General features: G+C 59.8%; 114 protein-coding genes, 9 tRNA genes, 2 pseudogenes and 1 riboswitch (2 of these 126 running past the window's edge). Of the genes and pseudogenes, 36 read left to right on the forward strand and 89 right to left on the reverse strand.

Annotated features, from left to right (window positions below):
* The 4 genes from HU722_RS19140 to HU722_RS19155 all read right to left on the reverse strand — a co-directional run.
* Positions 1–112, reverse strand: the beginning of a protein-coding gene (locus HU722_RS19140) for an amino acid ABC transporter ATP-binding protein (RefSeq protein WP_065890677.1). The gene continues 668 nt to the left of window position 1, outside the view; only the first 112 of its 780 coding nucleotides appear in the window; it begins with the start codon at positions 110–112; its stop codon lies beyond the left edge, outside the window.
* Between the two features lie 2 nt (positions 113–114).
* Complete coding sequence (locus HU722_RS19145; protein WP_065890676.1) at positions 115–891, reverse strand: amino acid ABC transporter permease; 777 nt, start codon at positions 889–891, stop codon at positions 115–117.
* A gap of 11 nt (positions 892–902) precedes the next feature.
* Complete coding sequence (locus HU722_RS19150; RefSeq protein WP_065880894.1) at positions 903–1,709, reverse strand: ABC transporter substrate-binding protein; 807 nt, start codon at positions 1,707–1,709, stop codon at positions 903–905.
* Between the two features lie 68 nt (positions 1,710–1,777).
* On the reverse strand, positions 1,778–2,446 hold the full coding sequence (locus HU722_RS19155) for a GntR family transcriptional regulator (RefSeq protein WP_065874059.1): 669 nt from the start codon (positions 2,444–2,446) through the stop codon (positions 1,778–1,780).
* Positions 2,447–2,830: 384 nt separating this feature from the next.
* Here HU722_RS19155 and HU722_RS19160 point away from each other — a divergent pair, with 384 nt between their 5' ends.
* A complete protein-coding gene (locus tag HU722_RS19160; protein WP_065890675.1) occupies positions 2,831–3,682 on the forward strand; it encodes a WaaZ-like lipopolysaccharide core biosynthesis protein in 852 nt (283 codons plus the stop codon).
* 32 nt (positions 3,683–3,714) lie between these two features.
* Here HU722_RS19160 and HU722_RS19165 read toward each other — a convergent pair whose 3' ends face one another.
* From HU722_RS19165 to thrS, 10 genes are all read right to left on the reverse strand, one after another.
* Positions 3,715–5,223, reverse strand: a complete 1,509-nt coding sequence (locus HU722_RS19165; RefSeq protein ID WP_065890674.1) for a hypothetical protein — start codon at positions 5,221–5,223, stop codon at positions 3,715–3,717.
* Positions 5,224–5,460: 237 nt separating this feature from the next.
* A tRNA-Pro gene (locus HU722_RS19170) sits at positions 5,461–5,537 on the reverse strand.
* Between the two features lie 90 nt (positions 5,538–5,627).
* Complete coding sequence (locus HU722_RS19175) at positions 5,628–5,984, reverse strand: MerR family transcriptional regulator (protein ID WP_003219935.1); 357 nt, start codon at positions 5,982–5,984, stop codon at positions 5,628–5,630.
* Positions 5,965–6,267: an integration host factor subunit alpha gene (gene ihfA / locus HU722_RS19180; RefSeq protein ID WP_002553164.1), complete on the reverse strand. Its 303-nt coding sequence runs from the start codon at positions 6,265–6,267 to the stop codon at positions 5,965–5,967. Before ihfA ends, HU722_RS19175 begins: the two co-directional genes overlap by 20 nt.
* Before the next feature lie 3 nt (positions 6,268–6,270).
* Positions 6,271–8,649: a phenylalanine--tRNA ligase subunit beta gene (gene pheT / locus HU722_RS19185; RefSeq protein WP_065874063.1), complete on the reverse strand. Its 2,379-nt coding sequence runs from the start codon at positions 8,647–8,649 to the stop codon at positions 6,271–6,273.
* Positions 8,650–8,675: 26 nt separating this feature from the next.
* Complete coding sequence (pheS, locus tag HU722_RS19190; protein WP_065874065.1) at positions 8,676–9,692, reverse strand: phenylalanine--tRNA ligase subunit alpha; 1,017 nt, start codon at positions 9,690–9,692, stop codon at positions 8,676–8,678.
* Between the two features lie 109 nt (positions 9,693–9,801).
* Positions 9,802–10,158: a 50S ribosomal protein L20 gene (gene rplT / locus HU722_RS19195; RefSeq protein WP_003174975.1), complete on the reverse strand. Its 357-nt coding sequence runs from the start codon at positions 10,156–10,158 to the stop codon at positions 9,802–9,804.
* 29 nt (positions 10,159–10,187) lie between these two features.
* Positions 10,188–10,382, reverse strand: coding sequence for a 50S ribosomal protein L35 (gene rpmI, locus HU722_RS19200; RefSeq protein WP_002553160.1), 195 nt, complete (start codon positions 10,380–10,382; stop codon positions 10,188–10,190).
* A gap of 60 nt (positions 10,383–10,442) precedes the next feature.
* Positions 10,443–10,994, reverse strand: coding sequence for a translation initiation factor IF-3 (gene infC / locus HU722_RS19205; RefSeq protein WP_015884933.1), 552 nt, complete (start codon positions 10,992–10,994; stop codon positions 10,443–10,445).
* Positions 10,994–12,916 (reverse strand): threonine--tRNA ligase, encoded by a 1,923-nt coding sequence (gene thrS / locus HU722_RS19210; protein WP_024076468.1) that lies wholly within the window; start codon positions 12,914–12,916, stop codon positions 10,994–10,996. Before thrS ends, infC begins: the two co-directional genes overlap by 1 nt.
* A gap of 367 nt (positions 12,917–13,283) precedes the next feature.
* Between thrS and HU722_RS19215 the strand changes: the two genes are divergently transcribed.
* Complete coding sequence (locus tag HU722_RS19215) at positions 13,284–13,598, forward strand: hypothetical protein (protein ID WP_015884935.1); 315 nt, start codon at positions 13,284–13,286, stop codon at positions 13,596–13,598.
* Between the two features lie 289 nt (positions 13,599–13,887).
* The gene (locus HU722_RS19220; RefSeq protein WP_003234260.1) at positions 13,888–14,100 is read left to right on the forward strand and encodes a cold-shock protein; all 213 of its coding nucleotides are present in this window, start codon (positions 13,888–13,890) and stop codon (positions 14,098–14,100) included.
* Between the two features lie 74 nt (positions 14,101–14,174).
* Here HU722_RS19220 and HU722_RS19225 read toward each other — a convergent pair whose 3' ends face one another.
* Both HU722_RS19225 and HU722_RS19230 read right to left on the reverse strand, forming a co-directional pair.
* Positions 14,175–14,495 (reverse strand): I78 family peptidase inhibitor, encoded by a 321-nt coding sequence (locus tag HU722_RS19225; protein WP_065874067.1) that lies wholly within the window; start codon positions 14,493–14,495, stop codon positions 14,175–14,177.
* Between the two features lie 144 nt (positions 14,496–14,639).
* Entirely contained in the window at positions 14,640–14,948 is a 309-nt protein-coding gene (locus HU722_RS19230; RefSeq protein ID WP_065890617.1) for a hypothetical protein, read from the reverse strand.
* A gap of 171 nt (positions 14,949–15,119) precedes the next feature.
* Between HU722_RS19230 and HU722_RS19235 the strand changes: the two genes are divergently transcribed.
* Positions 15,120–15,332 carry a hypothetical protein gene (locus tag HU722_RS19235; RefSeq protein WP_032886978.1) on the forward strand — a complete coding sequence of 71 codons (213 nt, stop codon included), beginning with the start codon at positions 15,120–15,122 and terminating at the stop codon, positions 15,330–15,332.
* Between the two features lie 33 nt (positions 15,333–15,365).
* Here the strand turns inward: HU722_RS19235 and HU722_RS19240 are convergent, their stop codons facing one another.
* Genes HU722_RS19240 through HU722_RS19270 form a run of 7 tightly spaced genes read right to left on the reverse strand, consistent with a single transcriptional unit; the run spans position 15,366 to position 22,332 of the window.
* Positions 15,366–16,394: a nucleoside hydrolase gene (locus HU722_RS19240; RefSeq protein ID WP_049712414.1), complete on the reverse strand. Its 1,029-nt coding sequence runs from the start codon at positions 16,392–16,394 to the stop codon at positions 15,366–15,368.
* A gap of 25 nt (positions 16,395–16,419) precedes the next feature.
* Positions 16,420–16,824 carry a D-ribose pyranase gene (rbsD, locus tag HU722_RS19245; protein WP_065874070.1) on the reverse strand — a complete coding sequence of 135 codons (405 nt, stop codon included), beginning with the start codon at positions 16,822–16,824 and terminating at the stop codon, positions 16,420–16,422.
* Positions 16,821–17,738, reverse strand: coding sequence for a ribokinase (gene rbsK / locus HU722_RS19250; protein WP_065890616.1), 918 nt, complete (start codon positions 17,736–17,738; stop codon positions 16,821–16,823). The genes rbsD and rbsK overlap by 4 nt, the downstream gene beginning before the upstream one ends.
* A gap of 23 nt (positions 17,739–17,761) precedes the next feature.
* The gene (locus tag HU722_RS19255; protein WP_065890615.1) at positions 17,762–18,784 is read right to left on the reverse strand and encodes a LacI family DNA-binding transcriptional regulator; all 1,023 of its coding nucleotides are present in this window, start codon (positions 18,782–18,784) and stop codon (positions 17,762–17,764) included.
* 3 nt (positions 18,785–18,787) lie between these two features.
* On the reverse strand, positions 18,788–19,765 hold the full coding sequence (locus tag HU722_RS19260) for an ABC transporter permease (RefSeq protein WP_015884943.1): 978 nt from the start codon (positions 19,763–19,765) through the stop codon (positions 18,788–18,790).
* On the reverse strand, positions 19,762–21,315 hold the full coding sequence (locus tag HU722_RS19265) for a sugar ABC transporter ATP-binding protein (protein ID WP_065880892.1): 1,554 nt from the start codon (positions 21,313–21,315) through the stop codon (positions 19,762–19,764). Before HU722_RS19265 ends, HU722_RS19260 begins: the two co-directional genes overlap by 4 nt.
* A gap of 57 nt (positions 21,316–21,372) precedes the next feature.
* Complete coding sequence (locus HU722_RS19270; protein WP_065874076.1) at positions 21,373–22,332, reverse strand: sugar ABC transporter substrate-binding protein; 960 nt, start codon at positions 22,330–22,332, stop codon at positions 21,373–21,375.
* A gap of 564 nt (positions 22,333–22,896) precedes the next feature.
* Between HU722_RS19270 and HU722_RS19275 the strand changes: the two genes are divergently transcribed.
* The 3 genes from HU722_RS19275 to HU722_RS19285 all read left to right on the forward strand — a co-directional run bounded on the left by HU722_RS19275 (position 22,897) and on the right by HU722_RS19285 (position 25,121).
* Positions 22,897–23,985 carry an asparaginase gene (locus HU722_RS19275; RefSeq protein ID WP_065874077.1) on the forward strand — a complete coding sequence of 363 codons (1,089 nt, stop codon included), beginning with the start codon at positions 22,897–22,899 and terminating at the stop codon, positions 23,983–23,985.
* A gap of 190 nt (positions 23,986–24,175) precedes the next feature.
* Positions 24,176–24,427, forward strand: a complete 252-nt coding sequence (locus tag HU722_RS19280) for a DUF1654 domain-containing protein (RefSeq protein ID WP_082224448.1) — start codon at positions 24,176–24,178, stop codon at positions 24,425–24,427.
* Positions 24,428–24,431: 4 nt separating this feature from the next.
* A complete protein-coding gene (locus HU722_RS19285) occupies positions 24,432–25,121 on the forward strand; it encodes an endonuclease (protein ID WP_065890614.1) in 690 nt (229 codons plus the stop codon).
* Between the two features lie 31 nt (positions 25,122–25,152).
* On the opposite strand, the gene HU722_RS19290 is transcribed toward HU722_RS19285, so the two are convergent.
* Entirely contained in the window at positions 25,153–25,518 is a 366-nt protein-coding gene (locus tag HU722_RS19290) for an SPOR domain-containing protein (protein ID WP_065874083.1), read from the reverse strand.
* A gap of 263 nt (positions 25,519–25,781) precedes the next feature.
* Between HU722_RS19290 and csrA the strand changes: the two genes are divergently transcribed.
* The 3 genes from csrA to HU722_RS19305 all read left to right on the forward strand — a co-directional run bounded on the left by csrA (position 25,782) and on the right by HU722_RS19305 (position 26,816).
* Positions 25,782–25,976 (forward strand): carbon storage regulator CsrA, encoded by a 195-nt coding sequence (gene csrA / locus HU722_RS19295; RefSeq protein WP_003192511.1) that lies wholly within the window; start codon positions 25,782–25,784, stop codon positions 25,974–25,976.
* Positions 25,977–26,187: 211 nt separating this feature from the next.
* Positions 26,188–26,427, forward strand: a complete 240-nt coding sequence (locus tag HU722_RS19300; protein ID WP_065874085.1) for a hypothetical protein — start codon at positions 26,188–26,190, stop codon at positions 26,425–26,427.
* 95 nt (positions 26,428–26,522) lie between these two features.
* Complete coding sequence (locus HU722_RS19305; RefSeq protein WP_065874086.1) at positions 26,523–26,816, forward strand: DUF1652 domain-containing protein; 294 nt, start codon at positions 26,523–26,525, stop codon at positions 26,814–26,816.
* A 20-nt stretch (positions 26,817–26,836) separates the two neighbouring features.
* Here the strand turns inward: HU722_RS19305 and HU722_RS19310 are convergent, their stop codons facing one another.
* Positions 26,837–27,514, reverse strand: coding sequence for an HAD family hydrolase (locus tag HU722_RS19310; RefSeq protein WP_065874088.1), 678 nt, complete (start codon positions 27,512–27,514; stop codon positions 26,837–26,839).
* A gap of 206 nt (positions 27,515–27,720) precedes the next feature.
* On the opposite strand from HU722_RS19310, the gene HU722_RS19315 reads away from it, so the two are divergent.
* The 4 genes from HU722_RS19315 to HU722_RS19330 all read left to right on the forward strand — a co-directional run bounded on the left by HU722_RS19315 (position 27,721) and on the right by HU722_RS19330 (position 30,959).
* A complete protein-coding gene (locus HU722_RS19315) occupies positions 27,721–28,491 on the forward strand; it encodes an alpha/beta fold hydrolase (protein WP_065890613.1) in 771 nt (256 codons plus the stop codon).
* A gap of 111 nt (positions 28,492–28,602) precedes the next feature.
* Positions 28,603–28,848, forward strand: coding sequence for a DUF2790 domain-containing protein (locus tag HU722_RS19320; RefSeq protein ID WP_049712400.1), 246 nt, complete (start codon positions 28,603–28,605; stop codon positions 28,846–28,848).
* A gap of 42 nt (positions 28,849–28,890) precedes the next feature.
* Positions 28,891–29,562, forward strand: coding sequence for a heavy metal response regulator transcription factor (locus HU722_RS19325; RefSeq protein ID WP_049712399.1), 672 nt, complete (start codon positions 28,891–28,893; stop codon positions 29,560–29,562).
* The gene (locus HU722_RS19330; protein ID WP_065874091.1) at positions 29,559–30,959 is read left to right on the forward strand and encodes a heavy metal sensor histidine kinase; all 1,401 of its coding nucleotides are present in this window, start codon (positions 29,559–29,561) and stop codon (positions 30,957–30,959) included. Before HU722_RS19325 ends, HU722_RS19330 begins: the two co-directional genes overlap by 4 nt.
* Positions 30,960–30,970: 11 nt before the next feature.
* Here the strand turns inward: HU722_RS19330 and HU722_RS19335 are convergent, their stop codons facing one another.
* From HU722_RS19335 to HU722_RS19355, 5 genes are all read right to left on the reverse strand, one after another.
* Positions 30,971–31,441, reverse strand: a complete 471-nt coding sequence (locus tag HU722_RS19335; protein ID WP_186755049.1) for an anti-virulence regulator CigR family protein — start codon at positions 31,439–31,441, stop codon at positions 30,971–30,973.
* Between the two features lie 63 nt (positions 31,442–31,504).
* Positions 31,505–32,134, reverse strand: coding sequence for a pyroglutamyl-peptidase I (gene pcp, locus HU722_RS19340; protein WP_065874094.1), 630 nt, complete (start codon positions 32,132–32,134; stop codon positions 31,505–31,507).
* 7 nt (positions 32,135–32,141) lie between these two features.
* Positions 32,142–33,092, reverse strand: coding sequence for a DUF979 domain-containing protein (locus tag HU722_RS19345; RefSeq protein WP_065874095.1), 951 nt, complete (start codon positions 33,090–33,092; stop codon positions 32,142–32,144).
* On the reverse strand, positions 33,089–33,805 hold the full coding sequence (locus HU722_RS19350) for a DUF969 domain-containing protein (RefSeq protein ID WP_065874096.1): 717 nt from the start codon (positions 33,803–33,805) through the stop codon (positions 33,089–33,091). The genes HU722_RS19345 and HU722_RS19350 overlap by 4 nt, the downstream gene beginning before the upstream one ends.
* Positions 33,806–34,199: 394 nt before the next feature.
* Positions 34,200–34,276: transfer RNA gene (locus tag HU722_RS19355), tRNA-Val, on the reverse strand.
* 184 nt (positions 34,277–34,460) lie between these two features.
* Here HU722_RS19355 and HU722_RS19360 point away from each other — a divergent pair.
* Positions 34,461–35,744, forward strand: a complete 1,284-nt coding sequence (locus HU722_RS19360) for an NAD(P)/FAD-dependent oxidoreductase (protein WP_065880889.1) — start codon at positions 34,461–34,463, stop codon at positions 35,742–35,744.
* A gap of 160 nt (positions 35,745–35,904) precedes the next feature.
* Here the strand turns inward: HU722_RS19360 and HU722_RS19365 are convergent.
* The 19 genes from HU722_RS19365 to leuC all read right to left on the reverse strand — a co-directional run bounded on the left by HU722_RS19365 (position 35,905) and on the right by leuC (position 54,861).
* Positions 35,905–35,981: transfer RNA gene (locus tag HU722_RS19365), tRNA-Asp, on the reverse strand.
* A gap of 104 nt (positions 35,982–36,085) precedes the next feature.
* A tRNA-Asp gene (locus HU722_RS19370) sits at positions 36,086–36,162 on the reverse strand.
* 55 nt (positions 36,163–36,217) lie between these two features.
* Positions 36,218–36,293: transfer RNA gene (locus tag HU722_RS19375), tRNA-Val, on the reverse strand.
* 107 nt (positions 36,294–36,400) lie between these two features.
* Positions 36,401–37,165 (reverse strand): SDR family oxidoreductase, encoded by a 765-nt coding sequence (locus tag HU722_RS19380; RefSeq protein WP_065874099.1) that lies wholly within the window; start codon positions 37,163–37,165, stop codon positions 36,401–36,403.
* A gap of 11 nt (positions 37,166–37,176) precedes the next feature.
* Positions 37,177–38,388 carry an O-succinylhomoserine sulfhydrylase gene (locus HU722_RS19385; protein ID WP_065880888.1) on the reverse strand — a complete coding sequence of 404 codons (1,212 nt, stop codon included), beginning with the start codon at positions 38,386–38,388 and terminating at the stop codon, positions 37,177–37,179.
* Positions 38,389–38,453: 65 nt separating this feature from the next.
* Complete coding sequence (purF, locus tag HU722_RS19390) at positions 38,454–39,959, reverse strand: amidophosphoribosyltransferase (protein ID WP_049712337.1); 1,506 nt, start codon at positions 39,957–39,959, stop codon at positions 38,454–38,456.
* Between the two features lie 41 nt (positions 39,960–40,000).
* Positions 40,001–40,558, reverse strand: a complete 558-nt coding sequence (locus HU722_RS19395) for a CvpA family protein (protein ID WP_003234314.1) — start codon at positions 40,556–40,558, stop codon at positions 40,001–40,003.
* 256 nt (positions 40,559–40,814) lie between these two features.
* Positions 40,815–41,477 (reverse strand): SPOR domain-containing protein, encoded by a 663-nt coding sequence (locus HU722_RS19400; RefSeq protein WP_065874102.1) that lies wholly within the window; start codon positions 41,475–41,477, stop codon positions 40,815–40,817.
* Entirely contained in the window at positions 41,461–42,768 is a 1,308-nt protein-coding gene (folC, locus tag HU722_RS19405) for a bifunctional tetrahydrofolate synthase/dihydrofolate synthase (RefSeq protein WP_065890612.1), read from the reverse strand. Before folC ends, HU722_RS19400 begins: the two co-directional genes overlap by 17 nt.
* Complete coding sequence (gene accD / locus HU722_RS19410; RefSeq protein WP_065880886.1) at positions 42,765–43,685, reverse strand: acetyl-CoA carboxylase, carboxyltransferase subunit beta; 921 nt, start codon at positions 43,683–43,685, stop codon at positions 42,765–42,767. Before accD ends, folC begins: the two co-directional genes overlap by 4 nt.
* 244 nt (positions 43,686–43,929) lie before the next feature.
* The gene (locus HU722_RS19415) at positions 43,930–44,562 is read right to left on the reverse strand and encodes a phosphoribosylanthranilate isomerase (protein ID WP_065880885.1); all 633 of its coding nucleotides are present in this window, start codon (positions 44,560–44,562) and stop codon (positions 43,930–43,932) included.
* Positions 44,563–44,625: 63 nt separating this feature from the next.
* The gene (gene truA, locus HU722_RS19420; RefSeq protein WP_065874106.1) at positions 44,626–45,450 is read right to left on the reverse strand and encodes a tRNA pseudouridine(38-40) synthase TruA; all 825 of its coding nucleotides are present in this window, start codon (positions 45,448–45,450) and stop codon (positions 44,626–44,628) included.
* 140 nt (positions 45,451–45,590) lie between these two features.
* Complete coding sequence (locus tag HU722_RS19425) at positions 45,591–48,137, reverse strand: FimV/HubP family polar landmark protein (RefSeq protein ID WP_065890611.1); 2,547 nt, start codon at positions 48,135–48,137, stop codon at positions 45,591–45,593.
* Positions 48,138–48,298: 161 nt separating this feature from the next.
* The gene (locus HU722_RS19430; RefSeq protein ID WP_065890610.1) at positions 48,299–49,309 is read right to left on the reverse strand and encodes an aspartate-semialdehyde dehydrogenase; all 1,011 of its coding nucleotides are present in this window, start codon (positions 49,307–49,309) and stop codon (positions 48,299–48,301) included.
* A gap of 249 nt (positions 49,310–49,558) precedes the next feature.
* A complete protein-coding gene (gene asd, locus HU722_RS19435; RefSeq protein ID WP_032859466.1) occupies positions 49,559–50,671 on the reverse strand; it encodes an aspartate-semialdehyde dehydrogenase in 1,113 nt (370 codons plus the stop codon).
* 64 nt (positions 50,672–50,735) lie between these two features.
* Entirely contained in the window at positions 50,736–51,818 is a 1,083-nt protein-coding gene (gene leuB, locus HU722_RS19440) for a 3-isopropylmalate dehydrogenase (RefSeq protein WP_003192555.1), read from the reverse strand.
* 53 nt (positions 51,819–51,871) lie between these two features.
* Positions 51,872–52,636 (reverse strand): class I SAM-dependent methyltransferase, encoded by a 765-nt coding sequence (locus HU722_RS19445; protein WP_065890609.1) that lies wholly within the window; start codon positions 52,634–52,636, stop codon positions 51,872–51,874.
* Between the two features lie 151 nt (positions 52,637–52,787).
* Complete coding sequence (gene leuD, locus HU722_RS19450; protein WP_065890608.1) at positions 52,788–53,432, reverse strand: 3-isopropylmalate dehydratase small subunit; 645 nt, start codon at positions 53,430–53,432, stop codon at positions 52,788–52,790.
* Positions 53,433–53,442: 10 nt separating this feature from the next.
* Entirely contained in the window at positions 53,443–54,861 is a 1,419-nt protein-coding gene (gene leuC, locus HU722_RS19455) for a 3-isopropylmalate dehydratase large subunit (RefSeq protein ID WP_049712328.1), read from the reverse strand.
* 140 nt (positions 54,862–55,001) lie between these two features.
* Between leuC and HU722_RS19460 the strand changes: the two genes are divergently transcribed.
* Positions 55,002–55,892, forward strand: a complete 891-nt coding sequence (locus HU722_RS19460; RefSeq protein WP_065874116.1) for a LysR family transcriptional regulator — start codon at positions 55,002–55,004, stop codon at positions 55,890–55,892.
* 67 nt (positions 55,893–55,959) lie between these two features.
* Positions 55,960–59,256, forward strand: a complete 3,297-nt coding sequence (locus HU722_RS19465) for an EAL domain-containing protein (RefSeq protein WP_065890607.1) — start codon at positions 55,960–55,962, stop codon at positions 59,254–59,256.
* A 391-nt stretch (positions 59,257–59,647) separates the two neighbouring features.
* Here HU722_RS19465 and HU722_RS19470 read toward each other — a convergent pair whose 3' ends face one another.
* The 12 genes from HU722_RS19470 to uvrB form a co-directional block, all read right to left on the reverse strand.
* Positions 59,648–60,409: a hypothetical protein gene (locus HU722_RS19470; protein ID WP_371913943.1), complete on the reverse strand. Its 762-nt coding sequence runs from the start codon at positions 60,407–60,409 to the stop codon at positions 59,648–59,650.
* Between the two features lie 269 nt (positions 60,410–60,678).
* A complete protein-coding gene (locus tag HU722_RS19475) occupies positions 60,679–61,902 on the reverse strand; it encodes a hypothetical protein (RefSeq protein WP_065890605.1) in 1,224 nt (407 codons plus the stop codon).
* 560 nt (positions 61,903–62,462) lie between these two features.
* On the reverse strand, positions 62,463–63,440 hold the full coding sequence (locus tag HU722_RS19480) for a tRNA dihydrouridine synthase (protein WP_065874123.1): 978 nt from the start codon (positions 63,438–63,440) through the stop codon (positions 62,463–62,465).
* A gap of 55 nt (positions 63,441–63,495) precedes the next feature.
* Positions 63,496–63,930 (reverse strand): acyl-CoA thioesterase, encoded by a 435-nt coding sequence (locus tag HU722_RS19485; protein ID WP_015884984.1) that lies wholly within the window; start codon positions 63,928–63,930, stop codon positions 63,496–63,498.
* Between the two features lie 39 nt (positions 63,931–63,969).
* Positions 63,970–64,803, reverse strand: coding sequence for an alpha/beta hydrolase (locus tag HU722_RS19490; protein ID WP_065890825.1), 834 nt, complete (start codon positions 64,801–64,803; stop codon positions 63,970–63,972).
* A gap of 15 nt (positions 64,804–64,818) precedes the next feature.
* Positions 64,819–65,358: a TetR/AcrR family transcriptional regulator gene (locus HU722_RS19495; protein WP_065874125.1), complete on the reverse strand. Its 540-nt coding sequence runs from the start codon at positions 65,356–65,358 to the stop codon at positions 64,819–64,821.
* A gap of 182 nt (positions 65,359–65,540) precedes the next feature.
* A tRNA-Glu gene (locus HU722_RS19500) sits at positions 65,541–65,616 on the reverse strand.
* A gap of 80 nt (positions 65,617–65,696) precedes the next feature.
* Positions 65,697–65,772, reverse strand: a tRNA-Ala gene (locus tag HU722_RS19505).
* Between the two features lie 50 nt (positions 65,773–65,822).
* Positions 65,823–65,898, reverse strand: a tRNA-Glu gene (locus HU722_RS19510).
* Between the two features lie 56 nt (positions 65,899–65,954).
* Positions 65,955–66,030: transfer RNA gene (locus HU722_RS19515), tRNA-Ala, on the reverse strand.
* Positions 66,031–66,177: 147 nt separating this feature from the next.
* Positions 66,178–67,659 (reverse strand): glutamate--tRNA ligase, encoded by a 1,482-nt coding sequence (gltX, locus tag HU722_RS19520; RefSeq protein ID WP_065874127.1) that lies wholly within the window; start codon positions 67,657–67,659, stop codon positions 66,178–66,180.
* A 206-nt stretch (positions 67,660–67,865) separates the two neighbouring features.
* Positions 67,866–69,881, reverse strand: coding sequence for an excinuclease ABC subunit UvrB (gene uvrB, locus HU722_RS19525; protein WP_065874129.1), 2,016 nt, complete (start codon positions 69,879–69,881; stop codon positions 67,866–67,868).
* A gap of 342 nt (positions 69,882–70,223) precedes the next feature.
* Between uvrB and HU722_RS19530 the strand changes: the two genes are divergently transcribed.
* Together HU722_RS19530 and HU722_RS19535 are read left to right on the forward strand one after the other, a co-directional pair.
* Complete coding sequence (locus HU722_RS19530) at positions 70,224–71,420, forward strand: amino acid aminotransferase (RefSeq protein ID WP_065890604.1); 1,197 nt, start codon at positions 70,224–70,226, stop codon at positions 71,418–71,420.
* A 110-nt stretch (positions 71,421–71,530) separates the two neighbouring features.
* The gene (locus HU722_RS19535) at positions 71,531–71,740 is read left to right on the forward strand and encodes a hypothetical protein (RefSeq protein ID WP_038442076.1); all 210 of its coding nucleotides are present in this window, start codon (positions 71,531–71,533) and stop codon (positions 71,738–71,740) included.
* A 272-nt stretch (positions 71,741–72,012) separates the two neighbouring features.
* Here the strand turns inward: HU722_RS19535 and ptrR are convergent, their stop codons facing one another.
* Complete coding sequence (ptrR, locus tag HU722_RS19540; protein WP_065874131.1) at positions 72,013–72,885, reverse strand: putrescine utilization regulator PtrR; 873 nt, start codon at positions 72,883–72,885, stop codon at positions 72,013–72,015.
* A 103-nt stretch (positions 72,886–72,988) separates the two neighbouring features.
* Between ptrR and HU722_RS19545 the strand changes: the two genes are divergently transcribed.
* Positions 72,989–74,371: an aldehyde dehydrogenase family protein gene (locus HU722_RS19545; RefSeq protein ID WP_065880877.1), complete on the forward strand. Its 1,383-nt coding sequence runs from the start codon at positions 72,989–72,991 to the stop codon at positions 74,369–74,371.
* Between the two features lie 65 nt (positions 74,372–74,436).
* Here the strand turns inward: HU722_RS19545 and HU722_RS19550 are convergent, their stop codons facing one another.
* Both HU722_RS19550 and HU722_RS19555 read right to left on the reverse strand, forming a co-directional pair.
* Positions 74,437–74,742, reverse strand: a complete 306-nt coding sequence (locus tag HU722_RS19550) for a protealysin inhibitor emfourin (protein WP_065880876.1) — start codon at positions 74,740–74,742, stop codon at positions 74,437–74,439.
* 14 nt (positions 74,743–74,756) lie between these two features.
* Positions 74,757–75,821: a M4 family metallopeptidase gene (locus tag HU722_RS19555; RefSeq protein WP_065880875.1), complete on the reverse strand. Its 1,065-nt coding sequence runs from the start codon at positions 75,819–75,821 to the stop codon at positions 74,757–74,759.
* A gap of 127 nt (positions 75,822–75,948) precedes the next feature.
* Between HU722_RS19555 and HU722_RS19560 the strand changes: the two genes are divergently transcribed.
* Complete coding sequence (locus HU722_RS19560) at positions 75,949–76,893, forward strand: DNA/RNA non-specific endonuclease (RefSeq protein ID WP_065890603.1); 945 nt, start codon at positions 75,949–75,951, stop codon at positions 76,891–76,893.
* 341 nt (positions 76,894–77,234) lie between these two features.
* On the opposite strand, the gene HU722_RS19565 is transcribed toward HU722_RS19560, so the two are convergent.
* Positions 77,235–77,678 carry a hypothetical protein gene (locus tag HU722_RS19565; RefSeq protein WP_065890602.1) on the reverse strand — a complete coding sequence of 148 codons (444 nt, stop codon included), beginning with the start codon at positions 77,676–77,678 and terminating at the stop codon, positions 77,235–77,237.
* 118 nt (positions 77,679–77,796) lie between these two features.
* Positions 77,797–77,991, forward strand: a riboswitch (cobalamin riboswitch).
* A gap of 116 nt (positions 77,992–78,107) precedes the next feature.
* On the opposite strand from HU722_RS19565, the gene HU722_RS19570 reads away from it, so the two are divergent.
* From HU722_RS19570 to HU722_RS19580, 3 genes are read left to right on the forward strand one after another with little or no spacing between them, the layout of a single operon-like run.
* On the forward strand, positions 78,108–79,118 hold the full coding sequence (locus tag HU722_RS19570) for an ABC transporter substrate-binding protein (RefSeq protein WP_065890601.1): 1,011 nt from the start codon (positions 78,108–78,110) through the stop codon (positions 79,116–79,118).
* Entirely contained in the window at positions 79,115–80,131 is a 1,017-nt protein-coding gene (locus tag HU722_RS19575; protein WP_065874139.1) for a FecCD family ABC transporter permease, read from the forward strand. The genes HU722_RS19570 and HU722_RS19575 overlap by 4 nt, the downstream gene beginning before the upstream one ends.
* Entirely contained in the window at positions 80,128–80,892 is a 765-nt protein-coding gene (locus tag HU722_RS19580; RefSeq protein WP_065874141.1) for an ABC transporter ATP-binding protein, read from the forward strand. The genes HU722_RS19575 and HU722_RS19580 overlap by 4 nt, the downstream gene beginning before the upstream one ends.
* A gap of 68 nt (positions 80,893–80,960) precedes the next feature.
* Here HU722_RS19580 and HU722_RS19585 read toward each other — a convergent pair whose 3' ends face one another.
* From HU722_RS19585 to tspO, 5 genes are all read right to left on the reverse strand, one after another.
* Positions 80,961–81,458 (reverse strand): GNAT family N-acetyltransferase, encoded by a 498-nt coding sequence (locus HU722_RS19585; protein WP_065890600.1) that lies wholly within the window; start codon positions 81,456–81,458, stop codon positions 80,961–80,963.
* Entirely contained in the window at positions 81,455–81,679 is a 225-nt protein-coding gene (locus HU722_RS19590; RefSeq protein ID WP_065874145.1) for a hypothetical protein, read from the reverse strand. The genes HU722_RS19585 and HU722_RS19590 overlap by 4 nt, the downstream gene beginning before the upstream one ends.
* Positions 81,680–81,786: 107 nt before the next feature.
* On the reverse strand, positions 81,787–82,326 hold the full coding sequence (locus HU722_RS19595; RefSeq protein WP_225930640.1) for a dsRNA-binding motif domain-containing protein: 540 nt from the start codon (positions 82,324–82,326) through the stop codon (positions 81,787–81,789).
* Positions 82,327–82,361: 35 nt separating this feature from the next.
* Positions 82,362–83,306: an alpha/beta hydrolase fold domain-containing protein gene (locus tag HU722_RS19600; protein ID WP_065880869.1), complete on the reverse strand. Its 945-nt coding sequence runs from the start codon at positions 83,304–83,306 to the stop codon at positions 82,362–82,364.
* Positions 83,306–83,746 carry a tryptophan-rich sensory protein TspO gene (gene tspO / locus HU722_RS19605; RefSeq protein ID WP_065874148.1) on the reverse strand — a complete coding sequence of 147 codons (441 nt, stop codon included), beginning with the start codon at positions 83,744–83,746 and terminating at the stop codon, positions 83,306–83,308. The genes HU722_RS19600 and tspO overlap by 1 nt, the downstream gene beginning before the upstream one ends.
* A 163-nt stretch (positions 83,747–83,909) precedes the next feature.
* On the opposite strand from tspO, the gene chrA reads away from it, so the two are divergent.
* The gene (gene chrA, locus HU722_RS19610) at positions 83,910–85,124 is read left to right on the forward strand and encodes a chromate efflux transporter (RefSeq protein ID WP_065890599.1); all 1,215 of its coding nucleotides are present in this window, start codon (positions 83,910–83,912) and stop codon (positions 85,122–85,124) included.
* Here the strand turns inward: chrA and HU722_RS19615 are convergent.
* The gene (locus HU722_RS19615; RefSeq protein WP_065890598.1) at positions 85,113–85,685 is read right to left on the reverse strand and encodes a nucleotidyltransferase family protein; all 573 of its coding nucleotides are present in this window, start codon (positions 85,683–85,685) and stop codon (positions 85,113–85,115) included. The two genes, chrA and HU722_RS19615, sit on opposite strands and share 12 nt — an antisense overlap.
* Positions 85,686–85,918: 233 nt before the next feature.
* Here HU722_RS19615 and HU722_RS19620 point away from each other — a divergent pair, with 233 nt between their 5' ends.
* Positions 85,919–86,524 (forward strand): SEN1982 family lipoprotein, encoded by a 606-nt coding sequence (locus HU722_RS19620; RefSeq protein WP_065874154.1) that lies wholly within the window; start codon positions 85,919–85,921, stop codon positions 86,522–86,524.
* Between the two features lie 57 nt (positions 86,525–86,581).
* Positions 86,582–86,707, forward strand: a pseudogene (locus tag HU722_RS19625) (DUF6124 family protein); the annotation flags it as partial.
* Between the two features lie 3 nt (positions 86,708–86,710).
* On the opposite strand, the gene HU722_RS19630 reads toward HU722_RS19625, so the two are convergent.
* From HU722_RS19630 to HU722_RS19655, 6 genes are all read right to left on the reverse strand, one after another.
* Positions 86,711–86,944 carry a hypothetical protein gene (locus tag HU722_RS19630; protein WP_065874155.1) on the reverse strand — a complete coding sequence of 78 codons (234 nt, stop codon included), beginning with the start codon at positions 86,942–86,944 and terminating at the stop codon, positions 86,711–86,713.
* A gap of 143 nt (positions 86,945–87,087) precedes the next feature.
* Positions 87,088–88,404: an MFS transporter gene (locus HU722_RS19635; RefSeq protein WP_065874158.1), complete on the reverse strand. Its 1,317-nt coding sequence runs from the start codon at positions 88,402–88,404 to the stop codon at positions 87,088–87,090.
* Between the two features lie 66 nt (positions 88,405–88,470).
* Entirely contained in the window at positions 88,471–88,995 is a 525-nt protein-coding gene (locus HU722_RS19640; RefSeq protein WP_065890597.1) for a gamma carbonic anhydrase family protein, read from the reverse strand.
* Positions 88,996–89,007: 12 nt separating this feature from the next.
* Positions 89,008–90,198: a CaiB/BaiF CoA transferase family protein gene (locus HU722_RS19645; protein WP_065874160.1), complete on the reverse strand. Its 1,191-nt coding sequence runs from the start codon at positions 90,196–90,198 to the stop codon at positions 89,008–89,010.
* Positions 90,199–90,223: 25 nt separating this feature from the next.
* Positions 90,224–91,153: a hydroxymethylglutaryl-CoA lyase gene (locus HU722_RS19650; RefSeq protein WP_065890596.1), complete on the reverse strand. Its 930-nt coding sequence runs from the start codon at positions 91,151–91,153 to the stop codon at positions 90,224–90,226.
* 119 nt (positions 91,154–91,272) lie between these two features.
* The gene (locus HU722_RS19655) at positions 91,273–92,172 is read right to left on the reverse strand and encodes a LysR family transcriptional regulator (RefSeq protein ID WP_065874163.1); all 900 of its coding nucleotides are present in this window, start codon (positions 92,170–92,172) and stop codon (positions 91,273–91,275) included.
* Between the two features lie 219 nt (positions 92,173–92,391).
* On the opposite strand from HU722_RS19655, the gene HU722_RS19660 reads away from it, so the two are divergent.
* Complete coding sequence (locus HU722_RS19660) at positions 92,392–92,661, forward strand: hypothetical protein (protein ID WP_065946353.1); 270 nt, start codon at positions 92,392–92,394, stop codon at positions 92,659–92,661.
* 218 nt (positions 92,662–92,879) lie between these two features.
* Positions 92,880–93,203, forward strand: a complete 324-nt coding sequence (locus HU722_RS19665; RefSeq protein WP_065890595.1) for a low molecular weight protein tyrosine phosphatase family protein — start codon at positions 92,880–92,882, stop codon at positions 93,201–93,203.
* 206 nt (positions 93,204–93,409) lie between these two features.
* Here the strand turns inward: HU722_RS19665 and HU722_RS19670 are convergent, their stop codons facing one another.
* The gene (locus HU722_RS19670; RefSeq protein WP_065890594.1) at positions 93,410–93,865 is read right to left on the reverse strand and encodes a hypothetical protein; all 456 of its coding nucleotides are present in this window, start codon (positions 93,863–93,865) and stop codon (positions 93,410–93,412) included.
* A 406-nt stretch (positions 93,866–94,271) separates the two neighbouring features.
* On the opposite strand from HU722_RS19670, the gene HU722_RS19675 reads away from it, so the two are divergent.
* Positions 94,272–94,901, forward strand: coding sequence for a DUF3885 domain-containing protein (locus HU722_RS19675; protein WP_065874167.1), 630 nt, complete (start codon positions 94,272–94,274; stop codon positions 94,899–94,901).
* Positions 94,902–94,989: 88 nt separating this feature from the next.
* Here the strand turns inward: HU722_RS19675 and HU722_RS19680 are convergent, their stop codons facing one another.
* From HU722_RS19680 to serC, 6 genes are all read right to left on the reverse strand, one after another.
* Positions 94,990–95,451 (reverse strand): hypothetical protein, encoded by a 462-nt coding sequence (locus HU722_RS19680; RefSeq protein WP_225930641.1) that lies wholly within the window; start codon positions 95,449–95,451, stop codon positions 94,990–94,992.
* Between the two features lie 63 nt (positions 95,452–95,514).
* Entirely contained in the window at positions 95,515–96,780 is a 1,266-nt protein-coding gene (glyA, locus tag HU722_RS19685; protein WP_065874173.1) for a serine hydroxymethyltransferase, read from the reverse strand.
* A 26-nt stretch (positions 96,781–96,806) separates the two neighbouring features.
* Positions 96,807–97,988: an aspartate aminotransferase family protein gene (locus tag HU722_RS19690; RefSeq protein ID WP_065890593.1), complete on the reverse strand. Its 1,182-nt coding sequence runs from the start codon at positions 97,986–97,988 to the stop codon at positions 96,807–96,809.
* A gap of 29 nt (positions 97,989–98,017) precedes the next feature.
* Positions 98,018–98,857, reverse strand: coding sequence for a YggS family pyridoxal phosphate-dependent enzyme (locus HU722_RS19695; protein ID WP_065890592.1), 840 nt, complete (start codon positions 98,855–98,857; stop codon positions 98,018–98,020).
* Complete coding sequence (locus HU722_RS19700) at positions 98,857–100,089, reverse strand: benzoate/H(+) symporter BenE family transporter (protein WP_065890591.1); 1,233 nt, start codon at positions 100,087–100,089, stop codon at positions 98,857–98,859. Before HU722_RS19700 ends, HU722_RS19695 begins: the two co-directional genes overlap by 1 nt.
* A 126-nt stretch (positions 100,090–100,215) precedes the next feature.
* Positions 100,216–101,298 (reverse strand): 3-phosphoserine/phosphohydroxythreonine transaminase, encoded by a 1,083-nt coding sequence (serC, locus tag HU722_RS19705; protein ID WP_065880864.1) that lies wholly within the window; start codon positions 101,296–101,298, stop codon positions 100,216–100,218.
* A 136-nt stretch (positions 101,299–101,434) separates the two neighbouring features.
* Here serC and pdxR point away from each other — a divergent pair, with 136 nt between their 5' ends.
* On the forward strand, positions 101,435–102,931 hold the full coding sequence (gene pdxR, locus HU722_RS19710) for a MocR-like pyridoxine biosynthesis transcription factor PdxR (RefSeq protein WP_065874182.1): 1,497 nt from the start codon (positions 101,435–101,437) through the stop codon (positions 102,929–102,931).
* A gap of 10 nt (positions 102,932–102,941) precedes the next feature.
* Here pdxR and HU722_RS19715 read toward each other — a convergent pair whose 3' ends face one another.
* Positions 102,942–104,240 carry a serine hydroxymethyltransferase gene (locus HU722_RS19715; RefSeq protein ID WP_065874184.1) on the reverse strand — a complete coding sequence of 433 codons (1,299 nt, stop codon included), beginning with the start codon at positions 104,238–104,240 and terminating at the stop codon, positions 102,942–102,944.
* Positions 104,241–104,480: 240 nt separating this feature from the next.
* Here HU722_RS19715 and HU722_RS19720 point away from each other — a divergent pair, with 240 nt between their 5' ends.
* From HU722_RS19720 to HU722_RS19740, 5 genes are all read left to right on the forward strand, one after another.
* Positions 104,481–105,698, forward strand: coding sequence for an MFS transporter (locus HU722_RS19720; protein ID WP_065874185.1), 1,218 nt, complete (start codon positions 104,481–104,483; stop codon positions 105,696–105,698).
* A 154-nt stretch (positions 105,699–105,852) separates the two neighbouring features.
* Positions 105,853–106,815 (forward strand): AurF N-oxygenase family protein, encoded by a 963-nt coding sequence (locus HU722_RS19725; protein ID WP_065890590.1) that lies wholly within the window; start codon positions 105,853–105,855, stop codon positions 106,813–106,815.
* On the forward strand, positions 106,812–107,864 hold the full coding sequence (locus tag HU722_RS19730) for a 2Fe-2S iron-sulfur cluster-binding protein (RefSeq protein WP_065880861.1): 1,053 nt from the start codon (positions 106,812–106,814) through the stop codon (positions 107,862–107,864). The genes HU722_RS19725 and HU722_RS19730 overlap by 4 nt, the downstream gene beginning before the upstream one ends.
* A gap of 36 nt (positions 107,865–107,900) precedes the next feature.
* A complete protein-coding gene (locus HU722_RS19735; protein ID WP_065874192.1) occupies positions 107,901–108,602 on the forward strand; it encodes a glutamine amidotransferase in 702 nt (233 codons plus the stop codon).
* Positions 108,603–108,673: 71 nt separating this feature from the next.
* Entirely contained in the window at positions 108,674–109,030 is a 357-nt protein-coding gene (locus tag HU722_RS19740; RefSeq protein ID WP_065880860.1) for an antibiotic biosynthesis monooxygenase family protein, read from the forward strand.
* Between the two features lie 166 nt (positions 109,031–109,196).
* Here HU722_RS19740 and HU722_RS19745 read toward each other — a convergent pair whose 3' ends face one another.
* The 4 genes and pseudogenes from HU722_RS19745 to HU722_RS19755 form a co-directional block, all read right to left on the reverse strand.
* Positions 109,197–109,439, reverse strand: a complete 243-nt coding sequence (locus tag HU722_RS19745) for a hypothetical protein (RefSeq protein ID WP_065874196.1) — start codon at positions 109,437–109,439, stop codon at positions 109,197–109,199.
* 12 nt (positions 109,440–109,451) lie between these two features.
* Positions 109,452–109,931, reverse strand: a complete 480-nt coding sequence (locus HU722_RS19750; protein WP_065874198.1) for a hypothetical protein — start codon at positions 109,929–109,931, stop codon at positions 109,452–109,454.
* A 55-nt stretch (positions 109,932–109,986) separates the two neighbouring features.
* Positions 109,987–110,222: pseudogene (locus tag HU722_RS28910) on the reverse strand (GNAT family N-acetyltransferase); the annotation flags it as partial.
* 307 nt (positions 110,223–110,529) lie between these two features.
* Positions 110,530–111,249 carry the 3' portion of an AraC family transcriptional regulator gene (locus HU722_RS19755; protein WP_225930642.1) on the reverse strand. Its footprint extends 60 nt past the window's final position, so 720 of the gene's 780 nt are visible here — the last part of the coding sequence; its start codon lies beyond the right edge, outside the window; it ends in the stop codon at positions 110,530–110,532.

Here is a 111,249-nt window from a genome sequence, read left to right on the forward strand (position 1 = left end):
CCACTTCGCCGCGCCGTACTTGCAGCGAGATGCCCTTGAGGATCTGCAGCGTGCCAAACGACTTGTGGATATCCAGCGCTTCAATGATCAGTTCTTCACTTTGGTGCGCCATGGTTATCGTCCCCTCAGCAGTTTCAGGGTGCTGCGCCCGAACATGCGACTGGCCGCCGGCGGTGGCGCGGAAGGCCGATCGGACTGGCCAAAACGCGCCTCCAGCCAGCGCTGGAAAAAGCCCCACAGCGTGGTGAGCATCAGGAAGTAGATCGCCACCACCAGGTACAGCTCGAACACGCGGAACGTTGCCGAGGTGACCATTTGGGTACTGAGCAGCAACTCCTGCACGCCGATCACGCTGACCAGGGTGGTGTTCTTGAGCATCACGTTGAACTCGTTGCCCAGCGGCGGCACGATCACCCGGAACGCCTGGGGCAGCACAATGCGCCGCATCAGCTTGGCGAAACCCATGCCGAGTGAACGTCCGGCCTCGTACTGGCCCTTGTCCACCGCGCCGATGCCGGCCCGGATGATCTCGGCCATGTACGCACCTTCATTCAGGCCCAACGCAATGATCGCCGCCTGGATGTTGCCGGGGACAACCAGGCCAAACAGATCGATATCCTCAAAGCGGAAAATCCCGCCCGCCGCCAGCGCCGTGTACAGGAACACAATCTGCACCAGCAACGGCGTGCCGCGCATCAGCCACACATAAAAACGCACCGGCAGGTGCAGCAGCGGGTTCTTTGACAAGCGCAACAACGCCGCCGCCAGCCCCAGCGCGCAGCCCAGCAGCATCGCCGACACGGCGATCAGGCAGGTCAGCCAAAGCCCGGTGAGGTACACCCCGCTGGGCTGCAACAGGTACTGCCAGAACACATCCCAATTGAAGTTCATTGCGGGAAACCTCAGTCGAGAGTGTCGCTGCTGACATGCCATTTATTCAGCAACGCGACGTAGCTGCCATCGCTGCGCATGTCGCTGATCACTTGCTGCACGGCGGCGGTCAGTTGCGGGTCGTCCTTGCGCATGCCCAGGCCAGTGAGGATCCGGCTGAACGCCGGCACGCCTTCCTGGAACAGGTCCGGGGCCATCGCGGCGTAGTAGCCGGCCGTTTCCACGGTGGTGCCGTAGGCGTCCACTTGGCTGATGCGCAGGGCCTGGAACGCATCGGTGTCGGTGTTGTAGACCACCAGTTTCATCGGCGGCTTGCCGGCCTTGGCCAGGTTGTCGTTTTGCGTGTCCAGCAGGGTCTTGATGGTAGAACCGTTGAGTACGGCAACCTTGTGCCCGGACAGGTCATCGAGGGTCTTGATGCCTTTGGGATTACCCTTGGGCACCACTACCGACTGGCTGGAATACATGTAGTTGACGATGTCGATCACTTGGCGGCGTTCGGGCTTGTCGAACAGCTGGTCGACGATCATGTCGCACTGCTGGGCGAGCAGCGCCGGCACCAGCCCGGAGAAAGGGATGACCCGCCACTGCACCTTTTTATCGCCCAGGCGCTTGGCGATCTCCAGGCCGAGGTCGACCGTGAGCCCACGCGGTTTCTGCGCTTCGTCGAAGGACACCAGGGGCGGAGAATCCATCCCCGAGCAGTAGGTGAGTTTGTCGACCGTTAACAGGCGATCCGGCACCTGCGGTGCAGCGCAGGCCCATTGGGTACAGAGACCGAGGGAGACAGCCACCAGCAAGGCGCGGCGTTTATGCATGACCAGACACTCCAGTTCGTGGGTACAACGGGGGGCAGGACTCAACGTCAAAACACAGCAGGTCTTTGTTATTTTTCGGCTTGCAGGAACTGGATCAGCGCCGGCACGGTGCCTTCGATGTGCTCGCGCACCACGGCTTCGGCGCGGGCGGCGTCACCGGCGCGAATCGCATCGAGGATCACCGCGTGTTCTTGGCGTGCGCTGAGGGGTTTTTCGCCGTGTTGCAGCCACAGGCGCATGGGCGCTTCCACCAGGGAATAGAGCGCCGATATCTGCTTTAACAGGCGCGGCCGGCCGCTGAGGCTGCACAGGTATTCGTGGAAGGCGCGGTGGCGGCTGACCCACGCGGCGCTTTCGTCGCGGTAGTCGTCCATCTCATCGAGCATGCGCTCCAGCGCCGCCAACTGACGCTCGCCGATACGACCCACCGCGACGCGCACTGCCAGGCCTTCGAGGGCACTGCGCATTTCGAAGACCTCGTGCAATTCGTCGATATCCAGCCCGCTGACGATGGCGCCACGGTTCGGTCGCAACGTCACCAGGCCCTGTGCATCCAGGCGGCGGAAGGCTTCGCGTACCGGCATGCGGCTCATGCCGATCTCGCTGGCGATGTCTTCGGCGATCAGCCGGTCGCCTTTGCGATAGCGACCACCACAAATAGCATCGAGCAGGAAGTTGTAGGCCTCCTCCTCCGCGGTGAGAGGCTGACGGTCAACATAAGCAGGGGCAAATTGCATCGGCAGCACCTTTTGAATTTTTGTATCCAATTATCCACGGATACAAAAAAGCAGAATGTGTGCCAACTTTACCGAGATGAGCCAAGTGATTGATTCAGAGTGAATAGATTGGAAATGCCGAAGGATAAAAGGAAGGATTACGTAGGAAATTGCTACGAAATGGCTCATGAACGCCCCATCCGTGGGCACAAGTAACACGTACGGTTGGATGGCAACATCCTGATCACCGGTGGCACGGAAATGTATTTCCGGTGCCGTATCAAGGACAACAAATCGGTGCGCACCTCAGTGTTCTGAGAGGTGGGCACGGTGTAAAGGGAACTCAGTAGCCGTCATCGGGTCGGCTGATATACGTACTTACATTTAGCCGCAAGGTAGGGCCCGATGAAACAGACGTCCCTCGTCAATGCGAAGCCTGTGGGCAACATCAAGCAGGCTTTGCACACGCCAGATTCAGCGCGACAGCGTTCAAACAAACGTTGCCTGACTACGCAGGATTTCGGTTCTTGTCGGCACATTGAGACAGGTGCCGTTTTCATCATTGCTTCAGGCGCATCGGCAAAGTCGTTTCCTCTCGAGAAATTTGCGCACGTGCCGATGATCACGATGAATGGCGCTATCTCCATGTTTCAGGACACCGACGTCAAACCGTATTTTTATGCCTGCACGGATAGAAGTTTTTCCGAACAGCAGCCGGAATTATTCAAACACGCCATGGCGATCAGCCAGAGGGTCGCGCTTTGGGAAGACCACGCGCGATCGTCGCGTGCTCTCCCAGCAGGGCGGTTATACCCGCTGACCAAAGCTAAAAGACCTTCCTGGCTGGATTCGATACTGGGTAGACGCCGCACGCTGGTCGTCAATCATCCCTTGCTGCCCCATCGCAAAAGACCGCTGGGATTCAGTAAAGACATGAGCCAGGGCTTTTTTGATGCACGAACCGTGGCCTATCTGGCGATACAGTTGGCATTCCACGTGGGATTCAACAAGGTTTTTCTTGTCGGGGTGGATCTGGACCAAAACGCTGGAAGGTTTTACGAGACCCAGGAATCGAAAAACTCTCCCTGCGGACTGGACCAACACTACTTCACACGCATACTGCCGTCGCTTGAGTTGATGTCCAAAAAGGTCATGGGCGAGGACTTCATGGTTTATAACCTGTCTGACATTTCAAGAATTCCGGACAGTGTGGTCCCGCAGGTCACGCTTGCAGAGGTTGAGGCGATGCTCGGGTAGCAGGCGCCAGGTTTATGGTCAGGTGCCCGCCCTCACTCAAAAACCAAAACCTCACACCCCTTAGCCTCAATGATCTGCGCAAACTCCGGCATCCGCGCTACAAACGCTGTTTCAAACGCCAGATACCGATCCTGCGCCCTGAGGTAACGAATCTGCGGTTTCACCCGCACAATATCCTTGGAAGACAGTTTCACCACTTCATTGCTGACCTGATTCCAAAACCACGCCAACGTCTGCGTGCCAAAACTATGAGTCCGGTAATTCCACACCCACCAATCCCCATGTCCACGGGCAACCTGAAGCTGCCCATGAAACGTACGCAACGTGATGACCTGCTTGGGCTGTGTGACGAACAGGCGGGTGTCCTGGCACAGCTCGCTGCCAAAGCCGTCCAACACCGCCTTTGTCGTGGCACCCGTAATGAAGTTGAAGCGCCACGCCAACAGCACAGTCTCCTGGTAGCCCGTGTGCTCAGGGTTCTGCCGCTCGCCTTCGCTGAACAACAGGACCTCGTCACCTCCCAGGTACGCAGTAGACGCCCGTAATTTATAAGCATGAGCCGGCATCGGTTGGGCAGCAACAGCCTGGTGTGCTGCGTCTTGATTCCAAATCCAGCACAGCGCACCGTTGTGCTGCATGAACAGCAAACGGCGCGGGCCGATGGGCAGGATTGTCAGTTCATCCGAGTGCTCGAAAATGACCTCGCTGGCATGCATCGTGATCCGCCAGATCCGCGTCAACTGCTCGGGCTGGTAGAGGCGTTGACGTTCGAAAACCTGCGCATCGACCACCACGCAGGGGTCTTCGAATTCCGGCCATTCCATCTCGGCGGCGCCGAAGCCCTGAATGTCATCGCCTTGATGAATTTCGTACCGGTAACGATCATCCGAAGGGTAAGCACCGCTTGTAGCCCGACGCTTCCACAGGCTGCGCTGAGCGTTGGCATCGATGAGTTGCAAGTCAGCGCCGTCTACACCGTCGCTCCGGCGCTCAAGCATGTCCTGCTCGGTGGGCGGCCATCGATTGTAATCAATCAGAAAGCACAGCCACTGGTCTTCGTCCTGCTCGGTAATGGCGGCCCAACCGTTGCGATAGTTGTATTCATCCACATAGGTGGGCCCGGGATAGTCATGGACGTCCTGCAGCCATTTCAATTTGCTGCGCTTGGGCTTGGTGGGTTTGCGTTCAGTGGCAGGAGGCTTTTTCAGCCCAATCAACGTTGGGGTGAATTGTGGTTCTGCGTTTTGTTGTTGCCAATGCTGTGCAAAAGCCTGGCGCTGATCAGTCGGAAAAATGACCGGTCGATAATCATCGCCACCGGCGTCCAGATTCCACAGGTCGAAGCCGTGGCGCGCCAACACGGCTGCCAACGCCTCAAAGCAGACCTCCGGCATTTCGTTGGAGAGCTCATCCAACAGCGCCTCGAATGGCGCGCCGGAAAACACACTGATATCGGGATAGTAATGCTGGAGCAGCACAAGCAACTCGCCGCCGGGGGTTTTCCAATCGATATGGACCCATGGATCAAAACGAGCTGCCATCGCGAGTGCCTTCCCCTGTGATGTTTTACCTGCGTCATCTTAACCGTAAGCCGAGAAAACAAGCGCCATAGCCGTGTCATCGGGCACGCTGACGACGTACAAGTCCTGAAGGATCAACCTCAGGGTCATAATCATCCGACTCGAAAGATTCAAGAGGCCCGGAATGGCTTGTAAAGGTAAACACGTTAAAAACAAAAAGGGGCCGCGAGATTAATCTCGCGACCCCTTTGAATTATATGGTCGGGACGGAGTGATTCGAACACTCGACCCCTAGCACCCCATGCTAGTGCGCTACCGGACTGCGCTACGCCCCGACTAGGCGTGTTACTGTGTTCGCTTCTTAACGAAGCGAACCGGAATATACCGCAAGCTTTTGAAATGTGGAAGTATTTTAAAAGCCGGAATCACTTCTTCAAAACCACCAGTACATCTTCGAGTTCGGAGATCATCTGGCGGATCATTTGCTTGTATTGGGTCGTGTCGTCTTTGGCTTCATCACCGGACATACGCTGGCGCGCACCACTGATGGTGAACCCCTGATCGTACAGCAACGCGCGGATCTGTCGGATCATCAGCACATCCTGGCGCTGATAATACCGACGGTTCCCGGTGCGTTTGACGGGGTTGAGTTGAGGAAACTCCTGCTCCCAATAGCGCAACACGTGCGGTTTTACCGCACAGAGCTCGCTGACTTCACCAATGGTGAAGTAGCGTTTGCCTGGGATGACGGGTAGCTCGTCGTTATGACTTGGTTCCAGCATAAGCCTCAACTCGGGCCTTCAACTTCTGCCCTGGACGAAAGGTGACCACACGGCGAGCCGTGATCGGGATTTCTTCTCCCGTTTTTGGATTGCGGCCAGGCCGCTGGCGTTTGTCCCGCAGGTCAAAATTGCCGAAACCGGACAATTTGACCTGTTCGTTGTCTTCCAGAGCGTGTCTGATTTCTTCAAAAAACAGCTCGACCAATTCCTTGGCCTCGCGCTTGTTCAGACCCAACTCTTCGTACAGACGTTCCGCCATCTCAGCTTTCGTCAAAGCCCCCATACGTCACTTCCTTAACGTGGCGTTCAACCTTTGTTCGAGCGAGGTGAGGATATTTTGTGTCGTGGTATTCACCTCATCGTCATTAAGAGTGCGCGATGGATGCTGCCAGGTCAAGCCAACTGCTAGGCTTTTTCTATGCGGATCAATACCTTTACCCTGATAGACGTCAAATAGCCTGAGGTCTGTCAGCCATTCCCCTGCATTTTCACGGATTACATCCAGAACCGCAGTGGCGGCCACTTCACGGTCGGCAATCAGCGCCAGGTCGCGGCGCACTTCAGGGAAGCGTGACAGCTCGCTGAATTTAGGCATTTTGCCCGAGGCGACTTCAGCCAGGACCAGTTCGAACACGAAGACCGGACGGTCGAGACCGAGGGTTTTCGACAGTTCAGGGTGAATGGCACCGACGAAGCCCACCAAACGCCCGTCGCGCTCGATACGTGCCGTCTGGCCCGGGTGCAATGCCGGATGGCTACCAGGAACGAAGGTGAAGGCATCCAGAGCACCGGCAAAGCCCAGCACCGCTTCTACGTCAGCCTTGACGTCGAAGAAGTCCACGGCATCGCGGCCCTGCGCCCAGCCTTCCGGCAGACGGCTACCGCACACCACGCCAGCGAGCATTGGCTCTTGTTTCAGGCCGTCGAGTTGGCCGACAAAACGCAGGCCGCTTTCGAACATGCGCACGCGGTCTTGCTGACGGTTCAGGTTATGGGAAAGGGCTTTCACCAGGCCTGGCCACAATGACGAGCGCATGGCGGCCATGTCATTGGAGATCGGATTGGCCAGCAGCAGCGGCTCGACACCGGGATTGAACAGTTCGAACTGCTTTGGATCGATGAAGCTGTAGGTCACCGCTTCCTGGTAGCCACGGGCAACCAGCAGGCGGCGCAGCTCAGGCAGGTGCGCACGCGCCTCAGCCTTGGGTTGCGGTGCCAGGCGCGCTTGCGGGTAACGAACCGGCAGACGGTTGTAGCCGTAAAGGCGGGCCAGTTCTTCGATAAGGTCGACTTCCAGGCTGATGTCGAAGCGGTGACTTGGCACCTCAACGTTCCACTGCCCTTCCCCGCTCGAGGAAATACCCAGGCCGAGGGCCGACAGCAGTTGTTCGATTTCAGCCGGCGCGATCACCAGGCCGAGCATTTGCTCAACGCTCTTCGCGCGCAGGGTGATCGGGGCAACGGACGGCAGGTACTGTTCGTTGACGGTTTCGGTGATCGGACCCGCTTCGCCGCCGGTGATTTCCAGCAGCAGGCCCGTGGCGCGCTCCATGGCTTCACGGGCGAGTTTCCAGTCCACACCACGCTCGTAGCGGTGCGAGGCATCGGTGTGCAGGCCGTAGGAACGGGCCTTGCCGGCGATGGCGATCTGGTCGAAGAAGGCACTCTCAAGGAATACGTCGCGGGTGGTCTCGGACACACCGCTGTGCTCGCCACCCATCACGCCGGCAATCGCCAGGGCGCGGGAGTGGTCGGCGATGACCAGGGTGTCGGCACGCAGGCTGACTTCCTGGCCGTCGAGCAGCACCAGCTTCTCACCTTCTTCCGCCATGCGTACGCGGATGCCGCCGTTGATTTCGGCGAGGTCGAACGCATGCAGCGGTTGGCCCAGCTCCAGCATCACGTAGTTGGTAATGTCGACAGCCGCGTCGATGCTGCGCACGTCAGCACGGCGCAGGCGTTCAACCATCCACAACGGGGTTGGCTTGGACAGGTCGACGTTACGGATCACACGACCCAGGTAACGCGGGCAGGCGTTTGGCGCCAGCACGTCGATCGGGCGTACTTCATCGTGTACCGCAGGCACAGCGGCAACCACAGGGCGGGTGACCGGAGCGTTGTACAACGCGCCCACTTCACGGGCCAGGCCGGCCAGGGACAGGCAGTCGCCACGGTTCGGGGTCAGGTCGACCTCGATGCTGGCGTCTTCCAGTTCCAGATAAACGCGGATGTCCTCGCCCACTGGTGCGTCGGCCGGCAATTCCATCAGGCCATCATTGCCCTCGCCGACCTGCAGCTCCGCCTGGGAGCACAGCATGCCGTTGGACTCGACACCACGCAGCTTGGCTTTCTTGATCTTGAAGTCGCCTGGCAGCTCGGCACCGATCATGGCGAATGGGATCTTCAGGCCCGGGCGCACGTTAGGCGCTCCGCACACGACCTGGAAGGTTTCCGCGCCATTGCTGACCTGGCACACACGCAACTTGTCAGCATCAGGGTGCTGCTCGGTGCTCAGCACCTCGCCCACTACGACGCCGCTGAAAACACCGGCGGCCGGAGTGACGCTATCGACCTCAAGACCGGCCATCGACAGACGAGCAACCAGCTCGTCGCGATCTACCTGCGGGCTTACCCAGCCGCGCAGCCATTGTTCACTGAATTTCATCCTGCTCTCCTAAAGATTCGTTACGACTAGCGAAATTGCGCGAGGAACCGCAAGTCGTTGTCGAAGAACAGACGCAAGTCGTTCACGCCGTAACGCAGCATGGCCAGACGCTCAACGCCCATGCCGAAGGCAAAGCCCGAGAACTCTTCCGGATCGATGCCGGACATGCGCAGCACGTTGGGGTGAACCATGCCGCAGCCCATCACTTCCAGCCAGCCAGTCTGCTTGCAGACGCGGCAGCCTTTACCGCTGCACATTACGCATTCCATGTCGACTTCAGCGGACGGCTCGGTGAACGGGAAAAACGATGGACGGAAACGCACCGCCAACTCCTTCTCGAAGAACACGCGGAGGAATTCTTCGATGGTGCCTTTGAGGTCGGCGAAGTTGATGTCGCGATCAACCAGCAGGCCTTCGACCTGGTGGAACATCGGCGAGTGAGTGATATCCGAGTCGCTGCGGTACACACGGCCTGGGCAGACAATGCGGATCGGCGGCTTGTTCGCTTCCATGGTGCGGACCTGTACCGGCGAGGTATGGGTGCGCAACAGCATGTTCGCGTTGAAATAGAAGGTGTCGTGCATCGACCGGGCCGGGTGATGACCTGGGATGTTGAGCGCCTCGAAGTTGTGATAGTCGTCTTCGACCTCAGGGCCTTCGGCGATGCCGTAGCCGATGTGGGTGAAGAACTGCTCGATACGTTCCAGAGTCCGGGTGATCGGGTGCAGACCGCCCGAGGTCTGGCCACGGCCAGGCAGGGTGACGTCAATGGACTCGGCCGCGAGCTTGGCCGCAAGATCGGCCTCCTCGAGCGACGCCTTGCGCGCATTGAGAACCTCTGTGACACGCTCCTTGGCGACGTTGATCAGCGCACCGACTTGCGGACGCTCTTCTGCCGGCAAATTCCCCAGGGTCTTCATCACCTGAGTCAATTCACCCTTTTTGCCAAGGTAGTGAACCCGGATTTGCTCCAGGGCATTGATATCTTCAGCGCTTTGCACAGCCTCAAGAGCTTGAGCGACGAGCGCGTCCAGGTTTTCCATGTACAGACTCCAGATACAAAATAGGGGAAGAGCTTGAAGGCTCTTCCCCTATTTATGACGTTTACCACCTAGGGCTGCAGGAGCAACCCAGGGTGACTGTCGGGGGTACTTAAGCCAAGGTGGCTTTAGCTTTCTCGACAATCGCAGCAAACACCGCTTTTTCGTTCACGGCCAGTTCAGCCAGAACCTTACGGTCGATTTCGATGGACGCTTTTTTCAGGCCAGCGATGAAACGGCTGTAGGACAGACCGTTAACACGTGCACCAGCGTTGATACGAGCGATCCACAGAGCGCGGAACTGACGTTTTTTCTGACGACGGTCACGGTAGGCGTATTGGCCTGCCTTGATTACCGCTTGCTTGGCAACACGGAATACGCGTGAACGCGCGCCGTAGTAGCCTTTAGCGAGTTTCAGAATTTTTTTGTGACGTTTACGGGCAATGACGCCACGCTTTACACGAGCCATGAGTTACTTCCTCTATCTTGATCCAAAAATTAACGAAGGCGCAGCATGCGCTCGACTTTTGCCACGTCAGACGGATGCAGCAAGCTGCTACCGCGCAGTTGACGCTTACGCTTGGTCGACATTTTGGTCAGGATGTGGCTCTTGAAAGCGTGCTTGTGCTTGATACCGTTAGCAGTTTTCAGAAACCGCTTAGCAGCACCACTTTTAGTCTTCATCTTTGGCATGTTCGGATACTCCGCATTCAGTTGATAAACATAATCAGAAGGCCTGCCGTGCCCTGTTGATTACTTCTTCTTTTTCGGGGCGATGACCATGATCAGTTGGCGTCCTTCCATCTTAGGATGCTGTTCGACCGAACCGTACTCGAGCAGGTCAGCTTCAACCCGCTTGAGGAGTTCCATCCCCAGCTCCTGGTGGGCCATCTCACGGCCGCGGAATCGCAAGGATACCTTGGCCCTGTCCCCATCACTCAGGAAACGTACCAGGTTGCGCAGTTTTACCTGGTAATCCCCTTCCTCCGTCCCTGGACGAAACTTGATTTCTTTTACTTGAATCTGCTTCTGGTTCTTCTTCGCTGCGGCAACCTGCTTCTTCTTTTCGAAGATAGATTTGCCGTAGTCCATCACCCGACAAACAGGTGGGATTGCATCGGCGGAAATTTCCACCAGGTCCAGCTTGGACTCTTCTGCAATACGAAGCGCTTCATCAATCGAGACGATGCCAATCTGCTCGCCATCAGCGCCAATTAACCGAACCTCGCGTGCCGAGATATTCTCGTTGATCGGGGCTTTCGGTGCAGCTCGTTTATCTTGTCTCATTTCACGCTTAATAATAATTACTCCGAATCTGGGCGACCACGCCGGGAAACCGCTTGCGCGAGGAACTCAGCGAACTGGGCGACGGGCATCGAGCCCAGGTCAGCACCTTCACGAGTACGCACAGCGACAGTCTGCATCTCGACTTCCCGATCTCCAATAACCAAAAGATAGGGAACCTTGAGCAAAGTATGCTCGCGGATTTTAAAGCCGATCTTTTCATTTCTCAAGTCGGACTTGGCACGAAATCCGCTTTCGTTGAGAGTTTTTTCAACTTCAGCGGCAAAATCTGCCTGTTTATCAGTGATATTCATGATCACTGCCTGGGTCGGAGCCAACCACGCGGGGAATGCACCCTCGTAGTGCTCGATCAGGATCCCGACGAACCGCTCGAACGAGCCGAGGATCGCCCGGTGCAGCATAACCGGGTGTTTACGGCTGTTGTCTTCGGAGACATATTCGGCTCCCAGACGGATCGGCAGGTTAAAATCGAGCTGCAGGGTACCACACTGCCAGACGCGGCCAAGGCAATCTTTCAGTGAGAACTCGATCTTCGGACCGTAGAACGCCCCCTCACCCGGCTGCAGATCGTACGCAAGGCCCGCGCTGTCGAGCGCTGCGGCCAGTGCAGCTTCGGCGCGATCCCACAGTTCGTCGGAGCCAACGCGTTTTTCCGGACGAGTGGACAGCTTCATTTCGACTTCGGTGAAGCCGAAATCGCGGTAAACGTCCATGGTCAGCTTGATGAAAGCAGCGGATTCAGCCTGCATCTGCTCTTCGGTGCAGAAGATGTGGGCATCGTCCTGAGTGAAGCCGCGCACGCGCATGATGCCGTGCAGCGCACCCGATGGCTCGTTACGGTGGCAGGCACCGAACTCGGCCAGGCGCATTGGCAACTCGCGGTAGCTCTTCAGGCCCTGGTTGAACACCTGCACGTGGCATGGGCAGTTCATTGGCTTGATGGCGTAGTCGCGGTTTTCCGACTGGGTGGTGAACATATTGTCGGCATAGTTGGCCCAGTGCCCGGATTTCTCCCACAGGCTACGGTCAACAACCTGAGGCGTCTTGATCTCCAGGTAGCCGTTCTCGCGCTGCACCTTGCGCATGTACTGCTCAAGCACTTGGTACAGGGTCCAGCCGTTCGGGTGCCAGAACACCATCCCCGGCGCTTCTTCCTGGAGGTGGAACAGGTTCAGGCGCTTGCCAATCTTACGGTGGTCACGTTTTTCGGCTTCCTCGATGCGCTGGATGTAGGCAGCCAGCTGCTTCTTGTCAGCCCAAGCGGTGCCGTAGATCCGCTGCAGTTGCTCGTTCTTCGCGTCGCCGCGCCAGTAGGCGCCGGACAGCTTGGTCAGCTTGAACGACTTGAGGAAGCGCGTGTTCGGCACGTGCGGGCCGCGGCACATGTCGACATATTCTTCGTGGTAGTACAGGCCCATGGCCTGCTCGTCCGGCATGTCTTCCACCAGACGCAGCTTGTAGTCCTCGCCACGGGCGGTGAACACGTCGATCACTTCGGCGCGCGGCGTGACCTTCTTGATCACGTCGTAATCTTTTTCGATCAGCGCGTGCATACGCTGCTCGATGGCCGCCAGGTCGTCCGGCGTAAAAGGACGCTCGTAGGCGATGTCGTAATAGAAACCTTCGTCAATGACCGGGCCGATCACCATTTTCGCGGTGGGGTACAGCTGCTTGACCGCATGGCCAATCAGGTGAGCGCAAGAGTGGCGAATGATCTCGAGCCCCTCTTGGTCCTTGGGCGTGATGATTTGCAGGCTGGCATCGGAGGTGATCAGGTCGCTGGCGTCAACCAGCTTGCCGTCGACTTTACCGGCCACAGTGGCCTTGGCCAGGCCAGCACCAATGGATGCGGCGACCTCGGCTACGGATACCGAATGATCGAAAGAACGTTGACTGCCATCGGGAAGAGTAATAGTTGGCATGGCGCCTCCTCTCCTAGTGGTGACCCCTACCAAAGGTCACGTGGGTTGGGATGAGCCAGTACAAGATCCAACACCAGGCCGTTCAGTAATGAACGCCTGCCTTACAGCGGCAGGAGCCTTTCGGCCAACCGATAATCAGACCAGAGTGACTGGAGTGAGCTAAAAAGAACATGGCAAGACGGCAAATGGCGCGCCTGGAAATAGCCAGGACGAGGATGCTAGCACAGATGAACGGTCATAGCGCCGCCGCCATCTTGCCTAAACACAAATTCCGGCCTTTATAGCTGCAAAAGTGAACTTGAGCTATACGCAATGCCTCAAACCCACTGAGAATCGCCGTTCGTCCTCGACCCAAAGGAGCATCCTCATGATGCGTTTCACCTCTACCCTCGCTCTCGCCGCTTCCCTGACCCTCCTTTCCCTCGGCGCACAGGCAGCTGCCCCGTCGAACTGGCCAGCCGGTGCTCGCGACAGCTTCGTCAGCGATTGCAGCGCAGCTGCCAGCCAGAACGTGGATGCCAAAACTGCCAAAGCCCATTGCGAATGTGGCGCTGACAAGATCAACGCCGAATTGAGCACTGCAGAGATCAAGGAACTCATGACCAACCAGAACGCCAGCCCGGAGCTCAAAAACAAAGCAGTCGCGGCTATTTCGTCCTGCAAAGTCGTGAAGAAAAAGTAAGATTTTCGTCCGATCACATGCCTGTTTTGCCGGAAAAACGGCCCGAAAACTGCCGTTTCTCACAAATTACGCAGCTTTTACGGCTTTTTTTACGAGCTGATATTTCGAGCTAAAGCCCCGTAAACCGGGGCTTTCAGCCGATCAGAGCATCAAACGTAACGCTATTGATTAGCAAACAATGCCTTGGGGGGGCTCCCAAGCCGAACATTTCGACTATGATAGCCCTGTGTGCCCAGTTGGCCTGAGCAGCACAGCACTACTGAAAATATATGTTTCTTGGAGATACACCATGTCTAATCGCCAAACCGGCACCGTTAAATGGTTCAACGATGAAAAAGGCTTCGGCTTCATCACTCCTCAAGGTGGCGGTGACGACCTGTTCGTACACTTCAAAGCTATCGAAAGCGACGGTTTCAAAAGCCTGAAAGAAGGCCAAACCGTTTCCTTCGTGGCTGAGAAAGGCCAAAAGGGTATGCAAGCAGCACAAGTTCGCGGCGAGTAATTCTCCGCTGAGCTAAAAAAAACCCCGTCCATGTGACGGGGTTTTTTGTGGGCGCTGCAAAAACCAGGAGAGGCTTAGCCGCAATTGACCCGTGTGATCACCAGGTTGTCGTCGGTGTTCAGGTTCAAGCGGTCGGAGCGGTATTCCAGGGTAATCATGTCGTTCGGCTTGAGGATTCGTGCGTTCTGCGCACCGGCACGGGTACGCGCCTGCTCCAGCAACTGGGGCGAGGCTTTCTGGCCTACGGTGAATTCGGCGGCCTTCGACTCACAGCGGCTGTGACCGGCATCGGCCACGGCGGCGTCTTTGGCTGGCTCAGAGGCACCTGGGGTGCTGCAACCCGCCAACGCGAGTGCGGCCAACAAAGTACCGAATGATGCGAGCTTCCAAGGCATGAAGCCTCCTATGATAAAAAATGGACAGAGATCGTGCGACAGCGATTGGCCGGATTGGTTTCAAGACGTAAACCGCCGCAGGGCAAGTCTGCCTGAGTCTCGACAGGCATTCGCCCGGTCAATCGTGACCAGATATGAATGAAATCAGTAGATGTCGATGTAGGCGAATTCTGGCTCTGGCCAGTTCTGTTTTAACGCGTTGAAAATCTGCGTCACCCAGACCTCATCGCTGGCGGCCACATTGCCTACGTATCCGGAGCCTTTGGCCCAGGTCTCCAGGCGAAACAGCAACCCGCCGACATCCACACCGCCTACAGCGCTGCCTGAAGAGATAAAAGCGATTCCGGCTTTGGTCACCCGCAACTGGGTATGCTCGTCGTCACTGGCACTGGCGAGCAGTTGGCGCACATTCGCCAGGGTCAGGTTCTCGGGGTTGTTCAGGTCGATCTGCACGTGGTGTTCCCCGGCAATTAAACAGGCCGACAGTGTCGCACAGCGCCGACCTCATTCCGAGGCGCCTCATGCCTAAGTATCAGTGCCAAACGCAACGTAAAATGGTTAACTGCCCCGCTAAGAACCGCGTTCCAGCGCACTACACAGCACTTTCAGCCCCGCGAGATAGTCATGACCACCGTAACGCTCCAAGCCGACATCAAAGCCAAGTGGCCCCAGGGACAGAGCTCCTACAGCCCCGGCAGCCCGGAGGAATTGGCGATCATCGGTATCGACCTGCTGGTCAAGGAACTGGGCACACAAGCGGCGCAAGCGTTCATCGGCCAGGTATTCGAGAAATACCCGGCCGACCACATGGGGGCACACAACCCCGAACGTGAATAAGAACCGGCCGCCGAACGCCGACCAGTCAACACATTACTTCAGACGCGCGAGACGCTCGGTCAACAGATCGAAAAAGCCCTGCGCATCACCGTTCTCAACCCAGAACACGTTCTTCTCCTGCTTCAGGCCGTCGTACCAGTCGACGATGGTCTGGCCGAAGGTCGGGCCTTCTCGGCTGTCCACCACCACATTGGCCTGACGACCGCTGAACAGCGAAGGCTTGAGCAGGTACGCAATGACGGTAGCGTCATGCACCGGGCCGCCTGGGATGCCGTAGTGCTCCATGTCGCCCTTGACGTACTCGTTAAGAATGTCGCCGACAACCTTGCTCGCGTTGTTATTGATGTCGGCAATCTTTTTCAGGCGCGCCTCGCTGGTCAGTACCTTGTGAGTCACGTCCAGCGGCAGGTAGGTCAGCTTGACGCCACTTTTGAGCACAATCTCGGCCGCGACCGGGTCAGCGAACAGGTTGAACTCTGCCACCGGCGTGATATTGCCGCCATTGAAGTGCGCCCCGCCCATCACCACTACTTCCTTGATGCCTTGGGTGATTTCCGGCGCCTGGGTCAGTGCCAGCGCCAGGTTGGTCTGCGGGCCGAGCATGGCGATAGTGATGCTGTGAGGCTTGGCAGTGCTCAGGGTCTTGATCAGGTAATCAACGGCATTGCCGTCAGCCAGGCCTTTTTTGGGCTCGTGCACGGTGACGCCGGAAATACCTTCCTTGCCATGGATATTCTCAGCGTAGATCGGCGTACGCAGCAGCGGCGCTGGCGCACCGGCGTAGACCGGGATTTCCTCGCGCCCTGCCCACTCGCGGGCCAGGCGTGCGTTGCGGGAGGTCTTGTCCAGGCGCACGTTACCAGCGACGGTGGTCAGCGCACGAATGTTCAGCTCCTCCGGCGAAGCCATGGCGAAGAGCAATGCCACCACATCATCGGCGCCTGGGTCGGTGTCGATGATCAGGTCGATTTTTTCCGCCGCGTGGGCGCTGGCGGCTGTGAGTGCGGACAAAAGCAGGACACTCCGGAACAGATTTTTCAGGGTTGGGAGACCACGTTGCATAAAACACTCCTTGTCGTTGGGAACTCTAGAAGGTTACGCCGGACACCAGCGCGATATTGCAGTAAGGCTGGCATTCGCCGGTGCGCACCACGGCGCGCGCCTTGCGGCTGAGCAGCTTGAATTCTTCATGGCTGGCCAGGCGCCGCTCACCGAGGGCTGCCTGCTCTGTGAGCGCATTGAGGTCGGCCAGCGCCGGCGGCTGCTTGAGCAGGATTTCTTCGGCCAGCACATGGCTTTCCACCTGCATTTCGCTGAGCACGATACGCAAGGTGCTGATGAAGTCCGGGATGCCCTGGGTCAACGCCAGGTCAATCAGTTCGACGCCCGGCGGCACCGGCAGGCCGGCATCGCCAATCACCAGAATGTCGCCATGCCCCAGGGAGGCGATCACACGCGACAGTGCGATATTCAGCAGAGGTGTCTTTTTCATGAGGGTACAAAACCTTGTACGTCGTGCAGCGTTGGAATAGAGGGTTGCGCACCGGCGCGGGTGACCGACAACGCCGCCGCGACCTGACCAAAACGAATCGCCTCGGCCTCGCTTTTGCCACTGGCCAACGCCGCGGCAAAACCACCGACAAAGGTATCGCCAGCCGCCGTGGTATCCACCGCCTTGACCTTCGGCGCCAGCAGATGCTCAAAGCCCTGGCCGTCGGCAAACAGCGCGCCCTGAGAGCCCAGCGTAATGATGACCTTGCCGGCGCCCGCCTGAATCAGCCGGGTCGCCGCCACCTTGGCACTCTCAATGGAGTCGACCGTCACACCGCTCAGAGCGGTGGCTTCGCTTTCATTGGGGATCAGGTAGTCGATCGAGGCATACCACTCAGCCGGCAATGGGCCGCTGGCCGGGGCTGGGTTGAGGATCACCGTCTTGCCCAATTCATGCCCGCGCTTGAGGGTATAGCCCACAGTGTCCATCGGCACTTCCAGCTGGCAGATGATCACTTCGGCCGCTTGCAGGACCGCGTCGAACGCCTGTAACGAGGCCGGCGTGAGTTCGCCGTTACTGCCCGCGACAATCACAATCGCGTTCTGGCTGCTGTCATCCACCACGATCAACGCCACGCCACTGGAGCCGTCCACGCTGCTGACGGCCTGGCAGTCGATGCCTTCCACCAACAGCGCGTCACGCAATTGGGCGCCATAGGCATCGGTACCGACACAACCTATCATCGAAACATCGGCGCCCAGTCGCGCCGACGCTACAGCCTGGTTCGCACCCTTACCGCCAGGCACTGTGGAAAACGTTTGGCCGATGAGTGTTTCACCGGCACGCGGCAACCGGCTGGCGCGGGTGACCAGGTCCATGTTCAAACTGCCCACTACCACTACTTTTGCTGGCATACATCAGTACTCATCAATTCGGTTCAGCGGTATTGCGCGAACGTACCGGCGACGGGCGCCGTCGACTCACGCAATACGATGCTCGGCGTCACGATCCGTTGATCGATCGGCAGTTGGGGTGTTGCAATTCTTCGCAGTAAAAGCTCGGCCGCTGTTTCGCCCAGTTGCACGATGGATTGCCCCACCGTGGTCAGCGCCGGATAGACGTAGCGGCCCATTTGAATGTCATCGAAACCGATTACCGACAGCTCGCCCGGCACGCGGATATTACGCTCCGCCGCTGCGCGCAACACGCCGAAACCAATCATGTCGTTGCTGGCAAAAATGGCGCTGGGCGGATTTTGCGCCAGTAATTGCACGGCGGCGGCATAACCGCCAGTGCTGGTGAAATCACTTTCTTGGGTGCGATTGGCCGCCACCGCCACGCCCGCCTCGCTCAACGCGCGGTGATAACCCGCCAGACGCATCTGCGCGACGCGGGTATGGGCCGGGCCGCCGATGCAGGCGATATCGCGATGGCCCAGCTCGAGCAAGTGCCGGGTCGCCAGGTAGGCGCCCTCCTCGTGATCGATACGCACCAAGTCCACGTCAATGCCATCCAGCGCCCGGTCAACAATCACCATGGGCGTACGCACCGCGCTCAAGCCTGCGGCGAGGCCACTGTCGTCGCCACCCACCGACGTCACGATCAAGCCGTCGATACGCTTCTCCAGCAACACGCGCAGATAGCTGCGCTGCTTTTCAGCGTTGTCGTCGGAGTTACAGAGGATCACGCAATAGCCATTGCGCTCGCAGTAATCCTCGATGCCCCGGGCCAGCTCCGCAAAATAGGGGTTAAGGCTATTGGGCACCAGCAAACCGATGGTGGCCGTGGTCTTGGCTTTGAGCGAACGCGCGACAGCGCTGGGCACATAGTCGAGCTGCTTGATGGCCGCCTCGACCTTGATGCGTACCGGCTCGCTGACCGGGCGAGTCTTGTTCACCACATGGGACACCGTGGTGTAGGAAATACCGGCAAGCGCGGCCACATCCTTGATCGTTGCCATGGTTCAGCCTCGTCGACTGGCGCGCTGGCTGCGGTAGGTATCCAGAACCACGGCAATCACGATCACGGCACCGGTGATAATGCGCTTAGTGGGTTCCGTGGCACCGATCTGCGCCAGGCCAGCGGCCAATACCGAAATAATCAACACACCAAAAAAAGTACTGATCACCGAACCACGTCCACCCATCAGGCTGGTACCACCGATGACTACCGCAGCGATCACTTGCAGCTCCAGGCCGGAACCCGCGTTCGGGTCCGCCGCTTCAAGGCGCGAGATCTGGAACAACGCCGCCACACCGGCCAGCAGGCCCATAAGGCTGAACACCAGGATCTTGTAGGGCTTGGGATTGATCCCGGCCAGGCGTACGGCTTCTTCGTTGGTGCCGATACCGATCAGGTAGCGACCAAACACAGTACGCGTCAGTACAAGCTGCGCGGCGATGATCACCAGCAAGGCAATGATGAACGACGGCGAGATACCAAAGGCAATCGGGTTGGACAGCCAGGCAAACGAATCACCGATGTAAGCCGTGCGCGATCCGGTCATCTGGTACGCCACACCACGGGCCATTTCCAACACGCCGAGGGATACGATAAATGAAGGAATACGCCAGGCCACGGTGATCGAGCCGGTGATGGTGCCGGCCAATGCCGCGCAGCCCATGCCCAGCACAGCGGCCGGCAATACACTCCAGCCCCAACTGAGAATTGCCACGCTGACGGCCGATGCCGCCAGTGCCAGCACCGAGCCCACTGACAGGTCGATACCGCCGATGATCAGGATGAAGGTCATGCCCACCGCCAGAACCATCAGGTCCGGAATCTGGTTGGCCAGGGTGCTGAAGGTGTCGTAGGACAGGAAGTGGTCGCTGAGCACCGAAAACAGCGCAATCATCGCCAGCAAAGCACCCGCCAGGCCCAGGTAAGTGCCCAGACCATAGAAGTTGCCGCCGGTTTTACCGGGTGAAGTGGTGGTTTTCATGGGGTATCCCTAAGCACTGCGTCGTTGAGCAGCGCATCACGTTTTTGATAGCCGGCAAAGGCGGCGGCGAGCAATTCGTCCTGAGTCCAGCTGTCACGCTCGAAGGTGTCGATCAGACGCCCGGCGGACAACACACCGATACGATCACAGATCAGCATGAGTTCACGCAGATCGCTGGACACCACCACCAGCGCTTTGCCCTGGCGGGTCAATTCGCCGAGCAAGGCATAGATGTCGAATTTGGCACCGACATCGATACCGCGAGTCGGCTCATCGAACAGCATTACCGAGCAATCGCGCTCCAGCCAGCGGCCAATCACCACTTTCTGCTGGTTACCGCCAGACAACTCGGACACCAACTGCGCCGGGCTGGAACTGCGAATGCGCATGGCATCGATCTGGCGCTTGGCCAGTGCGGTTTCGTTGCGGCTGTTGACCACGCCGCCACCGGAAATTTCCGGCATGTTGCCCAGGGCAATGTTGGCGCTGATGGACTGGGTCAGCAGCAGGCCTTCGCCCTTGCGGTCCTCGGTGATCAAAGCAATGCCATGGCCCACCGCGTCCGCCGGCGAGCGGATGCTCACCACTTGAGCCGGCGAACCGAGTGCCACAGTGCCGCTGTCGGCCAGGTCGGCGCCGAAGATCAGACGCAGCAATTCGGTACGACCGGCGCCGATCAGGCCGGAGATGCCGTAAATCTCACCTGCGCGCACTTCAAAGGACACGTCGCGGACTTTGTCCGAGCGGGTCAAGCCTTTTACCGTCAGGGCCGGGCCACCTATGGTGCGTGGGCCCAGGTCAATGTGTTCGCCCAACTCACGGCCGACCATCAAGGTGACCAGTTGCTCGCTGTTGTAGTTGGCCATCGGCTCGACACACACCAGCTTGCCGTCGCGCAATACCGCGATGCGCTGGGCGACACGGGCCAGCTCTTCCAGCCGGTGTGAAATGTAAATGATCGCCACGCCCCGGGCCTGCAGACGGGTGATTTGTTCAAACAGCATCTCGACTTCACGGGCGGTAAGCATCGCCGTGGGTTCGTCGAGGATCAATACGTGGCAATCGCCGATCAGGTTGCGGGCGATCTCGACCATTTGCTGATGGCCAATGCCCAGGGTGCCGACCAAGGTATCCGGGTCGATGGCGTCCAGGCCGACCTGGGCCATGGCCTCAATCGCAGCCTTGCGCAGTTGCTTGCGGCTGATCCAGCCACACTGGCTGGGCAGGTTATCCAGAAAAAGATTTTCGGCCACGGTCAACGTGGGCAGCAGGTTGAGTTCCTGCATAACCATGCGCACGCCCAGCTCTTCGGCCTGGGTGCGGCTGCCTGGACGGTAGTCCTGGCCATTGAACTGCATGTGCCCGGTGGTGGGTGTGACCAGCCCGCCGATGATCTTCGACAAGGTACTTTTGCCTGCGCCGTTTTCACCGGTCAGCGCCAGCACTTCGCCGCGATTGAGCGTCAGGGTGATGTCGGACAGAACCGGTTGGGCATAGGTCTTGCCGATACCGCTGACCGAGAGGACAGCGTTCGGGGCGGAAGATGACATAGGAAAATCTCCAGGCGCCCGCTCAGGACGAGCGGACGCTGTTGGGTGCTGCCAGGATTACTTCTTGAGGACGAGTTCGACCGGGGTTTCGATCACGCCGTCTTTGGAATCGACTTTCTCACCCTTGACCAGCTTGAGCGCGTTCTGGATACCGAACACGGCTTGCTGAGCAGCGGCCTGGTCAGCGGTCGCCAGCACACGACCGTCCTGCAGCATCGGCTTGATGGCTTCGATATTGTCGTAACCCACGACCAACACCTTGCCGGCCTTGCCTGCCGCACGTACGGCGGAGACAGCGCCCAGGGCCATGTTGTCGTTACCGGCCAACAGGGCCTTGAGGTCCGGGTACTCGCTCAGCATGGCGGACGCCACTTTCTGGCCCTGGTCGATTTCCCAGTTGCCGGATTGGGTGGAGACGATCTTCATGCCGGCAGCATCCATCGCGTCCTTGTAGCCCGCGGTACGTTGCTGGGCGTTGGTGGTGGTCGGTACACCTTCAATGATGCCGACCTTGTCACCCGAGGCCAGTTGCTTGGCCAGGTAGTCGCCCACCAGCTTGGAACCTTTGCGGTTGTCCGGGCCTACGAATGGAATATTGAGGTTTTTGCTTTTGAGCACGTCCGGGTCCAGGCGGTTGTCGATGTTGACGACCTTGATACCGGCATCCGAAGCCTTCTTCAGCACGGTCACCAACGCCTTGGAGTCGGCGGGTGCGATGACGATAGCGTTGACCTTGGCGAGGATCATCTGGTTGACGATGTCGATCTGCGCGCTGGTGTCGGTTTCGTTCTTGATCCCGTTGGTGATCATGTCGAACTCGGCGGCGTGATCTTTCTGATAGGCCTTGGCGCCATCTTGCATGGTCACGAAAAATTCGTTGGCGAGGGACTTCATCACCAGGCCGACCTTGGGTTTGGCGGCGGCGTCATCAGCAAATGCAGAGGAAAGAGGCAAAGCGGCGGATGCGGCAGCAAGCACAGCGACAGCAAGAAGACGTCCAGCGAATGGCAGCTTCATGGGTTCACTCCGATCTTATGATTATTGTGAGCAACGCTTGCACCGAAGAGTGCTTCGGCAGCCTTCCCACCCGGGTGGCTGATACGAGCTGTCACGACACTTCAGGCGTGTTACGTGAAACATCTCGCAAACGTTTGCGTTATCCAAACTATGAGAACCTTGTCGAGATTTGTCAACGGTTGAAAGCAGCCTTTCATTCAAGCCATACAGCACCTCGCTCGCGCCTGACAAAGGATGTGATTAAACATCGCTCTCCCCCGGCCGTTCTCTAAAACGACAGGCCGTGCCGCGCCACGCCTACCAACTCAAAGGCCCGACCGCCAACTTTTTTCGGACAACCGAACGCAATACAGACCGATGTTCGGAAAGCCGGACGCGCACTTGGGCATAACAGGCTACGAAAATAATATAAATCGTTATAAATCAATAAGTTATTTTATGTTCGCGCGCACAATCGGCCTGGTACAGATCCTGCTCTACTCAACCACCTCGTGGCATTCAGAACTGCCCGGGTGTTCTAGATGAACCTGCTACAGCACTCATCAAAAACCAGAGAGAAAAATAATGAAATCTGCACTGAAGACTTTTGTTCCGGGCGCGTTGGCCCTCCTGCTGCTGTTCCCCGTTGCCGTCCAGGCAAAGGAAGTTGAAACCAAGACCAAACTGTCCAACGTGGTGATCCTCGCCACCGGCGGCACGATTGCCGGTGCTGGCGCCTCCGCCGCCAACAGCGCCACCTACCAGGCCGCCAAGGTCGGCATCGAGCAATTGATCGCCGGTGTTCCTGAGCTTAGCCAGATCGCCAATGTACGCGGCGAGCAAGTAATGCAAATTGCGTCCGAAAGCATCAACAACGAAAACCTGCTGCAACTGGGTCGTCGCGTCGCCGAACTGGCGGACAGCAAGGACGTGGATGGCATCGTGATCACTCACGGTACCGACACCCTGGAAGAAACCGCTTACTTCCTGAACCTGGTAGAAAAAACCGACAAGCCCATCGTGGTGGTCGGCTCCATGCGTCCAGGCACCGCGATGTCGGCAGACGGCATGCTCAACCTGTACAACGCCGTGGCCGTGGCCAGCAGCAAAGAGGCACGCGGTAAAGGCGTGCTGGTAACCATGAACGACGAGATCCAGTCGGGTCGCGACGTCAGCAAGATGATCAATATCAAGACAGAAGCGTTCAAGAGCCCATGGGGTCCACTGGGCATGGTGGTTGAAGGCAAATCCTACTGGTTCCGCTTGCCAGCCAAGCGTCACACCATGGATTCGGAATTCGATATCAAAAACATCAAGAGCCTGCCCGATGTTGAGATCGCCTATGGCTATGGCAATGTGAGCGACACCGCCTACAAGGCCCTGGCTCAAGCGGGCGCCAAAGCCATCATCCACGCCGGTACCGGCAACGGCTCGGTATCGTCCAAAGTCGTACCTGCACTGGTGGAGCTGCGCAAGCAAGGCGTGCAGATCATTCGTTCTTCCCACGTCAATGCCGGCGGCATGGTTTTGCGTAACGCCGAACAGCCTGACGACAAGTACGACTGGGTCGCAGCACTCGACCTGAACCCGCAGAAAGCGCGCATCCTGGCGATGGTCGCCCTGACCAAGACTCAGGACAGCAAAGAGCTGCAACGGATGTTCTGGGAGTATTGATTCCCGGTGATACCTCGGCAGGGTCGGTTTGCCCGCCCCTGCCTCCTCGCAAAACCCTTCGATAAAAATACCTGCGCCCTACACCAAATTGCCTGAATTGCGGTCAGACGGACTTCTTGAAGTTTAAGTAGTTGCGAAATCGCCTACAGTTAAATACTGTATGTGCGTACAGCAAACTAAGGAATATTCCGTGGCAAAGTCCTCTCCCGCAGTGCCAACCCCACCTGGTGCCTACGAACGCCTGGCCATTCGTGTGCAAAAAATCATCAATTCGACCAACGCCCAGAAAGCCAAGGCGGCTTTGATTTTTCGTTTGCCGGAAGAGCCGGAGGATGAGTGGGCGCGCTTGCTGGAAGAAATCGCGGAGAACGACAACGTCACCCTCGCCTATCGCGACGATGGCGGTGTGCAGATTTTCTGGGTTGTGCCGAAGGAAGATTGATTCAATGAGTGTCCGGTTTATCGCTGTGTGTTGCCTGTTTTTCGTCGTTACCGCCCACGCCCAAGCGCCTCGAACCTTCAGCGAAGCCAAGAAAGTCGCGTGGAAACTGTACGCCCCACAATCCACCGAGTTTTATTGCGGCTGCAAATACACCGGCAACCGCGTGGACCTGAAAGCCTGTGGCTACATCCCACGCAAGAACGCCAACCGTGCCGCGCGGATCGAGTGGGAGCACATCGTTCCGGCCTGGCAAATCGGGCATCAGCGCCAGTGCTGGCAGGACGGCGGGCGCAAGAACTGCACGCGCCATGATGACGTGTTCAAACGCGCCGAAGCCGACCTGCACAACCTGGTACCGAGCATCGGCGAGGTCAATGGTGACCGTAATAACTTCAGTTTTGGCTGGCTGCCCGTGCAAAGCGGGCAGTACGGCTCATGCTTGACCCAGGTGGACTTCAAAGCAAAGAAGGTGATGCCACGCCCTTCTATTCGGGGAATGATCGCTCGCACGTACTTCTACATGAGCAAGCGATACGGCTTGCGCCTGTCGAAACAGGATCGCCAGTTATACGAAGCCTGGAACAAGACCTACCCGGTACAGGCCTGGGAACGTCAGCGTAACCAGACCGTGGCATGCGTAATGGGACGCGGCAATGAGTTTGTCGGCCCGGTGAACCTTAAAGCCTGCGGTTGAAAAAGGGCGGAAACCCCGCCCATCCAAGTTGTTACTGCGCAGCCTTGTGTTCAATGATTTCTGAAACAGTATCGGTTTTCTTGGCTCGGGCCATTTTCTCGTTGAGCAACGTTTGCTTGGCCTCAGCCTCAGCCTTGGTTGCGAACGGCCCCAACAGGACTTCGTCCTTGCCGTCGACCTTCACGATATAAAAATTGAAACCATGTTCCAGCAACCAGGCGGTGAGGTCGGTGATCGCCTGCAACTTGTGGTCCGGCGGGCCAACCCGCACGTCCCATTCCTGGGCGGCAATCGCGCCGGTCTGGGGCTGGCTTTCGGTCACGACAGGCTTGGCCTTGGGCGCATCGACGCTTTTGCCTTCACCGCAACCGGCCAATGCCAACACCGCAATTGCCATCGCTACTTTACGCACTGCCCTGCTCCTTTAAAGATAAAGAGGCGACTTTATCATTCACTGTCTATTCTGGCCGTCATAAACATTGGCTTAAACAATGCGAATGATGTATCGCAGACCTGTATGATGCCGCCATGGGAATTAATGTCGCCTCTATGCGTCCTAAAAAGAGGCAGTCACAGGGAAGCGCTAAGCAGTACGCTACACACATCCGACACCTGCCCTGTCTGAAACATGTGTCCTTAAAAGTAATCAAGGAGAAGTCCATGCTTATACTCACCCGCAAAGTTGGTGAAAGCATAAACATCGGTGATGACATCACGATCACCATCCTGGGCGTCAGCGGCCAGCAAGTACGAATCGGCATCAACGCCCCTAAGGATGTTGCCGTGCATCGCGAGGAGATCTACCAGCGCATCCAGGCCGGCCTGACGGCTCCGGACAAAAACCAGACGCCTTGAAGTGCCTCCAGTAGCCAGCCCTTTCGTTCACTGTAACGGCTGGCGAAAACTCCTTGGAACTGCTTTTGTCTTTATTGCGTGAGTGACGTCGCCAATGTGTTCATCTTCGTGGAAAGATGAAACTGTCTTCACGCTTGGAACTTGTTGTTTCATTCACGGCCGAATCTCCTGACTGACTCTCAGCCATTCGTGTGCATTCAGGAGCACGTCGATGAGGCCTACGACCACACACCCATTTGCCTACAGGTCTTGGTTGATCGCCCTATTGATAGGGTTGGTCTTCGTCGGGCTGGCCTATGGCTTGAGGTACGCAATCGAAGGCACTGGCTCCACCGATCCCCATTCGTGGCTGGACCTGACGCTGCTGCTCGGCGGCTACCTGTTCCTGTTCTGCCTCAAACCTATCCAGCGGGCCGTGCAACGTCGGTTGTGCCGACAAATGACACGCTGATACCGCATTCCTTGCTATCAGATCGCCGGTATTTACAGCGCCACAACTCGACCTATGCTTGGGCGTGCATGATCAGTAAAAGGGCCTGAAGCAAGATGGACACCCTGAGTAAATCGCAAATCGAGTCCGCACTGGCAGCCCGTCTGCCCAGCTACCAGGTGACCTGCACGCTGCACGCGGACGGAACGCTTTCGGCAGTGCTCAGCGGCCCGGAAACCGACCACTTTGCAATTACCGGGATCGTGCGCGCCCATTATCGGGGCGCCGAGGCAATCGCGCGGCTGGCCAATGAAATTCTTCGGGAGATGGTGCTGTCACGCCAAGGCATGAGGAATAATCGGATGCAGCCCCCCGATCAAGCCAATGCCGAACAAGGCCGAGGCCGTTAACGGGCTCGGCTTTTTTTATATCAGGCCGCCCCGCTCTGCACATACAACAAGCCGTCCGTGTCGCACTGCACCTTCAACGGTTCATACCCGTCAATCGAAGGATGCTCGGTGACCATAGGCGTGTGATGTGTCGACGTCACGACCATCACATCCGCCCCTGCTGCCTCTGCCGCCCGGATGCCTACCGTCGCGTCTTCAAATACCAGGCAATCCTTCACCGGTACACCCAGGCGTTGCGCGCCCAGCACGTAACACGCGGGGTTCGGCTTGCCGAGGGCAACATCTTCAGCCGTCACCAGCACCGCCGGCGGCGCAATACCTGCCGCTTGCAGCCGACGCAACGCCAGTTCCCTGGGTGCGGAGGTGACCAGCGCCCACTGATCACCCGGCAGGCTGTTCAAAAACGTGACCGCGCCGGGAATCGCAACAACACCGTCCACATCATTGATTTCAGCCTCGGTAATCCATTGCGCCTCCACCTCAGGATCGACGCCGGGCAATGCCTGGCGTGTGATGGTATCGATCGCTCGAGCACCGTGAATGGTCTTCAAAAACGCTGCCACATCCAGGCCGTGGCGTTCAGCCCAGATGCTCCACACCCGTTCGGCAGCGGCAATGGAATTGAGCAACGTCCCATCCATATCAAACAGAAAGGCACGGTAACGGCGGTTGAATACAGCTGAACCTCGGATGGACACTGCTTGGTTTCCTCATCGGTTTTAACAAATATCGGCCCAATGCAATCTACGGATCACCTCGGCGCTTGTAAACGCAACCGACGTCGAATGCATTACAGGTTTGTAATGCAGCCGTAAGTGTTGGCAGCACCCTCACTTCATACAGTGAAGTCGTCAGTCACCCACGCCGGATGACACCACTTCCTACTGATGAAAAGGGTCCCACCATGAAACCTGCAAGCAAACTCTGCCTGATCGCCGCCAGCCTGCTGATGCTGGGCACTGGCACCGCCATGGCCGGCACGGTCGCACCGATCAAAGCCAATAACGTGGTGCTGGTACACGGCTCATGGGCTGACGGTTCGAGCTGGTCCGAGGTAATCACCCGGCTTCAGGCCGCCGGTTTGCACGTCACCGCCGTGCAAAACCCGCTGACCTCGGTGGCCGACGACGTCGCCGCCACCAACCGCGTGCTGGACCAACAAGACGGCCCTACCGTGCTGGTCGGTCATTCCTACGCTGGCACGGTGGTCAGCGACGCCGGGGTCAACCCGAAGGTCAGCTCGCTGGTGTACGTCGCCGCGCGCGCGCCGGACGCCAATGAAGACTTCGTCGCACTTTCGGCCAAGTTCCCGACCATGCCGGTACGGTACGGTGTCGAAGACCACGACGGTTACCTCACCCTGAGCCAGGACGCCTTCCTCAAGTACTTCGCCGCCGATGTGCCACACGCCAAGGCCCTTGAGCTGTATGCCGTGCAGCAACCCATCACTAAAACCCTGTTCAACGGTCGCACCGTCAATGCCGCCTGGCACACCAAGCCGTCCTGGTACGCGGTGTCGACGAATGACCAGACCATCAACCCGGATCTTGAGCGCTTTCTTGCCAAACGTATGAACGCCACCACCATCGAGTTGCCTTCGAGCCACTTGTCACTGGTGTCCCACGCCAAGGAAATCACCGACCTGATCCTCGAGGCCTCCGGCCGCCAACCCTGAGCCCCGCATTACAAACTTGTCATCATCCTGTTGGTGGGCTGTTCGGGACGGCTGGTTACCGTGTACCCACTGCCACGACGTGACAGCCAACCCTTTTAGAGAGATACCGTCATGAAACTGTTTATCCTCGGCTTTGCCGCTCTGCTCGCAACCGGTTCCGTGTTTGCCGCCGAACCCGTGATCCACGACAAAACCGGCTTCTTCGTGCACCTGGATGTGGCCAAAGTACTGTCAAGCACCGACACCTACGGCCAATGCGGCATCGTCCCGGCGCAACTCAACTACCTGGACAGCCAAGGCCGTGAACACGTGTTGGACTACCAAGTCCAGGCCATCGGTTGCCCCAGTGATAATTGATCGGGCTACACTTGCGCCACGCATAGAGACAAGGCACTTCCCATGAACATTCTTGTAGTCGAAGACGAACCCAAAGCCGGCAATTACTTGCTCAATGGCCTTCAGGAATTGGGTTACTCCGTCAGCCTTGCCCGTGATGGCGTGGACGGCCTGCACCAGGCCCTGGAGACGCCGTTCGACGTCATCGTGCTGGATGTGATGATGCCGAAAATGGACGGCTGGGAAGTGCTGCGCCGCCTGCGCAAGGAAGCCGACACACCGGTGCTTTTTCTTACAGCACGCGACGACATTGCTGACCGTATCAAGGGCCTGGAACTGGGCGCCGATGATTACCTGATCAAGCCGTTTTCCTTCGCTGAACTGGTGGCACGCTTGCGTACCCTGACGCGCCGCGGCCCGAGCCGGGAAGAGGAGCAGCTACAGATCGCCGACCTGCACATCGACGTACTGAAGCGCCGCGTCACCCGCGCCGGCACACGCATCACCCTGACCAACAAAGAGTTCGCCCTGCTGCACCTGTTCGCGACCCATCAGGACCAGGTGCTGTCCCGTTCGCTGATCGCCTCGCGCGTGTGGGACATGAACTTCGACAGCGACACCAACGTAGTCGACGTGGCCGTGCGGCGCCTGCGCTTGAAAATCGACGACCCGTTCCAGCTCAAGCTGATCCACAGTGTGCGGGGCATCGGCTACCGCTTCGATACCCAGCCATGAGCGGGCGCAGTCATTATTCCTTGACCCTGCGCCTGGCGCTGATCTTCGCGCTGCTCGCCTTCGCCCTGCTGGCTACCCTGGGCGTGGCGCTGTACCGCGAGCTCGAACGGGAACTGATCATGCGCGACGATGCCGCATTGATTTCCCGTGTCGATCAACTGCGCAACTTGCTCAACGACAGCAACACGCTCGACCTGATCAAGACCAAGCCGGAACTGTTCCAGAACATGCTGGGTAACCACGAGTCGGTATTGAGCATCGCCGCGCCGGGACAGAAACCGCTGCTGCTGGTGAACCCGGGTAATATCGATTTGCCGTCCGTGCCCCCCGTCGCGAAGGATCACGCGCTGGGACTCGCCGACGTGCACCATCTGCCTGGCGTCAATGGCGTGCCCTTCTCCACCGTCGCCGCCTCCATCGACTCCGGCGACCTGGGCAGCCTGCAAGTCACCAGCGGGCGCCTGATGACCGAGCGCACCGCGGTGCTCGCCAGCTATCGCTTGAGCGTTTATATCTTGGCGAGTATTGCCGCAATCCTCCTGGCAGTGGTCGGTTACCTGCTTGTTCATCGCGGGCTTTTACCGTTGCGCCGCCTGGCCCGGCACGCCCAGGGCATTGGTGTCGGCAACCTCGCCGAACGCCTCGACAGCCATGGCGCACCGAAAGAACTGCTGCCGATGATTGATTCGTTCAACACCATGCTTGAGCGGCTGGCCAAGGGCTTTGTGCAACTGGGCCAGGTGTCCACCGACATGGCCCACGAACTGCGCACGCCGATCAATAACCTACTGGGCGAAACCCAAGTCGCCCTGCAACAGAACCGCAGCATCGAAAGCTATCAGCAACTGCTGGCGTCCAATGTCGAAGAACTTGAACGCCTGGCGCGGATGCTCGACAACATGCTATTCCTGGCCCGCACCGACCCGGCCAGCGCCCTGCGCCAACGCCAGGAGCTCAGTGCCACGGATGAGGTTGAACGCATTGCCGAGTACTTTGAAGGCTTGGCGGGCGATGTGGACATCAGCATTCAGGCTAGAGGTGAAGGGGTGATCTGGGCTGAGCCAATGTTGTTGCGCAGGGCCCTGGCGAACCTATGCGCCAATGCCATCAAATATGGTGCGCCGGGGACTGAGTTGGTGATTCAGGCGGTTCCTGATGCCGAGGGCATTTACCTGAGGGTCAGCAACCAGGGCGAAACCATAGCGGCCGAACATCTGCCGCGACTGTTCGAACGGTTTTACCGGGTGGATGAGTCACGGGAACGCTCGGCGCAGTCCAATGGGTTGGGCTTGTCGATTGTGGCGACCATCATGCAGTTGCACACCGGGCGGTACAGCGTGAGCAGCCACGACGGCGTGACCTGCTTTGAGCTGTTTTTCCCAGGACGCGTGGCGTAACGTTTGCCCCGTCAGTCAAAGGCCCCACTGAGTACTTCGTAAATGATGCCCGACGCGATGGTCACCAATATCAGATCGGTACCTGCTTGCTGCCATTCATACCCATCATAACGGGGCAACTGGCCCAATAAACGGCCATCCAGCTTTTTGGCGATGCCCGGCGGCAATGGCTTACCGCGTGCGAGGTTCTTCTGGATACCAGGGGGCAACGCTGGCCCCGGGCTCCAGTAGTTGCGGTAGCCACCCAATACATTCAGTACCCTGCCGCGATCGACGCTGGGGCCGTGATTACCCGATGCGCCTTTGCCTTTGGGTTTGTCATGCCCCTGCCCACCCGAGCCGTTGCCGTTGCCGTTGCCGTTGCCGTTGCCTTTATCGTTGCCCTGCCCCTTGCCATTACCAGGATCGGCCAGGGCCATACCACTGCCAGCAAACAAGACAAGCGAAAGCACGACAGACACGCACTTCAGAGAGTTGATCATCGCAATTACCGTGGAATGGGTGTCCCTGAACTGTAGTTGAAGGTTGGCGCTCACGCCCTGCCCTCAACTGACCTGACCGCCCACTTCGACGATATCCATCGGGGTTTGCCATGCCGCAGACACCGCGATGCGCAACCCCTCGACCAGGGTCGACAGCACCATCGGCGGCTGGCATGCCCCGTAAACATCGGGGACGTGGATAAAGCCACTGCGCACGCCCGATCCCGCCAACTGGTGTTGCAACCGATAGAACACCTGGTTGCACACAAAGGTGCCCGCCGTTTGCGATACCGATGCCGCAATTCCCGCTTTGCCCACAGCCTTGACCATCGCCTTGATCGGCAGCGTCGTGAAGTAGGCTGCCGGGCCGCCAGCCACGACTGCCGTATCAATTGGCTGCTCACCCAGATTATCGGGGATGCGTGCATCGTTGATGTTGATCGCCACCCGCTCCATCGAGATAGTGCTACGCCCCGGCGCCAGGCCGGTGGCGATCACCATCACTGGGTGCAGCTCATCGATCAACTGGGTCAGGCACTCGCCAGCGGTCGCAAACGCGCAAGGCAGGCGGCGCGCAACAATCTGCACATCGCCTTCCAGCAGCACGCCATCCAGTTGGCGCACAGCTTCCCAGGACGGATTCACCGGGTCTTGATCAAAGGGCTCGAAGCCCGTCAGCAGTACAGTTTGCATCTCGACCTCACATCAACAGGTAAAGCAGTACGATATTGACCACCAGCATCATCAACGCGGTCGGCAACTGGGCCTTGATTACAGCGTTCTTGTCCGGCAACTCCAGTAACGCAGCCGGCACAATATTGAAGTTGGCGGCCATGGGCGTCATCAAGGTCCCGCAGTAGCCGGAGAACATGCCGATCGCTGCCATCACCGCCGGGTTACCGCCGTAGATTCCCACCAGTACCGGCACGCCGACGCCGCCGGTCATCACCGGGAACGCCGCAAAGCCGTTCCCCATGATCACCGTAAACAAGGCCATGCCCAACACGTAGACCATCACCGCCACCAACTTGAAATCCAGGTTGATATAGGTGGTAGTGACATGCGCTACAGCCGTGCCGACCCCAGCTTCGTTAAACAGCAAGCCGAGCATCGCCAGCATTTGCGGCAGCACCATGGCCCAGCCCAGGGCTTCTGTGAGGCGGCGGGATTCGCGCAAGGCTTGTACTGGCGTATCGCGGGTCAGCCAGCAGGCAAGGCCAAGGGCGATCAGGCAGCCGATACCGAGGGAGACGAAGGTGGTGTTTTTCGGGTCCAGCAGCGGTACGCCGCCGATTTCGGTGTGTTTGAGCAACACCGAGCCGATCACCGTGGTCAAGGGGATGGCCAGCGCCGGGATAAACAGTTTGTGACCCAGCCGACCGGCACTGGCACGCGAAGCCTTGTCATGCAGCTCGGCATGCTTGCCACGGCCGACGCCGCCCATGCCGGCGATCAATGCCATGACCACGACGCCGACACCGATAACCACCGACGGCAAACGCTCACCGATCAGGAACGGAATGGCGAACAACAACCAGAACAATGCACTGGACCAGCGCTTGGGATGGGTTTTGTCCATCACGATCATGCCCGCCGTGATCAGCAGCAGAACGCCGGCCAGCCAGTAGAGGTATTGAATGGAAATGATCATTGCGCGACCTCCACGGGTGTGGCGGCAGGCGTCATCTCACGGGTGAGCCTTCGGTCAAACCGGTGCAGGCGGATCGCATGGATGATAAACGCGCAGATCGCCGTAGGAATGCCCCACACCGCGATGTGCAGAGGTTCCACATCAATCCCTGAGCCGAGCAGGAAGGTGTGCATCAATGCGATGGCGCCAAAGGCGACAAAGATGTCTTCACCAAAAAACAGCCCGACGTTGTCTGTCGCGGCGCACATAGCTAACACTTTGTGGCGCAATTTGTCTGGTAGCTTGCCGTAGCGTTTTTCGGCGGCACCCTCGGCCATTGGAGCCAGTAACGGGCGCACCATCTGCGGGTGCCCGCCCAGACTGGTCAAGCCCATGGCGGCGGTGGATTCGCGCACAAACAGGTAGATGATCAACAAGCGCCCGACCGTGGCGCGCTCGAACCGTGCAATCCAGTTCTGCGCATGCAGGCGCAGCCCATGGCGCTCCAATAGGCCGATGACCGCCAGGGGCAATAACAGAATCAACTGCAGGGCTCGGGTCTGAAGAAAGCCATCGCCCATGGTGGCAAGGATTTTTTCCAGTGGGAAATGGGCGGCGAAACCGGTGGCGATAGCGGCGGCGGTGACCACCAGCAGAGGGTTGATGCGCAAGACAAAGCCAACCACGATCACAAGTACGCCGATCAACGGCCATAAGTTCACAACAGTTTGCATGGCGAAGAGGTCCTTTAGTGCGCGCTGCGGCGCCATTACAGCAGGATGTGAACAAAGGGCTCACAGCAAGAAGCGGCGTGCAGTCGGCTCGGTTTTTTATTGTTGACCCGGAAGGTCGAGCTTCAGTGGCGGCAACTTTGCTGCCTGGGGCGGGAGGTGTCCAACAAGAAAAATTGTTGCTGCAAACCAATAAATTTTGTGGGTGACTGACCTGTTGCTGCTTCAGATTTCCTTGGCGGTAGCGCCTGACGCTAGCGCTCCGTTTTCCAGCTTCCCTTCGTCCTTCACGCAGCGGGACGCGTCCTGCACGGCCATGGGCAAAAATCACAGGCAACAAAAAAGGGCCCACCTTTCGGTGAGCCCTTCTAGACCGCCCAGCAGAGCGGATTTTGTTTGGTAGGCGCGATTGGACTCGAACCAACGACCCCCACCATGTCAAGGTGGTGCTCTAACCAACTGAGCTACGTGCCTGCTGTGAGGCGGCATTCTACGGAATTCCGGAGGGGTGTCAACATCTTTTTTGCAGCTAACCCTATGAATATGCGAATTTTTTATTGGCGTGGAGCCCACCCGTGAATTTCGGGTGGCTGGCAGGCAATTTTCAACTCAGGTAGGATCGGCGCACTCGTAAAAAATATAAAACAGAGGTTCCAGGATGGCGAACACCCCCTATCCCCAGTCGTATTACGCCGCTTCCGCGAATACCGTTCCACCTCGCCCGGCACTGCAAGGCGAGGTCGAAACCGATGTGTGCGTGATTGGCGCCGGCTATACCGGCCTTTCCAGCGCGCTGTTTCTGCTGGAGAACGGTTTTCGCGTGACGGTACTGGAAGCCGCCAAGGTGGGGTTTGGCGCCTCGGGCCGCAACGGCGGGCAGATCGTTAACAGCTACAGCCGTGATATCGACGTGATCGAGCGTAGCGTCGGGCCGCAGCAGGCGCAATTGCTGGGGCAGATGGCGTTTGAGGGCGGCAGGATCATTCGTGAACGCGTCGCCAAGTATCAGATCCAGTGCGACCTGAAGGACGGCGGGGTATTCGCCGCGCTTAACAGCAAGCACATGGGCCACCTGGAGTCGCAAAAGCGCCTGTGGGAACGCTACGGCCACACGCAGCTGGAGTTGCTGGACGAACGCCGCATCCGCGAAGTGGTGGCCTGTGACAACTACGTCGGCGGTTTGCTGGACATGAGTGGCGGGCACATCCACCCGCTCAACCTGGCCTTGGGCGAAGCAGCAGCGGTTGAATCGCTGGGCGGAACGATCTACGAGCAATCGGCAGCAGTGCGCATCGAGCGCGGCGCAAACCCAGTGGTGCATACCGCCGAGGGCAAGGTCAGGGCCAAGTTCATCATCGTCGCGGGCAATGCCTACCTGGGCAACCTGGTACCGGAACTGGCCGCCAAATCAATGCCATGTGGCACGCAAGTCATCACCACGGCGCCGCTGGGCGATGACTTGGCGAAGACGTTGCTGCCACAGGATTACTGCGTCGAAGACTGTAACTATCTGCTCGACTACTACCGCCTCACCCGCGACAAGCGCCTGATCTTCGGGGGTGGCGTGGTGTATGGCGCACGCGACCCGGCAAACATCGAGGCAATCATCCGTCCGAAGATGCTCAAGGCCTTTCCGCAGCTCAAAGACGTGAAAATCGATTACGCCTGGACCGGCAATTTCCTGCTGACCTTATCGCGCTTGCCGCAAGTCGGTCGGCTGGGTGACAACATTTACTACTCGCAAGGCTGCAGCGGCCATGGCGTGACGTACACGCACCTGGCGGGCAAGGTACTGGCGGAGGCGCTGAGAGGCCAGGCAGAGCGTTTTGATGCGTTTGCGGACCTGCCGCACTACCCGTTCCCGGGTGGGCAACTGTTACGCACGCCGTTTGCGGCGCTGGGTGCCTGGTATTACGGGCTGCGAGATAAGCTGGGGTTCTGACCACATTTTAACCGTGGGAGCGGGCTTGCTCGCTCCCGCACCAAGCCAAATCCCAGACACAAAAAACCCCGGTCTTTCGACCAGGGTCTTTGCTATCGGATCAAAGTAGCCAGAGGCTTTCTTTGTGCTTCAAGGCGTTCAGTGGGCCTTGAGGCAGATATGGCGCAGCGGACGGGACTCGAACCCGCGACCCCCGGCGTGACAGGCCGGTATTCTAACCGACTGAACTACCGCTGCGTATCGCTTGACCAGTTGAATGTAAACCCTCAACTGTCTTTAAACATCTGATCGATCAGCCTTGGCTGTTCAATCTCAAGCCTGATAAATCAAGCCTGGAAATATGGCGCAGCGGACGGGACTCGAACCCGCGACCCCCGGCGTGACAGGCCGGTATTCTAACCGACTGAACTACCGCTGCGCGTCGGTGCAACCTTTAACGTTGCGTCTTGCCCTGGGGCAAAACTCTCAAGAAGTGGTGGGTGATGACGGGATCGAACCGCCGACCCTCTGCTTGTAAGGCAGATGCTCTCCCAGCTGAGCTAATCACCCTTTGCTTCGTTGAGGCCGCGAAATTTACGCAGATAGCGGACCTAAGTCAATAGCCCGCTTGAAGTTTTTCTGAAAAAGACAAAATTGCTTCAAGACAGCTACCGGCCCTACTCGCTGTAAATCATCTTCTTGCTCATGCCACCGTCCACCACAAACTCTTGCCCGGTGACAAACCCCGCTTGGCGCGACAGCAACCATGCCACCATCGCCGCCACGTCCTCGACCGTACCCACCCTGCCCGCCGGATGCTGGGCGTGATCGGTATCACTCAGCGGCTCGGCGCGACGGGCTGCGGGATCACGCGCATCGATCCAGCCTGGGCTGACCGCATTGACCCGCACTTCCGGCCCAAGGCTCATGGCCAGGGCGTGAGTCAGCGCCAGCAGGCCACCCTTGCTCGCCGCATAGGCTTCGGTGTCCGGCTCCGACTGACGCGCCCGGGTCGACGCCAGGTTGACGATGGCGCCACCATGCGCACGAAGATACGGAGCGCAGTGCTTGGCCAACAGCATCGGCCCACTGAGATTCACGGCCAACACTCGATTCCAGTAGGCCAGATCCAGGCTTTCCAGGGTAATGTTGCGCGGGTCGGCGACCGCCGCATTGCACACCAGCGCGTCCAGGCGCCCGAACTGCCCCAGCACTTCGGCGACGCCTTGGGCCACTTGCTTCTCGTCGGCGACATCCATGGTGATAAACCAGGCGTTTTCGCCCAGCACCTTGGACACCCTGGAACCGCGCTCGCGGTCCAGGTCGGTCAACACGACTTGCCAGCCTTCGCTGATCAGCCACGCGGCAATCCCGAGGCCAATGCCCCGCGCCGCGCCTGTCACCAGCGCGACACGCCCGTTACTGGCTGCCGCCGTGTCCATGGACCACTCGATCACAAGGCCGCCAGCCCGCGAGCCAGGTCAGCCTGCAAGTCGGCAACGTCTTCCAGGCCCACCGCAACGCGGATCAGGCTGTCACGGATACCCGCCGCCTCGCGCTCCTGTGGCGCCAGGCGCCCATGGGAGGTGGTGCTCGGGTGAGTAATGGTGGTCTTGCTGTCACCCAGGTTGGCAGTGATGGAGATCAGGCGAGTGGCATCGATAAAGCGCCAGGCGCCGTCTTTGCCGCCCTTCACTTCGAAGCTCACCACGGCACCGAAACCACGCTGCTGGCGCTGGGCCAACTCGTGTTGCGGGTGGCTCTTGAGACCGGCGTAGTGCACTTTCTCGATACCGTCCTGTTGCTCCAACCACTCGGCCAGCGCTTGGGCGTTGGCGCAATGGGCCTTCATACGCAGGCTGAGGGTTTCCAGGCCTTTGAGGAAGATCCAGGCATTGAACGGGCTCAAGGTCGGGCCAGCGGTGCGCAGGAAGCCGACGACTTCTTTCATCTGCTCACTGCGACCGGCGACCACACCGCCCATGCAACGACCCTGGCCGTCGATGAACTTGGTGGCCGAGTGCACGACAATGTCCGCGCCCAGCTTCAACGGCTGTTGCAACGCCGGGGTGCAGAAGCAATTGTCGACCACCAGCATCGCGCCCTTGGCGTGAGCGACTTCGGCCAACGCGGCGATATCCACCAGCTCAGCCAAAGGGTTGGATGGCGACTCGACGAACAGCAACTTGGTGTTGGCCTTGATCGCCGCGTCCCAGCCGGACAGGTCCGCCAGAGGCACGTAGTCCACTTCGATGCCAAAACGTTTGAAGTACTTTTCGAACAGGCTGATGGTCGAGCCAAACACGCTGCGCGACACCAGCACGTGGTCGCCAGCACTGCACAGGCTCATCACCACCGCCAGGATTGCCGCCATGCCGGTCGCCGTGGCCACCGCCTGCTCAGCACCTTCAAGCGCCGCGATACGTTCTTCGAACGCGCGCACGGTCGGGTTGGTGTAACGCGAATAGACGTTACCCGGCACTTCGCCAGCAAAGCGCGCAGCGGCGTCGGCCGCCGTGCGGAACACGTAGCTGGACGTGAAAAACATCGGATCACCGTGCTCACCTTCCGGCGTGCGGTGTTGGCCGGCGCGCACAGCCAGGGTATCGAAAGCTACGCCATCGAGGTCGCTGTCCAACCGACCGGCATCCCATTCCTGACTCATGCTGCCACTCCTTACTCAATTCTTTATTTAAGATACAAAACCGGCCCCTCAGGGCCGGTTGTCACTCAGTTGTTGTACAGATCGATGATCGCGCTGACCGCCTGCGTCTTGATCTTCGACGAGTCATTACGCGCCTGCTCGATCTTGTTCAGGTAGGCCTCGTCGACATCCCCGGTCACGTACTTGCCGTCGAACACGGCGCAGTCGAACTGGTCGATCTTGATCTTGCCACCGCCGACCGCTTCGATCAGGTCCGGCAGGTCCTGATAGATCAGCCAATCCGCGCCGATCAGGTCGGCAACGTCCTGGGTCGAACGGTTGTGGGCGATCAATTCATGGGCGCTCGGCATGTCGATACCGTACACGTTCGGGTAACGCACGGCAGGCGCGGCGGAACAGAAGTACACGTTCTTCGCGCCGGCTTCGCGGGCCATCTGGATGATCTGCTTGCAGGTGGTGCCACGCACGATGGAGTCATCCACCAGCATCACGTTCTTGCCGCGGAACTCCAGCTCGATCGCATTGAGCTTCTGGCGAACCGACTTCTTGCGCGCCGCCTGGCCCGGCATGATGAAGGTACGGCCGATGTAGCGGTTTTTCACGAAGCCTTCGCGGAACTTGACGCCCAGGTGGTTGGCCAATTCCAGCGCAGCGGTACGGCTGGTGTCCGGAATCGGGATTACCACGTCGATGTCATGCTCAGGACGCTCGCGCAGGATCTTCTCGGCGAGCTTCTCGCCCATGCGCAGGCGTGCCTTGTACACCGAAACACCGTCGATGATCGAGTCCGGACGCGCCAGGTAGACGTGTTCGAAAATGCACGGGGTGAGTTTCGGCGCCACGGCGCACTGGCGGGTGTGCAGCTTGCCGTCTTCGGTGATGTACACCGCTTCACCTGGCGCGAGGTCGCGAATCAAGGTGAAGCCCAGCACATCCAGGGACACGCTTTCGGAGGCGATCATGTACTCGACGCCTTCGTCGGTGTGACGCTGGCCGAACACAATCGGGCGAATGCCGTGCGGGTCGCGGAAGCCGACGATGCCATAACCGGTGATCATGGCGACCACGGCGTAACCACCGACGCAACGGTTGTGCACGTCAGTCACGGCAGCGAACACATCTTCTTCGGTCGGCTGCAGCTTGCCACGCTGGGCCAGCTCGTGGGCAAACACGTTGAGCAGCACTTCCGAGTCGGAGTTGGTGTTGACGTGGCGCAGGTCAGATTCGTAAATCTCCTTGGCCAACTGTTCAACGTTGGTCAGGTTACCGTTGTGCGCCAGCGTGATGCCGTAAGGCGAGTTGACGTAAAACGGCTGAGCTTCGGCCGACGTCGAGCTGCCGGCAGTCGGGTAACGCACATGGCCAATGCCCATGTGCCCGACCAGGCGCTGCATGTGACGCTGGTGGAACACGTCACGTACCAGGCCATTGTCCTTGCGCAGGAATAACCGGCCGTCGTGGCTGGTCACAATACCGGCAGCGTCCTGGCCGCGGTGCTGGAGGACGGTTAGCGCGTCATACAGCGCCTGATTGACGTTCGACTTACCGACGATACCGACGATGCCACACATGCGACGCAACCCCTACTTAATGAATCTTGACTGAACACAACTTACTGAGGCGTTTTGGCCGGTAAGAGGTGTTCCTTGAACGGAAGATCAGCGGGTACGCTGATTCCGCTGGCCAGCCACTGACTGCTCCACCCCAGAATGAGGTTCTTGGACCAATCTGCAACCAATAGAAATTTTGGCACGAGTACCGACTCCTGCCACCATGCATCCTGCTGTACCGGCCCCAGGCTCAACAGCCCGACCGCCACGACCACCAGCAACGCGCCACGGGCAGCGCCGAAGGCCATGCCGAGAAATCGATCGGTCCCGGAGAGGCCGGTGACACGTATCAACTCGCCAATAAGATAATTGACCATTGCCCCCACCAGCAGCGTGGCGATGAACATGATGGCGCAGCCCGCGATGACGCGAGCCGAAGGTGTCTCGATGTATCCGGCCAGGTAGACCGACAATGAGCCGCCGAACATCCAGGCTACGACTCCTGCGATGATCCAGGTCAGCAACGACAGCGCTTCTTTTACGAAGCCGCGGCTTAGACTGATCAAAGCGGAGATGGCGACAATTGCAACAATCGCCCAATCAACCCAGGTAAATGGCACAGTGCAGCCTACGGACAGATGAGGCGGCGCATTTTAGCAGAGCGCTGGGCTGTCGGTAAGCTGTGATTGCGGCTGCTTTGCAAATCAATAGTTTGTGGCAAGCCAACGCGATTTCAAGCCACCACAAAACAAATGTGGGAGCTGGCTTGCCTGCGATGGGGCCGGCACATTCAACATCTCTGTTGATTAGCCCACCGTCATCGCAGGCAAGCCAGCCCCCACACTTGGCTTGCATTCCAACCAGAGGCTGGCGGTATCAGCCGCGCTCAGGCTGGAAACGGGTGACAAAACCCTTCAGGTTCTGCTGGCGATCCAGCAAGTCCCGCAGGCGATCCGCCTCTGCACGCTCGATCAGCGGCCCGATAAACACGCGGTTCTTGCCGTCGGCGCTGCGGATATAGGCGTTATAGCCCTGGCTACGCAGCTTTTTTTGCAACGCGTCGGCGCCTTCACGGTTGCCCAGGCTGGCCACTTGAATCGACCAACTGATCGGCAAGCCATTCGGATCGATACGACTCTGGCCCACATCAGGCTTGCCTGGTGCGGCGGGTTGCGGTGCTACCGGCTTGGGCGCGGGTGCAGGCGCGACGGGCTTGGCAGCCGCGACCGGCGCAGCGGGTGCTGGCTTGACCACTGGCACGCTGGGTTGCACCGGCATTGACGGTGCTTGCTGCGCGGCCACTTCATCATCGGTCGGCACAGGTTCTTCTTCCGGCAACGCCTGAGGCTCAGGCACCACCACCGGCTCCACCTGAACCTGCGGCACCGCCGGGGCTTGTGGCGCGGCCGGAGCCTCAACCACCACCTGACGCTCTTCGTCCTGGCGAGAAAACAGCATCGGCAGGAAAATCACCGCCAGCGCTACCAGAACCAAGGCTCCGACCATTCGCTGCTTGTATGCGCTATCCAGTAATGCCATGTGCAGCTTCCTCCGTGGAGCGCCGGGCTAACCACTCAAGCGCCTCGGCAACGCAATAAAATGACCCGAACAATAGAATTTCATCGTCGGGTGTGGCAACGGCGCACTGCGCTTCAAGGGCCTCGGTGACGCTTGCATATGACGCCACAGGTGCACCAAGGTTCTGCAAGGCCAGTTCCAGCTCAGCAGCCGGGCGACTGCGCGAAGTATCCAGCGGCGCCACAGCCCAGGCCTGGACACTGCCCAACAAGGGCGCGACCACGCCATCCAGGTCCTTATCCGCCAGCAGACCGAATACGGCAAGGCGACGACCGACCGGCGGCGTGCGTGACAGGCGCCGCGCCAGGTACTCGGCCGCATGGGGGTTATGTCCCACATCCAACAGCAAGTTCAGGCGCTTGCCCTGCCATTCGAACGCACGACGATCCAGGCGCCCTACCACGCGGGTAGCCAGCAATGTGGCAGCAATCTGCTCGGCATTCCACGGCAGATCCAGCAGCAGATAGGCTTGCAGCGCGAGCGCGGCGTTTTCCATTGGCAGGTTCAATAGCGGCAGGTCACGCAGTTCCACCGCCTGGCCACGGGCATCGCGCCCACGCCATTGCCAGTGCTGTTCACCGATCTCAAGATTGAATTCGCGGCCGCACAGGAAGAACGGGCAATCCAGCTCGCGCACCTTGTCCAGCAAGGTGTGCGGCGGATCCAGGTCACCACACAGCGCAGGCTTGCCCTGGCGGAAGATCCCGGCTTTTTCATAAGCCACAGACTCACGAGTGTTTCCCAGGTAGTCAGCGTGGTCCACGCCAATGCTGGTAACCAGCGCTAGGTCGGCATCCACCACGTTAACCGTGTCCAGACGCCCGCCCAGACCGACTTCCAGCACCACCACATCCAGTTGCGCACGCTCAAACAGCCAGAACGCCGCCAGGGTGCCAATCTCGAAGTAAGTCAGGGAAGTTTCGCCTCGGCCCGCATCGAGTGCAGCGAAGGCTTCGCAGAGTTGCGCATCAGTGGCTTCGACGCCATTGAGTTGCACCCGCTCGTTGTAACGCAGCAGGTGCGGGGAACTGTAGACGCCGACTTTCAGCCCTTGGGCCTGCAGCAGCGCCGCGACAAAGGCACAGGTAGAGCCTTTGCCGTTGGTGCCGGTTACCGTAATCACGCGCGGTGCCGGACGGCCCAACCCGAGGCGGGCCGCTACCTGTTGCGAGCGCCCCAGACCCATGTCGATGGCGGACGGATGCAACTGCTCAAGGTAGGCAAGCCATTCGCCCAGGGTGCGCTGGGTCATAGGTTTGCTGGCACCGGCGGCACCACGATCGGCTCGACTTTAGGCGCGACGTAGACAGGCGTCGGCAGGCCCATCATTTGCGCCAACAGGTTGCCCAGGCGCGGGCGCAGCTCACTGCGTGGGATGATCAGGTCGATAGCACCGTGCTCCAGCAGGAACTCGCTGCGCTGGAAACCTTCCGGCAGCTTTTCGCGTACGGTTTGCTCGATCACGCGCGGGCCGGCAAAGCCGATCAGGGCCTTTGGCTCGCCAACGATCACATCACCCAGCATTGCCAGGCTGGCGGAAACACCGCCATAGACCGGGTCAGTGAGCACGGAGATGAACGGAATGCCTTCTTCGCGAAGACGCGCCAGTACCGCGGAGGTCTTGGCCATTTGCATCAGGGAAATCAAGGCTTCCTGCATACGAGCCCCACCGGAGGCGGCGAAGCAGATCATCGGGCAACGGTTTTCCAGGGCATAGTTGGCCGCGCGGACAAAGCGCTCACCGACGATGGCACCCATGGACCCGCCCATGAAGGAGAACTCAAACGCCGATACCACGACTGGCATGCCGAGCAATTTGCCGCTGACGGAAATCAGCGCGTCTTTCTCGCCGGTCTGCTTCTGCGCACCGACCAAGCGGTCCTTGTACTTCTTGCTGTCACGGAACTTGAGACGGTCAACCGGCTCCAGGTCAGCGCCCAGCTCGTTGCGGCCATCAGCATCCAGGAAAATGTCGATGCGGGCGCGCGCGCCGATACGCATGTGGTGGTTGCACTTGGGGCAAACGTCCAGGGTCTTTTCAAGCTCGGGGCGATACAGCACCGCGTCGCAGGATGGGCACTTGTGCCACAGACCTTCAGGAACCGAGCTTTTCTTCACCTCGGAACGCATGATCGAAGGGATCAGTTTGTCTACTAACCAGTTGCTCATGCTTTCTTTCTCCAGTACCGGTGGCTTGAACACAGCCCCGCGTATGCCCTTGAGCTAAATTCATAAGTGGCGATGACACATGCTGGACGGGGTCAGACGTTCGACCGGCCATTTCCCGCATGTACCCTCAGCCTTCCAGACAACCTGCCAGCGCAGGGTTGCCACTTTATTTCCGAGCCACCCACAGGCGGCGCCGGGCTGTTTTACACAGTGGTAGTTATGGACGGCGGCAGACTGCCAGCCGTCACATCCCACCACCGCTGTTGCGCACGGCCCGCATGAATGCGCGAATCTTGTTGTGATCCTTGATGCCCTTGGCCTGCTCTACCCCACCACTGACATCCACGGCATAAGGCCGAACCTGTTCGATCGCGGCCGCGATATTCGCAGGGTTGAGCCCGCCAGCCAGGATGATCGGCTTGCTCAAACCTTCGGGAATCAGCGACCAATCAAACGCTTCGCCGGTACCGCCGGGCACGCCTTCGACGTAGGTGTCGAGCAGAATCCCGCGAGCGCCATCATAGTCGGCACACGCCGCCGCGATGTCATCCCCGGCCTTGACTCGCAACGCCTTGATATACGGGCGCTGGTAGCTTTCACATTCTTCCGCCGTTTCGTCGCCATGGAACTGCAACATGTCCAACGGTACGGCATCCAAGGTTTCGTTGAGCTCACACCGGCTGGCGTTGACGAACAGACCCACGGTGGTCACGAACGGCGGCAATGCGGCAATGATCGCCCGCGCCTGCAACACATTCACCGCCCGCGGGCTCTTGGCGTAAAACACGAAACCGATGGCATCCGCGCCTGCCTCGACTGCCGCCAGCGCGTCTTCTATGCGGGTAATCCCGCAAATCTTGCTGCGAACGGCTGACATGTCGTGAAAACCTCGGGGTTGGAACCAGAAAGTCCCGGATGGTAACAAAAGCTTTTCCGGGCGTCAGCCGCCAAGTTCGCTGAAACCTGTGAGGAAGTGTGGCCCGATGAAACGTTCCGGCAATTCGAACTCGTCGCGGTACTCCACATCCACCAGGTACAGGCCGAACGGATGTGCCGTGACCCCGCCCGTGCGGCGGATGCGGCTTTCCAGTACTTCCTTGGCCCACTCCACCGGGCGCTCGCCCGTGCCGATGGTCATCAGCACCCCGGCAATGTTTCGAACCATATGGTGCAGGAAGGCCCCGGCGCGGATATCCAGCACAATCATCTTGCCGTGTCGGGTCACCCGCAGGTGGTGGACTTCCTTGATCGGCGACTTGGCCTGGCACTGGCCGGCACGAAAGGCACTGAAGTCATGCACGCCCACCAGGTGCTGCGCAGCTTCGGCCATGCGCTCAGCGTCCAACGGGCGGTGGTTCCAGGTAATTTCTTCGTTGAGGTGCGCCGGGCGGATCTGATCGTTGTAGATCACGTAGCGATAACGCCGGGCGATCGCCTTGAAGCGCGCATGAAAGTGCGCCGGCATCACCTTGGCCCAGCTGACACTGACGTCATGGGGCAGATTGATGTTGGCGCCCATCACCCACGCTTTCATTGACCGTTCAGCCTGGGTGTCGAAGTGCACCACCTGGCCGCAGGCGTGCACGCCTGCGTCGGTGCGCCCGGCACACATCAGCGATACCGGTGAATCGGCGACTTTGGACAGGGCCTTTTCCAGGGTTTCCTGCACCGTCAGCACACCGGAGGCCTGGCGCTGCCAGCCGCGATAGCGCGAGCCTTTGTATTCCACGCCAAGGGCGATGCGGTAAAAGCCTGCGGCCGCCATTTCGGCGGCCGCGTTATCTATATTTGCCAAGAACTGAGAGCCTGATGAGTTGCGCAGAGGGGTCATTATGCCGGTTTGTGCGGGAGCCCACAAAAGCAAAACGGCGCCCCGAAGGGCGCCGCTGCTTTAACAATTGACGATCACGCCAGCCGGCCGAGCATTTCCTTGGCCTCGCCACGCTGGGTCTCATCACCTTCGGTCAGCACTTCAGAGAGGATGTCCCGCGCGCCGTCCGCATCGCCCATGTCGATATAGGCTTGGGCCAGGTCGAGCTTGGTCGCCACCTCATCCGTGCCGGAGAGGAAGTCGAATTCCGGCTCATCGTCGCCCAGCGCAGCGTCTTCCGCAGTAAAGGACGGCTCGATGGACGGATGTTCCAGGCTCTGGGACAGGCGATCCAGCTCGGCATTGACATCATCGAGCTCCGACGCAAAAGCATCAGGCTTGGCGCTTGCTTGCGGCTCATCGGCCAGGGACAGGTCGAAATCTTCCGGCAGATCGAAATCGTCCAGCGCCGCAGGGGTCAGGGTCGGCGGCTCGACAGCAGGCACGTCCTTCATCTGCTCTTCCAGGCCCGAGAGGAAGTCATCATCGGATTGCGCCGAAGCCGGTGCATCAGGTTGCAGGTCCAGGTCAAAGTCCGAAAGGTCATCCGGAGCGGCGTTGGCTTCGGTCTGTTGCTGCAGAAGCGACTCGAATGTCTGCTGATCGCCCTTGACCTCAGCCGGGGATGCCTCTTCCAGATCGTCCAGGCTCAAATCGAAATCGGTGTCGAAGGCCTCTGGCGCAGGCTCAGTCGGCTTGTCTTCGAGCAAATCCTTGACGTATTGAGCGTCCAGAGCGGCGGCGGCAACCGCAGCGCTGACGCCCGCCGCCAACACGGCCATGGCCGGGAAGCGGCTTTTGAGCTGCTCGACCTGGGCGTGGTTTTCACCATTGGCTACCAGCTGACGCTCTTGGGTGACGAAGCCGTCCTTGTCGTTTTGCAGGCCGTAGACTTCCATCAGCTTCAAACGCAGGTCGCTGCGCTTGGGCTCATGCTTGATTGCCTGCTGCAGCACATCGGCGGCCTGGTTCAGGTGGCCACGGTCGATATGGGATTGGGCCTGGGCCAGCGAATCGCTGGAGTTTGCCGGGGCGACAGCAACAGCCAGCGGCGCAAGTACAGAGGCAACGGTCGGCACAACAACTGCCGGCTCAACGACTGGGGCCGCCGCTGGAGCAGCGGCCAACTTGACGCTTGGCGGCGGCACTTCCAGGCCTTCGAAACTGTCCGGCGGCAGGTCGTGGTCGATGTTGGAGGTGAACTCCGGCTCTTCAGCCAGGGCCCGCGCCATGCGCAGGTGCTTTTCCTCTTCGCGGCGAGCATTGCGATGGCGCGCCCACAGCAGCAGGAGCAACAGCACCAACAAAATAGCCGCACCGCCGAGCACGCCGAGCACGACGGGGTTCGTCAGCAAGTCGTTGAATTTGCCCTCGGTGGTGGCAGGCGCTGCATCCGTCTTGACCGGTTCAGCCGCTGGCACAGGCGCTGCTGTCGCTGCATCGGGCACTGCCGGGGCTGCAGCCGGCTCACCTGCCAACTGAGCGGGCATTGCTGCAGTGGCCGGAGCGACCGGAGCGCCCTTTTCAGCCTGTAAACGGGCAAGCTGATCGTTTTTCAGTTGAATCAGTTTTTGCAGCTTGTCCAACTGGCTTTGCAGGTCGGCCGCGCGGCTTTTCAGCTCTTCGTTGTCGCGACGGGTAGTGTCCAGTTGCTCCTGGGTCATCGCCAGTTTGTCGCTCAGTACCGCGCTGTCGCCAGCCTTGCCTTTGGCGCCCTTCTTGGCCGCTTCGGCCGAAACCAAGCTCAAGTTGTCCTTAGCGTTGGTACTCGCTGGCGCGTTGCCAGCTTGGGTGCGCTTGGTGGCGTCCAGTTGCTGCTTGCCCGCCGCAGGGTTGGTGGCGACGCGCCGGCCCTGGCGCCAGGCGGCATTCTGCGCGCGGACTTCGGCTATCGCCTGAGGTTGTGGCAGCGCGGTGCTTTCTACGGTATCCGGCAGGCGCAGGACCTGGCCGGTTTTCAGGCGGTTGATATTGCCGTCGATAAACGCGTCCGGGTTGAGCGCCTGGATCGCCAGCATGGTCTGCTGGACCGAGCCGCCATTGCGATTCTTCGCGGCAATTTCCCACAAGGTGTCGCGGGGAGTGGTGGTGTGCTGCGCCGCTTTGCTCACGGCTGGCGCGGTGCTGGCCAGCGCAGCCACACGCGGGGCAGGTGCGGCGGCCGTCGGTGCCGGCTGGTCGAACTTGGCCGGGTCGAGCAATACGCTGTAATCGCGCATCAAACGGCCATTGGGCCATTGCACCTGCAGCAGGAAGCGTACGTAGGAGTCCGGCAGCGGCTTGCTTGAGGTGACACGCACCACGCTGCGGCCGTTGGGATTGACCACCGGGGTAAACGTCAGGTCATTGAGGAACGCCTGGCGATCGACGCCCGCATCCACAAACGCCTGGGATGAGGCCAGGCTCGGCGTGATCTCTGAAGCCGTGAGGCCACCGACATCGAGCAATTCGATCTCCACCGCCAACGGCTGGTTCAACTTCGACTTGAGGGTCATCTCCCCCAGCTGCAGCGCCTGCGCCATACCGGAGGACAGCGCCGAGGCGGCCGCTATTGCTAACACCAGTTTGCGAACTTGAACCATAGCCTCATCCTTTGTTTGAACACTCCCCGGCCTGCGAGAAGGTTGGTAACCGCTGCCATAAGGCATGGCGAGCCGATAGGTTACCGACGCGCTTCTGTTCTGCTTTGGGCCAAGCATAGCGCCTGGCTAGAATCAATCTACAAATTGCCGCCAAGTATCTTTTACACAAGGTCTTTTATCAACAACTGCGCCAGCTGTACGGCGTTCAGTGCGGCGCCTTTGCGTACGTTATCTGACGTCAGCCACAGATTTAGTTCCGCCGAGTCATCCACGCCCCTGCGGACCCGCCCTACATAAATAACATCCTGGCCTACTGCGTCGCCCACTGCGGTGGGATAGTCGCCCTCGTCCACAAGCTCTATACCTGGCGCTGCGTCGAGTGCGCGGGTCACGGCGGCGAGATCGACCGCTGCGCCCAGTTGCAGAGACACAGTCAGGCTATCGCCAAAAAACACCGGGGCTTGAACGCACGTTGCGGAAATCTTTAGCAAAGGTAATTCCAGCACTGCACGCAGTTCATGGACCAGGCGCTTTTCCAAGGCTGTATGACCCTGGGCGTCTGGCGTGCCGACTTGCGCCAACACATTGAAGGCCACCTGACGATCAAAGAACGTCGGTTCCAGCGGGCGCATGTTCAGCAGCTCGGCGGTTTGCCGTGCCAGCTCGCTGACCGCCTCACGCCCCTGGGCCGACATCGCCAGGTTGGCGGTGACGCTCACGCGCTGGATATCCAGCAGGCCACGCAAGGGCGTCAGGACCACCGCCAGGTTGGTCGCCGACGGGCTTGGGCTGCCGAGTTGGAACGGTTTTACCAGGCCATCAAGCACATGGGCGTTGGCTTCCGGCACCACTTGCGGCGCTTGCGCGGCCGGCAAGGCGCCAGACAAGTCGATCACCGAGCAACCCGCCGCCGTGGCACGCGGGGCGAAACTCAAGGTCACCGCCGGCCCCGCCGCAAAAAACGCCAGCTGCACTTTGCTGAAGTCGAACTCATCGACTTCCCTCACCCGCACGTTCTTGCCGCGAAACGGCACGGACGCGCCAGCCGAGTTGTTGCCCGCCAGCAAATGCAGGGTGCCCACCGGGAAGCTCAACTCTTCAAGGATCTGCACCAGGGTTTCGCCAACGGTGCCGGTGGCGCCGATTACGGCGATATCAAAGGTCTGGGTCATGGGGGCTGCCTCGGGCATTGCGGGGGAGCGGCACTTTACCGGGTGGTGGGGGGTGAGGCAATTAACCCAGCTTTTGTGGTGTGGCTGATGGCCCCTTCGCGAGCAAGCCCGCTCCAACATTCGACCGAGTTTCGTCAGTTGAAATGCAATCAAATGTGGGAGCTGGCTTGCCTGCGATAGCGCCCGAAAGAACAATAAAAAACCCGCGCCTGTCACCAGAACGCGGGTTTCTCATCTTGCCTCAAGCGATCAACGCTCCAGCAAAATCCGCAACATACGACGCAACGGCTCAGCCGCGCCCCACAGCAGTTGGTCACCAACGGTGAACGCGCCCAGGTACTGGGTACCCATGTTCAGCTTACGCAGACGCCCCACCGGTACATTCAGGGTGCCGGTGACCTTGGTCGGGCTCAGCTCCTGCATGCTGATATCACGGTTGTTCGGCACCAGCTTGACCCATGGGTTGTGCTGGCTGATCAGCCCTTCGATATCGGCAATCGGCACGTCTTTGTTCAGTTTGATGGTCAGCGCCTGGCTGTGGCAGCGCATCGCGCCGATACGCACGCAGATGCCATCCACCGGGATCGGGCTCTTGAAGCGACCGAGGATCTTGTTGGTCTCGGCTTGGGCCTTCCACTCTTCGCGGCTCTGGCCGTTCGGCAGTTCTTTGTCGATCCATGGGATCAGGCTGCCAGCCAATGGCACGCCGAAGTTCTCGGTCGGGTACGCATCGCTGCGCATGGCTTCGGCCACACGACGGTCGATATCGAGGATCGCACTGGCCGGGTCCGCCAGTTGATCGGCGACGGCTGCGTGGGTGGCGCCCATTTGCTTGATCAGTTCACGCATGTTCTGCGCGCCGGCACCGGAGGCCGCCTGATAGGTCATGGCACTCATCCACTCGACCAGGCCGGCTTCAAACAAACCGCCCAGGCCCATCAGCATCAGGCTGACGGTGCAATTGCCGCCGATGTAGTTCTTGGTGCCGGCGTCCAGTTGCTGGTCGATGACCTTGCGGTTCACTGGGTCCAGAACGATTACCGCATCATCCTGCATGCGCAGGCTCGAGGCGGCGTCGATCCAGTAACCCTGCCAGCCGGCTTCGCGCAGCTTGGGGAAGACTTCGCTGGTGTAGTCGCCACCCTGACAGGTCAGAATCACGTCGAGGGTCTTCAGCTCTTCAATGTTGTAGGCGTCTTTGAGCGGGGCAATATCCTTGCCCACGGACGGCCCTTGGCCACCCACGTTCGAAGTGGTGAAAAACACCGGCTCAATAAGATCGAAATCCTGCTCTTCCAGCATCCGCTGCATGAGCACGGAACCGACCATACCGCGCCAACCGATCAGACCTACACGTTTCATCGCAACTACACCTTGTTAAAAAGTGGGCCGCCTTGCAGCAACAACTGCAAGCGGGCCCGAGAGATTACAGATTCCGCAGCGCGGCGACTACTGCGTCGCCCATTTCTTGCGTACCGACCTTGGTGCAACCCTGCGACCAGATGTCGCCAGTGCGTAAACCCTGGTCCAGCACCAGGCTCACGGCTTTCTCGATGGCGTCTGCGGCGTCGCCCAGGTTGAAGCTGTAACGCAGCATCATCGACACTGACAGAATCGTCGCCAGCGGGTTGGCAATGCCCTGGCCCGCGATGTCCGGCGCCGAGCCGTGGCAAGGCTCGTACATGCCCTTGTTGTTGGTGTCCAGGGACGCCGACGGCAGCATGCCGATGGAACCGGTGAGCATCGACGCCTGGTCGGACAGGATGTCGCCGAACAGGTTGTCGGTGACGATCACGTCGAACTGCTTCGGCGCGCGCACCAGTTGCATGGCGGCGTTGTCGACGTACATGTGGCTCAGTTCGACGTCCGGGTAGTCCTTGGCCACTTCTTCGACGATTTCGCGCCACAGCTGGCTGGAAGCCAATACGTTGGCTTTATCCACCGAGCAAACCTTTTTGCCACGCACGCGGGCCATGTCGAAGCCGACACGGGCGATACGGCGGATTTCGCTCTCGCTGTACGGCAGTGTGTCGTAGGCCTGGCGCTCACCATTCTCCAACTCACGCACGCCGCGTGGCGAGCCGAAATAGATACCGCCGGTCAGCTCACGCACGATCAGGATATCCAGGCCCGCCACCACTTCCGGTTTGAGGCTCGAGGCATCGGCCAGTTGCGGATAGAGGATCGCCGGGCGCAGGTTGCCGAACAGGCCCAGTTGCGCGCGGATTTTCAGCAGGCCGCGCTCAGGGCGGATGTCACGTTCGATCTTGTCCCATTTCGGGCCACCCACGGCGCCGAGCAGTACGGCGTCAGCCGCGCGGGCGCGGTCCAGGGTTTCGTCGGCCAGCGGCACGCCGTGCTTGTCGATGGCCGCGCCGCCGATCACGTCGTGGCTCAGCTCAAAGCCCAGGCTGTACTTGCTGTTGGCGAGTTCCAGGACCTTGACCGCTTCGGCCATGATTTCCGGACCAATACCGTCGCCAGGGAGAATCAGAATCTGCTTGCTCATGCGTTCCTCATTTCATCAAGCGACCCGCCCGTGGGCAGGTCGGGAAAAATCAATCAGCGTTCAGCCCAGACCACCAGCACATCGGTGCTGAAGGTGCCGTCGGCTTGAATTTCGTAATAGTCGCGCACTTCCTGGCCCATCGCCGTTTGCAGCTCAAGGATTGCGGCGCGCGATACCTCTGGCGTGCGCATGCGCTCGACCCACGAGGTGTATTCCAGGCGCAGGCGCTGACGGCTGCTGTTGCGTACGTGCAAACCGGCTTCGCTGAGCTGGCGCATCCATTCGGCGGCGGAGTAATCGCGCACGTGGCTGGTGTCGCGCAGTACTTCGACGGTTTGCAGGTAAGTGTCCAACAGCGGGCTGCCCGGTGACAAGACGTCCACGAAGGCCACCACGCCGCCTGGCTTGAGCACCCTGCGCACTTCACGCAGGGCCAGGCCAAGGTCGCTCCAGTGGTGGGCCGAATAGCGGCTGAACACGAAGTCGAACTCGCCGTCGGCGAACGGCAGGCGTTCAGCGGCGCCCTGTACGGTGCGGATGTTGTCCAGGCCGCGTTCTACAGCTGCGCCGGCAACTACGTCGAGCATCTGCTGGGAAAGGTCGTAGGCCACGACTTCTTTGACCAGCGGCGCCACATTGAAACTCACATGACCGGCGCCGCAGCCCAAATCCAGCAGTCGCGCACTGCCCTGCCCGGCCAGTTCGGCCTGGAGCAGCGCGAATTCGGTGCCTTGGGCGTGCACGGCACTGCTCAGGTAGGCCGAGGCTTGCTCGCCGAATTGTTTTTGCACGACTTGGGTGTGGGCGGTGGTGGTCATGGTGGTTTTCCTTGGGTTTTGGGGTGTTGGTACGGGCGCTATCGCAGCGATGCGGCGACCCGACAAGCCAGCTCCCACACTTGACCGTGTTCACAGGTCAAAATGTGGGAGCGGGCTTGCCCGCGATGGGGCACGCACGGCCTACCTCATATCAGGCATCACCAAACAACCAAGGCTGGCCAGCCCGGTGCTTGGCCTCAAACGCCGCAATCGCATCCCCGTCCTGCAAGGTCAGGCCAATGTCATCCAGGCCGTTGATCAGGCAGTGCTTACGGAACGCGTCGACTTCAAAGTGATACACCTTGCCGTCCGGACGGGTCACGGTTTGCGCGGCCAGGTCGACGGTCAGCTGGTAGCCCTCCTCGGCTTCCACTTGTTTGAACAGTTCGTCGACTTCGTCATCGGTGAGGATGATCGGCAACAAGCCGTTCTTGAAGCTGTTATTGAAGAAGATGTCGGCATAGCTCGGCGCGATGATGCTGCGAAAGCCATATTCTTCCAGCGCCCACGGCGCGTGTTCACGGCTGGAGCCGCAGCCGAAGTTTTCCCGGGCGAGCAACACGCTGGCGCCTTGGTAGCGTTCGGCGTTGAGCACGAAGTCCTTGTTCAACGGACGCTTGGAGTTGTCCTGGTAGGCATAGCCCACGTCCAGGTAGCGCCACTCGTCGAACAGGTTCGGGCCGAAACCGGTGCGCTTGATCGACTTCAAGAACTGCTTGGGGATGATCTGGTCGGTGTCCACGTTGGCACGGTCCAACGGCGCGACTAAACCTGTGTGTTGTGTAAAAGCACGCATCGGGTATTCCTCAGATCAATTCGCGAACGTCGATGAAACGACCGTTGACGGCAGCCGCAGCGGCCATGGCCGGGCTGACCAGGTGGGTGCGCCCACCGGCACCCTGGCGCCCTTCGAAGTTACGGTTGGAGGTGGACGCGCAATGCTCGCCCGACTCCAAACGGTCCGGGTTCATCGCCAGGCACATCGAACAGCCCGGCTCACGCCATTCAAAGCCGGCCTCGAGGAAGATCTTGTCCAGGCCTTCCGCCTCGGCTTGCGCCTTCACCAGGCCCGAACCTGGCACCACGATGGCTTGCTTGATGGTCGAAGCGACTTTGCGGCCTTTGGCGATCACCGCTGCGGCGCGCAAGTCTTCGATCCGAGAGTTGGTGCAGGAACCGATAAACACGCGATCCAGCTGAATATCGGTAATCGCCTGGTTGGCTTTCAGACCCATGTACTTCAAGGCGCGCTCGATGGAACCGCGCTTGACCAGGTCGGCTTCTTTGGCCGGGTCTGGCACGTTCTGATCGACGGCCAGAACCATTTCCGGCGAAGTGCCCCAGCTGACTTGCGGCTTGATCTGGGCAGCGTCGAGCTCAACCACAGTGTCGAACACTGCATCGGCGTCGGACACCAGGTCTTTCCAGGCTTCGACCGCAGCGTCCCAGTCAGCACCTGCTGGTGCGAACGGACGGCCTTTGACGTATTCGACGGTCTTCTCGTCCGCCGCCACCATGCCCACGCGGGCACCGGCTTCGATGGACATGTTGCAGATGGTCATGCGGCCTTCGATGGACAGGTCGCGAATCGCACTGCCAGCGAACTCGATGGCATGGCCGTTACCGCCGGCGGTGCCGATCTTGCCGATTACCGCCAGCACGATGTCTTTAGCGGTCACGCCGAACGGCAATTTGCCCTCAACGCGCACCAGCATGTTCTTCATCTTTTTGGCGACCAGGCACTGGGTGGCGAACACATGCTCCACCTCGGACGTGCCAATGCCGTGGGCCAGGGCGCCAAACGCGCCGTGAGTGGAGGTATGGGAGTCGCCGCAAACCACGGTCATGCCCGGCAAGGTCGCGCCCTGCTCCGGGCCGATCACGTGGACGATGCCTTGACGCACGTCATTCATCTTGAATTCGGTGATGCCATATTCGTCGCAGTAATCGTCGAGGGTCTGCACCTGCAAACGCGACACGGTGTCGACGATGGCGTCGATGCCGCCCTTGCGCTCAGGGGTGGTCGGTACGTTGTGGTCCGGGGTAGCGATGATCGAGTCGACGCGCCAGGGCTTGCGCCCGGCCAGTCGCAGGCCTTCGAACGCTTGGGGCGAGGTCACTTCATGGATGATGTGACGGTCGATATAGATCAGCGACGAACCATCGTCGCGCCGTTTCACTTCATGGGAATCCCAAAGCTTGTCGTAAAGCGTTTTGCCGGCCATCAGTCGGTCCTCATCATCGGTGCTTCTATACGCCGGGCTTTTCAATAACCCTTTGGCTTGTGAGGCTGATGGTATGGCGCTACATTAAATAACTCAAATTCATATTTTTTATGCTTTGGATTACCAACTGGAATACCACCATGGACCTGGCCAACCTCAATGCTTTTATCGCCATCGCCGAGACTGGCAGCTTCTCCGGCGCCGGTGAACGCCTGCACCTGACCCAACCCGCCATCAGCAAACGCATTGCCGGCCTGGAGCAACAACTAAAGGTACGATTGTTCGACCGCCTGGGCCGAGAAGTCGGCCTGACGGAAGCTGGACGGGCCCTGCTGCCGCGCGCCTATCAGATCCTCAATGTGCTGGACGACACGCGCCGCGCACTCACTAACCTGACCGGTGAAGTCAGCGGCCGCCTGACCCTGGCCACCAGTCACCATATCGGCCTGCACCGCCTGCCGCCTGTGCTGCGCACCTTTACCCGGGAATACCCGAATGTGGCGCTGGATATTCAGTTCCTCGATTCGGAAGTGGCCTACGAAGAAATCCTCCACGGCCGCGCCGAAGTGGCGGTCATTACCCTGGCGCCGGATCCGCATAATCTCGTACGTGCTACCCCGGTGTGGGACGACCCGCTGGATTTCGTGGTGGCGCCGGAGCACAGCCTGATCAGCAATGGCCGCGTCAACCTGGCCGATATCGCCGGCCACCCCGCGGTTTTCCCGGGCGGCAACACCTTTACTCACCATATTGTCAGCCGGCTATTCGAGGCCCAGGGCCTCACGCCGAATATCGCAATGAGCACTAACTATTTGGAAACTATCAAGATGATGGTGTCGATCGGCCTGGCCTGGAGCGTTTTACCGCGCACCATGCTCGATGAGCAGGTGGCAAGTATCGCTTTGCCGGGCATACAGCTCAGTCGCCAGCTAGGCTATATCGTGCACACCGAAAGGACGCTGTCGAACGCTGCGCGGGCTTTCATGAGCCTATTGGATGCACAGGTCGATCTGCCAGGGATACCGGCATGACACTGTGCGGCCTCAAGGTCTGAAAGAAACCGCGCTTATACGCCCATCGAGCCAAGGCCCTTTGATAATGCGCAACCCCGTCGATTCCCTGCCACCCCTGCCCCGCATCTACGCCCTTGATCCTCAAGAGGCGGAGCAAAGCTGGGACAGCGCCCCACAACTGCTGGCAGCGCTCAATGCCGCCAGGCTGGGTGCATGGTGCTGGGAGATAGACAGCGGCAGAATAAGCTGGTCGCGGGGCACCCAGGCGCTGTTCGGCTTTGACCCGCGCCAACCGTTGGCCAAGGACCTGGACTATCTCGACCTGCTGGCGCCGCAGGATCGCGCCCGTGTAGTGCGGGCCTTTCACGCCGTACTGGCCGGCGAGCCATTCGAGCAGGCCATGCACCACCACATCCAGTGGCCGGACGGCACCCATCACTGGCTGGAGATCAACGGCAGCCTGGCGCCAGACAAAGCCGGTCGGCGCCGCATGATCGGGGTGATCCGCGAGACCACCCGCCAGCGCGAACGCGAGCACGCGCTCAGCCACTCCGAAAAACGCTTTGCCACCTTGTTCCACCTGTGCCCCAACATGGTATTGCTGACCCGCCAGTCCGACGGCTTGATCAGCGAGGCCAACCAGTATTTCGAAATGCTCTTTGGCTGGCCGCTGGCCGATGCCATCGGCCGCAGCACCCTGGAGCTCGGCCTGTGGCGCCACCCGGAGCAACGTGCGTTGCTGGTCAAGGCCACGCAGCGCAAGGGCCGGCCCATCACCATGGAGGTGCAATTTTGTGCCAGCAACGGCCAGGTCCACGATGGCACCCTCAGCGCGCAAAAGGTCGAGCTGGAGGGTGAGGCGTATTTACTCAGCACCTTTCTCGATACCACCGAGCGCAAAAACGCCGAGCAAGCCCTCAAGGACAGCCAGGAACGCCTCGACCTCGCGCTGGACTCGGCGCAACTGGGCACCTGGGACTGGCACATCCCCACCGGCATGCTCTATGGCTCGGCGCGCGCCGCCCAACTGCACGGCCTGCCGCCCGAACCGTTCCATGAGTCTTTCGACGCGTTTTTCGAAGGCATGCCCAATGAAGAACGCGAAAGCATGCGCAACGCCTACCGCACCCTGCGCGAGGGGCCGGCCGGCAACTATCAACTGACCTACCGCGTGCCCATGGAAGACGGCAGCTCGCGCTACCTTGAAAGCCGTGCCCGCCTGTACCGCGATGATAAAGGCGCGCCGCTGCGGATGGCCGGCACCTTGCTGGACATCACCGACCAAGTGGAACGCGAACAACGCCTGACCGCCTCCGAAGAAAAATTCGCCAGCCTGTTCCAGGCCAGCCCGGACCCCATCTGCGTGACCTGCCTGGACAGCGGCGTGTTTATGGAGATCAACCCTGCCTTTACCCAAACCTTTGGCTGGACCGCCGCCGAGGTGATCGACAAAAGTGCCGAGCAGATCGGCCTGTGGGACGAGTCGAGCAAACGCCTGCAGCGAATCGAGCGGGTAATCCGCGAGCAAACGCTGAGCAATGTGGCGATTGTGGCGCATCACAAAAACGGACAGAGCCTGACGTGCGTGATTTCCAGCCGTTTGATCAAGGTCGGCGACCAGCCATGCATCGTCACCACGCTGCGGGACATCACTCAGCAACAACGCTCGGAAGCTGCACTCAAAGCCAGCGAGGAGAAGTTCGCCAAGGCCTTCCACTCCAGCCCCGACGCGATTTCCATCACCGAGCGCGACACCGGCCGTTATGTGGAGGTCAACGACGGTTTCTGCCGCCTGACCGGCTATCGCGCCGAGGACGCCATAGGCCTGACCCTTTACCAGATCGGTATCTGGGCCGATGAAAACCAACGCGCGGCGCTATTGGCCGAATTGCAGATCAAAGGGCGCATCCACCACCTGGAAATGCTCTGGCACAACAAGCGCGGCGAGTTACTGGCGGTGGAAGTCTCGGTGGAGCCCATCACCCTGAATGAAACCCCGTGCCTGCTGCTGACGGCGCGGGACGTGAGCCTGCTGAAAAACGCCCAGGCACAGATCCGCCACCTGGCCTACCACGACCCGTTGACCAACCTGCCCAATCGCGCCCTACTGATGGACCGCCTGAGCCAGCAGATTGCCCTGCTCAAGCGCCACAATTTGCGCGGTGCGCTGCTGTTCCTGGACCTTGACCACTTCAAGCACATCAACGACTCCCTCGGCCATCCGGTCGGCGACTCGGTGCTGAAGATCGTCACCGCACGCCTGGAGGCCAGCGTGCGCATGGAAGACACCGTGGCGCGCCTGGGCGGCGATGAGTTCGTGGTGCTGCTCAGTGGGCTGGACGGTTCGCGCATGGAAGTCAGCAATCAGGTGCAAGAACTGGCCGACACCCTGCGCGAATTACTCTCGGAGCCGATGTTCCTCGATGGCCATCGTTTGCAGGTCACGCCGAGTATTGGCGTGGCGCTGATTCCCGACCATGGCACCACGCCGGCGGACTTGCTCAAGCGCGCCGACATCGCCCTGTATCGCGCCAAGGACTCAGGGCGCAACACCACGCAGATGTTCCATAACAGCATGCAAAAAACCGCCAGCGAACGCCTGCGCATGGAGACCGACTTACGCCTGGCGCTGTCGCGCGGTGAGTTCAGCGTGCATTACCAGCCGCAAGTGGATGCACGCGGCAACAAGATCGTCGGCGCCGAGGCGTTGGTGCGCTGGCAGCACCCGCAGCTGGGCGCGCAGTCGCCGTCCGAATTCATCAAGGTACTGGAGGACAGCGGCCTGATCCTTGAAGTCGGCACCTGGATCCTTGATGAAGCCTGCGCGGCCTTTCAACAACTGATCGCGGAAGGCCTGGTAGACCCGTTGAACTTCAGCCTATGCGTGAACATCAGCCCTCGGCAGTTTCGCCAGAACGATTTTGTGGAGCGGGTGGAGCGCAGCCTCAAGCAGCACCAATTGCCGTTCAGCCTGCTGAAACTGGAAATCACCGAAGGCATCGTGATTCAGAACCTGGACGACACCATCAGCAAAATGCGCCGCTTAAAAAAACTCGGCGTGAGCTTTGCGATGGATGACTTCGGCACCGGTTACTCATCGCTCACTTACCTCAAGCGCCTGCCGGTGGATGCGCTGAAGATCGACCAATCCTTTGTGCGTGACGCCACTCACGACCCCAACGACGCCGAGATCATCCGCGCCATTGTGGCGATGGCTCGCAGCCTGAACCTGGTGGTGATCGCCGAGGGTGTGGAAACCCAGGATCAACTGACATTTCTGCAGGGCTTGGGTTGCCATCTGTACCAAGGCTATTGGCACAGCCGACCACTGCCGATGATCGGATTCAGGGAGCTGTTGACCGCCGACAAGGGTCGGGTTTAAACCAGTTTCAGTGAAACCCTGCAACACCGCGGCGGCCTGGGGGCGGACACTCGTCGTGACCATGGGCATTAAGCGAGGAGAAGGTTCAATGGCAGACGTACTCATATCATTAACGCTTAATGAAATAGGTGGATGCGTCCACAGCGAAAAACGCTAAAACTTTATAAAGCAGTGTCTGAAATAAAAAAGCACGTTGATCCTGCGGCAGATTAATCGGCCAGTTGAATCACACAACTAAGCCTTCACAAGTGCGTAGTCGTTCAACCTTTCAAAGCGTGCATACAGGTCAACGTGCTAAACCACGAACTACAGTTAAAGTGGCATCCATGCGAACATTCCGTGGTGAGCCCTTTGCGGCTACATGGGTCAAATCGGACAGTTATCGGCGTTATCAGACCAGCGCAATCGCCTGCCCACCGGTGGGCCGGCCACCTCTGCGCCCGTAATACTCTTCACTTCCATCCACCACCGCAACCGAGTGCCCGCGTCTGTTGACCATACCGATCAACGACCTGTCGGCCAAGTCACGCGCCGACACGCGTTGCATATGATCCTTTAACCCCAAACGCTTAAGGCCCTCCCCCGGCCCACTTTCATCCTCTCGATCGTTAAGACTTCTTATGGCTGCATCAAAGCTTCTGTTCGCGAATCCATCGTTATTCTCTATTTGCGCACGCTTGGCAGAGCACGCAAAAAGGAAGTGTGCATCCTTGAGCATTTCCCGATCATTCATGCGAACAAAGTCGGCACCGCGAATAGCGCTGTCCAACTCAGATTCTTTCAACGTCAACGCGAACCCATCGCGCATAACAACTTTATAAGCGTCTGCAACCTTCTCAACAGACTTATAGATGTCCGTTGGGCTTTGGCCAAACTTCGCCATCGCCGCCTTGATCGCCGAGACCGTTACGCAGTTACCTTTGCTTCCCTGCCTAAAGCCATTCCAGATGTTGTTGGGTTTTGCACCGTTACGCTTATTAGACAGTTCGGGAATGGGCTCTTTTGGCTTGTTGACGGGTGTCGTATCGGGAGCGGGCTGCACACGCGGCTGAGGTAGAGGTAAGTCGTTGCTTTTTGGCTCCGGCGGGCGCACGTCTCCCTGCAGAAGACTCTGCAATTGGCTGAAGAGCTGCTTGAACAGTTCGGTCAGCATGCCCATCAAGGCAATTGGGGTGGGGTTATTTGCGAAGCTACCGGGCTTGATCTCTGTGCGGGGGGCTGGTGGTGCGGTACGAACGTTATTCTGGAGCCCTGAATCACACGAGGCACGAACAGAATAGTCAGGTGCCCGGTAAGGATTGATAGTGGGTTGCGTAGCGTGGCTATGGCTTATTGATGACATGCTTCAAATCTCTTTGAGTGTTCCCTGACCTAACGGGTCAGGGAACGGACATTTATGTTCAACGCTTCAAGACAGCAGGCTCAGAAACGTGAACGCAGGCTTGGCCTGGCAGCGCGATGGTCGTCGAATCGGCTCCGGGAGTGCCTGCTGGAATCGTTCACCAAGTCATCCGGTGCGGGGGCTGTAAGGTCCGGAGCAGGCCGGGTCTCAGGCTTCGGATCAGCCGTGGTAGTGTTAGGTTCGACCGGCGTTGCAGGCGCTTTGGGTTCGGGTTTGTTAACGGTCGCCGGAGTGACTTGAGGCTGTAGCAACGGCGAGGTATCGAGCTTCGGAATGACCGTTGATGTCAGCGACGGTTGTTTATCGACCTTCGGGTTCACCACTGTTGGCGACTGGGGTTGGGCATCGACCTTTGGCGTGACCAATGCCGGTAGCGCGGGCTGCACATCGACCTTAGGGATGAGCACGGGCTGTGGCGCAATTTTTTCGCCTGTATGGGGGCAGTGACAGCCCTGGACCTGCACCGTCACATTGATTTCGGAAGACAACTTATTATTTTGCGCAGTATCAGTGACTGAAGTCATAGTCGGTTTTGCGGCGAGCTTGCCGTCAGGTGTCATGGTCATCTGGGTCTGCCCATCCGGCTTTACCTTCACGTCCGGGCCCGGCTTGACCGGTGTCTTGGCATCCGCAAGCGGCTCGATCCCAGGTTTAACGTTCGTATCCGCAACGACTTTAAGATCAGGACCAGGCTTCACCGGCGTCCTGGCATCCACTTGCGGTTCCATCTTGGGTTTAACGCTTTTATCTGCAATGACTTTAGGATCAGAGCTAGGCTTCACCGGCGTCCTGGCATCCGTTTGCGGTTCCATCTTGGGTTTAACGCTTGTATCTGCAATGACTTTAGGATCAGAGCCAGGCTTCACCGGCGTCCTGGCATCCGTTTGCGGCTCGATCTTGGGTTTACCATTTGTATCTGCAACGACCTTTGGATCAGGGCCAGGCTTCAGTTGGGATTGAGCATCCAGTTCACCGGGCATCTTGGGCAGTACGCCCATACCCGCAAGCATGCTTCGCATCGCCTTGACCGCAAACTCAAACATGGCGAACAACTTTTCCAGCGATTCTTTATTAACGGTCAGATTATTTTCTTTTGGCGCCGGGCTGCTGTCTTTCAGAAACTTACTTACATTGTCCGCCGCCGGAGATAGTTCGAGCGGTTTATTCACCTGTACGGACGGCTGACTAAGGTGTGCATATTCTGCGTTCATTGGCACAAACGGTTTGGTCGATACATTAGACATATTTCTATTCCTTAGACCACGCTCAACCCTGCGCTGACAGGAGAGCGAGTTATTGATGTGGAGTGTGAATCAACGGTGAGTTCGACAAACTCGAAAGATTCGTGGGGCGAAACGGCAACGAGTTCCGAAAAATCGAGGCTTATATAAGGAAACCAAATAACCAGTCGAGCATTTAGCCTATGGACATCCAGTATAAAACCGCGAAGGTGTACGGCCTGCGCGCCTCAAGATATGACACTAAAGGCAACACCCTGACAGAAAGTAACTTCAGGAAAACAACAAACCTTTTTGATGCGCGCAACTTATGCTAACTAACGCGCACGCAAGTACTTCAACACCCTTCCATCAAGGCCAACCTGTTAAAACCTCGTAGCAGTCGAACCCTACACTCACGCTTATTTGCATATATCTCGCGACAACATGGCAACCCTCCAAGCGCCATCCAGGCTGAACACTGCCCTGAACAGGGCGCATTGTCGCTACACCGTTATTTTTCAGACAAAAAAAGGCGCCTTTCGGCGCCCCTTACAGCAAAAGATGAAACACTTATATATGTAAACCTAATCTTGCAACGCCATCGACCGCTCACGCTGGCTGGGCATACCCAGCAAACGTCCGACCTGCTCCAGATCAGTTTCCCTACGCATCAACGTAAACAACTCCACCGCTTCAGGGTAATTGCGGGTGAGCATCGCTAGCCATTGCTTCAAACGCCCCGGCGCTTGGCGCTCGGTCAGTTGCGCCACTGACTGGGTCCAGAAGTCTTGGAGCATGGGCTGCATGTCTGCCCAAGTCATCTCAACCACGTCCTCGCCCGCCCGCGCCGCAGCGATCTGCCGTGCCAGGTCAGGACGCGCGACCAGGCCGCGGCCCAGCATGATGTCTTCGGCGCCGCTGATTTCGCGGCAACGCTTCCAGTCGTCGACACTCCAGATATCGCCATTGGCGAACACCGGCACCTTGACCACGTCCTGCACCCGCGGGATCCACTCCCAGTGGGCGGGCGGTTTGTAGCCATCGGTCTTGGTGCGTGCATGCACCACGATATGCGCAGCGCCGCCTTCCGCCAGGGCCGTGGCGCAAACCAGGGCGCCGTCCGGGCTGTCGAAGCCCAGGCGCATCTTGGCGGTTACCGGGATATGGGCAGGCACAGCGCGACGGACGTGTTCGACAATCTGGTTGAGCAGCTCCGGTTCCTTGAGCAGCACCGCACCACCGCGCGACTTGTTGACGGTCTTGGCTGGGCAGCCGAAATTCAGGTCTATGACCTGCGAACCCAATTCGCAGGCCAAGGCCGCATTTTCGGCCAGGCACACCGGGTCGGAGCCGAGCAATTGCACGCGCAGCGGTACGCCCGCGGCGGTGTGGGCACCGTGCAGCAGTTCCGGGGCGAGCTTGTGGAAATACGCAGGGGTGAGCAGGCGGTCATTGACGCGGATGAACTCGGTCACGCACCAGTCAATACCGCCGACTCGGGTCAGCACGTCCCGCAGGATGTTGTCGACCAACCCCTCCATGGGCGCCAAAGCAATTTGCATGGAAAACACTCAACAAAAATCGTGGCGCAGTTTACTGGGTTTCCCACAGCAACCGTTAACCCCCTGTCAGGGCGGGGCCATAACCGTCGAGAAACTCCGCGGGCATGCGCTTGGGCTTGCCGCTGGACAGCTCGATGCAGACAAAGGTGGTGTGTGCGCGCAACAAAGTGACGCCGTCACGCGGGCGTACCAGTTGGAAGCGCCGGGTCATCTTCAGGCGTTGGTCCCAGTCGACGATCCAGGTGGCCAGTTGCAGCTCATCGCCTTCGTAGCCTGCGGCCAGGTAATCGATCTCGTGCCGCACCACGGCCATGGCGCGGTCAAGTCGACGATATTCGGTCAGGTCCAGCCCCAGGCGCTGGGAATGGCGCCAGGCGCAGCGCTCCAGCCAAGACACATACACCGCGTTATTGGCGTGCCCCAGGCCGTCGATGTCTTCAGGGGCGACCTGCAGATCGATGATAAACGGCGTTGCCAAATCCCAGCCCATGCCTTGCTCCAGTCGATTAATGTCGGCGGGAGGAGTGTATCAGGCGCTTTGCCGCTCCTGTAGACAGCAGCCGGCCAGCAATGCCAGCACACCGTCGATCACCCGTGGATCGGCCAGCACTTTCTGGTGACCGCCCTGCTCCAGGCGCAGCAGGCGGCTGTCGAACCAGGCTTCGTGAATGGCTTGCGACGCCTTGACCGGGACGAACGTATCGTCTTCGGCATGCACGATCAGGCCGGGGATATTCATCTGGTAGTGGGCCACATCCAAGTGTTTGAGCGGCATGCCGAACGTCAACTCGACCTCCTGGATAAACGCCGACCGCGCCCGCGCTGGCAAACCGACCATCTTGGTAAAGCCGCGTAGCGCATCCAGAAAGCGTGACGGCGCGGCAATACTCACCAACGCCTCGGTACGCAAGCCCAACTGCACTGCCAGCATCGCACTGGCACCGCCCATTGAATGGCCGATCACGGCATGCAGCGGCGGCAACTCTGCCGCCGCCTCAAGCATGGCGCGAGCAAAGAGCAGCACATGGGCTTCGCGCCCCGGCGAACGGCCATGGGCGGGACCGTCCAGGGCAATCACCGAATAACCATTGTCGACCAACGCAGTGATCAGGCTCGCGAACTGAGTGGGCCGCCCTTCCCAACCGTGCATCAACAACACCGCAGGCCCCTGGCCCCAACGCAAGGCAGACAAACCGAAACGCAAGGTAATGCGCTCCGATTGCGCCAGCAGCGGCAGCTCCCAATCGCGCGGCGGTAGATGGCGCGGCGTCATGAAGGCGCGACGCATCTTATTGGCCACCATTTGCGGAGCGAGGTGTCCCAGCGTACCGTTGAAGCGACGAGTCCAGGTTAGCGTGCCCATCATGAGAGCCCTCTTCTAGCGCACCGCCGACTTGGCGGCGCGCAGCACACGGTCAGACAATTCACCAGGACCCAGCGCGCGGGCCAGGGCCAGGCCACCGATCATCAGCGCCATGTCAGCTAGGGCTTTGTCAGTGTCTTCAGGGCTGGCGGCGAGCTGCGCAGCCATCAACTCGCAGTGCTCATTAAGTGCCTGGCGGAACTCATCCGGCAGACGGCTCATTTCGCCCACCGTGGCCGGGATCGGGCATGCCTGGGCGGTTGAGTCACGGTGCTTGCGCGACAAGTAGAACGCCGCCACCAGGCTTCTGCGCTCTTCCCCGGTCAGCTGTGGATCGATGTCGTCGATCGAGGCGCGACGCTTGGCCAGCAACTGTGTAAAGGCCTCCAGCATCAGCGCGTCCTTGCTTTCGAAGTGCGCGTAGAAACCACCGACGGTCAGCCCCGCGGCCCCCATGACCTCACCCACACTTGGTTCTGCCGGGCCACGCTGGATCAACGCGGCGCTGGCAGCCTGCAGAATGCGTTCGCGGGTTTGCGCTTTTTTATCGCTCATCATTGCCTCCGATGTTCATGGGTTGAATATTATTATCATAATAATATTTGGCAAGCGACAGGCGTGACCATTGGTCAGAAGATATAAAGGGAATTGAGAGAGGAATTGGCCAAACGCCAGACAAACAAAAGGGCCATTCAATAATTGAATGACCCTTAAAAATCCCGCAGAGCGGGTAATCGTGGCGTCCCCTAGGGGACTCGAACCCCTGTTACCGCCGTGAAAGGGCGGTGTCCTAGGCCACTAGACGAAGGGGACACAAACCTTCTATACACTGATCAGCGCTGAGAACTGATCGATTCAAGGGCCGAGTGACCGCAACCTTGAACCTGTAAAATTGGTGGAGCTAAACGGGATCGAACCGTTGACCTCTTGCATGCCATGCAAGCGCTCTCCCAGCTGAGCTATAGCCCCGGATTTTTCGTCTCTCGACGCAGCAGACCTTTCGAACTGCTTGTTGAAACTGGCGTCCCCTAGGGGACTCGAACCCCTGTTACCGCCGTGAAAGGGCGGTGTCCTAGGCCACTAGACGAAGGGGACAAAACCTTCTGTACATCAACTCAAGGACGGTGTGGCCAGACCTTGAACCTGTAAATTGGTGGAGCTAAACGGGATCGAACCGTTGACCTCTTGCATGCCATGCAAGCGCTCTCCCAGCTGAGCTATAGCCCCTCATCGGTGAGGACGGGGCGAATCTTAATGGCGGTTTAGAAGTGTGTCAAATTTATTTTCAACAATTTCCAAAGTTTTTTGCCGGGATAACAATCACTTACCGGTGAAACCCCGGAAAACCGGGGTTTCACCGTTACAGCAGCCTGCTTAGGCGATAGCAGCCAGCAGTTTTTCCCACTCTTTGTTTTCTTTCTTCGACACACCACCAAGCAAATCAAGGGCTTGGCGTAGACGGAAACGCGTCAGGTCCGGGCCGAGAATTTCCATCGCATCGAGTACCGACACCGAACTGGCCTGCCCGGTGATCGCGGCAAACATCAAAGGCATGGCGTCGCGCAGCTTCAATTCCAGGGACTCCACCACCGCCTGGATGGTCGCGGTGATCGCATCCTTCTCCCATTGGCGCAGGCTTTCGAGCTTCCACAGGATTAATTGCATCAACTGGCGAACCTGATCACCGGAGAGTTTCTTGGACTCAAACAGCTTGGCATCCGGGTTCACGCCACCCGCGAAAAAGAAGCTGGCCAACGGTGCGACCTGGCTGAATGTTTCCACCCTGCCCTGCACCAGCGGCGCGATCTTCATCATGTACTCAGGGTTCAACGCCCACTGCTGCACGCGGCTGGCGAACTCTTCCACCGGCAAGTCACGCAGCCATTGGCCATTAAGCCACGACAGCTTCTCGATATCGAAGATCGGCCCGCCCAGAGACACGCGGGAAAGGTCGAAGTTGTCGACCATTTCCTGCAGCGAGAACTTCTCGCGCTCGTCCGGCATCGACCAGCCCATGCGACCCAAGTAGTTGAGCATGGCTTCCGGCATGAAGCCCATGCGCTCGTAGAAGGTCACCGAGGTCGGGTTCTTGCGCTTGGACAGCTTGCTCTTGTCCGGGTTACGCAGCAGCGGCATGTAGCACAGCTGCGGCTGTTCCCAGCCGAAGTACTCGTAGAGCAGGATCAGTTTCGGCGCCGACGGCAGCCATTCTTCACCGCGCAGCACGTGAGTGATGCCCATCAGGTGGTCGTCGACCACGTTTGCGAGGAAGTACGTCGGCAAGCCGTCGGTCTTCATCAGCACTTGCATGTCCATGCGGTCCCACGGGATTTCGACGTCACCGCGCAGCATGTCCGGCACCACGCACACGCCTTCGCTCGGCACTTTCATGCGGATAACGTGCGGTTCGCCAGCGGCCAGGCGGCGGGCGACTTCTTCTTTCGACAGCAGCAGCGCACGGCCGTCGTAGCGCGGGGTTTCGCCGCGGGCCTGTTGCTCGGCGCGCATCTGGTCCAGTTCTTCGGCGGTGCAGAAGCACGGGAACGCATGACCCATGTCGACCAATTGCTGGGTGTACTGCTTGTAGATGTCGCTGCGCTCGCTCTGGCGATACGGGCCATGGGGGCCACCAACGTCCGGGCCTTCCGCCCAGGTAATGCCCAACCAGCGCAGGGCATCGAAAATCTGCTGTTCCGACTCACGGGTAGAGCGCAGTTGATCGGTGTCTTCGATCCGCAGGATGAATTCACCGCCGTGCTGCTTGGCAAAGCAGTAGTTGAACAAGGCGATGTAAGCAGTGCCGACGTGGGGATCCCCAGTAGGCGATGGCGCAATGCGCGTGCGGACGGTGGTCATGGCAGGTCTCGAATGGGCGATAAAGCTGAAAATTGAAACAAGGGGGGAATGGTAACAGCCTGGGGTGGTTGGGCTCCAGCCTGGGTGAATCAGGGAGACCGAGGCGCGGCCATCGCAGGCAAGCCAGCTCCCACATTTGACTGTATGCACAAATCAAAATATGGGAGCTGGCTTGCCTGCGATGAGGCCAGTCCTGTCAGCGCAGATCAAACAGCCAAAAGACGCTCACGCAACTTACCAATCTCATCCCGCATCTGCGCCGCCGCCTCAAACTCCAGGTCCCGCGCCAACTGGTACATCTTCTCTTCCAATTGCCGAATGCGCTTGGTGATCTCACTCGGCGAGCGCAGTTCGTTCTCGTACTTGGCGCTTTCCTCGGCAACCTTGGCCATGCCCTTGCGCTTCTTGCTGCGCGAGCCCGGTACCACGGCGCCTTCCATGATGTCGGCAACGTCCTTGAACACGCCCTTGGGCGTGATGCCATGTTCCAGGTTAAAAGCAATCTGTTTGTCGCGGCGGCGCTCGGTCTCGCCAATCGCCCGCTCCATGGAACCGGTAATGCGGTCCGCGTAGAGAATCGCCCGCCCATTGAGGTTACGTGCCGCGCGGCCGATGGTCTGGATCAGCGAGCGTTCGGAACGCAGGAAGCCCTCCTTGTCCGCATCGAGGATCGCCACCAGCGACACTTCCGGCATGTCCAGACCTTCACGCAGCAGATTGATCCCCACCAGCACATCAAAGGTGCCCAGGCGCAGGTCGCGGATGATCTCCACGCGCTCCACCGTATCGATGTCCGAGTGCAGGTAACGCACGCGCACGCCGTGGTCAGCCAGGTAGTCGGTCAAGTCTTCAGACATGCGCTTGGTCAACGTAGTGACCAGCACCCGCTCTTCCAGGGCCACGCGTTTGCCGATCTCCGAGAGCAAGTCATCGACCTGGGTCAGCGCCGGGCGGATTTCGATTTGCGGGTCGACGAGCCCCGTCGGGCGCACCAACTGCTCAACCACACGGCCCGCATGCTCGGCCTCGTAGTTACCCGGCGTGGCCGAGACAAAAATCGTCTGCGGGCTGATGCTCTCAAACTCGTCAAAACGCATTGGCCGGTTATCCAGCGCCGACGGCAGACGGAAACCGTATTCCACCAAGGTTTCTTTACGCGAGCGGTCACCTTTGTACATCGCGCCGACCTGCGGCACGCTGACGTGCGACTCGTCGATCACCAACAGCGCGTCGTCCGGCAAGTAATCAAATAGTGTGGGCGGCGCCTGCCCGGAATCACGACCCGAGAGATAGCGCGAGTAGTTTTCGATACCATTGCAGTAGCCCAGCTCCAGGATCATCTCCAGGTCGAAGCGGGTGCGCTGCTCAAGACGCTGGGCTTCCACCAGCTTGTTATTGGAACGCAGGTACTCCAGGCGCTCGGCCAACTCGGTCTTGATGCCCTCGATGGCGCCCATCAGGGTTTCGCGCGGGGTCACGTAGTGGCTTTTCGGATAGAACGTGAAGCGCGGCAGCTTGCGGATTACCTCGCCGGTCAACGGATCGAAGGCCGACAGGCTCTCGACTTCATCGTCAAACAGTTCGATGCGGATCGCTTCCAGGTCGGATTCCGCCGGGTAAATATCGATCACATCGCCGCGCACGCGGAAGGTGGCACGGGCAAAGTCCATGTCGTTGCGCGTGTATTGCAGGCTCGTCAGGCGACGCAGCAACTCGCGCTGGTCGAGTTTGTCACCGCGATCAACGTGCAACACCATCTTCAAATAGGTTTCCGGGCTGCCCAGGCCGTAGATGCACGACACCGTGGTGACGATGATCGCGTCTTTGCGCTCCAGCAGCGCCTTGGTCGCCGACAGCCGCATCTGCTCGATATGGTCGTTGATCGACGCATCCTTCTCGATAAAGGTATCGGAGGACGGCACATAGGCTTCGGGCTGGTAGTAGTCGTAGTAGGAAACGAAGTATTCCACCGCGTTATTCGGGAAGAACGCCTTGAACTCGCCATACAACTGCGCGGCCAGGGTCTTGTTGGGCGCCAGCACCAGGGTGGGCCGGTTGATCTGCGCGATCACGTTGGCGATGCTGAAGGTCTTGCCCGAACCTGTCACCCCGAGCAGCGTCTGGTGGGCCAGGCCGGCTTCGATGCCCTCGACCATCTGGCGGATGGCTTCCGGCTGATCGCCAGCGGGTTCAAAGCGGGTGACGAGTTGGAAATCCGACATAACATACCTCGTGTAGTCACCCCAGACTGTAAACCCGTCGAGGACGAAATAGACCACCACCCGCGAAGATTCAGAGCGGATAGTAGGAAAAAACCATGATAGCCATAGAAGTGGTGGCGAGTGCGTCGGGTTTCAAGGCAATCGTCCTACGCGACCCTTCCGATCCCTGTTGCAATAAGACTAACGGTCAGCAAATAAACCGAAAAACTTGGCCGAAAAGCCGTTTCGGCTGTCGCCCTCAGCCGTGATGGCCTCTATACTAGCTCCCCGTTTGTGCACCGCTCTAGTGCATTCGGCTGGAGCGCGACACGTCCCTCCCTTCCCCCATAGAGCTGCCGCAAAATGAGCCTGTTCTCCGCTGTCGAAATGGCACCACGCGATCCTATCCTGGGCCTCAACGAAGCATTCAACGCCGATACACGAACCACCAAGGTCAACCTTGGCGTGGGCGTTTACTGCAACGAAGAGGGGAAGATTCCACTCTTGCGTGCCGTTGCCGAAGCGGAAGCCATTCGCGTGGCGCAACACGCCGCCCGTGGCTACTTGCCGATCGACGGCATCGCGGCGTATGACAAGGCCGTGCAAACCCTGCTGTTTGGTGCTGAGTCGCCACTGCTGGCTGCGGGTCGCGTTGTGACCGTCCAGGCCGTTGGCGGCACCGGCGCCCTGAAAATTGGCGCCGACTTCCTCAAGCAACTGCTGCCAGACGCCGTTGTCGCCATCAGCGACCCAAGCTGGGAAAACCACCGCGCCCTGTTCGAAACCGCAGGTTTCCCGGTGCAGAACTACCGCTACTACGACGCCGCCACCCACGACGTAAACCGTGCCGGCCTGCTCGAAGACCTCAACGCCCTGCCGCCACAGTCCATCGTGGTGCTGCACGCCTGCTGCCACAACCCGACCGGCGTCGACCTGAGCCCGGCCGACTGGCAGAACGTGCTGGACGTGGTCAAGGCCAAGAACCTGGTGCCGTTCCTCGACATGGCCTACCAGGGCTTTGGCGACGGCATCCACGAAGACGCCGCTGCCGTACGTCTGTTCGCTGAGTCGGGCCTGACCTTCTTTGTGTCCAGCTCGTTCTCCAAGTCGTTCTCGCTGTACGGCGAACGTGTGGGCGCGCTGTCCATCGTTGGCGACTCCAAGGAAGAAAGCGCGCGCATCCTGTCCCAGGTCAAGCGTGTGATCCGCACCAACTACTCCAACCCGCCGACCCACGGCGCGGCGATTGTTGCAGCGGTGCTGAACAACCCTGAGCTGCGCGCCCAGTGGGAAGCCGAACTGGCGGAAATGCGCCTGCGCATCCGTGGCATGCGCGAGCAGATGGTCGCCGAACTGGCCAAGGCTGCTCCGGGCCAGGACTTCAGCTTTGTCGGCCGCCAGCGCGGGATGTTCTCCTACTCCGGCCTGACCGTTGAGCAAGTCACTCGCTTGCGCACCGAGTTTGGGATCTACGCACTGGATACCGGGCGTATCTGTGTGGCGGCGCTGAACCAGTCGAACATTGATGCGGTCACAAAGGCGATTGTTCAGGTTCTATAACCTGGCGGCGCCGCAAGAAGGGAAGCTACGGCTTCCCTTTTTAATGCCTGTCAGAAAATGCCCTGCTCCCCTAGACTGAACCCTGATTGCCCCTTTGCTGTGAGAGCCTTATGAGAAACGATGACCTGGACCTGCGTGCCGACCGCGACGAGCTGGACCACTTCACCCCACGCGCGCCGCAAGCCAAGCGCCAGAAGAGCTTGGTGTTGCAGGTAGCGCTCGGCGTGTTCCTCGGAGGCCTGGCACTGTGGCTGGTGCAATTGGGTGCGACCGCGTTAATGGCAAAACTGGCGATGGGCACCCTGCAATTCGGCGGCTGATAGCGATCAAATGTGGGAGCTGGCTTGCCTGCGATGCCAGCACCCCGGTGTATCAGGCAAAACGAGTTGATGCTATCGCAGCATAAGTATCTACACATCTTGAGCGAGCCCTCTGCGTAGCAGCTGTCGAGCCCTGGCGAGGCTGCGTCAGCGGTGTGTCAGACAGACCGCAAACGCAGCCTCGCCAGGGCTCGACAGCTGCTACGCACTATCACATTGAAAATGTGTAGATATCTGTGGCTATCGCAGGCAAGCCAGCTCCCACATTCGATCTACTGCGTTACCAAAGCGCGTTCCTCCAGCAACTTCACAAAGCTGTTCAAACTCTGCGACACCGTGCCCCGGCGCCAGATCAGCCAGGTGTGCAAGATCCGGAAACTCTCCGTCAGCGGCCACACACTCACCGCCGCAAACCCCGGCATGCTTTCCAGCATGCTGCGCGGCATCAGCGCCACCCCGGCCCCGGCGCTGACGCAGGCAAGCATGCCGTGGTAGGACTCGATCTCAAAGATCTTGCCCGGTACCGCGCCGTCCTGTGAGAACCAGCGCTCAAAGTGGTGTCGGTACGAGCAGTTCGAGCGAAAGGTGTAGATGTTCTCGCCGTTCACCTCTTGCCCCCGGGTAATCGGCGCGTGATGCAGCGGCGCAATCACCACCATCTCTTCTTCAAATACCGCTACGCCCTCAAGGGTGCTGTGCAGCACCGGGCCATCAACAAACGCCGCCGTCAACCGTCCCGACAGCACGCCTTCAATCATCGTGCCCGATGGCCCGGTGCTCAGGTCCAACTCAACCTTGGTGTGCTTCTGGTTATACGCCGCCAGCAACGCCGGGATACGCACCGCCGCGGTGCTCTCCAGCGAGCCGAGGGCAAACGCGCCCTGGGGCTCCTCCCCCGCCACCGTCGCGCGGGCTTCCTGCACCAGGTCGAGGATGCGCCGCGTATAGCCGAGGAAATTCCAGCCGGCCGGCGACAGGCGCAAGCGGCTTTTCTCGCGGATAAACAATTCCACGCCCAGGTCCTGCTCCAGTTGCTTGATGCGCGTGGTCAGGTTCGACGGCACCCGATGAATCAACTGCGCGGCGGCGCTGATGCTGCCTTGCTCGGCAACGGCCTTGAAGATTTCCAGCTGCACCAGATCCACATCATTCTCCAATCGTGAACGTATTGCTTAATATTATTCAGTTTCCAGAAAAGAGATAGCCCCGTAGGCTGAACTCAACGTATTCATTCAGCAGGACGGCGCCATGAACGCAACCACCCATGCCCTCTCGATTAACCCGGCCAACGGCGAAACCGTTGGCAGCTATCCCTACGAAACCCATCAGCAACTGGACGCCGCCCTCGATCGGGCCACCAGCGCGTTCCGCACCTGGCGCCGCCAGCCAGTGAGCCAGCGCGCCGAGTTGCTGCTGAGCCTGGCCAACGCCCTGCGTGACCAAGCCGAAGAAATGGCCCAGACCATCACCCTGGAAATGGGCAAACCCATCGCCCAAGCCCGTGCCGAAATCGAAAAATGCGCGCAACTCAGCGAATGGTACGCCGCCCACGGTCCGGCCATGCTCGCCCCGGAACCGACGTTGGTGGACAACGGCAGCGCCCAGATCGAATACCGCCCGCTCGGCCCTATCCTGGCAGTCATGCCGTGGAACTTCCCCGTATGGCAAGTGCTGCGCGGCGCCGTGCCGACCATGCTTGCCGGCAACACCTACGTGCTCAAACACGCACCGAACGTAATGGGCAGCGCCTATCTGATCCAACAAGCGTTTAAAAAGGCTGGCTTCGCCGAAGGGCTGTTCGAAGTGATCAACGTGGCCAACGAAGGCGTGTCCAAAGCCATCGCCGACCCACGCATCGCCGCCGTTACCCTGACCGGCAGCGTGCGTGCCGGCATCGCCATTGGCTCCCAGGCCGGCGCTGCACTGAAAAAATGCGTGCTGGAACTCGGCGGCTCCGACCCGTTCATCGTACTCAACGACGCCGACCTCGACGCCGCCGTGCAAGCCGCCCTGATCGGCCGCTTCCAGAACAGCGGCCAAGTCTGCGCCGCCGCCAAGCGCCTGATCATCGAGGCCGGCGTGGTGGAAACATTCACCGTCAAATTCCTGGAGGCCAGCCGCGCCTTGGCGATGGGCGACCCCACCTCAGCCGCCACTTATATTGGCCCGATGGCCCGCTTTGACTTGCGCGACGAGCTGCACGGCCAGGTCCAGGCCACCCTGGAAGAAGGCGCAACCCTATTGCTGGGCGGTCACAAAGTACCCGGCGCCGGCAACTTCTACGAACCGACCGTACTGGCTGACGTCACCGACCAGATGACCTCGTTCAAGCAGGAACTGTTCGGCCCCGTGGCCTCGATCATCACCGCCCGCGACGCCGACCACGCCGTGGCCCTGGCCAATGACAGCGAGTTCGGCCTCACCGCCAGCATCTTCACCACCGACCCGGCGAAGGCACGCGATATCGCCAACCAGTTGGAAACCGGCGGGATCTTCGTCAACGCCTTCAGCGTTTCCGACCCTCGGGTGGCGTTCGGCGGCGTGAAAAAAAGTGGGTTCGGCCGCGAATTGTCGCACTTCGGCGTACGCGAATTCTGCAACGCGCAAACCGTGTGGCTGGACCGCAAATAAGCCGAGCACTCCCTGTGGCGAAGGCGCTTGCTCCCGCTGGACTGCGCAGCAGACCTAAAACGGCCTCAACACCGAATATGCCTGCGCACGCACTGCACCAGCCCGTCCAGTGCCTGGGACTTCACCGGCGCCAGCACGCACACCGTGTGCTCGCGCTGGCCCTCTGTCACGGTCAGGGTGTAATGCACCTGGCCTGGCTTCCCGGACTCCGGAACGGTGCTCTGCGGCAACTGAAAAAAGTCTGAAGCCGCGATCAGTTGCCGCAACTCCTGCTGATCCTGCTCAGGCAGAGCGTCCAGCTTTACCGTACGAGGCTGGGCCAAGCCGGGAAAAAACGCCGGTCCGCCGTTTTCCTTGATCGAAATCTGCATGGTTGTTCCTCACGTCAGACCGAAATGCCGACCGCTTTCCAACCTTCCTTGACCGCCTTCTGCTCATCCTTGTTCGCGCCGTAGAGTCGGCCGGCAATATCGTAGGTGATGCGCGCAAAGCGCAGAAACCCCGAGTTGGGCCGCAGCCGCGCATCGCGCAACGCGTCATACCAGATACGCCCGGCGCGCTCCCAGGCGAACCCGCCCAACTTCGTCGCCACTTGGTAGAACGCATGGTTGGGGATGCCGGAATTGATATGCACCCCACCATTGTCCTCGTAGGTCTGCACAAAATCATCCATGTGCCCAGGCTGAGGGTCCTTGCCCAGCAGTTCGTCGTCAAACGCGGTACCGGGGGCTTTCATCGAGCGCAGGGCGGTGCCTTTGATCTTTGGCGTAAACAGCCCCTTGCCGATCAGCCAGTCGGCGTCTTGTGCCGATTGCTGCAGTGCATATTGCTTGATCAGTGAGCCGAACACGTCCGACAGCGACTCGTTCAACGCGCCGGACTGATTGAAGTACATCAGCTTGGCCTCATCCTCGGTGACGCCATGGGCCAACTCATGGCCAATCACGTCGAGCGCCACTGTGAAGCGATTGAACAACTGCTCATCGCCATCACCAAACACCATCTGGGCCGAGTTCCAGAACGCATTGTTGTAGTTCTGGCCAAAATGAACGGTCGCGTCCAATGCCATGCCGGCATCATCGATGGAGTTGCGGTCGAAGACCTGCTCGAAAAAATCAAAGGTGGCGCCCAAGCCATCGTAGGCCTCGTCCACCGCCGCATCACCGCTGGCGGGCTGCCCTTCGCCACGGACCAGCGTTCCCGGCAGGCTGTCGGTGCCCTCGGCGCTGTAGATCGAACGCCGCTTGCCTGCGCCCATGGCCAGGGCCATGTGAGCGGGCCCTTTGGCGGGCACCGCGACCATACGCAGCGAGCGAAACGTGCTGTCTTTGGCGCGGGTGCGCAACGCGATTTCCCGCTGCGCTTTATCACCGTTGCGGGCGATCTGGTCGAGCATGTAGGGCGGGATCAGGCAGAAAATCGGATTGCGATGCTGCTGGCGAACACACATTGGCTGGCTCCATTTGGCATGTGACAACGTCCGGGTATCGACTCAGGATAGCCCCCTGGGATCAACGCGTGTCATCAATTGTCATTAACCTATGTTGCAGTCGTGTTTATCCAAGGAGGACTGACCGATGCCCGCACGCAAAACCAAAATCGACCTTTCGTACCGCCCACGGCTCGCCGACCTGCGCCCGCTGCTCGCGCCGAGCCCCACTCTGCTGGAGGCCAGGGCGGCGACGCCACGCGTCACTGCGGCCAAGGATTTCAAGGACCGGAGCGGCTACGCCGAGGATTTTCTCGGCAGCTTCGTGGTGCCCTGGCCCACCGTTGAGGACGCGATTGCGGATGATGTACAGACGCTGAAAGAGGGCGGCGACCGCCTGGACTACACGCACTTCTCGGTGACGATGTCACGCTCAAGGCGCCTCGCGCTGTACGTGGGCGCCAATATCGACGGGGGGCTGCATGTGGACGTTGCCCGTAGCAACGACATCTGGGCCTACGATGGCCGCCTGCCCATCGACGCGCAGGTGGGCGAAGACCTCTACGCCAGCAATGGCCTTGATCGCGGCCACCTGGTACGCCGACAGGACCCCAATTGGGGCGACGAGGCAAAAATCGCCAACTTCGACACATTCCACTTCACCAACTGCTCGCCGCAGATGAATGGGTTCAACCAGAAGACCTGGCTGGAGCTCGAAGACTATATTCTCGATAACACCCAACGCTGGAAAGCCCGCGCCACCATGTTTACCGGGCCGGTGTTTGCCGACGACGACCGAGTGTACCGGGGCGTTAAAATCCCCAAGGCCTTCTGGAAAGTCGTCGCCTACCTCGGTGACGACGGCAAGCCTCGCGCGAGTGCCTACATGATTGACCAGAACCGCGAATTGGGCCAGCTCGAGCTGGTGTTTGGCCAGCTCAGGACCTACCAACGCAGTGTGGTCCAGATAGAACGGCTGACCGGCCTCCGTTTTGCCAACCTCGCCGACTACGACGGCTTCAGCAACGAAGAACGCGCCACCGGCACGCGGATTGAAGCGCTGATACAAGGTCCGGAAGACATTCGTCTCTGACCGAACGGACGACGTACATCAAGTGTGGGAGCTGGCTTGCCTGCGAAGACGGCGGCACAGGTATCTACATATTTTCAATGTGAAAGTGCGTAGCAGCTGTCGAGCCCTGGCGAGGCTGCGTTTGCGGTCTGTCTGACACACCGCTGACGCAGCCTCGCCAGGGCTCGACAGCTGCTACGCAGAGCGCTCGCTCAAGATGTGTAGATACTTCTGGCTATCGCAGCGGTTCGACAAGCCAACACCCACATTTTGATCTGCGGTGATTGGCCGACTCCGTCCAACATCGGCCTAGACGCGGAACAACAGCGCCAGTTTGCCCAGACGGCTCTAAGTGCGAGTAGTCATTGCGCATTGATGTAATGAAATTGCGCCTGGGTCTTTTCAACGGCCGCACGCACTGTGTCTCTTTGTGCATCGGTGCCCGAGTAGTAAATCTGCATCCCGTTCAAATCCTGCCCTTCGACCGCTTTGCTGATCACAGCAACGTCAACTGGGCTGCCGGCGCCGATAATCAAAAAGAACACATCGCCCATGCGTTTTGCATTCAGCAATTCGCCCCTGAGGTGGGCGGCGTTCTGATCACTGGCCATGGCAATCGCCAGCGTATCGCCAAACAAACCGGTTTTGGGGATGCTCATCGTGTGCAAACGGAGCTTGTCCGAGCCGGCGGGCATCGACTTGACGTACGCGGTGGCGGCCTCGTCAAGAATCTGCTTTTCAGATTTGCCCTGCGTGGCGCAACCGGCGAGCGTGGCGATAAGGGCGAGGACGATTAATGATTTCACTGTGCTTTCCTTGTGTGAAGACTATCCATGGGATGCGCATCATAGGATGACGAACTCCGCGAGAGCTACCACCGTGTTCACGCCTCGAGTATTTGGAGCTCCCGCTAAGGTGCCTGATCGACTACCATACCGCGCCGGTTCCCAAACGGGACTAATAGGGAATCCGAAGCGCGCTACACCCGCGCCAATCGGAACTGCCCCCGCAACTGTAGGTGCTGAGCCTGCTCCTTAATGCCACTGGATCACGTCCGGGAAGGCTGGAGCGTGGCGACGACGCATCAGTCAGGAGACCTGCCGGCTTAAGCTCAATCACTAACCGGCGGGGTGTCCGGGAAGGACACGCTTGCCTGTCTCCACCACAGTGCCCAAGGGTGTGTTTCCGAACCGTACCTCCCCAGTTCCACGTACGGTTCACTCGGAGATTGCCCCATGCTGCCACGCGTCACCGCCCTGCTCGCCGGCGTCAGCTTCTGTGCCCTGGCCCAAGCCGCGCCCACCCACTACCCACTGACCGTGGAAAACTGCGGCAGCCGCCTGACCTTCCAGCAGGCTCCCGCGCGCAGCGTGACGATTGGCCAGGCGGCTACCGAGATGCTTTACGCGCTGGGCGTGGGCGATAAGGTGGTGGGCACTTCGTTGTGGTTCAACAGCGTATTGCCGCAGTTCAAGGCGCAGAACGACAGCATCGAGCGCCTGGCCAACAACGAGCCGAGCTTCGAAGCGGTGATCGCCAAGCGCCCGCAACTGGTAGCCGCCGAGCTGGAATGGGTGGTCGGGCCACAAGGCGTGGTCGGCACCCGCGAGCAATTCCATGAGCTGAAGATCCCTACCTACCTGCTGCCCTCCGACTGCGAAGGCAAAGACAACCTGGTGGGCGCAGATGGCACGCGGCTGGAGCCTTTCCGCATCGCGACGATCTATAAAAGCATCAGCCAACTGGCGCAGATTTTCGACGTACAGGACCGCGGCGAACAATTGAACGACGAACTCAAGGCGCGCCTGGCCAAGTCGGTCGCCACTGTGCAAAGCAAAGGCCTCAAGCACGCCAGCGCGTTGGTGTGGTTCTCCAGTTCCGAGATGGCCAGCGACCCGTACGTGGCCGGCCACAAAGGCATTCCCGAGTTCATGCTGCAAACCCTCGGCCTTTCCAACGTGGTGCAGTCCGATGAAGAGTGGCCCGCCGTCGGCTGGGAAACCATCGCCAAGGCCAACCCGACCTTTTTGATCATCGCACGCATGGACCGGCGCCGTTACCCGGCTGACGACCATGAAAAGAAACTGGCCTTTTTGCGCAGCGACCCGGTCACGCGCAACATGGACGCGGTGAAAAACAACCGCATCATCATCCTCGACGCCATGGCGCTGCAGGCCAGCATTCGTACGTTCGACGGCCTTGAACAACTGGCGGCCGCCATCGACGGCTACGACCTGCACAAATGACTGCCAGCCTGATCCGGACCCTAGTTGCCCTGGCCTTGCTACTGATCGCCCTGCTCGCCGGCGTGGCCATCGGTGAAACCGCCATCTCGCCGCAGGTCGTGCTCCAGGTACTCGCCAACAAACTGTGGGCGGCCGGCTATGTGCTGGACCCGATCGATGAGGGCGTGGTGTGGAACTACCGCCTCACGCGTGCCCTGGTAGCCGCCGCGTGCGGTGCGGGGCTGGCGACGTGCGGGGTGATCCTGCAGTCGTTATTGCGCAACCCATTGGCCGATCCGTACCTGCTGGGCATCAGCGCCGGCGCCTCGACTGGCGCGGTGCTGGTGGCGCTGATGGGCGTGGGCGGCGGGCTGATTTCGTTGTCGGCGGGTGCGTTTGTCGGCGCGGTGGCGGCGTTTGCCCTGGTGATTCTGCTGGCGCGCGCCAGCGGTTCGTCGAGCGGCACCGGCCAGATCATCCTCGCCGGCATTGCCGGATCGCAGCTGTTCAATGCGCTTACCGCGTTCCTGATCACCAAGTCGGCCAGCTCCGAACAGGCGCGCGGCATCATGTTCTGGCTGTTGGGCAACCTCAGCGGCGTGCGCTGGCCATCGGTGTGGTTGGCGGTGCCGATGGCGGTCGTGGGCTTGGCGGTGTGCCTGTGGCATCGTCGGGCGCTGGATGCGTTCACCTTTGGCAGTGACTCGGCGGCGTCCCTCGGTATCCCCGTGCGCCGCGTGCAGTTTGTGTTGGTGGGCTGCGCGGCACTGGTGACGGCGGTGATGGTGTCGATTGTCGGCGCCATCGGCTTTGTCGGGCTGGTGATCCCCCACGCCGTGCGTCTGTTGCTCGGCACCGGGCACTCACGCTTGCTGCCGGCCAGCGCGCTCGGCGGCGCGCTGTTTTTGATTGCAGCGGATGTGCTGTCGCGCACGCTGATCAAAGGCCAGGTGATTCCGGTCGGCGTGGTCACGGCGCTGGTCGGTGCGCCGGTGTTTGCGCTGATCCTCATTGGCCGGAGGAACGCGCGATGAGCGTTTTAAGCTGCACGGGGTTGGGCTTCAAGGTGCGTGAGGCTGAGTTATTACGCGATATTCACCTGGACGTGCAGCTGGGTGAAACCTTGGGGATTGTCGGGCCAAACGGTTCCGGTAAATCCACCTTGCTCAAACTGCTGGCAGGCTTGCGCGCGCCGGCATCTGGCGAAGTATTGTTGGGCGGCCAGCTTTTGGGCGACCTGTCCCGCCGCGCCATCGCACAGCAACTGGCCGTGGTTGAGCAACAGGCTGACACGGACGATGCCATCCGCGTGTTCGACGCCGTGGCGCTGGGCCGTACGCCGTGGTTGTCGGCGCTGAGCCCGTGGTCCAGCGAAGACGATGCCATCGTGAACCAGGCCTTGCATGACGTCGACGCCACTCACCTGAGCAAACGCGCCTGGCGCAGCCTCTCGGGCGGTGAACGCCAACGCGTGCACATCGCCCGCGCATTGGCGCAACGGCCACAGATATTGCTACTGGATGAGCCGACCAATCATTTGGATATCCAGCACCAGCTGGCGATCTTGAAGGGGGTGCAAGGGCTGCCGGTGACCACATTGATTGCGCTGCATGACCTGAATCAAGCGCTGACCTGTGATCGGCTGGCGGTACTGGATCGTGGACAGTTGGTGGCGCTGGGTAAGCCGATGGAAGTGCTGACGCCGCAGCGCTTGCAGGAGACGTTTGGGGTGCAGGCGCACTACCTGACAGACCCGTTTGATGGCGTGCAGATACTGCGGTTGCGCCCGAACTAGAGGCTTCACACAATACACATGTGGGAGCTGGCTTGCCTGCTCCCACATTGATTTGCGGCGTTTCACGTCTACAACAGTCGCTGCATGTGCGTCGTCTGCCACACCGGGTCCGCGTCTACATCCACCACTTCAAACCCCTGCCGCACCCAAAAATCAATCGCCCCCGGCAAAAACGGGTGGGTATGCAGGTAAACCACCTCAACCCCCTCCGCTTTCGCCATTGCCTCCAGCGCCCGATACAACGCCCCCGCCAGACCAAAGCGGCGATAGGCCGGCAACACAAACAGGCGCACCACTTCCACTGTCTTGCGGCCCTGGTAATTCAACTGCGCAAAACGCCCGTCGTAAGGCAAGTAACCAATGGCCGCAACAATCCGGCCCGCCTCCCGAGCGATTAGAAACTGCCCATCGCCCTGTAGATAGATCGCCTCGAATTGCGCCAGGTCCGCCGGCATCCCCGCCGCACTGAGCTTCGGGAACAGCTCGGCGCGGGCCTGCAGCACAAACCTCAGTACGTCAGGAATATCCGCAGTCGTGACCGCCTGAATCCGAGGGTTTTCGCTCATACAACCTCAATCTGCGTGATTCCCACCACCTGCGCCTGTTCCAGAATCTCCTCCGGCGTCGCATCCGCAGGCGGCAGGATCAAGCCATTCTCGGCATCGCCGAAATGCAATTGCAGCAAGTGCAACGCCGCCTCATGCACCGGCAATTCGGGCTGCTTGAATTCGAACACATGGGTGCGCAATTCTTCGTTGAATCGGTAGTTGAGTGTGTATTGGCGCATGGTGGAGTCCTCATGATGAGAGAAGAGCAGCTGATTAACCTGACTCATTGATCAAGTTTTTAGTTCAATGAATCAGCCTTTCAACGGCCTCACGTCACAGGTACCACTCACTGGCGCAACTCACAGACTGCACTGCCCTTCATCCCCGACGCATGCACGCTCACGTGGCGTACGGCAAACCCTGGTTTCTCGACAAGCTTCTTCTCTTCCCAGACACCGCCGTTTTCGACTTGATAGCCGATCGTGCCATCTGCTTGCCAAGTCAGCCGTAGGGTGTACACGCCGTTATGGTCGGGAGCTCGATGGAAGAAGGTATCGATGACTGGCTTTGCCTTGTTGAACGTGCGCAGCTCGAATAGCCGCTCGTCGCTGTCGGCGGGCGTATAGCTGGACAGGAACAGCGTATCGTCTTCCGCAGCATCCTCGGCGGCCGCAAGAATGACCGAAGGCACCCACTTTTCGCCACGGTCCTGGGTGTCGGTGGCGACCTTGCAGGTCAACTGGCCTTTGCCCGTGACGTCCTGGCGGAAGGCCGTCTCGTAGTAGCCGTAGGGCACGTCGAAGCGCAGTGTCTTCTCGGTGACTTGCTCACAGCCGGCCAGCAGATACAGCGCCGATAACCCGATGAATCCTTGAAGAACCTTCACGTGCTGTCCTTGGCTTGAATGGGGGGAGCGCAAGGTTACCCGGACGAAGAAAGATTGAGTACTCCCCCGTCCATTCTTTGACTGATCCACTGGCGGCTGTAGGCAAGCACGCCCGCCCCCATCACCACCGGAAAATGGATAAACCCATGGGCCGACTCCGGCAACAGATGCGCCTCAGCCCCCGGCCACTGCTCAGCGATCAACAAGGTGTCATCTTTCAACGGGTCCAACTCGCCCACAAACATCAACGCCGGCGGCAACCCGCCGAAGTCGCCATACAGCGGTGACAACGGCGCCTGCCGACGCTCGTCATCACTCAACCCCGGCGTCAGCATGCGCAGTGCCTCGACCATGCCAGGCCCATCCAGCAACAAGGTTTCGGGCCCCGCCGCGCGCACGCTGGGGGTGCCGGCCAAATCGTAAACGCCGTAGTACAACACCGCCCCGCTTACCCGTTTGAGCAAATCGGGCCACTGCTTCAACGCCAGTAGTGTCGCCGCCGCCAAGTGCCCGCCCGCCGATTCGCCGACGACGAACACCGGCAGGTCGGCAAACTCATCCGTGGCCAGCAACCATCGCGCGGCCGCGAGGCAGTCGTCCATTAGCCCCTCGACCGGTGTGTCGACCGCCAGCCGATAATCCACCGACACCACCGCCACGTCACACGCGTTGACCATACCCAGATTGAGGTCGTCATCCATCTGCGCATTGCCAATCACCCAGCCGCCGCCGTGGATATCCAGCACCACGCCTTTGGGTTTGCCGCTCGGCCGCAGGATGCGCACGGGCACTGAATCGACCACCTTGCACTCAGCATCCGGCCCTTTCCTGACCTTTTGGCTGACGCGCAACAGCACCTGAATCAGACGCGGTGTAACCCGATTGCGGATTTTAAAGCGCGGCATCCACGCGAGCTTTTGATTGAAACGGCGCATCTCGGCCAGTTCAGGCTCACTGGCGGGCCAGAGCGTATGGGCCATCAGCGGTTATTCCGCAGGATCGAGAAATTCAACGCCGCCGCGACACACAGCCACGCCAAGTAGGGGAACAGGATCAAGCCGGTGATCAAGTCCAGGCGCACCGCCAACACCACCATCGCCGCTACGGTGAGCCACAGCACGGTAATAATCACCATCCCGGCCAAGATGCGATGGGCGCCGAAGAACACCGGCGTCCACAACGTGTTCAACGCAATCTGCGCCGCCCACAGGGCCAACACCATTTCGCTGCCTGGGATCAGGCTGAGGCGGTAACCGGCCCAGGCCAGCAGCAGGTATATGATCGTCCACGCCACCGGGAACAACCAATTGGGCGGTGTGAAGCTGGGTTTCACGAGGGATTCGTACCAGGCGCCTGGTTTGAAAATGATGCCGGTGCTGGCAGCCGCCGCGCAGGCCAGCAGGAAAATAAAAAAGGTCATCGTCTGTCCTTGCTGTCGTCAGTATCAGTGATGGGAAGGCTTTCTCCGTGCATCTTTCAATGACTCAAATGCGCGCGCAAAAATTCCATCACGCGTTGCAATTGGCGTAAACAGAGGCCTCTTCTTCACGTCATCAAAATTCGCTAAGGTGGCGCAACCCCTCATGAGACCTCACCCCTTGGCCCATTCCTGTGCTGATCATCCCGGCAGCCCCTGGTCGGTATTCCTGATCTTCCTGCGCCTGGGCCTCACCTCGTTCGGCGGCCCGATTGCGCACCTGGGTTATTTTCGCGAGGAGTTCGTCACACGGCGACGCTGGCTGAGCGAGCGCAGTTACGCGGAATTGGTCGCGTTGTGCCAATTCCTCCCTGGCCCGGCCAGCAGCCAGGTCGGCATCGCGCTGGGCCTGTCCCGCGCCGGTTACCGTGGCGCCGCTGCTGCCTGGGCCGGGTTTACACTGCCGTCAGCCATCGCGCTGATCCTGTTCGCCCTGGGCCTGTCCCACGATGGCAGCGCCCTCCCCGACGGCGCGCTGCATGGCCTCAAAGTGGTCGCCGTGGCGGTGGTCGCCCAAGCCGTCTGGGGCATGGCGCGTTCCCTGTGCCAAGGCCTGGCGCGTGTGATACTGATGCTGATTGCGGCGTGTTTGGCGCTGCTGGAACCGTCCGCCTGGGCCCAGGTCGGGGTGATCTGCGCCGCAGGCGTGGCCGGCCTGCTGCTGTTCAAACGTGAGCCGAGTGCCGAGCCTGACGCGCTGCCGGTCGCCATCAGCCGCCGCGCGGGCGCCCTGTGGCTGGGGCTGTTCCTCGTGTTGCTGGCGGGCCTGCCGATTCTGGCCGGCTGGTTGCCCAATCCCACGCTGGCCTTGGTAGATGCCTTCTACCGCACCGGCTCGCTGGTCTTCGGCGGCGGCCATGTGGTGCTGCCGTTGCTGCAAGCCGAAGTGGTGCCACCGCACTGGGTGAACAATGACGTATTCCTCGCGGGCTACGGCGCCACGCAAGCCGTGCCCGGCCCGCTGTTCACCTTTGCCGCGTTCCTTGGCGCCTCGATGAACCATGCCCCGAACGGCTGGCTGGGTGGCGTGATTGCGCTGCTGGCTATATTTGCCCCGTCCTTTTTGCTGGTGATGGGTGCACTGCCGTTCTGGGCAACCCTGCGCCGCAGCCCACGCACCCAGGCCGCGCTGGCCGGAGTGAACGCGGCAGTGGTGGGGTTATTGCTGGCGGCGCTGTATCAGCCGGTGTGGACCAGCGCGATCTTCACTGCGCTGGACTTCAGCTTGGCACTGGCCGCCTTGGTGGCGCTGATGGTCTGGAAGCTGCCGCCCTGGTTGGTGGTGGCCGCCAGCGCCGTGCTGGGAGGGTTACTGGGGTGAACCCGGCGCCACAATCTTCAGCCACGGCCAACGCGCTTGATAACTCTTGGCCTTGTGCATGAACAACGCCGGCTCCGCATGCAGCGGGTTGATGCGCAGCACGCCGTGCTCCACGTCATCCAACCCATAGGGCGCGTACACCTCACCCGTCGCGATATCCAAGCCGATGCACGTACCTGCCACCAGGTAACGATCCACGCCCTGCTTGGCCGAGTGCAACTGCGGATAGGGCCGACCAAACCGCTCGCCGTACCAAAGGTGCACCCGCGCCTGGTTCTTCACCTCCACATTCACGCCCAGGTCCTGGAACAGCGCCTCGGCCGAACGAATCACCGCATCTTCCGCCTCGTAGGACATGTCTGTGTCGAAGTAAAAGACGTCGTAGTCTTTCACGCCCTGAGCGGCGGGAAGATTCGCTTGATGGTTCCACACTGCCTGGAACAGACAGCCGGCGGTGAGCATGCATTGGTCCACGCCGAGGTCGGGCAGGCGTGCGGTGATTTCGGCGTTGATGGGGTTGGCCATGGCCAGTTGGAGTAGGGTTTCGACAGTCAATGTCATGCTCAATCCTTCGTTGTGAGGCCTGTTCCAGGAGGCAATTCTATAGCGTATTGGAGGGCGGCTCTGGTCCTGAACGCGGGAAAAACGCCTCCCATTGCTCGCGCCTGATTCGTCATCCCCATGCCCAAGGTGGGCAGATGCAGGTCAAGGTAAGGCAAAGGCATCAGCCTGGAAACATCTGCTCGACGTTAATGTCTCAGTGCCACCCCCTCCCAATCGTCAAGGATAAAACGATGCGAATCAACGCCCTGGCCCTCGCCGCCACCAGCGCCCTGCTGCTCACCGCTTGCAGCGACAGCCCTTCGGACACCGACATCCACGCCGCACTGCAACCCCGGCTGGAAGGGGCTTCCTGCGTGACGGCAGCGATGTTCAAAAGCTTCCCGGTCACGCTGAGCTCAACCTTCAGCACCGGCGTCTCCAGCGGCAACGCGCCCGCCTTCGATGCGCTGACAGACGCCGGCCTGCTCGCCAAAAGCGACAAGACCTACAGCCTCACCGACCCTGGCCGCGCCGCCTACGTGGAACAAGCATCTGGCTTTTGTTACTCACAAGGCTATGAAATCGCCAAAATCAAGGACATCGCCCCCAACACCGGCCCAATGGGCGCCGCCGTGGATAAATCCTGGATCGTGACGGTGGACATCCGCCAGAAACCCATCGCCGCCTGGGCCAAAACCCCAGCGATAGAAAAACTGGCGCGCAACCCGGAAAACCTCTCCGACGTGCCGAAGACTTACCACGTGACCGTGGGCCGGGTGAAAGGTGAACAAGGCTTGAAACTGCTCGACCCGCGCTTCTCGATCATGCGCGGCGTGAGCGTGAGCCAAGGCTACTAACGCCCCTAACCCCTGTGGCGAGGGAGCTTGCTCCCGTTGGGCTGCGCAGCAGCCCAAAACACGCTGCTGCTCGACCTGTCCGGCAAACACCGCGACGTCGCCCTGGCGATCCACCAACTGAGCGAACTGGGCGTGTTGCTCACGGCCAAACTCCTTGACCGCGAAGCACCCTGCCCCGGCTGATGGTTAGCCCTTCAACTCACCCGCCCGGTTACTCGCCGCATCGTCGTAGGCCACATACAACGACTCGGCGATTTGGCTCTTGATGGCTTTGGTGGACTCAAGCCCCAACACAAACCCCTCAGCTTTGCCACCGGCGCGATTGAGCTCTTCATGGGTTGAAGCGCCAGTGATGGCTTCGAGGAGCTTGATGGCGTGAGGGCCTACGCCTTTGGGAAGGGAGATTTGGTCGATGGACATTGCGGTACCTTTTAAGAATGAGGTCGGTAGCGCGTGAACCACTGCCGGGGGTGGCATGGTAGACCGGTTGTGAAAGAAAGGGGGCGCTTGCGCGATTCAAGCCCTTCAACAATCAGCAAGTCCGGTCATTCGTGAGAATTTCGTCAGGACCTGGGATTCTTGACGTAGCGCATGACGACGAAACAAGCGACTAGAATCAGCGGTGCAATGGAGAGCATGCCCATGTAGGTAGAGCCGGACAGATCGTTGATTTTGCCCACCATCACAGGTGCAACCATGCCGCTCAATTGGCCGATGGAGTTGATTGCTGCTGTCCCGGTAGCGATAGCCAGGCCGGAGAAGGTCGACTGCGGGATGGTCCAGAAAATCGGGATCGCAATAAAGGTGCCCGCAGTAGCGAGTACGAGTGCTGCCATCATCGCCCATGACGAGTCGGAGAACAGGCAGGCCAACACGTAGCCTACTGCCGCCGCCACCAGGCACCACACAAGGTAAGTCTTGCGTTCACCTGTACGATCAGAACGCCGGGTCAGCCATATCATGCCGATACAGGCCACGATGTAAGGCAACGCCGAAAGCATCCCTATCCAGAATAGACTCTGCACACCGGAGGATTTGATCAGGTGTGGCATCCAGAAGTTGAGGCCATAAGCAGCGGTCTTGATCACAAAGTAGATGAACGCCATGAGCGCCACTTCCCGGGTCAGCAACACACGCCACAACGATCCCAATACCGGCTTCTGGTTGACTTTGTCATGCGCCAGGTTGGCCGCCAGCAGGTCCTTCTCGCTACGGCTTAGCCATTTGGCCGATTCGATGTCTCGGTCCAGTTTCCACAACACCAGCAGGCCGAGTACCACACAGGGGAGTCCGGACATCAGGAACAGCCAGTGCCAACCTGCCAGCCCGAACACCCCGTCCATCGTGCCCAACAGGATCCCCGCCGCCGGCCCACCGACGGCGCCTGCCAGAGGTACCGCCAGGAACCAAAGGCCATTCATCTTTGCCAGGTGCTTCTTGGGAAACCAGCACGCCAGGTAGAACAGGATCGCCGGGCCAAAACCGGCTTCCATCACGCCGATCAGAAAACGCAGGAAGTACAGGGTGTATTGCGTGTAGGCGAACATCAAAGCCGCCGTCGCCAGTCCCCAGGAGATCATGATCCGACAGATCCAGGCCGGCGCCCCGTAGCGTTTGAGACCAAGACTGCTAGGCACTTCGAATAGCACGTAGCCGAAAAAAAACATGCTCGCGGCCAAACCGTATGCCGCGTCGCTCAGACCCAATTCATGCTGCATTTGGGTCTTGGCGAAGCTGATGTTGATCCGATCAAAATAGGAAAACAGAAAGCAGATAATGGCCAGCGGCATGATGCGCCAGGCCACGCGCCGATACAGCAGCAATTCGTTGATCGTTTCTTCGCTGCGCGCAAGGGCGATTTCGCCAGTCATGGCAACCATGATGTTTCTCCATTCTTGTAATTATTGGAGAGAGGCAAGTTCCTTCAGGAACTTTGCTCAACGGGTTTAGCTGATCAGGATCAGTTTTTCCTTGTAAACCTGACCCTTGACGACATAGTCCTCGGCGTTTCGGTGCATGCCGGCAATCGCTTCAGGCGTCAGTTCGCGCACGACTTTGGCAGGTGCGCCCAGGATCAGGGAGTTATCCGGGAACACCTTGCCTTCGGTGACAATCGCACCGGCGCCAACCAGGCAGTTCTTGCCGATGACCGCACCATTGAGGACAACCGCCTGAATCCCGATAAGCGCACCATCGCCAATGGTGCAGCCATGCAACATGGCCTGGTGGCCGATGGTGACGCCCTTGCCTACCGTCAGCGCAAATCCCGGATCGGCATGCAGCACCGCACCTTCCTGCACATTGCTGTGCTGACCGATGAGAATCGGCTCGTTGTCACCGCGCAGAACAGCATGTGGCCAGATACTGACGCCCTGCTGCAGCGTGACATTGCCGATGACGGTAGCGTCTTGCGCGACGAAGGTTTCGGCGTGGATGGCGGGGATAAGCGTGTCATATTGATAGATAGCCACGGCAGCTCCTCCTCAGGCCTGAGCATCAGTTTTCAGCACACCGGCAGCACACAGCTCGGCAATGTGTTCGTCGCTGTAGCCCAGTTCGCACATGACTTTGTGGGTGTGCTCGCCGATGCGTGGAATTGATCGACGGGGTTGAAGACGCTCGCCATCCAGGGACAACGGCAGCAGTGGCATGGCGGTGAACGATCCGTCTTCGAGTTCAAGATTTGCCAGTCCACCGCTTTTCAGCAGGTGAGGATCTTCAAACAACTCTTCCGGACGACGAATCGGCGCGAATGGAATGCCGTGGGCTTCGAGTTGTAGCGCCAGAGCCTGAGCATCCATGGTCGCGAAGACTTCAGCCAGATGGGCCAGCAGCCGTGGTCGTTGTAGAACGCGGTCGTTGTTGGTGGCAAGAGTCTGATCGTCGAGCAACACCGTCTGGCCCAGCAGCTGGCACAAGGCGTTCCACTGGCCTTCACCGGTGGCAGCAACGAACATCTGCTCACCGCCAGCGAACTCGAACACGTCATAGATGGCCCAGGCGCTGATGCGGTTCGGCATTGGCGCGGCTGCCTGCCCGGTCACCGCGTATTGCTGCATATGTTGGGCGGCGAGCAATACGCAGTTTTCGTAAAGCGCGCTTTGCACCTCACGACCGGCCCCAGTGACGTTGCGCTCGTTGAGCGCGGCAAGCACGCCGATGGCACCGAACATCCCGCCCATGATGTCGTTCACGGAACTGCCAGCACGTAGCGGTCTACCGACAGGGCCTGTCATGTAGGCCAGACCGGCCATCATCTGCACCACTTCATCCAGGGCCAGGCGATTGTCGTAAGGACCGTTCAGAAAGCCTTTGTGTGAGGCATAAATAATGCGCGGGTTACGCTCCCGAATCGCAGCGTAGCCAAAGCCGAGCGCTTGCATGCGGCCAGGTTTGAAGTTCTCGATGAATACGTCGGCGGTGTCGATAAGTTCCAGCACAGCGTCGCGCCCCTGAGGGGTGTTGACGTCAATGGCGATGCACTGTTTGTTGCGGTTGAAGGTGCGAAAAAAACCGGCACCCGCGCCCAGCAGGCGGCGCGTGCCGTCGCCCTGGATCGGCTCGATCTTGATCACCTCGGCACCGAGGTCACCCAGGATCATCCCGCAGGTCGGCCCCATCACCATATGAGAAATTTCGACGACACGAATGCCGTCCAATGGAAGTCTGGACATTAGCGTTTTCCTCGATCAAGCAGGCTCAAGCGCGGTTGGCGACTGGCGTGTAATTGAGTGGAAGGCCAGCGCGGGCAATGCAGCCGTAAAGCGTTTCGTCCGGTAAAGCGGCGCGCAGCAGATCCCTTGAAGCGATCAGTGCGGGCAGATCAACGCCGGTGTCATAGCCCATGCTTTGCAGCATGAACACCAGGTCTTCGGTCACGGTGTTGCCGGACGCGCCCGGCGCGAACGGGCAACCACCCAGCCCTGCCAGGGAAGAATCAAGCTCGGTGATGCCTTGCTGCACCGCCACCAGGCTGTTGGCCAGCGCCAGACCTCGGGTGTCATGAAAATGCGCAGCCCGGAGTTTGTCACCGGCAATAGCGCGAACCGCCTGCAACGTGGTCACCACTTGGCCGGGATTGGCATAGCCGGTGGTGTCGCCAAGCGAAACCAGATCGCAGCCGGCTTCCAGCACCCGACCGGTCAATTCGCAGAGGTCGCTCAATGGCACATCGCCCTGGCGGGTGCAGCCAAATGCAACCGACATCCCGGCGATTATTTGAACGTTGTGCAAACCCATTTGGGTCCGTAGTTCGCACATCCGCGCCAGTTCCTCGACCATTTCCAGCGGCGTACGCCGCACATTGGCCAGGCTATGGGCAGCGCTGACGGAGACAGGCGCAATGATACGGTGAGCGCCGGATTCCAGCGCATCACAACAGCCACGCAGGTTAGGCGCCAGGACCGTTACGACCAGATCTGGAAAACTCAAGGCGTGGGCGACGACTTCCTTTGCATCGGCCATCTGCGGCAGCAGTTTGGCGGGAACAAAGGACGCGACTTCCATATAACGCATGCCGGCAGCATAGGCGGCATCGATCCATTGTCGTTTGGCAGAGGTAGGCATTACGGTTTGAAGGCTTTGCAAACCATCACGCATGCCGACTTCATTGATTGTTATTGTTGTCATGAAAAAGCTCTCACAGGCTGAAGCGCAACTTCAGATTAAAGAGCCGCTGGCTTAGCAAAAAGACGTCATTTACGCGGTGATCCATCGTCAACCGCGATGGATTCAATCAGCCCCAAGGCTCAACCGGTGTTTGCGCGCAAAAGCAGATGATCCAGCAAGCGCCGTGCGGACAGCGACAGTGCATCCCGATCACGCACACAGATAACAAACTCACCCAGTGCCCAATCGTCGGTCAGCGGAATAATGCGCAAGTCAAACAACTGGGCATACCGCGCCACGGCCTCCAGTGGAAATACAGCAAGTCCCAAGCCGAATTGCACCAGGCGGAATGCGGCGTCGAACGACGAAACATAGGAGCGAAACCGCAACTCATGTCCGTCCTTAGTCGCTTCATTACGCATGAAGTTATTCAACGTGGCGAAAGCGGACAACCCCAAATGATCAAAGGCCAGGGTCTCTGCGAACGCAATACGGGGGCGATTGGCCAAGGAATGGTTCGAGCCTACGACGACGGCCAGATGATCCCGACGATAAGGTAGAAACTCCAGATCGCCCATGGCCATTGATCGTCGACAAATGCCCAAATCGGCATTGCCTTCAGCCACACCTCGTACCACATCGGGACTGAAACGTTCTTCGATGTCGGCCTGGATTCCAGGGTGCTTAAGCATGAAGTCAGACAGCTCTTCGGGTAGAAACTCCATAATTGACGAGATGTTTGCCAACACCCGTACATGCCCTCGGGCGCCTTCAGCGTATTCGCCAAGCTCGCTATCGAGCCGCTCCATCGCCCGTGTCAGAGACCGAGCATGCCGAAGCAGCGCCAACCCCGCCGGGGTCGGTTCAACCCCGCGTTTGCTGCGCTTTAGTAGCGCCGTACCAAATCGCGCCTCAATGTCGGAAATACGTTTGCTGACCGCCGAGGGCGCCATAAATGCTCGCTCACTGGCGCTTGCAATCGTGCCCTCTTCACAGACCAGAATGAACAAGTGCAAGGATAAGTGATCCAGGTGCTGCATTACGTCCGTCCATCAAATAGCAATGTGGCGCGAAGATACATTTCTCCGCGTTCAATCTACTGAGGTTTTCGCAAATATTCTGGATATACGCAATCGCCGCTGGAATGGCTTCGAGTTTTGCAGACGCATCGGAGGGCTGCTTCTGGCCGATTTCGCTATTCATCAATCTCCCGAGCGTGCGAAATTACCAGCTCTGCAATTTCTCTCAAAGGCAGCCTCATGACCTCTACCCTGGCAGTGTCGGATATTTTAGGTCCATGGAGTGGCGATACCCCCACAGGAATCATTCAGCGTTGCAGGGAGGCATGGGACACACCTTTAGAGAGTTTGAATGATCTTATGGTCGCTACTTTTTTGAATCAGAATATCGCGACGGAACACTTGCTGATTGAAGCGAAGCGCCACATGAAAGATCAGGAACGAGATGAAACCGAGTACTTCGACGGCCAGCTTCTCGAAGCTATCGAGCGCTTGCAATCCGGGGAGTAATTCATCCCGACAGTTTGTTGCGCTCGACGTGGACTATCTATATTGGATCGCTTTCTATCTCGCGCGACTGGCAGAGAACGTCGATAGCAGCCCTTGTTGTCAGGCAATAATCGGCCAGAACGGACACATTCCTTTATTCCCAGAAGCTACGCTCTGAGTATGTCAACGTGTCCGAACCTGAGCTTCGAATCTCCGGAACAGTTTGGAGCTAACCCACTTTGAATGTGTTGTTCATCTGCGGCAAAAACCGCCTACGTAGTCCGACCGCCGAGCAAATTTTTGCTGATTGGTCGGGAGTTGATACAGCATCGGCTGGTGTCAATAACGATGCGGATGTGCCTGTAAGCCAGGAGCTTCTAGGGTGGGCCGATCTCATTTTTGTTATGGAGCAAATCCATCGAAAGAAACTGACTGCTCGCTTCACCTCGGCATTGACCAATAAACCTATCATCTGTCTGAATATTTCGGATGATTACGAATATATGGCACCTGCTTTGATCAAGCTGCTGGAAGCGAGAGTCGAGCGTTATTTATCCTCCTGATGTTATGTCCGCCTGTGGGCCGTCTCCACCTGATCAGTCGACTGACCGCTCTTGGCCGATTCTGCTGAAAAATCGTACTCGCTTAGCCAAGGTAACCGCCTGTGAAAATGGGATCAGACCACGATTAATAATAGTGGTCTGACCCCTGTTCTTCTTCGAGAAAAGCCCCTTTGCGGGCCCTTTCGTACGCGGGGTAAAAGTGCTAATTACTTGTTCCGCAGTAGCACATACGCTTCACCGCCGTTGCGATCATGCTGAAGAATAAAGTTGTTGTCCTGGATGCGCACCTTCGATGGCACGCGATCTGCTACCGACGTTTGCGAGTAAGTCTGCGCGGCGCTCAGCAGTTGGCGGGTCAGACTGTCGTCGGGTTGCTTCGGAGTGGTAACGACGCATTCCTTTTCGGAAAGTTGCACGGAGAGGTTTTTGTCCGCGGTGAAGCCGATGCGCGTGAAACCCATGTCCTGGAGGTCGTTGATGCCGAAGCGCTTGGCCGCTTCAGCAGAACCGGCGAACGAGGGGGCGGTCTTCAGACAGATTTCGACGAAGGCTTCGATCGCCTTGGAGGTGACAGGCGTCGATACGCTTGGTGTTGCAGTGGAGCAGCTGGCGAGGACTAACAGGCTGGATAAGGCGAGTGTACGGAACAAAGTATTGGACATGAAGCGGGATCCTTCCATTGGAAATTCGGAGTGCAGACGTGGGCTGAGCGGCGCCGGAACGGAACGCCTGCGAATGGTAAATTAAAATGGAGTACGGGGTTTACGACTTTGCGAACCTCTACGCTTGCTGGCAGTGCGCTCGCGACGTGAACCTGTGTGTGCTTGGGCTAGCTTGACGACGGTCGGCAAATTCGCTTAGCAGCAGATTGCATAGCAGCGACAGGCAATAGCCGCTCGATTTCAGTAAATGCTAACCGGACGCTATGGGTCGTTTTCAACCAGTAGCCACAGGTAGAAAACGGCCAAAAGCGGACGCTCGCGGCTTAGCTCAGATTTTACGTATACAGTAATATCCGTCTGCACCGCCCAAACTATGGAGCCGGGCTATTAGCCATGAAGGGATCAAGTGAATCTACAACTTGAAATTGAGAGGATCTTTGGGGGTAAAGCATTTGACAGGCCACTTTTCTATTCCTATCCAGGAGGTCTGCGTTTTGAGCTCTCTGAAACTGGTGGAGTGATTGAGCAATTTCTATCAGCACTACGAAAATCAACAAAGATCTGCAGCGATATCTTTCTTGAGGACGCGACGCTTGTTGCTTGTCTGCGCATTCATTCTGGCAGCAACCGATTTGCTCATCGGCCCCTGATTCACGCCCTTCGATCTGCCGGCATTAACATACCCACGGAGTGCTCAGTCTGGAGTGAGGAAATAGATCCGGAGGAATGGTTTTGCGAAAGGGAGCCGGAATATTGGATCAACATCGCATTTGAAGCGCCTGCGACTCTGCTTCAAGCATTTCTTTGGTGTGCTTTGGCTAGGGACTTTGCCGCAATTCAGCCTAAACCCAACTGCGTTTTATACCTCTTCAATTTGAAGAGGCACGTTATGGTTTTTCCCTACGACGACAGAGGTATGGATGTGGTCGGCCCCAACAAAAATCTGCTTTCACAGTTGTATCGTCTGCATCATACATACCTGCTGGAATACGACCGACATACGATGGACACCACATTTGCAGGGGCTGCGCGCTAGCCTCATTGCTTACATTGGGGCTGAAATCGTGCCCACAGCCCACATGGCCACCGTCTCTTTTTGGCCGCTTACTGCCCGTCATTCCTGACTACTTTTTTGGGTGAGTACCACCCCTCCCCCGTAATAACCCATCCGCGAGCGAGACTTGGATATTCCTAATCCCATCTAAAGACAAACGCTCGGTGCACCAGACCTCAGCCTCTCCTTTGAAAAGCCTAAGCCACAGCCCATGTGAAACGAGGGTGCTACGCAGCTCCGGGATGCGGATCAAATTCTCAATATCACCACCGAAGTGCTTTAAGAGCAGTCCGTTACGAACGTGCACGATGTAACCCTGACCACCCGCCATTACGATCACATGAAAAGTTGATTCCACTTCCAACACGCAGTTGAAGCGGCAGGACCCGGTGAGCCAGCAAATCGAGATCATTTTTTGGGGCGTGCCCTGGGCTGTGACTTTCGGGCTCACCGGGATCAGTCTTCGGCAGATCATCACGACGCCCCCACGCCCCCAGATCGAACGCCTGATAACGCTGGAAGCAGGCTGCATGAGCGTCCTTTTCGGGTAAAGGCGTGAATCAGGGGCCGTCCACACGGCCCCCCCCAAACCCATTCAGCGATAAACCGGATAACGCCGGCACAGTGCGACAACCTGTTCGCGCACGTGGTGGCCGACCTTGTCACTGTCGCCATATTCCAGGGCGTCGAGTACGTCGCACAACCACCCTGCCACTTGCTCGCAGGCCTCGACACCGAAGCCCCGCGTCGTCACCGCCGGGCTGCCGATGCGCAGGCCGGAGGTCACGAAGGGTGAGCGTGGGTCATTCGGCACCGAGTTTTTATTCGCGGTAATGTAGGCGCTGCTCAATGCCGCATCGGCGTCCTTGCCGGTGTAGGGCTTGTCGGACAGGTCGATCAGCATCATGTGGTTGTCGGTTCCGCCCGAGACGATCTTGTAGCCGCGCTTTTGCAGCACCGCCGCCATGGCGCGGGCGTTGATCACCACTTGGGCCTGGTAGACGCGGAACTCAGGCGTCAGCGCTTCCTTGAACGCTACGGCCTTGGCTGCAATCTGGTGCATAAGCGGGCCGCCCTGCACGCCGGGAAACACTGCCGAATCGAGTTTTTTGTAGAAGGCTTCGTCCTGGCCCTTCGACAGAATCAAACCGCCCCGTGGGCCGCGCAGGGTTTTGTGCGTGGTGCTGGTGACCACATGCGCATGGGGCAGCGGGTCCGGGTATTCGCCGGCGGCGACCAACCCGGCGACGTGGGCCATGTCGACCCAGAATATGGCGCCGACCTTGTCGGCGATGGTGCGCATGCGTGCCCAGTCCTTGTAGCGCGAGTACGCCGAGAAGCCGCCGATCAACATTTTCGGGCGCGTCTGCAGGGCAATTCGTTCCATCTCGTCGTAGTCGAGAAAACCGGTTTTCGGGTCCAGCCCGTAGGGCACGATCTTGTAATGCCGGCCCGAAAAGTTCGCCGGGTTACCGTGGGTCAGGTGGCCGCCCTGGGCCAGGTTCATGCCCATCACCGTGTCACCGGGGTTGATCAACGCGAGGAACACCGCCGCGTTGGCCTGCGCACCCGCGTGAGGCTGCACGTTGGCGTAGTCGCAGTTGAACAGGGTCTTGACCCGCTCAATCGCCAGCCGCTCGGCTACATCGACGTATTCACAACCACTGTAGTAGCGCTTGCCGGGATAGCCCTCGGCGTACTTGTTGGTGAGTACCGTGCTCTGGGTCTGCATGACCAGCGGGCTGGCGTAGTTCTCCGACGCGATCAGCTCAATGTGGTCTTCCTGGCGATGCGCTTCGTTATGAATCGCCTCACGCAGTTCAGGGTCGAAAGCATCCAGGGTGAGCGTTGAGTCATACATGGTGGGGGCGTCCTTGGTTAACAAATTCAAACAGCGGGCGACAGCAGGCGAATGACACGTGCGGCGATCTCGTCGATCTGTGTGTCATCGCAGATCAGTGCGGGCAACAGGCGCATGGTGGTGCCACGGGTGACGGTGATCAGCAGGCGTTGTTCTTCACGGGCGCGGTCGACCAGCTCGCCGCACGGGCGGTTGAGTTCGACGCCGACCATCAAGCCGATACCACGAATGGCCACCACCTCGGGATGGTTGCCCAGCGCCAGCTTGAGCGCGGCCAGCAGGCGTCGGCCGCTGGCGGCGGCGCGTTGTGGCAGGTGCTCACGCTGCATGATGTCCAGCACCGTGCACCCCACGCGGCAGGCCAGCGGGTTACCGCCAAACGTGGACGCATGGTGACCGGGGGAAAACAGCTCGGCGGCCTTGCCCCGCGCCAGGCATGCGCCTATCGGGTAGCCGTTGCCAAGTGCCTTGGCCAGGGTGATGACATCCGGCTCGATGCCCGCGTGTTGAAAGCCAAACCAGGCGCCGGTGCGGCCCATGCCGGTTTGCACTTCATCAATCATCATCAGCCAGTCGTGTTCATCGCACAGGGCGCGCAACCCTTGCAGGTAGCCCGCGAACGCCGCATGCACCCCACCCTCGCCCTGCACCGGTTCGACCAGCACGGCAACGATGTTGGGTGACTGCGCCGCAACCGCCCGAATCGCCTCGATGTCGTTGTACGGCACGCGCACAAAGCCGGGCATCAACGGTTCGAAACCGGCGTGCACCGCCGGGTTGCCGGTGGCCGCCAGCGTGGCGAGAGTGCGCCCGTGGAAGCTGTTGTCCATCACCAGCACCTGCGGCTGGGCCACGCCTCGGGCATGGGCGTGCAACCGCGCCAGCTTCAGCGCGGCTTCATTGGCCTCGGCGCCGGAGTTGCAGAAAAACGCGCGCTCCATGCCGGACAACAGGCACAACCGCTCGCCCAGTTGCTCCTGCCACGGGATGCGAAACATGTTGGTGGTGTGCAGCAACTGCGTGGACTGCTCGGCGATGGCGGTGGCAATTTCCGGGTTGGCATGCCCCAGGCTCGTCACGGCCACGCCGGCGATGGCATCCAGGTATTCAACGCCGTCGGTGTCCCACAGGCGAGCGCCCAGGCCTCGGCTGAACGAGACCGGCTGACGGGACGAGGTGTGCATCAGGTAAGCGGGTGCTGCGGACATTGCAGGCCTCCTATAGAGATCAATCAACGTTAAGGGGCGAGCGCCGGCAACTCGTCGTCGTTGCGCGGTCTGGCGTCGGCCGTGGGCCAGTAATAGGCATCTGGCATGGCGCGGGCACCGAAGATGGCTTGGCCGACGCGTACCACGGTTGCACCCTCTTCAATGGCAATTTCAAAGTCGCCCGACATACCCATCGACAACTCCTGCAGCGACACGCCCTCGGGCACCTGCGCGAGCAAGCGGTCGCGCAATTCACGCAAGCGCACGAAGCAGGGGCGCACCCGCACCACGTCGGCGCAAAACAGCGCCAGGGTCATCAGCCCGCGAACCCGTAGCGCCGGGAATGCCGGCAGCGCCGCGATGAACGCCGCCACATCCTCGAGAGCCAGGCCGTACTTGCTGGCTTCGCCCGAGGTGTTGACCTGCACGAACACATCCATCTGCCGACCTTCGAGCTGCAGGCGATGGTTCAGCACTTCGGCCACGCGCAGGCTGTCGAGCGCCTGGAATTCGCTGGCAAAACGCGCAACCTGCTTGGCCTTGTTGGTTTGCAGGTGGCCGATGACTGACCATTGCAGGTCGTGCAGGTCGCTCATGGCTTGCGCCTTGCGCTGGGCCTCCTGCACCTTGTTTTCGCCGAGCAGGCGGCAACCGGCGGCATAGGCCAGGCGCAGATGGGCTTCGTCGAAGGTCTTGCTGACCGGCAGCAACCGCACGGTGGCCGGGTCACGCCCGACGCGGTGGCAGGCATCAATGATGCGTTGCTGCACAGCGGCAAGATTGCGACGAAAGTCCTCGACGCTGACCGCCTGCGGATAGCGACCATGGTCGGCGTGGAGCGTGGTGAGGTGTTCGGCTTGCCCAGTCATCAGCGGGTCGCTCCCTTGGTGGTCACCGCAGTGTTTTTTTCACGACGTGGCAGTTGCCCATTGAGTACCGCATACGCCGCGAGGCCGATGAGCAAGCCCCAGAACGCGCCGCCAATGCCAAGCAAGGTGATGTTGGCGGCGCACGCCAGAAAGGTGATCAGCGAGGCTTCACGGGATTTGACGTCCGCCATGGCATTGGCCAGGCTGCCGCCGATGGTGCCGAGCAGCGCCAGCCCGGCCAGGGTGGTAATGAACGTCGCCGGAAAGGCCATGAACACCGCCGCCAGGGTTACGCCAAAAATCCCCACCAGGATGTAGAACACCCCTGCCGCTACCCCGGCGATCCAGCGTTTGGAAGGGTCTTCGGACGCTTCCTTGCCGGTGCAGATCGCCGCCGTGATTGCCGCGATATTGAACGCATGGGAGCCGAACGGCGCCATCAGCAACGAACCCAGCCCGGTCACGCTGAGAATCGGGTTGGCGCTGGTCTTGAAGCCGTCATTGCGCAGCACCAGCATGCCCGGCATGTACTGCCCCGTGAGGGTAATCAAAAAAAGCGGCAACGCCACGCTCAGCAACGCATTGAGCGAGAACTCGGGCCGCGTGAATACCGGTGTGGCGAACGCCAGCGCCAGTCCGGAAAAATCCACTCGCCCCTGCATCAGCAAAAAGCCCAGCCCCAGTACCAGAATGCCGACCACCGCGTAGCGTGCGCTCAAGCGTTTGAACACGATGTAGGCGCCGATGAGCAGCCCCACCAACAGCGGGTCGACCGTCATGCTCGCGAATGCACCGATGCCGAACTGCAAGAGAATGCCGCCCAGCAGGCCCGCCGCAACGCCAGGCGGGATCAGGCGCACAGCCCTTTCAAAATAGCCGGATACCCCCAGCAGCACGAACGCCGCCGCTGAAATCAAATACGCACCAATCGCCTCGGCGTAGGGCGTGGTCGCCAGGGCAACGATCAAGAACGCCGCCGCCGGGGTCGACCAGGCGGTGATGATCGGCTCGCGGCTCACCCAACTGAGGAACAACCCTGTCACACCGACGCCAATCGACACCGACCAGACCCACGACGCCGTCAGCTCAGGGCTGAGGCCGGCAACCTTGGCGGCCTGGAACACTAGAATGAAGGTGCCGCCGTAATTGACGATCACCGAAATCAGCCCGGCAACCACCGGGTGCAGCACATCCCGCAGACGCAGGGACGACTGGGATTGAGTAGAGGGCATAAGTCTTGGCTCCTTGCTGGACAATGGATCAGGCCGTGGCCAGGCGGTCATTTATAGCCGTTGAATGGTGGGGTTTGCCCCTACGCTTGTGCGCAGCAGACCAGACCACTTTTCGCGCAGGAGCGGTTACCCATGTGCGCGTGCGAAGTCAGCCATAAAGTCAGTCAGCGCCTCGACTGCGGTTAACGAGACGGCGTTGTAGAGGCTGGCGCGCAGGCCGCCGACACTGGCGTGGCCTTTCAAGCCGTTAAGGCCGGCGGCTTCGGCGCGGCGCAAGAAGGTCTTCTCCAGCGTCGAATCCGCCAGCACGAACGGCACGTTGTTGATCGAGCGGTACGCCGGCTGCACCCGATTGCGGTAGAACCCGCCGCTCTCGTCGATGGCGCGATAGAGCCGGTGCGCCTTGGCCTGGTTACGCTCATGCAAGGCCGGCAGGCCGCCGTTGTGCTTGATCCACTTGAGCGTCAGGCCGGTGAGGTACCAGGGAAACGTCGCCGGGGTATTGAGCATCGACTGCGCATCGCTGATGTGGGCGTAGTTGAGAATGTCCGGAGTGAAGGCATGGGAGCGTTCCAGTAATGCGGGGTCGACGATGACCACCGTCAACCCGGCCACCCCCATGTTTTTCTGCGCGGCGGCATACACCAGGTCGTGCCGGGCGACGTCCATCGGCTTGGACAAAAGGCTTGAACAGGCATCACACACCAGCGGCGCGGCGCTGTCGGGCGGGGCGATGAATTGCACGCCGTGGACCGTCTCATTCTCGGTGTAATGCAGGTAGGCGGCGTCAGGATTGAGGTGCCAGCTCGCTGCGTCAGGCACGCGGTCGAAGCCGGTTGCGCGGGCACTGGCCGCGATTCGCACATCGCAATAACGCCGCGCCGCTTCAATCGCCTTACCCGACCAGAGGCCGGTGTGCAGGTAGTCCGCCGTGCCTTTGTCGCCCAACAGGTTCATCGGCACCTGGGCGAACTGCAGCGAGGCGCCGCCTTGCAAAAACAACACTTTGTATGCGTCCGGCACGCCGAGAATGTTGCGCAGGTCCTGCTCCGCCTGGCGGGCAACGTCCATGAACACGCGGGAGCGATGGCTGATCTCCATCACCGACATACCGGTGCCGGCAAAATCAAAAAATTCTTCGTGTGCCTGGGTGAGCACTTCCAGCGGCACCGCCGTGGGGCCGGCGCTGAAGTTGTGGGATCTGGCCATCGTCGCGTAACTCCTGTTCAAGAACACTCGCATCGTGCGGGCTTGCCACGCGCCGGGGCCGGGCTGGCGAGGGCTGGATTCTACGGATAGACTGGCCTGCCATTACAGGCCAATTCCAAAGGACGGAGCAGACCGCATGGCAAAAACCTTCGAGCTCGAAACCCTGAAAATGCGCCTCAACGACGTGGAGTTTCAGCTGCTGGACTTGCACCAGCGCATCCAGCGGGCGTTGCGCGCACTGATCCTCGACGGCGCCCTCGGCCCCGGCCTGAAACTGCCTGCCACACGGGTCTTGGCAACGTCACTGGGGTGCGCCCGCGACACCGTCGAGAACGCCTACGTGCAGTTGCATCGGGACGGGTTTATCGTACGCCGCGAGGGTGCTGGCAGTTACGTCTGCGACACGGTCGGCGTCGAATTGCGCGGCGCCACACGCCGGCGCATCAAGGCCCAGGAAGTGCGCAGCAACGCCGCCGCACCCGGCGCCGAGCTGAGCCAGCGAGGGCGGATGATCTTCGAAACGGGCGGCGTCAGCGACCAGCAAGTCATCAAGGCCTTCGCCACCGGTTTGCCGGAAACCCGCAGTTTCCCCACGGATGTCTGGGAACGCCTGCAACGCCAGGTGATGAAGGACTATCGCGCCAACGTGCTCTTGCACGGCGACCCGCAAGGCGCCGAGCCGCTGCGCAAGGCGATTGCCACCTACCTGAACCTAGAGCGCGGGGCCAAGTGTTCGCCCGATCAGGTGCTGGTGCTGAGCAGCACGCGCCAGGCCTTGTACCTCTGCGCGCAGCTGCTGGTGGATGCCGGCAAGCCGATCCTGCTGGAAAACCCTGGCTATTACGGCGCACGCAAAGCCTTCGAGATCGCTGAAGCCAAGGTGCTGCCCATCGATGTCGATGAACGCGGCATCCGCACCGACCTGTTGTACGCCGACCGCAGCGGCGCCAACTGCGTGTACGTCACACCGTCGCACCAATACCCCACCGGCGTGACGCTGCCGCTGGAACGGCGCCTTGAGTTGATCAACTGGGCAGCGGAAAAAAGCAAGTGGCTGATCGAGGACGACTACGACAGCGAGTTCCATTACGACGGACAACCCACCGCCTGCGTGCAGGGTCTGGACAAGTATCAGCGCACGCTCTACATCGGCACGTTCAGCAAGACGCTCTACCCCGGCTTGCGCATGGGCTACATGGTGCTGCCCCACGAACTGGTCAAGCCCTTTGCCTACGCACGCAGCATGATGGACGGGCATACGCCGCAAGTGCTGCAACTGACCCTGGCGCGGTTTATGGAAGACGGCCATTACAACGCCCACGTGCGGGCCATGCGCAAGCTCTATGCCGGGCGCCGCTCGATCATGCATGACGCCATTGGCAAGTACCTGGGCGAGGTCGTCACCGCCCAGTTGCCGCCGGGCGGGTTGCAGATTCCCTGTCTGCTGAAAGCGGGCTGGAGCGAAGAAAAAACCATCCGCCAGGCGGCCACCGCCGGCGTGCAATTGTCCGGACTCAGCAAGCTGTACGCAGGCGAACCGCAGCAATACGGCTGGCTGCTGGGCTACTCGTCGTTGACCGCGTATGAAATCGAAGCCGCCATGCTGCGCCTGGCCAATGCGCTGAAAATCTAGAGGCAGCCGCTCAGTAAGGCAGCTTGAAACGCTTGGTCAGTTCGCCGATGCCTTCGCGAATCGAGCGCTCGGTGCGACTGTCGAGGGCGCCGCTGCGCACGCCGCCGAGCATGGCGAGGATCATGTCGCCGATCTCGCGAAATTCATCCACGCCCATGCCCCGCGACGTGCAGGCCGCGCTGCCGATGCGAATGCCGGAGGTGACACTGGGTTTGACCTCGTCGCCCGGCACGATATTTTTGTTCACGGTAATCCCGATCGCTTCCAGCGCCTGTTCGGCGACATTGCCGACCAGGCCCCACGGCCGCAGGTCAATCACGCCAAGGTGACAGTCGGTGCCGCCCGAGACCACCGACAACCCGCCTTCGGCCAAACGCCCGCACAAGGCCTGGGCGTTCGCAATCACCGCATGCGCGTAGGTGCTGAACGCCGGTTGCAAGGCTTCGCCGAGCGCCACTGCCTTGGCCGCCAGCGTGTGCATCAGCGGCGCGCCTTGCAGGCCGGGAAACACCGCCGCATTGATTTTCTGCGCAATGCCCGGCTCGTTGCACAGGATCATCCCGCCGCGCGGCCCGCGCAGTGTGGTGTGGGTGCTGATGGTGGTGACGTGGGCGAACGGCACCGGCGACGGGTACGCACCGCCCGCTACCAGTCCGGCGACGTGGGCAATGTCGGCCATCAGGAAGGCCCCGACTTCGTCGGCAATTGCGCGAAAGCGCGCGAAGTCCAGCGCCCGTGAATAGGCCGAAGCGCCGACGATGATCAATCGCGGGCGTTCCTGGCGGGCCATCTGCTCGACCTGGTCCATGTCGACCCGATGGGTCAGCGGATGCACGCCATAACTGAGGGCCTGAAACCAGCGCCCGGACATATTGAACGCCGCACCGTGGGACAGGTGCCCGCCGGACTTGAGGTCCAGGCCGAGGATCTTGTCGCCCGGTGCCAGCAGCGCCAGAAACACCGCCTGATTGGCCTGGCTGCCCGAGTGGGGTTGCAGGTTGGCGTAGGCACAGTTGAACAACCGCCGGGCGCGCTCGTTGGCCAGCTCTTCTACCGCGTCGACGTTGCAGCAGCCGGCGTAATAACGGCGCCCCGGATACCCTTCGGCATGCTTGTTGGTGAGCACCGAGCCCTGGGCTTCAAGCACTGCACGGCTGACAAAATTCTCGGCAGCAATCAGCTCGATTGACTGCATCTGGCGCTGGCGCTCGGCGTCGATGGCACGCCACACATCCCCGTCCGCCTGGGCCAGTGCGACGCCACTGAGCACCGGCAGCGCGTGCCCGTCTCGATAAGCGAAATGCGGCATGGTAACTCCCTGTGAAAACGTCGATTGGCAAACGGCGTCTACCCTAGCGGCACACGGCCCGCGCCGGTATACCAGTTTGCGCCAGCGTTGCAGACCACTGCGCGGCGCGGCGCCACGGCGCGAGACCAGTAGCGCTGCAAAGTGGTCTGGTGAACCTTTGAACATTGGACTATCCCGCAAGACCAACGCCCCACTAAGCTCTGCGCCGGTTTTGTCACCCCCATTTCCACAGGTTCTGCCATGACGTCTTTTCGTATCGGACTGCTGCCGCAGGTCGCAGCCGCGCACTTTGTCAGTCATCTGCACATCATGGTGCTGGCGGCGTTGTTTCCCCTCCTCGCGGCTTTTTTCGACGTCGATTACGTGCAGTTGGGCCTGGCCCTGAGCCTGTTCAACATCGTCACCGCGCTGGTGCAGGCGCCGATGGGATTTGCCGTGGACCGTTTCGGCGCACGGCGCCTTCTGTTAGCCGCGCTGGCAGTGGGCAGTAGCAGTTTCCTGTTGATTGCACTCGTGCCCAACTACCTTTGCTTGCTGATCGGCATGGCGCTGGCCGGCGTCGCCAACGCGGTTTACCACCCGGCCGACTATGCCCTGCTGTCCCGCCATATTGACCCTGCCCACATTGGCAAAGCATTCTCCGTGCACACCTTCGCCGGCTTCCTCGGCGCCGCCGTGGCCCCGGTGTTTTTGTTGAGCATCGCCGTGGCGAGCACGCCGGCCATGGCGTTTGCCGCCGCCGCAGGCGTAGGGTTTGTCGCGCTGGCGGTGTTGTCGATACCTGGCGCGGCACTGGCCCAAGTCAATTATGTGTCGCCAGCGGCCGACCCGGCGCCCCTCGACACGCGTCGGCGCTCGTTGCTGTCGCCCATGGTGCTGAGCCTGACGTTGTTATTCGTGCTGCTGAACCTGAGCACCGGCGCAATTGAAAAATTCTCGGTCGCGGCCCTTATGCAAGGCCAGGGCGTGGCCTTGACCTGGGCCAACTCGGCACTCACCGCGTTCCTGTTTGCCAGCGCCTTTGGCGTGCTGGCAGGCGGCGCACTGGCCGACCGCACCCGCCGCCATGGCGTGGTGGCCGCCAGCGCGTTTGCCCTGGCCTGCGGGTTGATACTGTTGGTCGCCACGGCGCACTTGAGCGAGCTGGCACTGCTGCTGGTACTCGGTGTAGCGGGATTCCTGACCGGGGTGATCGCGCCGTCCCGCGACATGCTGGTGCGCGCAGCGTCGCCGAAAGGCGCGGAAGGCAAGACCTTCGGCATTGTCTCCACCGGCTTCAATATCGGCGGCACCCTCGGCCCGGTCGGGTTCGCCTGGCTACTCGACCAAGGCCACCACAACTCGATTTTCTGGGCCAGTGCTGCCTTTATGGGCCTGACGGTCGCGCTGACCCTGATGCAGGAACGGCACTTGGCCAAAGCCCGGAAAATGCCCGCATTACACCCGCAATTCAACTGACCTGGAGCAATATCCCCCGCTTTTTTTGGCGCAAACTTGAAGGGCAACGTCCCGCATTTATTACGCGGCAACCCGCTTTTGCGGCCCCGTCATGTTTGCAAAGGACTGCACTCATAACCCAAACACCAATAGCTGTTTTCTTTGGAGTTAAAACATGGACCGTTTGAATTGTGGTACCGATGACGTGGTACAAAACATGCTCGCCAAGTTGTCCGGGCTCTGGAAAACCCGCGCTGCCGTGAACAATCCGCAACCGGATTACTGGGGCCTGGCCTTTGACCCGAAGAAGCAGGATTTCAGCCTGTCGCTGCTGCCGTTCCGTCATCACCAGGCCTGGCTCGAAGCACCGCAGGACCTGCAATCCAAGTGCCTGTCCTACGCGTGGGGCATCTACAACCTCAAGACGATCTACATCGAATGCGACGTGGTGGTGCCCGCCTGCGAGGACATCATCAAGACCCCGCCACACAGCCAGAACCGCGCCCTGCTGCAGGACGTGATGTCCCAGGCACTGCTGGACGAAGCCCTGCACACGCGCATGTCGATCATGGCCTGTAACTACATCTACGACATGCGCAAACTGACCCCGCTGGATTTCAGCGCGTTCAACCTGGTGACCTGGCGCGAAGCCCTGCTGGCCAACTGCACGGCCGAATGGGAGCGCCGCCTGACCCGTTTTGGTGTGGCGTGCGCGAGTGAAACGCTGATCACCGATTACCTCAAGACCATGGCCGAAGACACCAGCATCCAGGCGGTGTGCCACGAGGTCACACGCACCCACGCCATCGATGAATGGAGCCATTCCAGCGTGTTCAGTTTCGTCGCCTCCGACATCGTTCATGGCCTGAGCCGCACCGAGCGCGAGTACCTGCGCTCAATCATCCTGCGCACCGTGCAGATGTTCGCCAACAACGAAATGGGCGCATGGGCCAAGGTGTTCTCGATACTGCAGATGCCGCATGCCAGCGAGATCCTGCATGACGTGGGCGACAACAACGAAATCAGCGTATACACCGACTCGCTCCAGGCCCTGATCGACCGTATCGGCCTGACCGACAAAGGCCTGAGCAGCGCCGAACACGCCATCGAAACCTTGAGCGAGAAGGCCCGCGCATGAACGCCATGACCCCACTGCAGGCCCGTTGCGAACGCGTGACCATTGAAACCGCTGCGATCAACGTCTTCAGCCTGCGCGCCGTGGGCGCCCACGCCGAGTTCCTTGACCGCCTGGAACCCGGCAAGCACGTGGCGCTGCGCTTTCCGGACACTACGGGCACGCCGCAGCAACGGCTGTATTCGATCACTCGCAGGCAAGGCGCCGACGGGTTCGAGATTGCGGTCAAGCGCGAAGGCCATGGCGGGGTCTCGGACCAGTTGCACGCTACCTTGCAGGAGGGCTCGCAGGTCGCGGTGGAGTTTGTGGCCGGGGACATCAGCCTGGGGTCGATCATCGGCTGCAAGCACGTCGGCATGCTCGCTGGCGGCATCGGCATCACCTTGCCAATCGCCTTGCTGCGCGGCCTGCTGGAACGCGCACGACGCGGCCTGGCGGTGCCCGAGGTAAGCCTGCTGTTATGTGTGCCGACGGTGGCCGACATTCCCTTCCTGCATGAGTTGCTGGACCTGGAACTGAACACCCGCTGGTTTTCGCTGCAGGTCTTCATTACCCGCGAAGCGGTGCGCAGCAACGGCCATTTCAGGGCCGGCCGCCCCACCGCCGCCGACCTGAACCTGCTGGGTAACCCGGACACGGTGGTGATCTGCGGCAGTCATCGTTTTGCCCAAGGCTTGCGCGACCAGACGCTGGCGCTGTTTCCGGACAGCCAATTGCTGATCGAATCCTTCACCCCGCCGGTCAGGGTCGCGCAGGCGCAACCTGCGACCAGCGATGCGCTGCGCCTGCACATCAGCCACACCGACGAGTTGCTGGAACTGCCCGCCGGCAAGAGCCTGCTGGAGATGCTCGAATCCAGCGGCATTGCAGTGCGCAGCCTGTGCCGCGCCGGGATCTGCGGCCACTGTCGGATCAAATTGTCCGAGGGCGAATACACCCTCGAGCCCGACTTTTGCCTGACCGATAAGGACAAGGGCGAAGGCTTTGCGTTGGCCTGCTGCACCTTCCCGCAATCGGGGACGATCAAGGTCGACCTCAACCCCACTGCATAAACCGTCAGGCCCTTATTTCAACCGCTGAGTGTTTCCATGAAAACTGCTATTGCACTGCGCCACATTCATTTTGAAGACGTGGGCACCCTGGATGTGGTGCTGGCCGATGAAGGCTACACCCTGATTTACCTCGACCCCACTGTGGACACCATCTACAGGGAGCAGGTGCTGCAGGCCGACTTGCTGATTGTGCTCGGCGGCCCGATTGGCGCGTATGACGAGGACCTGTACCCGTTTCTGCACGACGAACTGGAGCTGGTGCGCCAGCGCGTGGCGTCCGGCAAACCGTTGTTGGGCATCTGCCTGGGCGCACAGCTGATCGCCCGCGCCATGCATGCCAAGGTCTACCCGATGGGCGTCAAGGAGATCGGTTTTTCCGCGTTGACCTTGACTCCGGCCGGCCAGGACTCACCGCTCGCCGCGCTGATGGACACGCCCGTGTTGCACTGGCACGGCGACCAGTTCGATGTGCCCGACGGTGCCGTATTGCTGGCCAGCACACCAGTGGGCGCCCACCAGGCGTTTGCCGTGGGCCGCACGATTCTGGGCCTGCAGTTTCATCTCGAAGCCAACACCCCCCACATCGAACAGTGGCTGGTTGGCCACGCCAGCGAACTCGCCCACGCCGGCATCGACGTCGTCGCACTGCGCGCCACGGCCGCTGGCCTGGGCGATCGCCTGACCCGCGCCGCTGGCAACGTGATGCGCGCCTGGCTGAACAACCTGGGCCCCCGTTAACCCACTGGCGGCGGGCAACCGCCGCCGTTTAAGACCACCTGAAAAAAACCGTCAAGGATGAGGAGTCAAACATGATCGTCGTGTTATTCGAATTGCAGGCACTGCCCGGTCAGGGCGAGACCTATGTGGACCTGGTCAATAAGCTGACCCCGTTGCTGGAACCCATGGACGGGTTTATCTCCGTCGAGTGTTTTCAGAGTACGCTGAACCCCAAGAAGGTGATGTCGGTGACCACCTGGCGCGATGAGGAAGCCGTGGTGCAGTGGCGCAACGTCACCGCGCACCTGTCTGCACAACGCGCCGGGCGCGACAAGATCTTCGACGATTACCGCGTTCGCGTGACTTCGGTCATTCGTGACTACGGCCTGCGGGATCGTGAGCAAGCGCCGTATAACGTCGTTGTGGATGGAGCACACGCCACGGCGTAACGCCATGCTGATCGTTCCCACGCGGTGCTTGGGAACGATCATGTGTTGGGCGCTGGAGGGCTGTCGCAGAGAGAGCGCTGCCGTAAGCATCACAACAAATGTTTGCGCCGCTGCTTCCTGTATGACAGGCATTGGAGCACTAAACCGCGGAGAACCCCTGCCACCTTCAACCCATCTGTTCGAACCGCCGCCGCTTTAGGAACAACCCCACCCCCAGTGCAACGGCAAAGATCGACAGCAACCCCAGGTCAAATCCAAGCAAGCGGATGTGGCTCGCCGCAACGCAGCCGACCGCCCCCATCGCCACCAGCAGTACCCCTAACCACTTGCGAAGCGGGTACGACTTAAGAAACCGATCTAGCAGAAAGAACAGCACCAGAGCAGCGACCAGTTGGGTAATGTCAGACATGGGTTTCTCCCGTCAGGTCTTGATGATCAGTGTCGAGGCGGTACGTTGCGGGCCGATACCGCCGTTCACCTGCGCCTCGATGCTCACCAGTATGTCGCCTGCATGATAGGTGGGCAGGGTTTCATTCACGTACATGCGCACACCGGCGCCGACGGGGGCCCCCACGTAGGGGGAGGCAACGTAAGAGGTGGCGCCCGCGAACGCCGAGGCCGCCAGGTTGGCGATTCTGGTGCGCTGGGCGTTGAGCACATCGCCCTGCTGCCGGGTCAGCGGCTTGGAGATGCCGATCATCATCAGGCACGGCAGGTTCTTGGCCAGCATCTTGTCGTACACCTCGACGACCTTGCGGTTGACCTCGTAGTGCGCGCTCTTCGCCTCACCAAAATGCAGCTCGCGCAGCCGCCCGCGTTCGCTGTCAGTGAGGGTGATCTGCGAGACGTTGAACACGATCCCGTGATTGCCCATGTATTGGAAAGTCCCTTCGAACTTCATCGCACGCATCCTTTCGAGCCAAAGGCGGGGATTGTCTAGAAGGCGGGCGCTGGATTCAAATCATTTCACCTGGCTGGCAAGGTGCACAGCGCGGCGTAAGGTGCTGACGGTCGTCGAATTTACTGCTTTCGACGAACACGAAGCCATGGCGGATGTAAAACGGTTCGAGGCACTTTCTTTGAGGGCACCTACTGTGATCGGCAGTGCAGCTGCATCCGCTGCTTCGAAAATCTGTGCGAGTACAACCGAGCCGATCCCAGAACCCTGCGCGCTCGGCCTCACGTATAGGTGCTAGCCCCTAGCAGCGCATTAATTTTCGTATGAGCTATCCCGCTTTTCATCGCGAAATTTACCCTGCTTAGCGCTTATTTAAGGAACGTCGACTGGCGGCTCTTGGCCGATAGCTGCCCGTCACGAGCGGCAGTAATCGGCCAGAAGCGGACGTTTAGAACAGAGAAATAAATCTGTTCTCTTTTCCCAATGGACATCATTGCGGCGTACGCAAGGCTATCGCGTGGTGCGCGCAGCGCTCTCTACAAAAGCACCTTAGCACTTGGCGCCGCACAATTAGGCGAAGCATGGACTTCGCGTACACCCATCAACTTGATCTAGAAATTGCCTCTTTGCTAATCAGTGTCTGCGCTCGCACATATTGTCCTGGCGTAACACCCATTATCCGACGGAACATGGCAATGAAAGCACTAATATTTTCGTAGCCAAGCTCAATCGCCGTTGTCGTCACTGACATCCCCTCGACCAATAGTTGAATAGCGCGCAACGTGCGTGCACGTTGTCGCCATTCAGAAAAACTAAAACCGGTTTCAGCGACCAGACGCCGGGCAAGTGTTCTAGGTGCCATACCTGACCAAGCAGCCCAATCCTCAAGTGATCTATTGTCATCAAGCTGAGCAAGTATCGCATCGGTGATACGCCTCAAGCGCGGGTCATTGGGGTGCGTCAGACCGATGGGTTCAGCGGGTGAGGTAGCAATTTCATCCAAGATGACTGCTGCAACCCGCGACTCCATTTCGTTGCGGGGGGGTTGTCCCCACGACGCAGCGCGGCTTACCGCTTCGCGCAGCAAACTGCTGACCCTAAATGTGCATGGCATTTGATGCAGGATCCCGCACTCTTGCTCCGCGATATAGACCATCGCTCCTGCAAAAGCGCCATGTGACATCATCGCGTGTGCGACACGGGGAGGTATCCAAATGGCATGGGTAGCCGGCACTACCCATGAGCCGCCGTCAGTGCTGACGGAAAGCAGGCCGGCAAGGCTTGCGATTAGTTGGCCTGTCGTATGAGTGTGAGGCGCCGT

This window comes from Pseudomonas tritici (assembly GCF_014268275.3).
Classification (GTDB): domain Bacteria; phylum Pseudomonadota; class Gammaproteobacteria; order Pseudomonadales; family Pseudomonadaceae; genus Aquipseudomonas; species Aquipseudomonas tritici.

What these genes read in the sequence shown, in the direction of transcription:
- HU722_RS19325 (WP_049712399.1), top strand. Translation starts at nt 28,891, where the DNA reads ATGAACATTCTTGTAGTCGAAGACGAACCCAAAGCCGGCAATTACTTG.
- folC (WP_065890612.1), bottom strand. Translation starts at nt 42,768, where the DNA reads ATGACCCAGCGCACCCTGGGCGAATGGCTTGCCTACCTTGAGCAGTTG.
- HU722_RS19670 (WP_065890594.1), bottom strand. Translation starts at nt 93,865, where the DNA reads ATGTCCAATACTTTGTTCCGTACACTCGCCTTATCCAGCCTGTTAGTC.
- rplT (WP_003174975.1), bottom strand. Translation starts at nt 10,158, where the DNA reads ATGGCTCGTGTAAAGCGTGGCGTCATTGCCCGTAAACGTCACAAAAAA.
- HU722_RS19305 (WP_065874086.1), top strand. Translation starts at nt 26,523, where the DNA reads ATGGACACCCTGAGTAAATCGCAAATCGAGTCCGCACTGGCAGCCCGT.
- HU722_RS19335 (WP_186755049.1), bottom strand. Translation starts at nt 31,441, where the DNA reads ATGATCAACTCTCTGAAGTGCGTGTCTGTCGTGCTTTCGCTTGTCTTG.
- HU722_RS19655 (WP_065874163.1), bottom strand. Translation starts at nt 92,172, where the DNA reads ATGCAGCACCTGGATCACTTATCCTTGCACTTGTTCATTCTGGTCTGT.
- HU722_RS19430 (WP_065890610.1), bottom strand. Translation starts at nt 49,309, where the DNA reads ATGACCCAGACCTTTGATATCGCCGTAATCGGCGCCACCGGCACCGTT.
- HU722_RS19265 (WP_065880892.1), bottom strand. Translation starts at nt 21,315, where the DNA reads ATGTCATCTTCCGCCCCGAACGCTGTCCTCTCGGTCAGCGGTATCGGC.
- HU722_RS19620 (WP_065874154.1), top strand. Translation starts at nt 85,919, where the DNA reads ATGCGAATCAACGCCCTGGCCCTCGCCGCCACCAGCGCCCTGCTGCTC.
- HU722_RS19745 (WP_065874196.1), bottom strand. Translation starts at nt 109,439, where the DNA reads ATGTCTGACATTACCCAACTGGTCGCTGCTCTGGTGCTGTTCTTTCTG.
- truA (WP_065874106.1), bottom strand. Translation starts at nt 45,450, where the DNA reads ATGGCGGCCGCAGGCTTTTACCGCATCGCCCTTGGCGTGGAATACAAA.
- rbsD (WP_065874070.1), bottom strand. Translation starts at nt 16,824, where the DNA reads ATGAAAAAGACACCTCTGCTGAATATCGCACTGTCGCGTGTGATCGCC.
- HU722_RS19260 (WP_015884943.1), bottom strand. Translation starts at nt 19,765, where the DNA reads ATGAAAACCACCACTTCACCCGGTAAAACCGGCGGCAACTTCTATGGT.
- HU722_RS19155 (WP_065874059.1), bottom strand. Translation starts at nt 2,446, where the DNA reads ATGCAATTTGCCCCTGCTTATGTTGACCGTCAGCCTCTCACCGCGGAG.
- rbsK (WP_065890616.1), bottom strand. Translation starts at nt 17,738, where the DNA reads ATGCCAGCAAAAGTAGTGGTAGTGGGCAGTTTGAACATGGACCTGGTC.
- HU722_RS19560 (WP_065890603.1), top strand. Translation starts at nt 75,949, where the DNA reads ATGCCCGCACGCAAAACCAAAATCGACCTTTCGTACCGCCCACGGCTC.
- HU722_RS19240 (WP_049712414.1), bottom strand. Translation starts at nt 16,394, where the DNA reads ATGCAACGTGGTCTCCCAACCCTGAAAAATCTGTTCCGGAGTGTCCTG.
- HU722_RS19415 (WP_065880885.1), bottom strand. Translation starts at nt 44,562, where the DNA reads ATGTCAGCCGTTCGCAGCAAGATTTGCGGGATTACCCGCATAGAAGAC.
- HU722_RS19215 (WP_015884935.1), top strand. Translation starts at nt 13,284, where the DNA reads ATGATGCGTTTCACCTCTACCCTCGCTCTCGCCGCTTCCCTGACCCTC.
- HU722_RS19360 (WP_065880889.1), top strand. Translation starts at nt 34,461, where the DNA reads ATGGCGAACACCCCCTATCCCCAGTCGTATTACGCCGCTTCCGCGAAT.
- leuB (WP_003192555.1), bottom strand. Translation starts at nt 51,818, where the DNA reads ATGAGCAAGCAGATTCTGATTCTCCCTGGCGACGGTATTGGTCCGGAA.
- HU722_RS19465 (WP_065890607.1), top strand. Translation starts at nt 55,960, where the DNA reads ATGCGCAACCCCGTCGATTCCCTGCCACCCCTGCCCCGCATCTACGCC.
- chrA (WP_065890599.1), top strand. Translation starts at nt 83,910, where the DNA reads ATGAGACCTCACCCCTTGGCCCATTCCTGTGCTGATCATCCCGGCAGC.
- HU722_RS19315 (WP_065890613.1), top strand. Translation starts at nt 27,721, where the DNA reads ATGAAACCTGCAAGCAAACTCTGCCTGATCGCCGCCAGCCTGCTGATG.
- pheT (WP_065874063.1), bottom strand. Translation starts at nt 8,649, where the DNA reads ATGAAATTCAGTGAACAATGGCTGCGCGGCTGGGTAAGCCCGCAGGTA.
- HU722_RS19320 (WP_049712400.1), top strand. Translation starts at nt 28,603, where the DNA reads ATGAAACTGTTTATCCTCGGCTTTGCCGCTCTGCTCGCAACCGGTTCC.
- glyA (WP_065874173.1), bottom strand. Translation starts at nt 96,780, where the DNA reads ATGTATGACTCAACGCTCACCCTGGATGCTTTCGACCCTGAACTGCGT.
- HU722_RS19630 (WP_065874155.1), bottom strand. Translation starts at nt 86,944, where the DNA reads ATGTCCATCGACCAAATCTCCCTTCCCAAAGGCGTAGGCCCTCACGCC.
- HU722_RS19330 (WP_065874091.1), top strand. Translation starts at nt 29,559, where the DNA reads ATGAGCGGGCGCAGTCATTATTCCTTGACCCTGCGCCTGGCGCTGATC.
- HU722_RS19225 (WP_065874067.1), bottom strand. Translation starts at nt 14,495, where the DNA reads ATGCCTTGGAAGCTCGCATCATTCGGTACTTTGTTGGCCGCACTCGCG.
- HU722_RS19300 (WP_065874085.1), top strand. Translation starts at nt 26,188, where the DNA reads ATGAGGCCTACGACCACACACCCATTTGCCTACAGGTCTTGGTTGATC.
- HU722_RS19575 (WP_065874139.1), top strand. Translation starts at nt 79,115, where the DNA reads ATGACTGCCAGCCTGATCCGGACCCTAGTTGCCCTGGCCTTGCTACTG.
- accD (WP_065880886.1), bottom strand. Translation starts at nt 43,685, where the DNA reads ATGAGCAACTGGTTAGTAGACAAACTGATCCCTTCGATCATGCGTTCC.
- HU722_RS19530 (WP_065890604.1), top strand. Translation starts at nt 70,224, where the DNA reads ATGAGCCTGTTCTCCGCTGTCGAAATGGCACCACGCGATCCTATCCTG.
- HU722_RS19380 (WP_065874099.1), bottom strand. Translation starts at nt 37,165, where the DNA reads ATGGACACGGCGGCAGCCAGTAACGGGCGTGTCGCGCTGGTGACAGGC.
- HU722_RS19555 (WP_065880875.1), bottom strand. Translation starts at nt 75,821, where the DNA reads ATGTGTGTTCGCCAGCAGCATCGCAATCCGATTTTCTGCCTGATCCCG.
- HU722_RS19695 (WP_065890592.1), bottom strand. Translation starts at nt 98,857, where the DNA reads ATGACTGGGCAAGCCGAACACCTCACCACGCTCCACGCCGACCATGGT.
- HU722_RS19445 (WP_065890609.1), bottom strand. Translation starts at nt 52,636, where the DNA reads ATGACCACCACCGCCCACACCCAAGTCGTGCAAAAACAATTCGGCGAG.
- uvrB (WP_065874129.1), bottom strand. Translation starts at nt 69,881, where the DNA reads ATGTCGGATTTCCAACTCGTCACCCGCTTTGAACCCGCTGGCGATCAG.
- HU722_RS19735 (WP_065874192.1), top strand. Translation starts at nt 107,901, where the DNA reads ATGAAAACTGCTATTGCACTGCGCCACATTCATTTTGAAGACGTGGGC.
- HU722_RS19615 (WP_065890598.1), bottom strand. Translation starts at nt 85,685, where the DNA reads ATGACATTGACTGTCGAAACCCTACTCCAACTGGCCATGGCCAACCCC.
- HU722_RS19580 (WP_065874141.1), top strand. Translation starts at nt 80,128, where the DNA reads ATGAGCGTTTTAAGCTGCACGGGGTTGGGCTTCAAGGTGCGTGAGGCT.
- HU722_RS19425 (WP_065890611.1), bottom strand. Translation starts at nt 48,137, where the DNA reads ATGGTTCAAGTTCGCAAACTGGTGTTAGCAATAGCGGCCGCCTCGGCG.
- HU722_RS19660 (WP_065946353.1), top strand. Translation starts at nt 92,392, where the DNA reads ATGACCTCTACCCTGGCAGTGTCGGATATTTTAGGTCCATGGAGTGGC.
- rpmI (WP_002553160.1), bottom strand. Translation starts at nt 10,382, where the DNA reads ATGCCAAAGATGAAGACTAAAAGTGGTGCTGCTAAGCGGTTTCTGAAA.
- HU722_RS19495 (WP_065874125.1), bottom strand. Translation starts at nt 65,358, where the DNA reads ATGAGCGATAAAAAAGCGCAAACCCGCGAACGCATTCTGCAGGCTGCC.
- pcp (WP_065874094.1), bottom strand. Translation starts at nt 32,134, where the DNA reads ATGCAAACTGTACTGCTGACGGGCTTCGAGCCCTTTGATCAAGACCCG.
- pheS (WP_065874065.1), bottom strand. Translation starts at nt 9,692, where the DNA reads ATGGAAAACCTGGACGCGCTCGTCGCTCAAGCTCTTGAGGCTGTGCAA.
- HU722_RS19740 (WP_065880860.1), top strand. Translation starts at nt 108,674, where the DNA reads ATGATCGTCGTGTTATTCGAATTGCAGGCACTGCCCGGTCAGGGCGAG.
- HU722_RS19480 (WP_065874123.1), bottom strand. Translation starts at nt 63,440, where the DNA reads ATGCAAATTGCTTTGGCGCCCATGGAGGGGTTGGTCGACAACATCCTG.
- HU722_RS19570 (WP_065890601.1), top strand. Translation starts at nt 78,108, where the DNA reads ATGCTGCCACGCGTCACCGCCCTGCTCGCCGGCGTCAGCTTCTGTGCC.
- HU722_RS19235 (WP_032886978.1), top strand. Translation starts at nt 15,120, where the DNA reads ATGACCACCGTAACGCTCCAAGCCGACATCAAAGCCAAGTGGCCCCAG.
- HU722_RS19680 (WP_225930641.1), bottom strand. Translation starts at nt 95,451, where the DNA reads ATGCAGCCTGCTTCCAGCGTTATCAGGCGTTCGATCTGGGGGCGTGGG.
- HU722_RS19285 (WP_065890614.1), top strand. Translation starts at nt 24,432, where the DNA reads ATGAGTGTCCGGTTTATCGCTGTGTGTTGCCTGTTTTTCGTCGTTACC.
- HU722_RS19290 (WP_065874083.1), bottom strand. Translation starts at nt 25,518, where the DNA reads ATGGCAATTGCGGTGTTGGCATTGGCCGGTTGCGGTGAAGGCAAAAGC.
- HU722_RS19255 (WP_065890615.1), bottom strand. Translation starts at nt 18,784, where the DNA reads ATGGCAACGATCAAGGATGTGGCCGCGCTTGCCGGTATTTCCTACACC.
- HU722_RS19550 (WP_065880876.1), bottom strand. Translation starts at nt 74,742, where the DNA reads ATGCAGATTTCGATCAAGGAAAACGGCGGACCGGCGTTTTTTCCCGGC.
- HU722_RS19485 (WP_015884984.1), bottom strand. Translation starts at nt 63,930, where the DNA reads ATGGGCTGGGATTTGGCAACGCCGTTTATCATCGATCTGCAGGTCGCC.
- purF (WP_049712337.1), bottom strand. Translation starts at nt 39,959, where the DNA reads ATGTGTGGCATCGTCGGTATCGTCGGTAAGTCGAACGTCAATCAGGCG.
- leuD (WP_065890608.1), bottom strand. Translation starts at nt 53,432, where the DNA reads ATGCGTGCTTTTACACAACACACAGGTTTAGTCGCGCCGTTGGACCGT.
- HU722_RS19275 (WP_065874077.1), top strand. Translation starts at nt 22,897, where the DNA reads ATGAAATCTGCACTGAAGACTTTTGTTCCGGGCGCGTTGGCCCTCCTG.
- HU722_RS19715 (WP_065874184.1), bottom strand. Translation starts at nt 104,240, where the DNA reads ATGCCGCATTTCGCTTATCGAGACGGGCACGCGCTGCCGGTGCTCAGT.
- HU722_RS19150 (WP_065880894.1), bottom strand. Translation starts at nt 1,709, where the DNA reads ATGCATAAACGCCGCGCCTTGCTGGTGGCTGTCTCCCTCGGTCTCTGT.
- leuC (WP_049712328.1), bottom strand. Translation starts at nt 54,861, where the DNA reads ATGGCCGGCAAAACGCTTTACGACAAGCTTTGGGATTCCCATGAAGTG.
- HU722_RS19635 (WP_065874158.1), bottom strand. Translation starts at nt 88,404, where the DNA reads ATGGTTGCCATGACTGGCGAAATCGCCCTTGCGCGCAGCGAAGAAACG.
- HU722_RS19145 (WP_065890676.1), bottom strand. Translation starts at nt 891, where the DNA reads ATGAACTTCAATTGGGATGTGTTCTGGCAGTACCTGTTGCAGCCCAGC.
- HU722_RS19650 (WP_065890596.1), bottom strand. Translation starts at nt 91,153, where the DNA reads ATGACAACAATAACAATCAATGAAGTCGGCATGCGTGATGGTTTGCAA.
- gltX (WP_065874127.1), bottom strand. Translation starts at nt 67,659, where the DNA reads ATGACCACCGTCCGCACGCGCATTGCGCCATCGCCTACTGGGGATCCC.
- HU722_RS19160 (WP_065890675.1), top strand. Translation starts at nt 2,831, where the DNA reads ATGAAACAGACGTCCCTCGTCAATGCGAAGCCTGTGGGCAACATCAAG.
- HU722_RS19475 (WP_065890605.1), bottom strand. Translation starts at nt 61,902, where the DNA reads ATGTCTAATGTATCGACCAAACCGTTTGTGCCAATGAACGCAGAATAT.
- HU722_RS19545 (WP_065880877.1), top strand. Translation starts at nt 72,989, where the DNA reads ATGAACGCAACCACCCATGCCCTCTCGATTAACCCGGCCAACGGCGAA.
- tspO (WP_065874148.1), bottom strand. Translation starts at nt 83,746, where the DNA reads ATGACCTTTTTTATTTTCCTGCTGGCCTGCGCGGCGGCTGCCAGCACC.
- HU722_RS19700 (WP_065890591.1), bottom strand. Translation starts at nt 100,089, where the DNA reads ATGCCCTCTACTCAATCCCAGTCGTCCCTGCGTCTGCGGGATGTGCTG.
- pdxR (WP_065874182.1), top strand. Translation starts at nt 101,435, where the DNA reads ATGGCAAAAACCTTCGAGCTCGAAACCCTGAAAATGCGCCTCAACGAC.
- HU722_RS19460 (WP_065874116.1), top strand. Translation starts at nt 55,002, where the DNA reads ATGGACCTGGCCAACCTCAATGCTTTTATCGCCATCGCCGAGACTGGC.
- HU722_RS19175 (WP_003219935.1), bottom strand. Translation starts at nt 5,984, where the DNA reads ATGCTGGAACCAAGTCATAACGACGAGCTACCCGTCATCCCAGGCAAA.
- HU722_RS19590 (WP_065874145.1), bottom strand. Translation starts at nt 81,679, where the DNA reads ATGCGCCAATACACACTCAACTACCGATTCAACGAAGAATTGCGCACC.
- HU722_RS19345 (WP_065874095.1), bottom strand. Translation starts at nt 33,092, where the DNA reads ATGATCATTTCCATTCAATACCTCTACTGGCTGGCCGGCGTTCTGCTG.
- asd (WP_032859466.1), bottom strand. Translation starts at nt 50,671, where the DNA reads ATGAAACGTGTAGGTCTGATCGGTTGGCGCGGTATGGTCGGTTCCGTG.
- HU722_RS19690 (WP_065890593.1), bottom strand. Translation starts at nt 97,988, where the DNA reads ATGTCCGCAGCACCCGCTTACCTGATGCACACCTCGTCCCGTCAGCCG.
- HU722_RS19645 (WP_065874160.1), bottom strand. Translation starts at nt 90,198, where the DNA reads ATGTCCAGACTTCCATTGGACGGCATTCGTGTCGTCGAAATTTCTCAT.
- serC (WP_065880864.1), bottom strand. Translation starts at nt 101,298, where the DNA reads ATGGCCAGATCCCACAACTTCAGCGCCGGCCCCACGGCGGTGCCGCTG.
- HU722_RS19220 (WP_003234260.1), top strand. Translation starts at nt 13,888, where the DNA reads ATGTCTAATCGCCAAACCGGCACCGTTAAATGGTTCAACGATGAAAAA.
- HU722_RS19270 (WP_065874076.1), bottom strand. Translation starts at nt 22,332, where the DNA reads ATGAAGCTGCCATTCGCTGGACGTCTTCTTGCTGTCGCTGTGCTTGCT.
- HU722_RS19535 (WP_038442076.1), top strand. Translation starts at nt 71,531, where the DNA reads ATGAGAAACGATGACCTGGACCTGCGTGCCGACCGCGACGAGCTGGAC.
- HU722_RS19730 (WP_065880861.1), top strand. Translation starts at nt 106,812, where the DNA reads ATGAACGCCATGACCCCACTGCAGGCCCGTTGCGAACGCGTGACCATT.
- HU722_RS19720 (WP_065874185.1), top strand. Translation starts at nt 104,481, where the DNA reads ATGACGTCTTTTCGTATCGGACTGCTGCCGCAGGTCGCAGCCGCGCAC.
- HU722_RS19750 (WP_065874198.1), bottom strand. Translation starts at nt 109,931, where the DNA reads ATGAAGTTCGAAGGGACTTTCCAATACATGGGCAATCACGGGATCGTG.
- HU722_RS19400 (WP_065874102.1), bottom strand. Translation starts at nt 41,477, where the DNA reads ATGGCATTACTGGATAGCGCATACAAGCAGCGAATGGTCGGAGCCTTG.
- HU722_RS19725 (WP_065890590.1), top strand. Translation starts at nt 105,853, where the DNA reads ATGGACCGTTTGAATTGTGGTACCGATGACGTGGTACAAAACATGCTC.
- thrS (WP_024076468.1), bottom strand. Translation starts at nt 12,916, where the DNA reads ATGCCAACTATTACTCTTCCCGATGGCAGTCAACGTTCTTTCGATCAT.
- HU722_RS19600 (WP_065880869.1), bottom strand. Translation starts at nt 83,306, where the DNA reads ATGGCCCATACGCTCTGGCCCGCCAGTGAGCCTGAACTGGCCGAGATG.
- HU722_RS19585 (WP_065890600.1), bottom strand. Translation starts at nt 81,458, where the DNA reads ATGAGCGAAAACCCTCGGATTCAGGCGGTCACGACTGCGGATATTCCT.
- ihfA (WP_002553164.1), bottom strand. Translation starts at nt 6,267, where the DNA reads ATGGGGGCTTTGACGAAAGCTGAGATGGCGGAACGTCTGTACGAAGAG.
- HU722_RS19470 (WP_371913943.1), bottom strand. Translation starts at nt 60,409, where the DNA reads ATGCTGACCGAACTGTTCAAGCAGCTCTTCAGCCAATTGCAGAGTCTT.
- HU722_RS19385 (WP_065880888.1), bottom strand. Translation starts at nt 38,388, where the DNA reads ATGAGTCAGGAATGGGATGCCGGTCGGTTGGACAGCGACCTCGATGGC.
- csrA (WP_003192511.1), top strand. Translation starts at nt 25,782, where the DNA reads ATGCTTATACTCACCCGCAAAGTTGGTGAAAGCATAAACATCGGTGAT.
- HU722_RS19165 (WP_065890674.1), bottom strand. Translation starts at nt 5,223, where the DNA reads ATGGCAGCTCGTTTTGATCCATGGGTCCATATCGATTGGAAAACCCCC.
- HU722_RS19350 (WP_065874096.1), bottom strand. Translation starts at nt 33,805, where the DNA reads ATGCAAACTGTTGTGAACTTATGGCCGTTGATCGGCGTACTTGTGATC.
- HU722_RS19490 (WP_065890825.1), bottom strand. Translation starts at nt 64,803, where the DNA reads ATGGGCACGCTAACCTGGACTCGTCGCTTCAACGGTACGCTGGGACAC.